This window comes from Methylorubrum salsuginis (assembly GCF_900114375.1).
GTDB classification, from domain to species: domain Bacteria; phylum Pseudomonadota; class Alphaproteobacteria; order Rhizobiales; family Beijerinckiaceae; genus Methylobacterium; species Methylobacterium salsuginis.
The window spans coordinates 79,953-193,992 of sequence record NZ_FOSV01000006.1 but is presented as its reverse complement, the minus strand read 5'-3'; the positions used below and the strand labels follow the sequence as shown (position 1 = coordinate 193,992).

General features: G+C 69.9%; 99 protein-coding genes and 1 tRNA gene (2 of these 100 only partly in view). 39 read left to right on the top strand and 61 right to left on the bottom strand.

Translation table 11 applies throughout. The features are described from left to right. Together BM140_RS10130 and BM140_RS10125 are read left to right on the top strand one after the other, a co-directional pair. On the top strand, nt 1–454 hold the final stretch of the coding sequence (locus BM140_RS10130; protein WP_091944984.1) for a ferredoxin reductase domain-containing protein. Its footprint begins 503 nt before the window's first position; the window shows 454 of its 957 coding nt (coding positions 504–957); its start codon lies off the left edge, out of view; the stop codon is at nt 452–454. Nucleotides 455–611: 157 nt separating this feature from the next. After that, entirely contained in the window at nt 612–860 is a 249-nt protein-coding gene (locus tag BM140_RS10125; RefSeq protein ID WP_091944982.1) for a hypothetical protein, read from the top strand. Between the two features lie 28 nt (nt 861–888). On the opposite strand, the gene BM140_RS10120 is transcribed toward BM140_RS10125, so the two are convergent. The 3 genes from BM140_RS10120 to BM140_RS10110 are packed head-to-tail and all read right to left on the bottom strand — an operon-like array spanning nt 889 to nt 5,805. Further along, nucleotides 889–2,238, bottom strand: coding sequence for an NCS2 family permease (locus BM140_RS10120; protein WP_091944979.1), 1,350 nt, complete (start codon nt 2,236–2,238; stop codon nt 889–891). A 10-nt stretch (nt 2,239–2,248) separates the two neighbouring features. Further along, nucleotides 2,249–4,996, bottom strand: coding sequence for a molybdopterin-dependent oxidoreductase (locus BM140_RS10115; protein WP_091944976.1), 2,748 nt, complete (start codon nt 4,994–4,996; stop codon nt 2,249–2,251). Beyond that, nucleotides 4,993–5,805, bottom strand: a complete 813-nt coding sequence (locus BM140_RS10110; RefSeq protein WP_091944973.1) for an FAD binding domain-containing protein — start codon at nt 5,803–5,805, stop codon at nt 4,993–4,995. Before BM140_RS10110 ends, BM140_RS10115 begins: the two co-directional genes overlap by 4 nt. Nucleotides 5,806–6,505: 700 nt before the next feature. Here BM140_RS10110 and BM140_RS25115 point away from each other — a divergent pair. Next, nucleotides 6,506–11,395 carry a type I secretion C-terminal target domain-containing protein gene (locus BM140_RS25115; RefSeq protein WP_165616431.1) on the top strand — a complete coding sequence of 1,630 codons (4,890 nt, stop codon included), beginning with the start codon at nt 6,506–6,508 and terminating at the stop codon, nt 11,393–11,395. A 423-nt stretch (nt 11,396–11,818) separates the two neighbouring features. Here BM140_RS25115 and BM140_RS10085 read toward each other — a convergent pair. Next, nucleotides 11,819–11,894: transfer RNA gene (locus tag BM140_RS10085), tRNA-Glu, on the bottom strand. Between the two features lie 94 nt (nt 11,895–11,988). Here BM140_RS10085 and BM140_RS10080 point away from each other — a divergent pair. Together BM140_RS10080 and rpoH are read left to right on the top strand one after the other, a co-directional pair. Beyond that, complete coding sequence (locus tag BM140_RS10080) at nt 11,989–12,981, top strand: RluA family pseudouridine synthase (protein ID WP_244535375.1); 993 nt, start codon at nt 11,989–11,991, stop codon at nt 12,979–12,981. A 213-nt stretch (nt 12,982–13,194) separates the two neighbouring features. Next, nucleotides 13,195–14,085, top strand: a complete 891-nt coding sequence (rpoH, locus tag BM140_RS10075) for an RNA polymerase sigma factor RpoH (RefSeq protein ID WP_091944967.1) — start codon at nt 13,195–13,197, stop codon at nt 14,083–14,085. Nucleotides 14,086–14,281: 196 nt separating this feature from the next. Here rpoH and BM140_RS10070 read toward each other — a convergent pair whose 3' ends face one another. The 6 genes from BM140_RS10070 to purB all read right to left on the bottom strand — a co-directional run bounded on the left by BM140_RS10070 (nt 14,282) and on the right by purB (nt 20,341). After that, complete coding sequence (locus BM140_RS10070; protein WP_091944964.1) at nt 14,282–15,790, bottom strand: histidine kinase; 1,509 nt, start codon at nt 15,788–15,790, stop codon at nt 14,282–14,284. 242 nt (nt 15,791–16,032) lie between these two features. Then, nucleotides 16,033–17,325 carry an adenylosuccinate synthase gene (locus BM140_RS10065; protein WP_091944961.1) on the bottom strand — a complete coding sequence of 431 codons (1,293 nt, stop codon included), beginning with the start codon at nt 17,323–17,325 and terminating at the stop codon, nt 16,033–16,035. Continuing rightward, complete coding sequence (locus tag BM140_RS25370; RefSeq protein ID WP_131803780.1) at nt 17,304–17,513, bottom strand: hypothetical protein; 210 nt, start codon at nt 17,511–17,513, stop codon at nt 17,304–17,306. Before BM140_RS25370 ends, BM140_RS10065 begins: the two co-directional genes overlap by 22 nt. Before the next feature lie 102 nt (nt 17,514–17,615). Then, nucleotides 17,616–17,933 (bottom strand): hypothetical protein, encoded by a 318-nt coding sequence (locus tag BM140_RS10060; protein ID WP_091944958.1) that lies wholly within the window; start codon nt 17,931–17,933, stop codon nt 17,616–17,618. A 184-nt stretch (nt 17,934–18,117) separates the two neighbouring features. Continuing rightward, nucleotides 18,118–18,972 (bottom strand): D-amino-acid transaminase, encoded by an 855-nt coding sequence (locus BM140_RS10055; protein ID WP_091944954.1) that lies wholly within the window; start codon nt 18,970–18,972, stop codon nt 18,118–18,120. Nucleotides 18,973–19,033: 61 nt separating this feature from the next. Beyond that, nucleotides 19,034–20,341, bottom strand: coding sequence for an adenylosuccinate lyase (gene purB / locus BM140_RS10050; protein ID WP_091944951.1), 1,308 nt, complete (start codon nt 20,339–20,341; stop codon nt 19,034–19,036). 174 nt (nt 20,342–20,515) lie between these two features. Here purB and moaB point away from each other — a divergent pair, with 174 nt between their 5' ends. The 3 genes from moaB (at nt 20,516) to BM140_RS10035 (ending at nt 21,985) form a co-directional block, all read left to right on the top strand. Beyond that, the gene (moaB, locus tag BM140_RS10045) at nt 20,516–21,073 is read left to right on the top strand and encodes a molybdenum cofactor biosynthesis protein B (protein WP_091945168.1); all 558 of its coding nucleotides are present in this window, start codon (nt 20,516–20,518) and stop codon (nt 21,071–21,073) included. A 136-nt stretch (nt 21,074–21,209) separates the two neighbouring features. Next, entirely contained in the window at nt 21,210–21,419 is a 210-nt protein-coding gene (locus BM140_RS10040) for a hypothetical protein (RefSeq protein ID WP_091944947.1), read from the top strand. 215 nt (nt 21,420–21,634) lie between these two features. Next, nucleotides 21,635–21,985: a TonB family protein gene (locus tag BM140_RS10035; RefSeq protein ID WP_244535374.1), complete on the top strand. Its 351-nt coding sequence runs from the start codon at nt 21,635–21,637 to the stop codon at nt 21,983–21,985. A gap of 12 nt (nt 21,986–21,997) precedes the next feature. On the opposite strand, the gene ppx is transcribed toward BM140_RS10035, so the two are convergent. The 4 genes from ppx to BM140_RS10015 all read right to left on the bottom strand — a co-directional run bounded on the left by ppx (nt 21,998) and on the right by BM140_RS10015 (nt 28,138). Then, nucleotides 21,998–23,491 carry an exopolyphosphatase gene (gene ppx / locus BM140_RS10030; RefSeq protein ID WP_425287054.1) on the bottom strand — a complete coding sequence of 498 codons (1,494 nt, stop codon included), beginning with the start codon at nt 23,489–23,491 and terminating at the stop codon, nt 21,998–22,000. A 193-nt stretch (nt 23,492–23,684) separates the two neighbouring features. Beyond that, nucleotides 23,685–26,051 (bottom strand): RNA degradosome polyphosphate kinase, encoded by a 2,367-nt coding sequence (locus tag BM140_RS10025; protein WP_091944939.1) that lies wholly within the window; start codon nt 26,049–26,051, stop codon nt 23,685–23,687. Between the two features lie 209 nt (nt 26,052–26,260). Then, the gene (locus BM140_RS10020) at nt 26,261–26,989 is read right to left on the bottom strand and encodes a P-loop NTPase family protein (RefSeq protein ID WP_091944936.1); all 729 of its coding nucleotides are present in this window, start codon (nt 26,987–26,989) and stop codon (nt 26,261–26,263) included. A gap of 36 nt (nt 26,990–27,025) precedes the next feature. Further along, nucleotides 27,026–28,138 carry an AI-2E family transporter gene (locus BM140_RS10015; RefSeq protein WP_091944933.1) on the bottom strand — a complete coding sequence of 371 codons (1,113 nt, stop codon included), beginning with the start codon at nt 28,136–28,138 and terminating at the stop codon, nt 27,026–27,028. A 182-nt stretch (nt 28,139–28,320) separates the two neighbouring features. Between BM140_RS10015 and purM the strand changes: the two genes are divergently transcribed. Beyond that, nucleotides 28,321–29,388 carry a phosphoribosylformylglycinamidine cyclo-ligase gene (gene purM, locus BM140_RS10010; RefSeq protein WP_091944930.1) on the top strand — a complete coding sequence of 356 codons (1,068 nt, stop codon included), beginning with the start codon at nt 28,321–28,323 and terminating at the stop codon, nt 29,386–29,388. Nucleotides 29,389–29,614: 226 nt separating this feature from the next. Next, complete coding sequence (gene purN, locus BM140_RS10005; RefSeq protein ID WP_091944927.1) at nt 29,615–30,274, top strand: phosphoribosylglycinamide formyltransferase; 660 nt, start codon at nt 29,615–29,617, stop codon at nt 30,272–30,274. Here the strand turns inward: purN and BM140_RS10000 are convergent. The 11 genes from BM140_RS10000 to BM140_RS09950 form a co-directional block, all read right to left on the bottom strand. Continuing rightward, a complete protein-coding gene (locus BM140_RS10000; protein ID WP_091944924.1) occupies nt 30,271–31,842 on the bottom strand; it encodes a SpoVR family protein in 1,572 nt (523 codons plus the stop codon). The genes purN and BM140_RS10000 overlap by 4 nt on opposite strands. 42 nt (nt 31,843–31,884) lie before the next feature. After that, the gene (locus BM140_RS09995; RefSeq protein WP_091944922.1) at nt 31,885–33,186 is read right to left on the bottom strand and encodes a YeaH/YhbH family protein; all 1,302 of its coding nucleotides are present in this window, start codon (nt 33,184–33,186) and stop codon (nt 31,885–31,887) included. Between the two features lie 89 nt (nt 33,187–33,275). After that, nucleotides 33,276–35,228, bottom strand: coding sequence for a PrkA family serine protein kinase (locus tag BM140_RS09990; protein ID WP_091944919.1), 1,953 nt, complete (start codon nt 35,226–35,228; stop codon nt 33,276–33,278). 250 nt (nt 35,229–35,478) lie between these two features. Next, complete coding sequence (locus tag BM140_RS09985; RefSeq protein ID WP_091944916.1) at nt 35,479–35,961, bottom strand: 4-aminobutyrate aminotransferase; 483 nt, start codon at nt 35,959–35,961, stop codon at nt 35,479–35,481. A gap of 125 nt (nt 35,962–36,086) precedes the next feature. Next, nucleotides 36,087–36,506: a hypothetical protein gene (locus BM140_RS09980; RefSeq protein ID WP_091944913.1), complete on the bottom strand. Its 420-nt coding sequence runs from the start codon at nt 36,504–36,506 to the stop codon at nt 36,087–36,089. A gap of 113 nt (nt 36,507–36,619) precedes the next feature. Further along, nucleotides 36,620–37,093: a MerR family transcriptional regulator gene (locus tag BM140_RS09975; protein WP_091944910.1), complete on the bottom strand. Its 474-nt coding sequence runs from the start codon at nt 37,091–37,093 to the stop codon at nt 36,620–36,622. 81 nt (nt 37,094–37,174) lie between these two features. Beyond that, nucleotides 37,175–37,498 (bottom strand): integration host factor subunit alpha, encoded by a 324-nt coding sequence (locus BM140_RS09970; protein ID WP_091944907.1) that lies wholly within the window; start codon nt 37,496–37,498, stop codon nt 37,175–37,177. Between the two features lie 296 nt (nt 37,499–37,794). Further along, a complete protein-coding gene (locus tag BM140_RS09965; protein WP_091944904.1) occupies nt 37,795–38,769 on the bottom strand; it encodes a beta-ketoacyl-ACP synthase III in 975 nt (324 codons plus the stop codon). Nucleotides 38,770–38,923: 154 nt separating this feature from the next. Further along, nucleotides 38,924–39,958, bottom strand: a complete 1,035-nt coding sequence (gene plsX, locus BM140_RS09960; RefSeq protein WP_091944901.1) for a phosphate acyltransferase PlsX — start codon at nt 39,956–39,958, stop codon at nt 38,924–38,926. 140 nt (nt 39,959–40,098) lie between these two features. Then, nucleotides 40,099–40,614, bottom strand: a complete 516-nt coding sequence (locus tag BM140_RS09955; RefSeq protein ID WP_091944898.1) for a YceD family protein — start codon at nt 40,612–40,614, stop codon at nt 40,099–40,101. Continuing rightward, nucleotides 40,611–41,156, bottom strand: a complete 546-nt coding sequence (locus tag BM140_RS09950; RefSeq protein WP_091944895.1) for a ubiquinol-cytochrome C chaperone family protein — start codon at nt 41,154–41,156, stop codon at nt 40,611–40,613. Before BM140_RS09950 ends, BM140_RS09955 begins: the two co-directional genes overlap by 4 nt. Nucleotides 41,157–41,311: 155 nt before the next feature. On the opposite strand from BM140_RS09950, the gene BM140_RS09945 reads away from it, so the two are divergent. Next, nucleotides 41,312–41,809 (top strand): outer membrane protein assembly factor BamE, encoded by a 498-nt coding sequence (locus BM140_RS09945; protein WP_091944892.1) that lies wholly within the window; start codon nt 41,312–41,314, stop codon nt 41,807–41,809. On the opposite strand, the gene BM140_RS09940 is transcribed toward BM140_RS09945, so the two are convergent. Further along, the gene (locus tag BM140_RS09940; protein ID WP_244535373.1) at nt 41,803–42,438 is read right to left on the bottom strand and encodes an HAD hydrolase-like protein; all 636 of its coding nucleotides are present in this window, start codon (nt 42,436–42,438) and stop codon (nt 41,803–41,805) included. The two genes, BM140_RS09945 and BM140_RS09940, sit on opposite strands and share 7 nt — an antisense overlap. A gap of 132 nt (nt 42,439–42,570) precedes the next feature. Between BM140_RS09940 and BM140_RS09935 the strand changes: the two genes are divergently transcribed. Beyond that, entirely contained in the window at nt 42,571–43,866 is a 1,296-nt protein-coding gene (locus tag BM140_RS09935) for an ammonium transporter (RefSeq protein WP_091944887.1), read from the top strand. Between the two features lie 147 nt (nt 43,867–44,013). Here BM140_RS09935 and BM140_RS09930 read toward each other — a convergent pair whose 3' ends face one another. From BM140_RS09930 to BM140_RS09920, 3 genes are all read right to left on the bottom strand, one after another. After that, nucleotides 44,014–45,102, bottom strand: a complete 1,089-nt coding sequence (locus tag BM140_RS09930; protein WP_091944884.1) for an alkene reductase — start codon at nt 45,100–45,102, stop codon at nt 44,014–44,016. A gap of 170 nt (nt 45,103–45,272) precedes the next feature. Continuing rightward, a complete protein-coding gene (locus BM140_RS09925) occupies nt 45,273–45,791 on the bottom strand; it encodes a GNAT family N-acetyltransferase (RefSeq protein WP_091944882.1) in 519 nt (172 codons plus the stop codon). Then, entirely contained in the window at nt 45,764–47,320 is a 1,557-nt protein-coding gene (locus BM140_RS09920) for a glucan biosynthesis protein G (protein ID WP_091944879.1), read from the bottom strand. Before BM140_RS09920 ends, BM140_RS09925 begins: the two co-directional genes overlap by 28 nt. 825 nt (nt 47,321–48,145) lie before the next feature. Here BM140_RS09920 and BM140_RS09915 point away from each other — a divergent pair. Further along, a complete protein-coding gene (locus BM140_RS09915; RefSeq protein WP_091944876.1) occupies nt 48,146–49,312 on the top strand; it encodes a type III PLP-dependent enzyme in 1,167 nt (388 codons plus the stop codon). Between the two features lie 201 nt (nt 49,313–49,513). Continuing rightward, a complete protein-coding gene (locus BM140_RS09910; protein ID WP_091944874.1) occupies nt 49,514–50,071 on the top strand; it encodes a GNAT family N-acetyltransferase in 558 nt (185 codons plus the stop codon). Between the two features lie 339 nt (nt 50,072–50,410). Here BM140_RS09910 and BM140_RS09905 read toward each other — a convergent pair whose 3' ends face one another. Together BM140_RS09905 and BM140_RS09900 are read right to left on the bottom strand one after the other, a co-directional pair. Then, nucleotides 50,411–50,863, bottom strand: coding sequence for a response regulator (locus tag BM140_RS09905; RefSeq protein ID WP_091944871.1), 453 nt, complete (start codon nt 50,861–50,863; stop codon nt 50,411–50,413). A gap of 32 nt (nt 50,864–50,895) precedes the next feature. Then, complete coding sequence (locus tag BM140_RS09900; protein WP_091944869.1) at nt 50,896–51,363, bottom strand: BLUF domain-containing protein; 468 nt, start codon at nt 51,361–51,363, stop codon at nt 50,896–50,898. Between the two features lie 234 nt (nt 51,364–51,597). On the opposite strand from BM140_RS09900, the gene BM140_RS09895 reads away from it, so the two are divergent. From BM140_RS09895 to BM140_RS09885, 3 genes are all read left to right on the top strand, one after another. After that, the gene (locus tag BM140_RS09895) at nt 51,598–52,980 is read left to right on the top strand and encodes a flagellar hook protein FlgE (RefSeq protein ID WP_091944866.1); all 1,383 of its coding nucleotides are present in this window, start codon (nt 51,598–51,600) and stop codon (nt 52,978–52,980) included. An 85-nt stretch (nt 52,981–53,065) separates the two neighbouring features. Next, complete coding sequence (flgK, locus tag BM140_RS09890) at nt 53,066–54,946, top strand: flagellar hook-associated protein FlgK (RefSeq protein ID WP_091944862.1); 1,881 nt, start codon at nt 53,066–53,068, stop codon at nt 54,944–54,946. 10 nt (nt 54,947–54,956) lie between these two features. Then, nucleotides 54,957–56,765: a flagellin gene (locus tag BM140_RS09885; protein ID WP_091944859.1), complete on the top strand. Its 1,809-nt coding sequence runs from the start codon at nt 54,957–54,959 to the stop codon at nt 56,763–56,765. A 42-nt stretch (nt 56,766–56,807) separates the two neighbouring features. Here the strand turns inward: BM140_RS09885 and BM140_RS09880 are convergent, their stop codons facing one another. Beyond that, nucleotides 56,808–59,018 (bottom strand): xanthine dehydrogenase family protein molybdopterin-binding subunit, encoded by a 2,211-nt coding sequence (locus BM140_RS09880; RefSeq protein ID WP_091944856.1) that lies wholly within the window; start codon nt 59,016–59,018, stop codon nt 56,808–56,810. A gap of 29 nt (nt 59,019–59,047) precedes the next feature. Next, entirely contained in the window at nt 59,048–59,503 is a 456-nt protein-coding gene (locus BM140_RS09875) for a (2Fe-2S)-binding protein (RefSeq protein WP_091944853.1), read from the bottom strand. Nucleotides 59,504–59,730: 227 nt separating this feature from the next. Here BM140_RS09875 and BM140_RS09870 point away from each other — a divergent pair, with 227 nt between their 5' ends. Then, nucleotides 59,731–61,272, top strand: a complete 1,542-nt coding sequence (locus BM140_RS09870) for a sensor histidine kinase (RefSeq protein WP_091944849.1) — start codon at nt 59,731–59,733, stop codon at nt 61,270–61,272. Between the two features lie 190 nt (nt 61,273–61,462). Here BM140_RS09870 and BM140_RS09865 read toward each other — a convergent pair whose 3' ends face one another. From BM140_RS09865 to BM140_RS09845, 5 genes are all read right to left on the bottom strand, one after another. Continuing rightward, nucleotides 61,463–62,767: a DUF4167 domain-containing protein gene (locus BM140_RS09865; RefSeq protein ID WP_091944845.1), complete on the bottom strand. Its 1,305-nt coding sequence runs from the start codon at nt 62,765–62,767 to the stop codon at nt 61,463–61,465. A gap of 428 nt (nt 62,768–63,195) precedes the next feature. After that, nucleotides 63,196–64,098 carry a peptide chain release factor N(5)-glutamine methyltransferase gene (gene prmC, locus BM140_RS09860; RefSeq protein ID WP_091944843.1) on the bottom strand — a complete coding sequence of 301 codons (903 nt, stop codon included), beginning with the start codon at nt 64,096–64,098 and terminating at the stop codon, nt 63,196–63,198. Continuing rightward, nucleotides 64,095–65,180, bottom strand: coding sequence for a peptide chain release factor 1 (prfA, locus tag BM140_RS09855; protein ID WP_091944840.1), 1,086 nt, complete (start codon nt 65,178–65,180; stop codon nt 64,095–64,097). Before prfA ends, prmC begins: the two co-directional genes overlap by 4 nt. 82 nt (nt 65,181–65,262) lie before the next feature. Next, nucleotides 65,263–67,524, bottom strand: coding sequence for a phosphoenolpyruvate--protein phosphotransferase (gene ptsP / locus BM140_RS09850; protein WP_091944837.1), 2,262 nt, complete (start codon nt 67,522–67,524; stop codon nt 65,263–65,265). A gap of 142 nt (nt 67,525–67,666) precedes the next feature. After that, nucleotides 67,667–68,902 carry an aspartate kinase gene (locus BM140_RS09845; protein ID WP_091944834.1) on the bottom strand — a complete coding sequence of 412 codons (1,236 nt, stop codon included), beginning with the start codon at nt 68,900–68,902 and terminating at the stop codon, nt 67,667–67,669. A gap of 187 nt (nt 68,903–69,089) precedes the next feature. Here BM140_RS09845 and ubiG point away from each other — a divergent pair, with 187 nt between their 5' ends. The 3 genes from ubiG (at nt 69,090) to BM140_RS09830 (ending at nt 71,551) form a co-directional block, all read left to right on the top strand. Next, nucleotides 69,090–69,827 carry a bifunctional 2-polyprenyl-6-hydroxyphenol methylase/3-demethylubiquinol 3-O-methyltransferase UbiG gene (gene ubiG, locus BM140_RS09840; RefSeq protein ID WP_091944831.1) on the top strand — a complete coding sequence of 246 codons (738 nt, stop codon included), beginning with the start codon at nt 69,090–69,092 and terminating at the stop codon, nt 69,825–69,827. 58 nt (nt 69,828–69,885) lie between these two features. After that, nucleotides 69,886–70,458, top strand: a complete 573-nt coding sequence (locus tag BM140_RS09835) for a YbhB/YbcL family Raf kinase inhibitor-like protein (protein WP_091944827.1) — start codon at nt 69,886–69,888, stop codon at nt 70,456–70,458. A gap of 118 nt (nt 70,459–70,576) precedes the next feature. Then, entirely contained in the window at nt 70,577–71,551 is a 975-nt protein-coding gene (locus BM140_RS09830; protein ID WP_091944823.1) for an NADPH:quinone oxidoreductase family protein, read from the top strand. Between the two features lie 66 nt (nt 71,552–71,617). Here the strand turns inward: BM140_RS09830 and ruvC are convergent, their stop codons facing one another. Next, entirely contained in the window at nt 71,618–72,184 is a 567-nt protein-coding gene (gene ruvC, locus BM140_RS09825; RefSeq protein WP_091944820.1) for a crossover junction endodeoxyribonuclease RuvC, read from the bottom strand. 372 nt (nt 72,185–72,556) lie between these two features. Next, nucleotides 72,557–73,210, bottom strand: a complete 654-nt coding sequence (locus tag BM140_RS09820) for a YceI family protein (RefSeq protein ID WP_091944817.1) — start codon at nt 73,208–73,210, stop codon at nt 72,557–72,559. A gap of 102 nt (nt 73,211–73,312) precedes the next feature. On the opposite strand from BM140_RS09820, the gene ruvA reads away from it, so the two are divergent. Next, nucleotides 73,313–73,930 carry a Holliday junction branch migration protein RuvA gene (gene ruvA / locus BM140_RS09815; RefSeq protein ID WP_091944814.1) on the top strand — a complete coding sequence of 206 codons (618 nt, stop codon included), beginning with the start codon at nt 73,313–73,315 and terminating at the stop codon, nt 73,928–73,930. Between the two features lie 24 nt (nt 73,931–73,954). On the opposite strand, the gene BM140_RS09810 is transcribed toward ruvA, so the two are convergent. Further along, on the bottom strand, nt 73,955–74,251 hold the full coding sequence (locus BM140_RS09810; RefSeq protein ID WP_091944811.1) for a DUF3572 domain-containing protein: 297 nt from the start codon (nt 74,249–74,251) through the stop codon (nt 73,955–73,957). Between the two features lie 78 nt (nt 74,252–74,329). Between BM140_RS09810 and BM140_RS09805 the strand changes: the two genes are divergently transcribed. Both BM140_RS09805 and BM140_RS09800 read left to right on the top strand, forming a co-directional pair. Then, nucleotides 74,330–74,710, top strand: coding sequence for a response regulator (locus BM140_RS09805; protein ID WP_056248867.1), 381 nt, complete (start codon nt 74,330–74,332; stop codon nt 74,708–74,710). A gap of 66 nt (nt 74,711–74,776) precedes the next feature. Beyond that, complete coding sequence (locus tag BM140_RS09800; protein ID WP_091944807.1) at nt 74,777–76,150, top strand: PleD family two-component system response regulator; 1,374 nt, start codon at nt 74,777–74,779, stop codon at nt 76,148–76,150. 53 nt (nt 76,151–76,203) lie between these two features. Here the strand turns inward: BM140_RS09800 and BM140_RS25820 are convergent, their stop codons facing one another. The 6 genes from BM140_RS25820 to BM140_RS09780 form a co-directional block, all read right to left on the bottom strand. Beyond that, the gene (locus BM140_RS25820; protein ID WP_165616430.1) at nt 76,204–76,359 is read right to left on the bottom strand and encodes a hypothetical protein; all 156 of its coding nucleotides are present in this window, start codon (nt 76,357–76,359) and stop codon (nt 76,204–76,206) included. A 20-nt stretch (nt 76,360–76,379) separates the two neighbouring features. Then, nucleotides 76,380–76,694 carry a hypothetical protein gene (locus tag BM140_RS09795; RefSeq protein ID WP_091944804.1) on the bottom strand — a complete coding sequence of 105 codons (315 nt, stop codon included), beginning with the start codon at nt 76,692–76,694 and terminating at the stop codon, nt 76,380–76,382. Continuing rightward, nucleotides 76,687–77,031: a hypothetical protein gene (locus BM140_RS09790; RefSeq protein ID WP_091945163.1), complete on the bottom strand. Its 345-nt coding sequence runs from the start codon at nt 77,029–77,031 to the stop codon at nt 76,687–76,689. Before BM140_RS09790 ends, BM140_RS09795 begins: the two co-directional genes overlap by 8 nt. Nucleotides 77,032–77,201: 170 nt before the next feature. Then, entirely contained in the window at nt 77,202–78,167 is a 966-nt protein-coding gene (gene cysK / locus BM140_RS09785; RefSeq protein WP_091945161.1) for a cysteine synthase A, read from the bottom strand. 267 nt (nt 78,168–78,434) lie between these two features. Next, a complete protein-coding gene (locus tag BM140_RS25815) occupies nt 78,435–78,611 on the bottom strand; it encodes a hypothetical protein (RefSeq protein WP_165616429.1) in 177 nt (58 codons plus the stop codon). Between the two features lie 123 nt (nt 78,612–78,734). Further along, the gene (locus BM140_RS09780; protein WP_091944801.1) at nt 78,735–79,238 is read right to left on the bottom strand and encodes an META domain-containing protein; all 504 of its coding nucleotides are present in this window, start codon (nt 79,236–79,238) and stop codon (nt 78,735–78,737) included. 314 nt (nt 79,239–79,552) lie between these two features. On the opposite strand from BM140_RS09780, the gene BM140_RS09775 reads away from it, so the two are divergent. Continuing rightward, nucleotides 79,553–79,882, top strand: coding sequence for a helix-turn-helix domain-containing protein (locus BM140_RS09775; protein ID WP_244535372.1), 330 nt, complete (start codon nt 79,553–79,555; stop codon nt 79,880–79,882). Nucleotides 79,883–79,888: 6 nt separating this feature from the next. Here the strand turns inward: BM140_RS09775 and BM140_RS09770 are convergent, their stop codons facing one another. Further along, nucleotides 79,889–81,115, bottom strand: a complete 1,227-nt coding sequence (locus tag BM140_RS09770; protein WP_091944798.1) for an NAD(P)/FAD-dependent oxidoreductase — start codon at nt 81,113–81,115, stop codon at nt 79,889–79,891. Beyond that, nucleotides 81,112–82,116, bottom strand: a complete 1,005-nt coding sequence (locus BM140_RS09765; RefSeq protein ID WP_244535371.1) for a LysR family transcriptional regulator — start codon at nt 82,114–82,116, stop codon at nt 81,112–81,114. Before BM140_RS09765 ends, BM140_RS09770 begins: the two co-directional genes overlap by 4 nt. A gap of 176 nt (nt 82,117–82,292) precedes the next feature. Between BM140_RS09765 and BM140_RS09760 the strand changes: the two genes are divergently transcribed. Beyond that, the gene (locus tag BM140_RS09760) at nt 82,293–83,342 is read left to right on the top strand and encodes a class 1 fructose-bisphosphatase (RefSeq protein ID WP_091944794.1); all 1,050 of its coding nucleotides are present in this window, start codon (nt 82,293–82,295) and stop codon (nt 83,340–83,342) included. A gap of 37 nt (nt 83,343–83,379) precedes the next feature. Next, the gene (locus BM140_RS09755; RefSeq protein WP_091944792.1) at nt 83,380–84,240 is read left to right on the top strand and encodes a phosphoribulokinase; all 861 of its coding nucleotides are present in this window, start codon (nt 83,380–83,382) and stop codon (nt 84,238–84,240) included. 168 nt (nt 84,241–84,408) lie between these two features. Here the strand turns inward: BM140_RS09755 and BM140_RS09750 are convergent, their stop codons facing one another. From BM140_RS09750 to BM140_RS09740, 3 genes are read right to left on the bottom strand one after another with little or no spacing between them, the layout of a single operon-like run. Beyond that, on the bottom strand, nt 84,409–86,244 hold the full coding sequence (locus BM140_RS09750) for a DEAD/DEAH box helicase family protein (protein WP_091944789.1): 1,836 nt from the start codon (nt 86,242–86,244) through the stop codon (nt 84,409–84,411). A gap of 28 nt (nt 86,245–86,272) precedes the next feature. After that, nucleotides 86,273–86,602: a hypothetical protein gene (locus BM140_RS09745; protein WP_244535370.1), complete on the bottom strand. Its 330-nt coding sequence runs from the start codon at nt 86,600–86,602 to the stop codon at nt 86,273–86,275. Continuing rightward, entirely contained in the window at nt 86,599–86,997 is a 399-nt protein-coding gene (locus BM140_RS09740) for a CBS domain-containing protein (protein WP_091944783.1), read from the bottom strand. Before BM140_RS09740 ends, BM140_RS09745 begins: the two co-directional genes overlap by 4 nt. A gap of 266 nt (nt 86,998–87,263) precedes the next feature. On the opposite strand from BM140_RS09740, the gene oxlT (BM140_RS09735) reads away from it, so the two are divergent. After that, a complete protein-coding gene (gene oxlT / locus BM140_RS09735) occupies nt 87,264–88,571 on the top strand; it encodes an oxalate/formate MFS antiporter (protein ID WP_091944780.1) in 1,308 nt (435 codons plus the stop codon). 89 nt (nt 88,572–88,660) lie between these two features. Here the strand turns inward: oxlT (BM140_RS09735) and BM140_RS09730 are convergent, their stop codons facing one another. Beyond that, on the bottom strand, nt 88,661–90,349 hold the full coding sequence (locus BM140_RS09730; protein ID WP_091944778.1) for a methyl-accepting chemotaxis protein: 1,689 nt from the start codon (nt 90,347–90,349) through the stop codon (nt 88,661–88,663). A 524-nt stretch (nt 90,350–90,873) separates the two neighbouring features. Between BM140_RS09730 and oxlT (BM140_RS09725) the strand changes: the two genes are divergently transcribed. From oxlT (BM140_RS09725) to BM140_RS09715, 3 genes are all read left to right on the top strand, one after another. Continuing rightward, a complete protein-coding gene (gene oxlT, locus BM140_RS09725; protein WP_091944776.1) occupies nt 90,874–92,184 on the top strand; it encodes an oxalate/formate MFS antiporter in 1,311 nt (436 codons plus the stop codon). A gap of 243 nt (nt 92,185–92,427) precedes the next feature. Next, nucleotides 92,428–94,185, top strand: a complete 1,758-nt coding sequence (oxc, locus tag BM140_RS09720) for an oxalyl-CoA decarboxylase (protein ID WP_091944773.1) — start codon at nt 92,428–92,430, stop codon at nt 94,183–94,185. Nucleotides 94,186–94,342: 157 nt separating this feature from the next. After that, nucleotides 94,343–95,062, top strand: coding sequence for an alpha/beta hydrolase (locus BM140_RS09715; protein WP_091944770.1), 720 nt, complete (start codon nt 94,343–94,345; stop codon nt 95,060–95,062). A 7-nt stretch (nt 95,063–95,069) separates the two neighbouring features. Here the strand turns inward: BM140_RS09715 and BM140_RS09710 are convergent, their stop codons facing one another. The 4 genes from BM140_RS09710 to BM140_RS09695 all read right to left on the bottom strand — a co-directional run bounded on the left by BM140_RS09710 (nt 95,070) and on the right by BM140_RS09695 (nt 100,638). Continuing rightward, complete coding sequence (locus BM140_RS09710) at nt 95,070–97,184, bottom strand: O-linked N-acetylglucosamine transferase, SPINDLY family protein (RefSeq protein ID WP_091944767.1); 2,115 nt, start codon at nt 97,182–97,184, stop codon at nt 95,070–95,072. A gap of 65 nt (nt 97,185–97,249) precedes the next feature. Beyond that, nucleotides 97,250–98,470, bottom strand: a complete 1,221-nt coding sequence (locus BM140_RS09705; protein WP_244535369.1) for an HPP family protein — start codon at nt 98,468–98,470, stop codon at nt 97,250–97,252. 359 nt (nt 98,471–98,829) lie between these two features. Next, a complete protein-coding gene (frc, locus tag BM140_RS09700) occupies nt 98,830–100,080 on the bottom strand; it encodes a formyl-CoA transferase (protein ID WP_091944764.1) in 1,251 nt (416 codons plus the stop codon). 96 nt (nt 100,081–100,176) lie between these two features. Beyond that, nucleotides 100,177–100,638, bottom strand: a complete 462-nt coding sequence (locus BM140_RS09695) for a PAS domain-containing protein (protein WP_091944761.1) — start codon at nt 100,636–100,638, stop codon at nt 100,177–100,179. Nucleotides 100,639–100,808: 170 nt separating this feature from the next. Between BM140_RS09695 and BM140_RS09690 the strand changes: the two genes are divergently transcribed. From BM140_RS09690 to BM140_RS09665, 6 genes are all read left to right on the top strand, one after another. Then, entirely contained in the window at nt 100,809–101,252 is a 444-nt protein-coding gene (locus tag BM140_RS09690) for an OsmC family protein (RefSeq protein ID WP_091944758.1), read from the top strand. Between the two features lie 37 nt (nt 101,253–101,289). After that, complete coding sequence (locus tag BM140_RS09685) at nt 101,290–101,646, top strand: YybH family protein (RefSeq protein WP_091944753.1); 357 nt, start codon at nt 101,290–101,292, stop codon at nt 101,644–101,646. Nucleotides 101,647–101,687: 41 nt separating this feature from the next. Continuing rightward, nucleotides 101,688–102,080 carry a hypothetical protein gene (locus BM140_RS09680; RefSeq protein ID WP_091944750.1) on the top strand — a complete coding sequence of 131 codons (393 nt, stop codon included), beginning with the start codon at nt 101,688–101,690 and terminating at the stop codon, nt 102,078–102,080. A gap of 87 nt (nt 102,081–102,167) precedes the next feature. Continuing rightward, the gene (locus BM140_RS09675; RefSeq protein WP_091944747.1) at nt 102,168–103,850 is read left to right on the top strand and encodes an efflux RND transporter periplasmic adaptor subunit; all 1,683 of its coding nucleotides are present in this window, start codon (nt 102,168–102,170) and stop codon (nt 103,848–103,850) included. 12 nt (nt 103,851–103,862) lie between these two features. Further along, on the top strand, nt 103,863–107,066 hold the full coding sequence (locus tag BM140_RS09670) for an efflux RND transporter permease subunit (protein ID WP_091944743.1): 3,204 nt from the start codon (nt 103,863–103,865) through the stop codon (nt 107,064–107,066). A 34-nt stretch (nt 107,067–107,100) separates the two neighbouring features. Further along, nucleotides 107,101–107,457 (top strand): hypothetical protein, encoded by a 357-nt coding sequence (locus BM140_RS09665; protein ID WP_091944740.1) that lies wholly within the window; start codon nt 107,101–107,103, stop codon nt 107,455–107,457. Between the two features lie 94 nt (nt 107,458–107,551). On the opposite strand, the gene BM140_RS09660 is transcribed toward BM140_RS09665, so the two are convergent. Continuing rightward, a complete protein-coding gene (locus BM140_RS09660) occupies nt 107,552–108,070 on the bottom strand; it encodes a hypothetical protein (protein WP_091944738.1) in 519 nt (172 codons plus the stop codon). Between the two features lie 268 nt (nt 108,071–108,338). Here BM140_RS09660 and BM140_RS09655 point away from each other — a divergent pair, with 268 nt between their 5' ends. Continuing rightward, nucleotides 108,339–109,436: a PA0069 family radical SAM protein gene (locus BM140_RS09655; RefSeq protein WP_091944735.1), complete on the top strand. Its 1,098-nt coding sequence runs from the start codon at nt 108,339–108,341 to the stop codon at nt 109,434–109,436. A 148-nt stretch (nt 109,437–109,584) separates the two neighbouring features. Here the strand turns inward: BM140_RS09655 and BM140_RS09650 are convergent, their stop codons facing one another. Genes BM140_RS09650 through BM140_RS09640 form a run of 3 tightly spaced genes read right to left on the bottom strand, consistent with a single transcriptional unit; the run spans nt 109,585 to nt 112,221 of the window. Further along, on the bottom strand, nt 109,585–110,205 hold the full coding sequence (locus tag BM140_RS09650; protein WP_091944732.1) for a ribonuclease HII: 621 nt from the start codon (nt 110,203–110,205) through the stop codon (nt 109,585–109,587). Nucleotides 110,206–110,264: 59 nt separating this feature from the next. After that, the gene (locus BM140_RS09645) at nt 110,265–111,404 is read right to left on the bottom strand and encodes a glycosyltransferase family 4 protein (protein ID WP_091944730.1); all 1,140 of its coding nucleotides are present in this window, start codon (nt 111,402–111,404) and stop codon (nt 110,265–110,267) included. A gap of 1 nt (nt 111,405) precedes the next feature. Next, on the bottom strand, nt 111,406–112,221 hold the full coding sequence (locus tag BM140_RS09640) for a UDP-2,3-diacylglucosamine diphosphatase (protein ID WP_091944727.1): 816 nt from the start codon (nt 112,219–112,221) through the stop codon (nt 111,406–111,408). Between the two features lie 641 nt (nt 112,222–112,862). On the opposite strand from BM140_RS09640, the gene BM140_RS09635 reads away from it, so the two are divergent. Further along, nucleotides 112,863–114,040, top strand: partial view of an aminotransferase class V-fold PLP-dependent enzyme gene (locus BM140_RS09635; RefSeq protein WP_091944724.1) — the 5' portion only. Its footprint extends 31 nt past the window's final position; 1,178 of the gene's 1,209 nt are visible here — the first part of the coding sequence; the start codon lies at nt 112,863–112,865; its stop codon lies off the right edge, out of view.

The following is a 114,040-nucleotide window of genomic DNA, read 5'->3' as shown; positions in this document are numbered from 1 at the left end:
GTTCGGCGTCGTCCCGACCCCCGGCCTCACCGTGAAGGCCAAGGGCCCGCTGGGGAACGGGACCTACCGACCCGGCGGCGGGCGCCTCGTGCTGGTGGCCGCCGAGACGGGCTTCGCCGGCATCTGGGCGATCGCGCGGGCCGCCCGCTACATCGAGCCCGCCCGCGAGATCTGCGTGATCGCCGGCGCCCGCGATCCCCTCGACCTCTACATGCGCCCGGCGCTCGAATGGCTGCGGGCGACCGGTGTCAATCGCATCACGCTGGCCGCCGACCGCCACCGCCAGCGCCCGCCCGACGTGCGTCCCGGCCCGCTCACCGCCCACGTGCCGACGCTCCGCACCACCGACGCCGTCCATGCCTCCGGCTGCGCCTCGACCATCGGTGCGGTGGAGGTTCTGGCCGCCGCCGCCGGCGCCCGGTTCTACCCGATCCCGCTGCCGCCCGGGGCGTGACCTCGGCGGCCGATGCGCCGGCCGCGTGCGAAGCGGCACGTCGGGCGACCGGCCCGGAGGGCGCAGGCGGTTGCCGCCGCGCGGATCGTGCTCACCTTGGAGGAAACGGGAATCGCCGGCTTGCCGGCGGTCTCACCCATCCATCGAGGATCGCGCCATGATCGCCCGCGTCGCTCTCGCCACCCTTGCGGCCGGCCTGTCCGCCGCCGCCCTCTCCACCTCCGCGCTCGCGCAAAGCTACAATGCGCCCGCCGGCATTCCGTCCGTCACCGCGCCGGGCGGCCTGTCCGGCATCGCCGCGCCCGGCAACCTCGCGCGCTACGGCCAGCGCCGCGGCACCCCCGCCTTCATCACCGACGAGCGCGACCTCACCACCGGATCGATCCACCGTACGCGTTCCCACTGAACCGTTCGCAAGGGGGCGGTTCGGCGCCTCAATGCGCCCCGCCGCTCTCGACGAACTTGAACAGGAACAGTGCGGCGATCACCCAGACCACCGGCTTCACCTCGCGGGCACGCCCCGTGAGTCCCTTCAACACCGCGTAGGTGATGAAGCCGAAGGCGACGCCGTTGGCGATGGAATAGGTGAACGGCATCAGGAGCGCCGTCACGCAGGCCGGGATCACCTCGGTGAGGTCGTCCCAGTCGAGATCGACCAACTCGTGCAGCATCAGGCAGGCGACGTAGAACAGGGCCGGCGCGGTGGCGTAGGCCGGTACCGAGCCCGCGAGCGGCGCGAAGAACAGGCAGGCCAGGAACAGCACGGCCACGGTCGCCGCGGTGAGCCCCGTGCGCCCGCCCTCCTCGACGCCCGACGCGCTCTCCAGATACGCCGTGGTGCTCGACGTGCCGAGGAGCGCGCCGGCGAAGATCGAGGAGGAATCGGCCATCAGAGCCCGGTCGAGGCGTTCCATCCGACCCTCGGTCAGCAGCCCGGCGCGGTTGGCCACCCCCATCAGCGTGCCGGTGGCGTCGAACAGCTCGACCAGGAAGAACACCAGCACGACGTTGAGGATGCCCCCCGTGAGCGCGCCGGAGAGGTCGAGGGCGAACAGCGTCGGCGCGATCGAGGGCGGCAGCGAGACGACGCCCTGGAACGTGTTGTCGGCGAAGACGAAGCTTAAGGCGGTGATCGTCAGGATGGTGGCGAGCAGCGCGCCCTTGATCCGCCGCGCCGAGAGCGCGGCGACCATCAGGAAGCCGATCACGGCCAGTACCGTCGAGGGCTTGTGCAGGTCGCCGATCGTCACGAAGGTCGCCGGGCTCGCCGCGATGACGCCCGCATTCTTGAGCGCGATGATCGCCAGGAACAGGCCGATGCCGACCGTGATGGCGATGCGCAGGGAGCGTGGGATGCCGTCCACGATGATCGAGCGCAGGCCCGTCAGCGTGACGGCCAGGAACAGGCAGCCGGAGATGAACACGGCGCCCAGCGCCGCCTGCCACGTATAGCCCATCTGCAGCACGACGACGTAGGCGAAGTAGGCGTTGAGCCCCATGCCGGGCGCCAGCGCGATCGGGTAGTTGGCGTAGAGCGCCATCACCAGGGAGCCGAGCGCCGCCACGAGGCAGGTGGCGACGAAGACCGCGCCCTTTGGCATCCCGGCGTCGGACAGGATGTTGGGGTTGATGAAGACGATGTAGGCCATCGTCAGGAAGGTGGTCAGGCCCGCGAGCAGCTCGGTGCGCACGGTGGTGCCGTGCTCCGAGAGCCGGAACCGGCGCTCCAGCAGGCCGGGCGCCGCCGGCGTCGGCCCCGCGATGTCGTCCCGCTTCACGTCCATCCCGGTCTCCTCAGGCGCCCGCTTCCCGGGCGGCGATCACGGCGCGGAAGATGCGGTCGGGGGCGAACGGCGTCGCCGTGAGCCGGGCGCCCGTGGCGTCCCGGATGGCGTTGCCCAAAGCCGCGGCGACGGGGTTGTACGGCGATTCGCTCATCGGCTTGGCCCCGAGCGGCCCGACATCGTCGTGGGTGTCGGCGAAGATCACCTCGGTCGTCGGCACGTCGGCGCAGGCCGGAATGTGGTAGTCGCGGAAGCTCGCCGTGAGCACGCTTCCATCCGGATTCAGGCGCAGATCCTCGTAGAGCGCGGCGCCCAGTGCCTGGGCGACGCCGCCCTCGACCTGCCCGCGGCACTGCATCGGGTTGATGACGGTGCCGGCATCGGCTGCCTGGATGCTCTTCAGGATGCGGACCTCGCCGGTCCGCGGATGCACCGCCACGCGAAACGCCTGGACGTTGAAGGCGACCGAGCGCGGCGTGCCGTCGGCCCGGCCCTCCGCCGTCATCGCCCCGCCTTCCGCCAGCTCGCCGAGCGGCACGAGGCGGACGGGCGTCGCCACGCCGTCGCGGGTCAGGTGGCAGGCGGCGGGATCCATGCCGGTTTTCTCCGCCGCGGCCGCCCGGAGCTTTTCAGCGAGCGCCGTACTGGCCAGGAGGTTGGCTTGTCCGGCCACCACGATGCCGGTGCTGCCATAGGCGCCGGTGTCGTGGGCTACCGCATCGGTGTCCGCCTGGATCAGGCGGATGCGGTCCGGCGTGGTGGCGAGGGCCTGCGCCGCGATCTGCCCGTGGACCGTGCTGGTGCCGTTGCCGAACTCGGCGGTGCCGACCGCGAGGGCGTAGGTTCCGTCCGGCTCCAGACGGATGGCGGCGTCGGCGAAATGGCCGTTCGGCGGCACCGTGTCGATCATCGCCATCGCCATGCCTTCGCCCACCCGCCAATCGGGGCCGGGCGGCGGCGCGCCCGGATCGGCGGCGAGCGCGGCTTGCGTCCGGTCGAGGCACTGGTCGAGTCCGTAGGAGCCGAAGCGCACGTCGTGCGGTTCCAGGCTGGTCGAGACCAGCGGATCGCCGGGGCGCACCGCGTTGCGGCGGCGCATCTCGAACGGATCGATGCCGAGACTCCGCGCCAGTTCGTCCATCGCCGATTCCATCGCAAAAACGGTCTGACTCAGGCCGTAGCCGCGAAAGGCGCCCGCCGGCAGGGTGTGGGTGTAGGCGGCGTAGCCCTCCACCCGCTTGTTGGGGCAGGCATAGGCCGCGATGCTCTCGTTGCAGCCGTGATGCAGCACGCCGCCGGCATGGTTGCCGTAGGCCCCGGTGTTCGAGAGCACGTGGAGGGAGATCGCGGTGAGCCGGCCATCGGCGGCGGCCCCGAGCTTCACCCGCACCCGCATCGGATGGCGCGTCGTGGCGGCGCTGAAATTCTCGGCGCGCGTCGTTTCGTATTGGACGGGACGCCCGGTCTTGAGGACGGCCAGCGCCACCAGATCCTCGACCAGCATCTCCTGCTTGCCGCCGAACCCGCCGCCGACCCGGCCGCAGACGACGCGGACCTGATCCCGCGGCAGGTCGAACAGGGCGCAGAGGGCGTCGCGGGTCAGGAACGGCACCTGAGTCGAGGCGCGGAGCGTCAGCCGCCCGGCCTCGTCGCGCCAGCCGATGGCGGCGTGGGTTTCGAGATGGGCGTGCTGCACCCGCTGCGAGACGTATTCGGCCTCGTAGACCCGGTGCGCCGCGGCAAAGCCCGCCGCGAGGTCGCCGACCTCGCCATGCGCTTCCGCGGCGAGGTTCGGGTGTGAATGGAGCGGCGGCGCGTCGGCGCCGGGCGTGCGGTCGGCCGGATCGTGGACCAGCGGGGCGTCCGGCCGCAGGGCCGCCTCCGGGTCGAACACCGCCGGGCGCAGGCGGTATTCCACGCGCAGCGCCCGCAGCCCGGCCTGCGCTGCCGCCTCGCTCTCGGCGACCACCGCGGCGACGCGCTGGCCGACGAAGCGGATCACGGAATCGAGCACCCGCGTGTCGGCGGCGTCGTCCCGCGGGTCCTCGTGGCGCCCGGTGGAGAAGCGCGCTGGCGGCGCGTCCTCGTGGGTCAGCACGGCGACGACGCCCGGCACGGCCAGGGCCGCCGCGCGGTCGATGCTCAGGATTTCGGCATGGGCGTGGGGGGCGCGCAGCACCTTCAGATGCAACAGGCCCGGCATCCCCTGATCGAGGGTATAGGCGGTGCGCCCCGAGACGATGCCGAGGCTCGCGGGCGCCGGCAGGCTGCACCCGACGGCCTCCGCTCTGTCCGCCGTCCCGGCATGAGGGATTCCGGCCACCGCGTCGCGGATCGCCCGGTAGCCGGTGCAGCGGCAGAGATTGCCCTTGAGCGCGGTGGCGAGGTCTTGCCGCTGGCCCTGGTCGAGGGCGGCGGCCGTCATGATCATGCCCGGCGTGCAGAAGCCGCACTGGAAGCCCTGTGCCGCCACGAAGGCCGCCTGCATCGGGTGCAGCGCCTCCGGCGGCGGCGCGCCCGGTTCGCAGGGGCCGGCGAGCCCCTCGATCGTGGTGACGGCACAGCCTTCCGCCCGGTGCGCGGGCAGCAGGCAGGAATGGATCGGCTCCCCGTCGAGATGGACCGTGCAGGCGCCGCAATCGCCCGCGTCGCAGCCCTTCTTGACCCCGAACCAGCCGAGATCGCGCAGGGTGGTCCGCAGGCATTGCCCCGGCCGGGGGGCGATCTCCTGCATCTGCCCGTTGACCGTCAGCCTCACCGTGCGAGCTCCTGCCTGATCTCCTCGGCGAGAAGGCCGGTGACGTGGGCGCGCCAATCGGGCGCGCCGTGGACGTCGTCGTACCAGCCGTCCTCGGGGATGGCGGCGTGAAGCGCCGCCCGTAATCCCGTCGCCTCCGGCACGCCGGGGAAGCGCAACCGGTAGGGCCGCGGCGTCGAGGCGGTGACCGTGAGGGTGACGCCATGCGCATCGCGGGTGCCGATCACGAGCGCACCGGAGCGGCCGTTCGGCGACAGCGCGATCCGCCGGAACGCCGTGCGCCGCCTCAGCGCCGCAGCCGGCATCGCGATCCGCCGCAGGATCTCGCCGGGCCGCAGGGCCGTCATCTGCGGCCCGCGCACGAAGTCGAGCACCGACAGGTGCCGCTCGGCTCCGTCCGGCGCCCGGATCACGCAGGTGCCGTCGAGGGCGGCGGTGAGCGCGATCATCGGCCCGGCGGGCAGCGCCATGCAGAGGTTGCCGCCCACCGTCGCCCGGTTCCAGATCTTGAACGAGCCGAGCAGCGCCCGGCAGCAGAGGCCGACGAGCGGCGCGGCGATCCAGGCCGCCGGCCATTCGTGCCGGTCGAGTTCGGCGATGGTGCAGGTCGCCGACAGGCTCAAACCCTCCGCATCCGCCTCGATCGCGGGCCAGCCGAGGCCGGCGAGGTCGATCAGCCGGGTCAGCCCCGGCTGCGGCTGCGAAAACAGCCACGTCCCGCCCGCGAGCCACGCATCCCCCTCGCGCCACTCGGGCAGTTCCTCCGGCCCGCGCGGCGCCAGGACGGCGGTGATGGTGTCGAGGTCCATGGGTGGGCCCGTCAATGCCTTTCGACGCGAGGCGGCGATCCATCCGATCGGACCGAGGTTTAGCAAAATTGCGTCCAGGCGGTCTCATGGACCGCGGGATCGGGCCGCGACGGCGTTCCCGGCCGGTTCGACACGCAATTTGACGGTGCAGGGCCCGCCGTGGAGGGGCGCCGGCCAGTGGAAGGCGGACAGGAGCACCCTTCATCGGCTTATCACGGCATCGTGATCGAAGGTGCCGCCGTTGATCGGAACTTTTTCTCCGGAGCCTCGAAAGGAGGAGGATCGGGAGGTTTCGGATAGGTCGACGCGGCGAGGGCAGAAAGCTTGGCCGGCGTTTCAGCGAATCTCGCTGTTGCTTCTTCTTAACTGTTATCCGGAGATCGGGCGAAGTGTATATTTCAAGTGTACGCCAAATTACGCTACGTACTTTGACGATTTGACGCGCCATCTATGCCCTGATACCGGAATCAGCCAAATCGCCATGGGTCGATATGCGGTATCCGGCGGTTGTCATTGGGGATAATCGATGTCGAAAGTCAGCTACGCGGGTATCGGTACGGGCATTAACTTTACCATCCGCGATTATGGTGATTATGGCATCGGCTTTGCTTATAACAATGCGCCGTCGGATAGTCCGGATTACGTGTATGGTTACTTGAAATCGACTGTTGATAGCATCGTTGGTAGCCAAGCCGATGACGTGTTCGATTTGACCAACGAATCCCAGGGCATGACCATCGACGGCGGTGGGGGCGATGACCTGATCAAGGGTGGTGTCTTGGTCGATACGCTCATCGGCGGCGCGGGCGACGACGACATCCGCAGCGGCAATACCGGCCGTGAGAGCGGTGGCTCCGATATCATGACCGGCGGGACCGGCGGTGACATCTTCCGGGTCGGTCTGGTCCCGGCCAATACGGGTTATTCCAGCATCGATTCGGACCTGACCGTCACCATCACGGACTTCAATCCGGCGGATGGAGACCGCCTCGATGTTGGCAGTTTCAATGTCACCAGCCTGTCGGACCTGATGCAGCTGGCCTCCATCGTCGACGGCAATTTGGAGATCGGCCTCGCGGCCAATGGCTATACCCGGAAGATCGTCCTCGTCGGCGTGACGCAACTGCCCGACGCCCTGGGGACGGGGGCCTTCGTCTACGCGACCGACAGCGACTATAGCTACGGGAGCGGGACGGACTCCGCCGACGACCTCCTCGGGCGCAACGGTGCGGACACGCTGTATGGATACGGTGGCGACGACCGTCTCTTCGGCGGCGGTGGCAACGACCGGTTGGAAGGTGCGGCGGGCAAGGACGCCGTGTTCGGTGGCGGCGGTACCGACACCGTGTTCGGTGGCGACGACGACGACGCGCTGTTCGGGCAGACCGGCAACGACATCATCTCCGGCGGCGACGGGGCCGACCGAATCGAGGGCGGCGACGGAGCCGACACGCTCTTCGGAGAAACCGATGGGCAGAGCTGGGCGGTGTGGAACGACACCATCCTGGGCGGGGCCGGCAACGACTTCATCGCGGGCGGCGGCGGCAACGACACGATCACCGGCGGCACAGGCGCCGACACCTTCCGGATCGACTACCTCGGCGTTTCCTACTATTCGAGCAGCAGCCTGTCCGACGACACGGTCGATACGGTCACGGATTTCAGCCTCGCCGAGGGTGACAAGATCGATGTCACCCAGACCAATATCAGCGAGGCCGAGACCGTCCGCGCCCTGCTCGCGGGCCAATCCGACGGTCTGAGCCTCCAGCTCTACCTCAACGGCTACAAGACCGAGCTGAAGCTGGTCGGCGCCGCGAGCAACCCGGCCGCGATCGGCGACAGCAACCTCGTACTCAGCAACGAGACCAACAACGAGTACTTCTACGGCTCCGAGAAGCGCGACGACATGATCGGCGGGCGCGGCGCCGACACGCTCTCGGGCGCCGGCGACATCGACCGGCTGTTCGGCGAGAGCGGCAACGACACGATCGATGGCGGCGCGGGCGACGACCTGATCTACGGTGGCTCCGGCAGCGACACCATCAAGGGCGGCATCGGCGACGACGTGATCGACGCGGGCGAGGGCATCGACGCGGTCGAGGGCGGCGAAGGCGTGGATGCCATCGTCGGCGGCGCGGGCGACGATGTGCTGGTCGGCGACGACACCGACACCAACTGGCAGCAGGCCTTCAACGACACGCTCAGCGGCGGCGCCGGCAAGGACGTGCTGGCCGGCGGTGGCGGCAACGACACCCTCACTGGCGGTGCGGATGCCGACGCCTTCCGCCTCTCCTTCGGGCGCTTCTGGTCGTATAACGGCCGCTCGCTCGCGGGCGACACCACTGACACCGTCACGGATTTTGACCTCACCCAGGGCGACAAGATCGATCTGTCGGAGCTGCGCGTCTCCGACCTCGAGACCGCCAAGCTCCTCGTCGGGTTGGCGGCCGGCGGCAACAGCTCGGAAGTCTCGGCCTGGCAGAACGGCTACAAGACGACCCTGGCGCTGACGGCCAAGCTCGACGTGGCTTCGCTGACGGCGGCCAACTTCGTCCTTTCGGCCAACACCGATGTCGACAACGCCTACGGCACCGAGGAGCGCGACGACCTGTTCGGCGGTCTCGGCGACGACTACCTCTCCGGCTATGGCGGCGACGACCGGCTGTTCGGTGAGGCCGGCAACGACACGATCGACGCCGGCGCGGGCGTGGACATCGCCTACGGAGGCGCCGGTTCTGATACGATCCGGCTCGGCGACGGCGCCGACAAGGCGAGCGGCGGGGCCGGCCTCGACACGATCGAGGGCGGCGCGCAGGCCGATTACATCGATGGCGGTGCCGACAGCGACGTGCTCTACGGCGACGGCCAGACCACCGACTGGAGCGTGCGCAACAACGATGTCCTCGTTGGCGGCGGCGGCAACGACACGCTGGTGGGCGGCGGCGGCAACGACACCCTGACCGGTGGCGAGGGGTCGGATTCCTTCCGGGTGTCTTACAGCACCAGTAACTGGGCCGGGCTCTCGACCGACACCGTCGATGTCGTCACCGACTGGAGCACGGCCGACAAGATCGACGTCACCGAGATGGGCATCACCGAATTCGCGACGGTGCAGGCCCTATTCGCCACCTCGACCAGTGGCGCCGTGCTGCTCAGCCAAATGAACGGCTTCCGCAACATCATGTTGCTGAAGGACTACTTGGCTACCGACAAGATCACCGCGGCGAATGTCGTCCTGTCTGAGCGGACGGATTACACAAGCTTCTCTGGTGGCAACAAAGCCGACGACTATTTCGGCGGCGGCGGTGACGACTACCTCGTGGGCGGCGGCGGCAACGACCGCCTGTTCGGCGAGGCCGGCAACGACCAGCTCTTCGGCGGCACCGGCAACGATCTCCTCTCGGGCTCGGGCGGCACCGACACCATCCTGGGCGACGAGGGTGCCGACACCATCACCGGCGGCGCGGGCGACGACACCCTGACCGGCGGCGACCAGGCCGACGTGATCGACGGCGGCACCGGCAACGACGCGATCGTCGGCGACAGTGTCGTGGGCAGCGGCGTCACCACCGCCTGGGCCAAGAGCTTCGATGACACCCTGCGCGGCGGCGACGGCGATGACGTGATCGCGGGTGGCGCCGGCGACGACACCCTCACGGGCGGGGCCGGCGACGACACATTCGTGATGGCCTACAACCGTAACGAGGACATGATCGAGAACTCGGTCGACACGATCACGGACTGGCAGGCCGGCGACAAGGTCGATCTCTCGGAACTCGGTATCTCCGAGATCGCGACGATCCAGCGGCTCCTGACCGTCGAGACCGGCTCTAAGGTGCTGCTGTTGAAGGATAACGGCTTCACCAACAAGCTTGTGCTGGGCTCGGACGCCGCGGTCGGCAAACTGACGACGGGCAATTTCGTCCTGTCCACCTCCACCACCGACGACGGCCTGACCGGCACGCGCAACGCCGACGACCTGTTCGGCGGGCGCGGCAACGACTCGCTGTCAGGCGAGGGGGGCGACGACCGGCTGTTCGGCGAGATCGGCAACGACACGATCAACGGCGGCGCGGGCAACGACCTGATCCTGGGCGGGGCCGGCACCGACACCATCGAGGGCGGCGACGGCACCGACACGATCGACGGCGGGGTGGGCAACGACGTCATCTCGGGTGGTGCCGGCTCCGACACGATGACCGGCGGCGCGGGGGCCGACGACTTCAAGATCGGCTCCTGGACCGGCTTCATCGACGAGTTGAACGAGTATGGGAAGGGCGTCTCGAAGGGTGGCGCCACGATCACCGATTTCAGCGTAGCGGAGAAGGACCAGATCGATCTGCGCGAACTCGGAATCGAAAACTACGACTCGCTGAAGTACTTCTGGAAGGATCTCGGCGACGACGGCGCGATCGACATCACCGCCTATGGCTACACCCAGCGCATCACGATCAAGGGCATCGATGCCCTCGACGAGATCGGGCGGGCCGGGTTCATCTTCGATACCAGCAAGGTCCAGGATCGCTATGTCGGCGCGATCGTAGCCGACGTCATCGCGCTGGGCGGTGGCGACGACTCGGCCAACGGCAACGGCGGCGACGACACGCTGCTCGGGGAGAACGGCAACGACACGCTCGGGGGTGACGCGGGCAACGACACCGTGGACGGCGGCACCGGTAACGACACCGTCAGCGGCGGTGACGGTAACGACACGCTGAAGGGTGGCGACGGCGTCGATAGCGTCTCGGGCGGCACCGGCATCGACAAGATCGACGCGGGCACCGGCAACGACATCGTCGACGCGGGCACCGGCAACGACATCGTCGATGCGGGCACCGGCAACGACATCGTCGGCGGCGGCGCGGGTGACGACAAGGTCATGGGCGGCGCCGGAAACGACACCGTCACGGGCGGCGCCGGCGCAGACGTGATGATCGGCGGCGACGGAACCGACCGGGCGAGCTACGACACCGGCGTGGTGATCGATCTGAGCAACCTCAACCTCAACACCGGCGAAGCGAAGGGCGACACCTACACCTCGATCGAGATCATCGACGGTTCGACCGCCGTGGACACCCTCAAGGGTGACGGCACCGCCAATACCTTCGAGGGCAATGGGGGCAACGACACCCTCGACGGCAAGGCCGGTAACGATACGCTGATGGGTGAGGACGGCAACGACAAGGTCCTGGGTGGGGCCGGCAACGACAAGGTCGATGGCGGCATCGGAAACGACGCCCTCACCGGCGGCACCGGCGTCGATCAGCTCAAGGGCGGCGACGGTGTCGACACCTTCGTCTTCACCAACGTGGCCGACAGCGGAACGAAGGCCGCGACGGCCGACATCATCCTCGACTTCACGACGGCCGACTTCATTGATCTGCGGGGCATCGACGCCAACGCGAAGACCCAGGCGAACGAGGCGTTCACCCTCGTCACCGGCTTCTCCGGCAAGGCGGGTGAGGCGAGCTTCGTTAAGAGCGGAAAAGGCGGCGAGCTGCGCCTCGACATCGACGGCGACGAGACGGCCGACATGGTCATCGTGCTGACGGGCGTGACCACGCTCGATAAAGGTGACCTCATGCTCTGATACCAATCGGCGATGATCTTGACTCATCGCCGATTGCCCCCAGGGCGGCGGGCGTCCGCCGGACGCACGGAACAGGACCATCGGTCCTGTTCCGTGCCGCTTGGTATGAGCCCACCCGCCCGCGACCCGGCCCAGGCCGGGCCGCGGGCCTTCAGGGATGGGGCTCCACGCTCAGGATGGCAGGGCCCGGCCCGCTGCCGATGGCCGCTTCAGCATCGGCCGTGTTCCACCGGGTGATACGCAGCACATTCGAGACGCCTCCGCCGTTCGACGGCGGGGGCGTTTCGCGTCTGGGCTCGATCATGTCAGGTGCGGGCTTCTCGCCGCGCAAGGATGTGCGGACGGCGGCCTGAGAGCGCCGACGATGACGGCGCAGCATTCTGCGGACAAAGAAAAAGCCCCGTCAGGGGCTTAATCGACCGGTGGCGCTCCCAAGGGGAATCGAACCCCTGTTTTCGCCGTGAGAGGGCGACGTCCTAGACCGCTAGACGATGGGAGCTTCCGGGCCGGCGAGAGGTGCTATAGCGACGCCTCCGCGCCTGGGCAAGCCGTTTCCGGCACCCCGGCGAGAAAAGTTCGGTGCGAGACATCCTGTGACTGACGATCAGACCATCCGCAGCCTCGTCGTGGAGCCGGGGGCCGCGCCCGAGCGACTCGACCGCGTGCTCGCCCGCGGCTTCGAGGATCTCTCCCGCGCCCGGCTCCAGGCCCTCGCCCGCGACGGCTTCGTGCGCTGCGACGACGTGGAGGTGCGCGACCCATCGCGAAAAGTCGTGGGCGGGAGCCGGATCGAGGTGGTGGTGCCGGCGCCCGCGCCCGCGGAGCCGCAGGGCGAGGCGCTGCCCCTCACGGTCGTCCATGAGGACGACGATCTCATCGTCATCGACAAGCCGGCGGGCCTCGTCGTCCACCCGGCGGCGGGACACGAGGACGGCACGCTGGTCAACCGGCTGATCGCCCATTGCGGGGTGAGCCTGTCGGGCATCGGCGGGGTGCGCCGGCCCGGCATCGTCCACCGCCTCGACAAGGACACGAGCGGGCTCCTCGTCGTCGCCAAGAACGATCTGGCGCATCAGGGTCTCTCGGCCCAGTTCGCCGATCACGGCCGCAGCGGCGCGCTGGAGCGGGCCTATCTCGCCCTGGTCTGGGGGGTGCCCGAGCCGCGGACCGGAACCATCACCGCCTCGCTCGCCCGCTCGCGGCACAACCGCGAAAAGATTGCCGTCGTCCGCGAGGGCGAGGGGCGGCACGCGGTCACCCATTACCGGGTCGAGGGGCTGCCCGGCGGCGACGGGCTCACGGCGCTGGTGCGCTGCCGCCTGGAGACCGGGCGCACCCACCAGATCCGGGTGCATTTGAGCCATCGCGGCCATCCGCTGCTCGGCGATCCGACCTACGGCGCCGCCTTCAAGACCAAGGCGGCCCGCCTCGGGGATGCGCCGCGGGCGGCGCTGACGGCCCTCGGGCGCCAGGCGCTGCACGCGGCCGAACTCGGCTTCCTGCATCCGCGCTCGGGCGAGCGGATGCGCTTCGAGAGCGCCTTGCCGGCGGATTTTTCGGAGCTTCTGGTGGCCTTGGAGGGGTGATCCCAACAAGGTGCGTTTCGGCACCGCGACGGGTGCGCCCGCGTGACACGTTAAACCCGGACTCCGCTTCGCGCGTTGGACCCCGCGTGAACAGCGTTGGTCGCTACCGGGCACGGCGGAACCCGTCTAAGATGGGAAGCGGCGTGGCCGGCTCAAGAGGAGCGGCCGTGCTTGGAGCCCGCCCGATTCGGGGGGCTGTTGAAGGAGGTGCACATGGCTGGCGCACTGCCCGTGCTCGCCAACGAGGGAGGCCTTTCGCGCTACCTCGACGAGATCCGCAAGTTCCCGATGCTGGAGCCTGCGGAGGAATTCACCCTGGCCAAGAGCTGGCGCGACGGCGGCGACCGTGACGCGGCGCACCGCCTCGTCACCTCGCACCTGCGGCTGGTCGCCAAGATCGCCATGGGCTACCGCGGCTACGGGCTGCCGATCAGCGAGGTCGTGTCCGAGGGCAATGTCGGCCTGATGCAGGCGGTCAAGCGCTTCGATCCGGACAAGGGCTTTCGCCTCGCCACCTACGCGATGTGGTGGATCAAGGCGGCGATCCAGGAATACATCCTGCGCTCGTGGTCGCTCGTGAAGATGGGCACCACCGCCAACCAGAAGAAGCTGTTCTTCAATCTGCGCAAGGCCAAGGGCCGCATCTCGGCGCTAGACGAGGGCGACCTGCGCCCCGAGCAGGTGAAGTCGATCGCCACCTCGCTCGGCGTGCCGGAGCAGGACGTGGTCGACATGAACCGTCGCCTGTCCGGCGACACCTCGCTCAACGCGCCTTTGCGCGAGGAGGGCGAGGGCGAGTGGCAGGACTGGCTGGTGGACAACAGCCCGAGCCAGGAGACGGTGCTGGCCCGCGAGGAGGAGGGACGCAACCGCCTCTCGGCGCTTCGCGACGCGCTCGGCGTCCTGAACCCGCGCGAGCGGCGCATCTTCGAGGCGCGGCGGCTCGCCGACGATCCGATCACGCTGGAGGATCTGTCCGGCGAGTTCGGCGTCTCCCGCGAGCGCGTGCGCCAGATCGAGGTGCGCGCCTTCGAGAAGGTGCAGGAGGCGGTCAAGCGCAACCTCGCCACCCGCGAACTGCCGCGAGCCGAAGCCCGCGCCTAGCGCAATGCGCTAGGTCCCTGTGCCGCATCGGCTTTGTCCGGAAGCCGGTTCCCACCTTTCGGGCCGATGCTCAAAGTCCCGGGTTTCGAAAGGACGAGTCCTTTCGCGGGTCCAGGGCAGAGCCCTGGTTTGAAGGGAAACCGGGGCTCTGCCCCGGTGCCCCGCCAAAGGGACGATCCCTTTGGAGTCTCGGGATTCAATCCTTCCAGGCGTCGAAGGCGGCCTGCATGGCGCGGGCACCGGAATTGCCCTTCTCGAAGGTCAGGATCGCCCGCGTGCCCGACGCGTAGGAGATCGGCAGGTCGAACCAGTTGCGGTGCAGCAGCAGCTCGGTGTTGCGATCCACGTCGCTCTTCAGCGACGACAGGCCGATCAGGAACAGGTTTTCCCGCACCCGCACCGGCAGGCCCGAGACGGGGGCGCCGCGGGCGGCTTCCTCCTCCTTGGGCTGGAGCAGCCCGACATTCTGCACCGCGCGCTTGGCGCCCGAGCCGTAATTGGTGAAGGCCAGCTCGATCGTGTGCGAGGCCGGCAGCGTCGCGTCTCGGTTGCGGCGGATCGTCATCGCCAGCGTCAGCCCGGCCTCCGGATACTCGATCGTCGCGCGCAGCACCGTCTGCAGCGGCTCACCCTGCTCGCCGCTCACGGTGTCGAGCCGCCAGACCGCATGGCCGACCGAGGAGGCGGGCTGGGCGCGCGGATCGGACGGGTTCTCCTCGTAGAGAACGGCGCGCTGCGAGACCGCCACCTCGGGCTGGGCCGGGCTCGCGCCGGGTGCGGCGGGCTTCGGTTTCGGCTCGGCCTCGCCGCCGACCCGGTCGGCGAACTTGGCGTCCGGCGTCTCGGCCGGGGTATCACCTTGCGTGTCGGCGATGGTGCGCTGGAGGTCGGCGGGCCGGTCGCGCAGGAAGAACGCCGCGACCGCGATCAGGGCGATCACGCTCGCCAGCACCCCGCCGACGAACAGGTTGCGCAGCAGGCGCGAGCGCCCGGCGGGCCGGGCCACCACGTCGATGCGCGGACGCTGGCGCCCGTTCGCGCCCTCCGTCGCGCCCACGTCCTCGTTCTCGGCCGAAGGTGCGGTCGGGATGAAGCCGGCGGCCGCCTCGGGACGCGCTTCGGCGCGCTCCTCCGGCTTCGGCCGGCGGGGCGGTGGCACGAAGGGCTGCGCGTCCACCGGCGGGCCGGGTTCGGGCAGGAGGTCGGCGGGCAGGTCGGCCGGCGGCAGCGGCTCGGGCGCCGGTTTTTTCGCGCCGGGCTTGGGCTCCGCGGCGGGCTTCGGCTTCGCTTCTGCGGGCGCCACGGGTTTGGGTTCCGCGGGCTCGGCCTCAGTCCTCTTGGGCGGCGCGGCCTCCGGAGGCGGGGGAGGGGGGCTCTCCGGTGCCGGCTTGGGTTCGGGTTTCGGTTCGACGGTCGCCGTCGGCGTCTCGGTCCTGGCCGGGGGCTTGGGCTCGACGGGCGGCGCCGCCGGCGTTTCCGCTGGGGCTGCGGGTCCAGGGCCGTAGCCGGCCTCCAGCCGCTCGATCGCCGCGTCCAGCGCCTTGCGCTCCAGCTCGATGTCGGCGTCCGGCACCGGCGGGTCGAGGGTGCGCAACTGCCCGATCAGCGCGCTGCGGGCGCGGTCGTAGACGGCCTTGCGCAGGGCCGGCGTCCGGTCGGGCAGGGCATCGAGCGCCCGCGCCAGCAACGGATAATAGTCGGCCATCGTGCCCCGATCCGCCTGTCCTGTCCGCCTGCCTCGAGCCGTATCCGATCCATCAGATCGGATACGGCTCTAAAGCATCGTCCCGGATATCGGATCCGGGACGATGCTCTCCGTTATCGTGCCGCATCGGCTTTTTTCCGAAGGCCGGTCCCCACCTTTCGGGCCGATGCTCTAGGTTCTTGTTCTGGCGCGCATTCTTTCGACGAACCGGCCTCCCCTTCGTCGGCACGCGCTCTGTTCGCTCAATCTTCGAAGGGGTTGTGCATCAGGATCGTGTCGTCGCGCTCCGGCGAGGTCGAGAGCAGGGCGACCGGGGCCCCGATCAGTTCCTCGATCCGGCGCACGTACTTGATCGCCTGGGCCGGCAGGTCGGCCCAGGAGCGCGCGCCCGCGGTGGTGCCGGACCAGCCCGGAATCGTCTCGTAGACCGGAACCGCGCGCTGCTGCTGCCCCTGGCTCGCGGGCAGGTGGTCGAGGCGCTTGCCGTCGATCTCGTAGGCGGTGCAGACCTTGATCTCGTCGAAGCCGTCGAGCACGTCGAGCTTGGTCAGCGCGATGCCGTCTATCCCCGAGGTCTGCACCGTCTGGCGCACGAGGCAGGCGTCGAACCAGCCGCAGCGGCGCTTGCGCCCGGTCACGGTGCCGAATTCGTGGCCGCGCTCGCCGATGCGCTGGCCGATCTCGTCGTGGAGTTCGGTCGGGAACGGACCCTCGCCGACGCGGGTGGTGTAGGCCTTGGCGATGCCGAGCACGTAGCCGATCGCCCGCGGGCCGAGCCCCGAGCCGGTCGCGGCCTGACCCGCCACGGTGTTGGACGAGGTGACGAACGGGTAGGTGCCGTGATCGACGTCGAGCAGCGCGCCCTGCGCGCCCTCGAACAGGATGCGGCTGCCCTTGCGGCGGGCCTCGTCGAGCAGATGCCACACCGTGTCCTGGAACGGCAGCACCCGGTCGGCGATGCCCGTCAACTCGTCGAGGATGGTCTGTTCGGCGATCTCGTCGAGGCCGAAGCCGCGGCGCAGCGCGTTGTGGTGGGCGAGCAGCCGCTCGATCTTCGGCGGCAGGGTCTCGGGCTCGGCCAGGTCCATCAGGCGGATCGCGCGGCGTCCGACCTTGTCCTCGTAGGCCGGGCCGATGCCGCGCTTGGTCGTGCCGATCTTGGTGCCGGGAGCCCCGTCCTCGCGCAGGGCGTCGAGCTCGCGGTGGAGCGAGAGGATCAGGGTGGCGTTGTCGGCGACGCGGAGATTGTCGCGGGAGATGCTGACGCCCTGGCCGGCGAGCCGGTCGATCTCGGAGGCGAGCGCGTAAGGGTCGAGCACCACGCCGTTGCCGATGACGCCGAGCGTGCCCTCGCGGACGACGCCGGAGGGCAGCAGCGACAGCTTGTAGACGGCGTTGCCGACCACCAGCGTGTGGCCCGCATTGTGGCCGCCCTGGAAGCGCACCACGATGTCGGCCTGCTCGGAGAGCCAGTCGACGATCTTGCCCTTGCCCTCGTCGCCCCACTGGGCGCCTACGACGACGACGTTCGCCATGCGATCAGACCTGTCTCGCGTTCGCCGACGTCCGCCCCGGTTTGCGCCGGGACAATGCGCCGGCCACCTCGGTTTCGTGCATCGGCTTCTTTTCGAAAGCCGGCAACCACCGTCCGGGCCGTTCCGAGCGCGGGCGCCAAGCGGTTGCGCACGCGCAAAAACCCCGGCGTGAGCCGGGGATCGAGCATGCGAGGCCTCTTCGGCGATCTGAGCAGGCCCGTCAAGGCAAGCGGCCGGCCCTGATTGGGGACCGGCCATGTGCGACGGGGCGGGGCGCCCTTACGGCGCCCTCACTTGGCGTCGCCCGGCGGCTTGATGACCGGGGTCGAGTTCGGGGTCGGATCGGGGGCGATGGTCTTGATCTCAGGGTCGATGCCCGAGGGCGGCTTGATCACGCCGTCCGACTTCTCGAGCTTGTCGCTCAAGGTCGTACCGGTGCTGTCGCCCTCGGGACGCACCTTCTCCGGCACCCGGTCGTTGGGGCCGGGCAGCTTCGGGTCGCTGTCCTGGCCGCGCTGGGGCACGGACGGGTCCTGCGCGAAGGCCACCGTGCCGGCGGAGGCCGTCAGCAGGGCGGCGGCCACGAACATCGTCTTTCCGAAAGTCATCGTATCCTCGGTCGGTCCTTCACGAACCAACGAGGGCCCCCCGCGACGCGTTCCTCTCACTTTCCAGTTGCGCTTCCCCCGACCGGGGGTCGGGAGAAGCGCGTCCGGCGGACGACCGCCGCCGCGCCGTCGCGCGGGCAGACCGCACTGCGCCGAGCGCATCGCGGTCCGGTCTTGTCCTCTTTCAGTGCCGACCCTCGGCGAAGGCGAAGTAGAGCTCGCGCAGGCGCCGCGCCACCGGGCCGGGCTTGCCGTCGCCCAGCGTGCGGCCGTCGATCTCGACCACCGGCATCACGAAGGCCGAGGCGGAGGTGTAGAACGCCTCCGCGGCTTCCGGCAGTTCGTCGGCCGCGATGATCCGCTCCTCGAACGTGATCCCGGTCTCCTCGGCCAGTGCCAGCACGGCGGCCCGGGTGATGCCCGGCAGCAGCGCGTGCGAGAGCGGGCGCGTCACCAGCGCGCCCGCCTTCGTCACGATGAAGACGGAGGAGGACGAGCCCTCCGTCACCACCCCGTCCTCGATCATGAAGGCCTCGGCCGCCCCGGCCTCCGCCGCCTGCTGCTTGGCGAGAACTTGAGCCAGCAACGCCACCGATTTGATGTCGCGCCGCTTCCAGCGCAGGTCCGGCACGGTGATCGCCTTGGCCCCGGTCTCGGCCAGCGGGTTGGCGACGATGCTTTTGGCTTGGCCGAACATCATCACGGTCGGCGCGACCTCGTCCTTGGGGAAGGAGAAGTCGCGTTCGGCCACGCCCCGCGTCACCTGGATGTAGACGAGGCCCTCTTTCAGCCCGTTGCGCTCGGCCAGCTCCGTCTCCAGCCGCTCCCATTCCTCAGCGGTGTGCGGGTTGCGGATGCCGATCTCCGACAGCGAGCGGTCGAGCCGGGCCAAGTGGGCGGCGTTGTCCACGAGGCGGCCGTGCAGCACCGCCGCGACCTCGTAGATCCCGTCGGCGAACAGGAAGCCGCGGTCCATCACCGGCACGCGGGCCTCGTCGAGGGGGAGGAAGTCACCGTTGAGGTAGGCGATGCGGGTCATCGGAGGTCTCGGGTGGTCCGTCTTCGCGTGGAGAAGCAGGTTCCGTGCTGGACGGCTCCGCTCAGGCCGCCCCGAACACCCGCGAGAAGATCGTATCGACGTGCTTGAAGTGGTACCCGAGGTCGAAGCATTCCTCGATCTGCTCAGGCTTCAAGACGGCGGTCACTTCCGCGTCGGCCTTGAGAAGTGACAAAAAATCGCCCTCGCCGCGCCAGACCGGCATCGCGTTGCGCTGGACCAGCCGGTAGGAATCCTCCCGCGAGACGCCGCCCTGGGTCAGCGCCAGCAGCACCCGCTGCGAGTGGACGAGGCCGCCGAGCTTGTCCAAGTTCTTCTGCATGTTGGCCGGGTAGATCAGCAGCTTGTCGATCACGCCCGTCATCCGCGCGAGCGCGAAATCGAGGGTGACGGTGGCGTCGGGGCCGATCATCCGCTCGACCGAGGAGTGCGAGATGTCCCGCTCGTGCCAGAGCGCGACGTTCTCCAGGGCCGGGGTCACGTAGCCGCGTACCATGCGGGCGAGGCCGGTGATGTTCTCGGTCAGCACCGGGTTGCGCTTGTGCGGCATGGCCGAGGAGCCCTTCTGCCCCTCGGAGAAGAATTCTTCCGCTTCCAGCACCTCGGTCCGCTGGAGATGGCGCACCTCGATGGCGAGCCGCTCCATCGACGAGGCGATCACGCCGAGGACGGCGAAGAACATGGCGTGGCGGTCGCGCGGGATCACCTGGGTCGAGACCGGCTCAGGCTGAAGGCCCATCTGCTCGGCGACGTATTCCTCCACCCGCGGGTCGATGTTGGCGAAGGTGCCGACGGCGCCGGAGATCGCGCAGGTCGCGACCTCTTTCCGCGCCGCGATCAGCCGCTCCTTCGCGCGCGAAAACTCCGCGTAGGCCTGGGCGAGCTTGAGGCCGAAGGTGACCGGCTCGGCGTGGATGCCGTGCGAGCGGCCGATGGTCGGGGTCAGCTTATGCTCGAAGGCGCGCCGCTTGAGCGCGGCGAGGAGCGCGTCGAGATCCTTGATCAGGATGTCGGCGGCCTTGGTCAGTTGCACGTTGAGGCAGGTGTCGAGCACGTCCGACGAGGTCATGCCCTGGTGGACGAAGCGCGCCTCCGGCCCGACGATCTCGGACAGATGCGTCAGGAACGCGATGACGTCGTGCTTCGTCACCGCCTCGATTTCATCGATCCGCGCGACGTCGAACACCGCGTCGCGGCCCTTCTCCCACACCTTGTCGGCCGCCTCCTTCGGGACGACGCCGATATTCGCGAGCGCGGTCGTGGCGTGCGCCTCGATCTCGAACCAGATCCGGAACCGGCTCTCCGGCGACCAGATCGCGGCCATCTCGGGACGGGAGTAGCGGGGGATCATTTTGGGGGTTGCCTCGTCAGGACGCGCGATTTGCCACGGCGCCTAGCATGGGGCGGGCGGGAGCGTAAACGCGCGCGCCGGCGCCCCTGACGTGCCTACCGGACATTCACGGGACAAGTCGCCCCCGCCACGCCATATGCGACAGCATCCGCCGTGAACGCCCGCGAGACGCCGATGTCCGACCCAAAACCCGCCCGCGCCTTCATCCCCCTCTCGATCGCCGTGCTGACGGTGTCCGACACGCGCACGCTCGCCGACGACAAGTCCGGCGACACGCTGGCGGCGCGGCTGACGGAAGCCGGGCATCGGCTGGCCGATCGGGACATCGTGCCGGACGAGGTGGGCGCCATCCGGGAGCGGGTCGGCGCCTGGGTGCGCGATCCGGGGATCGACGTGATCCTCACCACCGGCGGCACCGGCTTCACGGGGCGCGACGTGACGCCGGAGGCGCTGGAGCCGCTGTTCGAGAAGCGGATGGACGGGTTCTCCGCCATCTTCCACCGGATCTCTTACGAAAAGATCGGCACCTCGACGCTGCAATCGCGGGCGACCGCGGGGGTCGCGGGGGCGACCTACATCTTCGTGCTGCCGGGCTCGCCCGGGGCCTGCCGCGACGCCTGGGACGGCATCCTGGCGAGCCAGCTCGATTACCGGCACCGGCCCTGCAACTTCGTCGAGATCATGCCGCGGCTCGACGAGCATCTGCGCCGGGGCGCGTCGGCCGCAAGCTGAACGGTCGCCAGGCGGCGCTGCGGCAAATTGTTGTTGCGGTGCAATGACAAAGCCGGAGGCGCCCCGCGGAACCTCGGCCGGAACGAGCTGTTGGTGTCACGGTCAAGAACCACAACGACAAATCGGGAGACGCCCTATGAGATACGCCATCGGTCTCGCTGCCGCGCTCGTCGTCGGCTCCGCCGCCCTGACCACGCCGGTCCTCGCCCAGAGCGGCGGCGGCGCGCAGATGACCGGCTCCAACGCCACCGGCGTGCAGCCCGAGAGCAAGATGAGCGGCAAGATGTCGGGCGGCACCCCGATGAAGTCGAAGAAGATGAAGTCCGGCAAGAAGAGCCGCATGTGACCGGACAAGCGACCGGCACGCAGATGTGACCGGTCGCGGTCCCGCGTCCGGGGCGCCCCAGGGCGCCCTTTTTCGTTGCGGCCCTACTTTCGTTGTGGCCTGGGGCGGCCGCAAGCGCGACTGTTCCAAGCGTGACTGTTTCAAGCTCGATTGCTCGCTGTCCGGCCGCCTCATCCGAGGGGCCGTCGTTCCCTCGGCCCGTCGGAGTTTCTCGCGTGGCGTCCCGTTTCCTGCCGGCCCTCTTCGTCCTGGCGATGTCCGCGTGGCCGGCCACCGCCGCGCCGCGGGTGGATACCAAGGCGCGGGCCTGGGTCGCCGACGTGGTCAACCGCATCGGCGCGGCCGACCGTGCGGCGGCGCCGGGGCGCGGCGGGCCGGTGACCCTGCGGGTGCGGATCGCGGCCAACGGCACGCTCGACGGCGTCGAGATCGAGGAGGGCGCCCCGGCGCTCGGTGAGCGGGCGCGCCGGGCCGCGGAGGCCGCCGGGCCGTTCGCCCCGCCCCCGCGCGATCTGCTGACGCTGGAGGGCTATACCGAGCTCAGTTTCCCGCTGACGCTGCGCTGAGAACCTAGAAAATCAGCCGACGTCGATCCGGCCGTCCAGCCCGATCACGCGGGCCAAACCGCGCACGCGGTTGAGCAGGCGTTCGCCGTTCAGGGCCTCCCAGTCCCGCGGCAGGCGCAAGACCACCTTGCCGTCCTCCACCGTCACCGGCATCCGGGCGAGCGGGCCGGCCATGCCGGCGGAGACCGGGAAGGCGACCCGCAACAGCGCGCCGATCAGCCGGGCCCGGTCGAACAGGCGGGGGCCGGCCAAGCCCCGCAGCATCGGGCTCGCCTTTTCCGGGGCCACGCCCTCGTGGCGGAAATAGCCCGATAGGGCGAGATAGGCCCGGCCCGGATGGTCGATGCCGGTGAAGGCCGCGTTGGCGATGACGTTGAGGCTCTGCTCGCCGCGGTAATCCGGATGGGCCCGCCAGCCGATATCCGAAAGCAGGCAGGCGGCGTGGCGCAGGCGCCGCTCGCCTGCGGTCTCGGGCCCGTCGAGGGTCTCGATGAAGCGGTCGGTCCAGGCGCGCAGCTCCTCGCCGTGGCCGGGGGAGCGGGCGCGCTGCTCGTTCAGTTCCTGGGCCGAGACGATCAGCGGATCCAGCGCCCGCGTCTCGCGGTCGAGCTGCTCGAACAGCAGGCCCTCGCGCACGCCGCTCGCCGAGATCGCGATCTCGCGGGGGCGCCCGGACCGGATGATCTCTTCGAGCACCACCGCGCCGTAGGCGAGCAGCGGGCGGCGCGCCTCGGAGATGGTCTCGACCTCCTGCAGCGTCGCCGCATCGGTCGTCTCGACCATTTCGAGGAAGCTCAGCTCGTCCGAGGGCTCGACGGTGTAGCCGTGCATGACGTGGAGCGGGTAGCCGCGGGCCGCCTGATGCAGCCGGGCCAGGGCCCGCCACGTGCCGCCGACGGCGTAGAAGGTGCGCCCGCGCAGGGTGTCGAGCTGCGGCTCGGCCTTCTTGAGATGCTCGCGGGCGATCTTGCGCGCCTTGCGCGGCGAGTTCTCCGAGAGATCCTGAAGCGCCAGCCCGCCGAGCGGCATGGTCACGCCCTGGCCGACGGTGACGCCGTGGACATCGACGAGTTCGAGCGAACCGCCGCCGAGATCGCCCACCACCCCGTCCGGCGCGTAGAAGCCCGAAACGACGCCGAGCGCCGACAATTCCGCCTCGCGCCGGCCCGACAGGAGCTGGATCTCCTGGCCGAGCGCGGCTTGCGCCGCCTCCAGGAAGGCCGGGCCGTTGGCGGCGTCGCGCGCCGCCGCCGTCGCCAGCACGAAGATGCGGTCGATCCGCATCGTGTCGCACAGGACGCGGAAGCGCTTGAGCGCGGTGAGCGCCCGCTGCACCGAATCCTCGTTGAGGCGGCCCGTCGAGAAGACCGAGCGGCCGAGCCCGCACAGGACCTTCTCGTTGTAGAGCGGCGTCGGCGCCCGCTGCAGCCCGTCATAGGCGACGAGCCGCACCGAGTTCGAGCCGATATCGATGATCGCGATCGGGGCGGTCGTGCGGTTGGTCATGGGGCCCGGCCGTTCGGCGTCGTGGGCGAGCGTGAGGTGCGAACGGTACGGACCCATGCGATCCCCTTGCCAGGGCGCCGCGGGGCGGGCCCGTCATTGGAGACGCGCCGGAGCGGTGACGCCGGCGCGGAGCCTGATGATGAGCGCATCGGCTCTTTTCCGAAAGCCCGGACCCGCCGTGTCAGGCCGAGGCTCAGGACCGATGCGCTCGGCGGCTGAGCGCCCGCGGGCTCGACTTCTTCGACGACTTGCCGCGCCCGGACAGGCTCGGATTCGTCATGAAATACTTGTGCGCGTTGAACGGCTCTTCCCCCTCCGTGGGGCCGATCCGCTCGCAGGCACCCGACGCCAGTACACGCCAGCTCTGGCGGTTGTCGAGAAGGTTGGCCAGCATGATCTGGTCCAGCACCTGCTGATGCACCGTCGGGTTGGTGATCGGCAAGAGCGCCTCGACGCGCCGGTCGAGGTTGCGGCTCATCAGGTCGGCGGACGAGATGTAGACGGTCGCCTTCGGATGCGGCAGCCCGGCGCCGTTGCCGAAGGCGTAGACGCGCCCGTGTTCGAGGAAGCGCCCGACGATCGACTTCACCCGGATCGTCTCCGACAGGCCGGGGATGCCGGGGCGCAGGCAGCAGATGCCGCGCACCACGCAATCGATCTGCACACCCTCCTGGCTGGCATCGTACAGCGCGTCGATGATCTGGCTGTCGACCAGCGAGTTGCACTTGATCCAGATCGCCGCCGGCCGCCCGGCCTTCGCGTGGGCGATCTCCTCCTCGATGTGCTGGAGGAGGCGCGGCTTGAGGGTGAGCGGCGAGACCGCCATGCGCTCCAGCTCGGCCGGCTCGGCATAGCCGGTGACGTAGTTGAAGATGCGCGACACGTCCCGGCCGATCGCCGGGTCGGCGGTGAAGAACGAGAGATCCGTGTAAACGCGGGCGGTGATCGGGTGATAGTTGCCGGTGCCGATATGGCAGTAGGTGACGAGGCGCTCGCCCTCGCGGCGCACCACCATCGACAGCTTGGCGTGGGTCTTCAGCTCGACGAAGCCGAACACCACCTGCGCGCCCGCCTTCTCGAGGTTGCGCGCCCAGCGGATATTGGCCTCCTCGTCGAAGCGGGCCTTCAGCTCCACCAGCGCGGTGACCGATTTGCCGGCCTCGGCGGCTTCCGCCAGCGCGGCGACGATCGGCGAGTTCGAGGAGGTGCGGTAGAGCGTCTGCTTGATCGCCACCACGTTCGGGTCGCGGGCGGCCTGCTGGAGGAACTGCACCACCGAATCGAACGACTCGTAGGGGTGGTGGACGCAGAAATCCTTCTGGCGGATCGCGGCGAACACGTCCCCGCCCGATTCGCGCACGCGCTCGGGGAAGCGCGGGTTGTAGGGCTTGAACTTGAGGTCCGGCCGGTCGATCCCGACGATCTGCGACAGCTCGTTGAGCGCCAGCGTCCCCTCGACGAGGAAGATCGCGTCGGGGGCGATCTCCAGCTCGTCGGCCACGAAGGCGCGCAGCTCCTCGGTCATGCCGGCCTCGACTTCGAGGCGGATCACCACGCCGCGGCGGCGGCGCTTGATCGCCGATTCGAAGTGCAGGACGAGGTCCTCCGCCTCTTCCTCGATCTCGAGATCGGAATCGCGCACGACCCGGAAGGCGCCCTGGGCCTTGAGCGTGTAGCCGGGGAAGAGCCGGGCGGCGAACTTCACGATCACCTGCTCGATGGCGATGAAGCGGGCCGTCGTGTCGCCCTCCCGGTCGGGCAGGCGCACGAAGCGGTCGAGCACCGCCGGCATGCGGATCAGCGCGCGCAGCGTCCGCCCGTCGCGGGGGCGCACCAGCATGAAGGCGATGGTCGAGCCGAGATTCGGGATGAACGGGAACGGATGGGCCGGGTCGATGGCCAGCGGCGTCAGCACCGGGAAGACGTGGGCGAGGAAGTACTCCTCCAGCCACGCCGTGTGCTCGGGCGACAGTTCCGCCGGCTCGGCGAGGTGGATGCCGTTGCCGTTCAGTTCCTCGCGCAGCTGGCGCCAGCGCTCCTGCTGGTCGAGGGCCAGCCGCGACACCTCGGCGCCGATGCGCAGGAGCTGCTCGGCGGGGCTCAGCCCGTCCTGCGAGGGCGTGGTGATGCCGGCGCGGACCTGATCGTGCAGGCCCGCGACCCGCACCATGAAGAACTCGTCGAGGTTGTTGGCCGAGATCGAGAGGAAGCGAAGCTGCTCCAGCAGCGGATGGTTGGGGTTCGAGGCCTCCTCCAACACCCGGCGGTTGAACTGGAGCCAGGACAGCTCCCGGTTCACGAAGCGCTCGGGCGAATGGCGGAGCGCGCGGCCCGCCTCGATCACCGGCTCGCGGGCGGCCTCGGTGGCGGCGGGGTCGGCCCCGGTATCCGGCTCGCTCGGCTTCTCGGCGGCCTTCTCGGCGGCGAGGATGCGGGCGGCACGCGCCGTGCGGGCGCGCGCCGTCTCGCTGCGCACCCCCCGCTCCGTGGCGAGTTTGGTCTCTTCGACCTCCATCGCCTCGGAATCCTGCACCAGAGCGTCCGACTCGGCTTCCGACAACGCGCGGGCTCCTCTCCGTTCCGATCGCGGCCGGCTCCCTAGCATGGGCGGGGCGCGCGTGTTTGACAGTTTGATGACGCCTTGTGCATCGTGCCCGGCGCCCCGTGCATTCCTCAAGCACTATTGCGCGTCGCGCGCCGCTCTGTGGGCGAAAACCGTCATGGCGGCACCGCCCGGAGCGCTTCGATGCACGGGCCGCGCGACCGGCCTCACGGTTCGTCGTCCTCCGGCTCCGGCTCGTCCGTGCCGTCTTCGCCGCCGAGGCGGTCGAGCACGGCGAGCGCGAGCGGCTTGGAGATGCGTCGGCGCCGGCCCAGGGCATCGCGGTCGAGTTCGGCCACGATTTCACGCGCGCGGGCGAGCGAGCGGTCGATGCGCAGCGCCAAGGCTTCGACCACGGAGAGATCGACCACGAGCTGGCGGTCCACGAACAGCTTCACGATCACCGCCTTGAGCAGGGCATCGTCCGGCGGGCCGATCTCCGCACCCGGGGCGAGGCGCAGGCGCGAGCGGAGATCGGCCACCTTCAGGCCGAAGCCGTCGACGGGGCCGGAAGCGGTGAGCAGCACGGAGAAGCGCCGCTCGCGGGCGAGGTTGAGCAGGTGGAACAGGGCCGCCTCGTCGCGCCCGGCCTCGCGGTCCACGTCCTCGACCACGAGGGCGCCGTTGGAGATCAGGTGGGCGACGTCGCCATGGCCGACCTCCGCCGCGGAGACGGTCCAGGCTTGCGCCCGGCTCGCCCAGATCGAGGCGAGGTGGCTCTTGCCGCTGCCCGGCGGCCCGCGCAGCAGGAACACCGTGTCGGGCCAATCCGGCCACGCCTCGATCAGGCCGTAGGCCTCCTCGTTCGAGGGGCTGACCAGAAAGTCCTCGGCGCCGTAGCGCGGGTCCAGCGGCAGGTCGAAGGCCAGCTGTTTCGGGGGGGCGGTGTCGCGCATGCGGGCAGGATACACCGCGCCGTGTTTCGGGTCTCGTCAGTCGCGGGTGGGCAGCCGGGCGGCCTCGGTCTCGCCGACCAAAAGCGGCCCGTCGCCCCGGTAGAGCCGGCTTTCCAGATAGCGCTCGATGCCGAAGCGCACGACGACGCCGATGGAGGCCGCGACCGGCACGGCGAGCAGCAGGCCGACGAAGCCGAACAGCGAGCCGAAGGCCAGCAGGGCGAACATCAGCCAGACCGGATGCAGGCCGACCGAATCGCCCACGAGCTTGGGCGAGATCACGTTGCCTTCGAGGAACTGGCCGACCACGAACACGCCCACGGTGAGCCCGATATGCAGCCAGTCGCCGGTGGGCCACCACTGGGCCAGGGCGACGCCGACGGAGAGCAGGAAGCCGGTGAGCGTGCCGACATAGGGGATGAAGGTCAGAAACCCCGAGATCATCCCGATCAGGACGCCGAAATTCAGCCCGACCATGAACAGGCCGACCGCGTAGAACGAGCCGAGGATGAGGCAGACGAGGCTCTGGCCGCGCACGAAGCCGGTCACCGCGCCGTCGATCTCGCCGGCCAAGCGCCGCACGGTCGGGCGGTGGCGCGGCGGCACCCAGCGGTCGAGGGCCGCGATCATCCGGTCCCAGTCGTGCAGCAGGTAGAAGGCGACGACCGGCGTCACGACCAGCAGCGAGGCGATGGAGACGAGCGCCTGGCTCCCGGTCCAGAGCGACTTGAGGAAGGCGAGGAACCACGTGCCGCCCTGGCCGACCAGCGTGCCGACGGAGGATTGCAACTCGCCCACCACCTCCTTGCCGCCGAGGCGCTCCAAGAGCGGCCCGGCCCGCTCGACGAGGATCGCCTGCAGCCGCGAGACCGTGCCCGGCAGCGTGTTGACGAGCGCGGCGATCTGGCCGGCGGCCAGCGGCACCACGATGATGAGCAGCACCACGAAGCCGACGACGAAGCCCGCCAGGATGATGAGGGTTGCGGCGAGCCGCCCGAGGCCGAGCCGCTCCAGCCGGTCGGCGAGCGGATCGAGCAGGTAGGCAAGCGCCAGCCCCGCCACGAAGGGCAGCATCACCTCGCGCAGCTCGTAGAGCAGGAAGATCAGGACCGCGAGGATCGAGAGCCCGATGATGGCCCGTGCGCGCATCGAGGCTCCTTGCCGTCTCGTCGCCGTCGTCGCCCGCAAGAGTGGGAAGCGTGGCCCGGCGGGTCAAGGCGCGACGCAGGATGCTGTGCCTGAGCGCGGTGCCTTGCGCGCGCGGGTGTGGCCAAGCGCTTCGCGATGTGGCAGCGCATATCCATGAATCGTGGACGGGCGGCGGGACGGCGATGACGGCGCAGGACGGGAACGGGCTCACCTACGCGCAGGCCGGCGTCGATATCGACGCGGGCAACGCGCTCGTGGAGACCATCAAGCCGCTGGTGCGCGCCACGCGCCGGCCGGGGGCGGATGCGGAGATCGGCGGCTTCGGCGGCCTGTTCGACCTCAAGGCTGCGGGCTTCAAGGACCCGATCCTGGTCGCCGCCAATGACGGCGTCGGCACCAAGGTGAAGATCGCCATCGAGACCGGGCGCCACGCCACCATCGGCATCGACCTCGTGGCGATGTGCGTCAACGACATCATCGTCCAAGGCGCCGAGCCGCTGTTCTTCCTCGACTACTACGCCACCGGCAAGCTGGTGTCGGGTGTCGGCGCCGACATCGTGCGCGGCATCGCCGAGGGCTGCCGGCAGGCGGGCTGCGCGCTGATCGGCGGCGAGACCGCCGAGATGCCGGGCCTCTACGACGGCTCCGACTACGATCTCGCCGGCTTCTCGGTGGGCGCGGCCGAACGCGGCACGCTGCTGCCGCGGCCGGGCATCGAGCCGGGCGACGCGGTGCTCGGCCTGCCGTCCTCGGGCGTCCATTCCAACGGCTTCTCGCTGGTGCGCCGCATCGTGGCCAAGACCGGCCTCGCTTGGGACGCCGACGCGCCGTTCGCGCCCGGCCGGACGCTCGGCGAGGCGCTCTTGGAGCCGACCCGCATCTACGTGAAGCCGCTGCTCGCCGCCCTCAAGCGCGCGGGCGGCATCCGGGCGCTGGCCCACATCACCGGCGGCGGCTTTCCCGACAACCTGCCGCGGGTGCTGCCCGACGGCGTCGGCATCGAGATCGACCTGTCCGCCATTTCCGTGCCGCCGGTCTTCGGCTGGCTCGCCCGCGAGGGCGGCGTCGCCGAGCCCGAGATGCTGCGCACGTTCAACTGCGGCATCGGCATGGTGGTGGTCGCCGCCGCCGACGCGGCGGACGCGGTGGCCGACGCACTCGCCGAGGCCGGCGAGGCGCCGGTGCGGCTCGGGCGGATCACCGAGCGGGGCGCGGAGCCGGTGACGTTCACGGGCAAGCTGGCGCTGTAAGGTTCAGGCGCGTCACCGCCGCCGCATCTCCCTCCCCCTCCGCGGGGGAGGGTGGCCCCCGAAGGGGGCGGGAGAGGGGAGCGACGTTTCCGGAGATAACTGGACGAAGGCGGCCGAGCGGAGCCGTCGCGCTGCCCCTCTCCCGCCCGCTCCGCGGGCACCCTCCCCCGCAGAGGGGGGAGGGTTTCTGCCCCGCACGGTCCGAGTCACTTCCGTCGGAACGCCCATGTCCGTCCAAAAAACCAAAAAACGCGTCGCGATTCTCATCTCCGGCCGCGGCTCCAACATGGTCTCGCTGATCGAGGCGGCCCGCGCCACCGATTATCCGGCCGAGATCGGGCTCGTGCTCTCGAACCGTCCCGACGCCGCCGGGCTGACCCGCGCACGGGAGGCCGGCATCCCGGCCCACGCCATCGACCACAAAGCCTATCCCGACCGTGCCGCCTTCGACGCCGCGCTTCAGCAAGAGCTGGACGCCGCCGGGATCGAGCTGATCGTGCTGGCCGGCTTCATGCGCATCCTCACCGACGCCTTCGTCGAGGGGTGGGCGGGCCGGATGATCAACATCCACCCCTCGCTGCTGCCGCTGTTCAAGGGCACGCACACCCATGAGCGCGCTTTAGAGGCCGGCGTGCGGCTGCACGGCTGCACGGTCCACTACGTCGTGCCGGAACTCGATGCCGGGCCCATTGTCGCCCAGGCGGCGGTACCGGTGTTGCCGGGCGACGACGCCGACGCGCTGGCCGCCCGCGTGATCGTGCAGGAGCACCGGCTGTACCCGGCGGCGCTCGCCCTGATCGCCGGAGGAGGGGCCGTGCTGGAGGGCGGCCGCGTGCGCCTCGGCAAGGCGGAGCGCGACGCGGGTGCCGCGCTGCTCTCGCTCTAGAAAAAGATCGGCCGGGCGCTCGCCGTGTGCTCCACCAGCACGGCGCCGCTCGCCGGGTCGATCTCCTTCAGCACCGCGTCGTAGCCCCACAGATCGGCCAGATGCTGAAGCACGCGCCGCGCGTCGTCCTTCTGGAGGGTGATGCGGTTCAAGGCCTTGTGGTGGAGGATGAGCCGGCGGTCGCCCTCCAGATCGACGTCCACCACCTCGATATCGGGATCGAGCCACGCCACGTCGTATTGGCGCGCGAAGGAGCGGCGCATCTTGCGGTAGCCGCGCTCGTCGTGGATCGCCTCGACGCGCATCTCCGGCTCGTCGGGATCGTCCACCACGTGGAACAGGCGCATGTCGCGCATGAGCTTGGGGCTCAGGAATTGCGCGATGAAACTCTCGTCGCGGTAATTCTCCCAGCAATCGCGCAGCACCCCCATGGCGTCGCCGGTGCCGGCGATGTCGGGGAACCAGTCGCGGTCTTCCTGCGTCGGCTGCTCCACGATGCGGGCGATGTCCTGCATCATGGCAAAGCCCAGCGCATAGGGGTTGTGGCCACCGAAGGACCGGTCGTCGAAATTCGGCTGGCGGATGACGTTGGTGTGCGAGGTCAGGAATTCGAGATAGGCCGCCTCGCTGAGCTGCCCCTTCTGCGAGAGGGCGTTCATGATCCGGTAATGGCAATAGGTGGCGCAGCCCTCGTTCATCACCTTGGTCTGGCGCTGCGGGTAGAAGTACTGCGCGACGAGCCGGACGATCCGCAGGATCTCGCGCTGCCAGGGGCGCAGGCGCGGGGCCACCTTCTCAAGGAAGTAGAGGATGTTCTCCTGCGGCAGTTCGAGCAGCGCCTTGCGCCGCTCCAGGGCCGGGTCGCCCTTGGCCGCGCCCGCCTTGGCCGGAAGGGTGCGCCAGAGGTCGTTGTAGATCTGCTCGCCGTGCTGCTCGCGCTCGCGCTCGCGTCGCTGCTCGCTGGCGAGATCGGGGCGCTTCTTGCGGGGATAGCGATGGACGCCCTGGCTCATCAGGGCGTGGGCGGCGTCCAGCACCTGCTCGACGGCCTGGTGTCCGTAGCGCTCCTCGCAGCGGGCGATGTAGCCCTTGGCGAAGTCGAGATAGTCGAGAATCCCTTCCGCGTCGGTCCACTGCTTGAACAGATAGTTGTTCTTGAAGAAGTGGTTATGGCCGAAGGCGGCATGCGCGATGACGAGCGTCTGCATCGTCGCCGTGTTCTCCTCCATGACGTAGGAGATGCACGGATCGGAGTTGATGACGATCTCGTAGGCGAGCCCCATCAGGCCGCGGCGGTAGCTCGCCTCCTGCTGGGCGAAGTGCTTGCCGAAGGACCAGTGCTTGTAGAACAGCGGCATGCCGATCGAGGCATAGGCGTCGAGCATCTGCTCGGCGGTGATGATCTCGATCTGGTTCGGATACCACGACAGGCCGAGTTCCGGCCCGGCCACCGCCTCGCAGGCGTCGTGGATGCGCCGGATCGTGTGGAAGTCCCAGTCGTTGCCGGAGAACAGCAGCTCGCCGGCCGGCGGGGCTGCGGATGTCTTGCGGCTCAGGCTCGCGACCATGTCGGCCCTTCTCCACGCGTTTCCCCGTATTGGGGAGGAGAGTTAAGCTTCCGCCTTGGTGTCCTTGCGGCCGAACAGCTCGCGGAAGACCGGGTAGATGTCGCGACGGTGGTTCACCTTGCGCATGGCGAGTGGCTCGCCCGCCTTGGCCAGCGCCTCGTAGGTCCGCCACAGGGTGGTGCGGTGCTCCACGAACCCGGCGCGGGGACCGTTCTCGTCGCCGACTTCCAGATAGGCGAAGTGCTGGCAGGCCGGCAGGATGTGGGCGCGCAACAGCTCCGTCGAGGTCGGCCCGTCGGAGGAGACGTTGTCGCCGTCCGAGGCCTGGGCCGCGTAGATGTTCCAGTCGTCGGGCGAGTAGCGCTCGGCCACGATCCGCTTCATCTCGACGAGTGCCGAGGAGACCAGCGTGCCGCCGGTCTCGCGGGAGCCGAAGAAGGTCTCCTCGTCCACCTCCGTCGCCCGGTCGGTGTGGCGGATGAACACGATCTCGACGTGCTTGTAGCGGCGCGTCAGGAAGATGTGCAGCAGGATGTAGAACCGCTTGGCGAGGTCCTTCATGTGCTCGGTCATCGAGCCCGAGACGTCCATCAGGCAGAACATCACGGCCTGGGCGATGGGCTTCGGGTAGGGCTCGAACCGGCGGAAGCGCAGGTCGATCGGATCGACATAGGGGATGCGCTTCGAGCGCTCGCGTAGCGCTTCGAGCTTCTGAAGCAGGTCGGGCAGGCCCGGATCGCCGGTTTCGCGGGCTCGGGCGATCTCGGCCTCGAGCGCCGTCATCTCCTCGAGCTTGGGCCGCTTGAGGGCGATGCGGCGGGACATCGAATTGCGCAAGGTGCGCGACAGAGCGAGGTTCGCAGGCGAGCCGGACACCGTATAGCCGGCCCGGCGCAGGCCCTCGGTCTCGACGATGGCGAGCCGCCTTTTGGCGAGGTCGGGCAGTTCGAGGTCTTCGAGGAACAGGTCGAGGAACTCTTCCCGCGTCAGCACGAAGTGGAAGGCGTCCTCGCTGTTCTCCGAGCCGTCGCCGCCCTCGCCCGCGCCGCCGCCTCCCCCGCCGCCGCCCGGCGGGCGCTCGATCCGGTCGCCCTCCACGTAGGTCTTGTTGCCTGGCAGGATGTAGTCCTGATGCCCCGTGCCGGGCTGGCGCGAGAAGCGCGGCTCGCGCACCCCGTCGCCCGGCACGGTGATGCGCCCGTCCTTGCCGAGATCCTTGATGTCCTTCTCGCGGGCGGATTCGCGCACCGCCCGCTGAGCGACGTCCTTGACCCGGCGCAGGAAGCGCTGGCGGTTGGGGAGGCTCTTTCCGCCTGGATTGAGCCGACGGTCGACGATGTGCATCCGGTGTCGCTCAGCGCCTGGTTTCGCGTCCCTGGATCAGGAACATAAGGTGCAGAATTGCGGCGGATGCCCGGGATGGGGCGCCCGCCTCACCCCGCCTGCTTCACCCGCATGTACCATTCCACGAGGCGCCGAACCTGACGCTCGGTATAGCCGCGGTCGGTCATCCGATCGACGAACTCGCCGTGCTTCTTCTCGGTCTCGCTGTCCTTCTTGGAGCCGAAGGAGATGACGGGCAGCAACTCCTCGACCTGGGAGAACATTCGCCGCTCGATCACCTCGCGCAGCTTTTCGTAACTGGTCCACGAAGGATTCCGGCCGCCGTGCTGCGCCCGCGAGCGCAGCGCGAACTTCACCACCTCGTTGCGGAAATCCTTGGGGTTGGCGATGCCCGCCGGCTTCTCGATCTTGGTCAGCTCCTGGTTCAGCAATTCGCGGTTGAGGAGCTGGCCGGTCTCGGCATCCTTGAAGTCCTGATCCTCGATCCAGGCGTCGGCATAGTCGATGTAGCGGTCGAACAGGTTCTGGCCGTAATCGTGGTAGGATTCGAGATAGGCCTTCTGGATCTCGTGGCCGATGAACTCGGCGTAGCGCGGAGCGAGTTCGGTCTTGATGAACTCCATGTAGCGCTTCTCGGTTTCCGGCGGCAGCTGCTCGCGCCGGATCGCCTGCTCCAGCACGTACATCAGGTGGACCGGATCGGCCGAGACTTCCGTCGTGTCGTGGTTGAAGGTCGCGGCCAGCACCTTGAAGGCGAAGCGGGTCGAGATCCCGTCCATGCCCTCGTCGACGCCGCCGGTGTCCTTGTATTCCTGCATCGAGCGGGCGCGGGGATCGACCTCGCGCAACGACTCGCCGTCGTAGACCCGCATCTTCGAGAACAGGTTGGAGTTGGCATGTTCCCGCAGGCGGGACAGCACCGAGAAGCGGGCCAGCATTTCCAGCGTGCCCGGCGCGCAGGCCGCGGTGGAGAGTTCCGAGCCGGAGATCAGCTTCTCGTAGATGCGCTGCTCCTCCGTGACCCGGAGGCAGTAGGGCACCTTGATGACGTAGATGCGGTCGATGAAGGCTTCGTTGTTCTTGTTGGTCTTGAACGACTGCCATTCGGCCTCGTTCGAGTGGGCCAGGATCACGCCGGTGAAGGGGATCGCGCCGATATTCTCAGTGCCGACATAGTTGCCCTCCTGCGTCGCCGTGAGCAGCGGGTGGAGCATCTTGATCGGCGCCTTGAACATCTCGACGAATTCGAGGACGCCCTGGTTCGCCCGGTTGAGGCCGCCGGAATAGCTGTAGGCGTCGGGATCGGCCTGGGACAGCGTTTCGAGCCGGCGGATGTCCACCTTGCCGACCAGCGACGAGATGTCCTGATTGTTCTCGTCGCCCGGCTCGGTCTTGGCGATGGCGATCTGGCGCAGGCGCGAGGGCCGCACCTTGATCACCTTGAAGCGGGAGATGTCGCCGTCGAACTCGTCGAGGCGCTTGAGCGCCCAGGGGCTCATCAGCCCGGTCAGCCGGCGGCGCGGAATGCCGAAGCGTTCCTCGATCTCCCGGCCCATGGTCTCGGGGTCGAACAGGCCGAGCGGGCTCTCGAAGACGGGCGAGACCTCGTCGCCGGCCTTGAGCACGTAGACCGGATGCACCTCCATCAGGGCCTTCAGCCGCTCGGCCAGGGACGACTTGCCGCCGCCGACGGGCCCGAGGAGGTAGAGGATCTGCTTGCGCTCCTCCAGGCCCTGCGCGGCGTGGCGGAAGAACGAGACGATCCGCTCGATCGTCTCCTCCATGCCGTAGAACTCGGCGAAGGCCGGGTAGACCCGGATCGTCCGGTTCATGAACACGCGGCCGAGGCGCGCATCCTTGGCGGTGTCCACCATCTCCGGCTTGCCGATCGCATCGAGGATCCGCTCGGCGGCCGAGGCGTACATCAGCGGATTGTCGCGGCAGGCCTCGAGATACTCGGAGAGCGTCATCTCCGTGTCGCGGCGCGCTTCGTAACCGCGAGCGAAGCTCTGGAACAGGTCGTTCGTCGAGTGCAGCGGCATTCGAACACCCCCTTCAGGCTGAGGACAGCTTCATCCTGTCTCGGCTCGGATGCAACTGGCATTGGGGGTTTTGTCGCAGCGCGAATATGCGGGGGGATCCGCGTCGCAAACGGGTCACACTTGAGCGGGGCCTGCGGGTTAGCGTTATGTTAACCCTCATCCGATAGGCGCAGGCACGCCTGAACCCATCCGTTTCGGACCGGCGGAGGCCGCCGGCCTGTTGCGCTGCAGCACGAAGGGGCGCCGGACCTTACAGGTCGGTGGTGTCCTTCTTCTCCTTGGCCTTGTCGTCGGGCTTGTCGTTGCCCTTGGCCGCCTCGACCGTGATGCGGATGTCGCGCTTCTCGATCTCGCCGTCGGAATTCTTGATCTCGACCACCACCGTGTCGGAGCCGGTATAGCCGGCATTGCCCTGGTAGAAGATCGCCTGCGCCTCGGCGTCCTTGTTCGGGCAGCGATACTTGGCGGGGGTCTTCAGCTTGCCGCCCTTGGTGATGAGCGAGCCGAATTTCGGCGGCGTCGTCACCCGGATCTCCGGCATCGGCCCGGTCGAGCAATCCTTCTTGAGGTTCGGCACGATCACGAGGCGGGCCGACTTCCCGGCCGGCACGGTCTCGCTGCGGGTCACGGTGGTCTGCGCCGCCGCGCTGCCGGCGACGCCCAAGGCGGCGGCGAGGACCAAGGCCCGGGTCGCGGCCGGACCGGGGCGGCGGGCGGAGATCGTGGACGTCATCGGCGTTTCCTCGTCGTCACGCGGGCCCGCGCCGAGGCCCGGGGAATCCGGCTCGGGCGGCGGGGGCAGGGCGGATGTGGGAGCCCGGACCGCTCCCGTCGAGACCGCTCGCGAAAAGGTTGGCGTCAGTGCTGGATCGCGGCCGCGACGGCGCCGGCCACGCGGGCGATCTGCGCCTCCGAGAGTTCGCCGGCCAGGGTGTGGGCCAGCACCGCCTCGATCCGCGCCCGCTCGCCGAGATCGGCGCCGGGCGTCGAGGGGATGTCGGCTTCCGTCAGGTCGCAGGCCTTGCGAATCGTCTCGGCGGCCTTGAGCAGGGCGGCGCGGTCGGCCGGACCCATCTCCCAGAGCGGGGCGCGCAGGCGGCTGATGACGCGGCGGGCGTCGCGGTATTCGCGGTCGACCGTGGTCGAGGCCTCGATCTGGCTGACGAGGAACATCAGTTCCAGAACCTCGTTCGCAGCCTCCGGACAAGCGCGCACGATCCGCATCATGCGGGCGATGAGTTCCTGGGTCGGAGACATCCGGGCGCGGGGGGGAGCCATGGCGCCTCAACGTGCGCCGGCCGGGAAAGTTCGCGGGCGGCGGCAGGTTCGAACACGAAACCGTCAGATACGACAATCACTTGCGCGCAAGCGAGTTGCCGAAACCCGGTGCCTCAGGTCAGGGCCTCGTGCGGCTCCGGATCGGCGTGGTCGAGTTCCGCCAGCAGCGCCCGGCAGGAGCGCAGTTCCGACAGCACCGCTTCCAGCGTGGCGCGCTCGGACGTGAGGCCCTCGGCCGCTTCCTCGTCGCGGTCCTGCGGCAGCGGCGGGCCGGCCTCCGCCTCGCCCCGGCCGATCGCCTGGACGAAGCGCACGCCGTGTTCCTTGAGGATGCGCTGCGCGCCGCGGATGGTGTAGCCCTGCCCGTGCAGGATGCGGCGGATGCCCTTCAGTAGATCGACGTCTTCTGGCCGGTAATAGCGCCGCCCGCCCGCGCGCTTCGTCGGCCGGATCTGGCTGAACCGGCTCTCCCAGAACCGCAGGACGTGCTGGGGCACGCCGAGATCCTCGGAGACTTCCGTGATGGTGCGGAAGGCGCCGGGGCTCTTCTCGGAAGGGTGTTCGACGGATGCGAGCGGCAGCCCCATGTCGTGACCTCGGTCGGATGCGGCTCGGAATCACGCGGGCGCCCCTCCCTCGGGGATCGTCGGCGCCCGTGCAGGGATGTCTTAGTCGTCGTCCTCGTCGTGGCCGTTGACGGTGCCGCCGTTGATGCGCGCCTTGAGTACGTTCGAGGGCTTGAACACCATGACCTGACGCGGCTCGATCTCGACTTCGACGCCGGTCTTCGGGTTGCGGCCGATCCGCTTGCCCTTGGAGCGCACCACGAAGGAGCCGAACGAGGAGAGCTTCACGGTCTCGCCCTGCGACAAGCACTGGCAGATCTCGGCCAGCACCGTCTCGACCAGGGCGGCCGATTCGGCCCGCGATAGGCCGACCTGCTGGTAGACGGCCTCGCTCAGATCGGCGCGTGTGACCGTCCGTCCCGACATGCACTCCCCTCCCGGTCGCGTTTCAGCCCGACGCGTATCTCTATGATCGGACACGCTAATCGGCGCGCGGTTCAGGGTCAACCGAACCTTGGTCTTGACATGGTTCGATCGCTTCCGGCGATCGAAGCGTCTTCTTTCCGGCCTCAGGCGCCGGCAGCCGCGTCCGCGGCTTTGGCTTACGCTTCGCTCGACGCCTCGACAGGTGTCGAGGCCGCTGCGCGGGGCGCTCTTCGCGCCCGGCCATACGGATTTCTTCCCGGTTGGCCTTCGGCGCCCGCCGCCGAAGCGCCCCGATTCTACCAGCGGATCAGCGCGGCGCCCCAGGTGAAGCCGCCGCCGATCGCCTCGATCATCACGAGGTCGCCCTCCTTGATCCGGCCGTCGCTTCGCGCGGCGGCCAGCGCCAGGGGAATCGAGGCGGCGGAGGTGTTGCCGTGGCGGTCCACCGTCAGCACCACCTTCTCGCGGGCGATGCCGAGCTTGTCGGCCGACGCCTCGATGATCCGGCGGTTGGCCTGGTGCGGCACGAACCATGTCAGGTCGTCGGCCGTGGTGCCGGAAGTGCGAAACGCCTCCTCGATCACGTCGGTGACGGAGCCGACCGCGAAGCGAAACACCTCGCGCCCCTCCATCCGGAGCTTGCCGGTGGTGCCGGTCGAGCCCGGCCCGCCATCGACGTAGAGTTTCGAGCGGTGGCGGCCGTCGGAGCGCAGGCAACTCGTCAGCACGCCGCGGTCCGAGGCGTCGTTCTCGCGCGCCTCCAACACGATCGCGCCCGCGCCGTCGCCGAACAGCACGCAGGTGGTGCGGTCCTCCCAATCGACGATCCGCGAAAACGTCTCGGCGCCGATCACCAGCGCGCGCTTGGCGCCTCCCGTCGAGAGGAAGCGGTCGGCGGTGGCGACGGCGTAGACGAAGCCGGCGCAGACCGCCTGGAGGTCGAAGGCGAAGCCGCCCTCAATCCCGAGCGCCGCCTGGATCTGGGTCGCGGTGGACGGGAAGGTGTGGTCCGGCGTCGAGGTGGCGCAGATCACGAGATCGATGTCGGCGGGCGAGAGCCCGGCCTCGTCGAGCGCCGCCTGGGCCGCTTTCGTGCCCAGCACCGAGGTGGTCTCGTCCGGGCCCGCGATGTGGCGCTGGCGGATGCCGGTGCGCTGGACGATCCATTCGTCCGAGGTCTCGATCCCCCGCTCGGCGAGCGCCGCGTTGGTGACTATCGTTTCGGGCAGGTACGCACCGCACCCGACCACGACGGAGCGCAGAAGCGCCATCGGATCCGTCCCTTCCTCATTATCGACGGCTCGTGCGAACCGTGTATCTGGTGCCCATCGACATCGTCGATGGCCCGCGCGACTGCGCGGCGGCGGTCGTCCGCCGGGCGCATGGCACAGGGCCATCGGTCCTGTGCCATGCAACCTGATATGATCACGCCGGCGCGACGGCGGGGGTCTGCTCCAGCATCTCCCGGATCGTCCGCATCAGGTCGTGCTGGGCCATGTCGTGGGCGAGATCGACCGCCGAGGCGAAGCCCTGCGCGTTCTCCGAGCCGTGGCTCTTGATGACGATGCCCTCGAGCCCGAGGAACACGCCGCCATTGGCCCGGCTCGGGTTCATCTTCTCGCGCAATGCCGCGAAGGCTTGCCGGGCGAACAGGTAGCCGATCTTGGCGGACAACGTCCGGCCCATCGCGGCCTTGAGGTAGCTGCCGATCTGCTTGGCGGTGCCTTCCGCCGTCTTGAGGGCGATGTTGCCGGTAAACCCTTCGGTGACGACCACGTCGGTGGTGCCGCGCCCGAGATCGTTGCCCTCGACGAAGCCGTAATAGGTGAAGTTCGACAACTCCGTCTCGCGTAGGAGCCGGGCGGCTTCCTTCACCGCCTCGTTGCCCTTCATCTCCTCGGTGCCGACATTGAGCAGCCCCACCGTCGGGCGCTCCAGATCGAGCACGATGCGGGCCATGGCCGAGCCCATCACGGCCATCTCGACGAGGTGCTCGGCATCCGTCCCGATGGTGGCGCCGACATCGAGCACCACGCTCTCGCCGCGCACGGTGGGCCACAGGCAGGCGATGGCCGGGCGCTCGATGCCCGCCATGGTCTTGAGGCAGATCTTCGACATCGCCATGAGCGCGCCGGTGTTGCCGGCCGAGACCGCGGCCTGGGCCTCGCCGTCGCGCACCGCCTGGATCGCCCGCCACATCGAGGACTTGCCCCGGCCCTGGCGCACCGCCTGGCTCGGCTTGTCGTCCATGGCGACCGAGACGGTGGTGTGGCGGATCTCGACCGCCCCCTTCAGCCGCGGTTCGGCCTCGACGAGGGGGCGCACGACCGCCTCGTCGCCGAACATCAGGAAGGTCATCTCGGGGTGGCGCTCACGGGCGATGGCCGCACCGGGCACGACGGTCGAGGGGCCGTGATCGCCGCCCATGGCGTCGAGCGAGATGCAAACGCGGTTCGACATGATTCCCTTGGGACCGGAGGCCGCGGGGCGTCCTGCAGGCGGGCGGTGAGGGCCTGATCAGGCCCGGTTCGGCGGCGCGCAAAATAGCGACGACGCCCCGCCGGGCAAACAAAAACTCGCTCCGTCGGGGATTTGGTCCCTCAGTCGGTGCCGCCGAGCTTCTCTTTCAGCGCCTTGAGGTCGGCGAACGGCAGCGGCTCCTCGCCCGCGGTCACCGGCTCGAAGGCGACGCCGGGCTTGCGCGGATAGGGGTCGAGCCCGAGGGCCAGGAACTCGGCGGTGAGCGCGCCGAAATCGATCCGCCCGTTCACGATCGGGTCGGGCAGCTCGACATCCTCGGCATCGGTGTCGCTCAGGATGTCGGCGTTGGTGAACTCGACATCGACCGGCTCTTCCACCTTCGACGCGAACGCCTCCAGCGTGACGGTGCAGATCTGCGTGACGGTGGCCGCGACGGTTCCGCCGACATGCAGCCGGGTGAGCGAGCCGCTGAGCCGGAAGCGCCCGACGAGGTCGCGGATGCCCGGAATCTTGAAGTCGCGGGCGAGCGCCGCGCATTCCTCCGGGCTCGCCTCGACGGTGATCTCGGCGCGGTCCTTGTTCAGGCGCTCGACGTTGACCGGGCGGGAGAGCGGTCCGGTTTGAGCGGTGCTCATGGCGAGATCTCCTGCGGCATGGCGGCAAACCGCGGCCCCTGGTTCAGCAGGGCGTCGAGGTCCTGGGTTCCGAGGCTGTCGGCGCTGGCCCTGACATAGGCCGCGAGCCCTTCCGCCGGGGTCGCATCCTCTTGCGCCAGCACGTTGCGGGCGAGGGCGGCGGCGAGGCCCCGCCCATCGCCCGCGTCGAGGGCGGTGCCGTAGGCGCCCGCGCGGGCATAGAACGAGGCACCGAGCTTCTTGATGCGCTTCGACACGCCCATATCGCCGACGCCCAGTTCACGCAGGCTCTCGTCCAGCTGCACGAACACCGAATCGATCAGTTCCTGCGCGACCTCGTCGGCGGGCGGCGGTAGCTGCCCGAGGCGGCGCAGCACGAGGATGACGTGCAGGCTGAGCGCCTCGAACCGCCCCTCCACCGTGTCGGGCACGCCCAGCACCTCGTAGAGATCGGGCCGGCGCGCCGCCTCGCCGATGCGCTGGTGCAGCGTCCCGATCGTCCGGCGCCGCTCCCGGGCGCGGCGAAGAAACCCTGGAATCATCTGCTCCACCGGATCGGCCGGGCCTGTGGCCGAGCTTGCCTTGTCAAAGCCATATCCCCGCGGTACGGCAACCCTCGACCAGGGTGCAAGTCCGAAGACGCACGAGCGAAATCGTGCCGCGGACCTTTTCCCGCATGATGGAAACAGGGGGGCCGATGTCGCGCCGTCTCGTCTCGTCGCTCGTCCGCGCGACTGTCCTCGGTACGATCGCGCTCGGGATCTCGGGCTGCATCGGCGAGGAAATCCGCCACGGCTACCAGATCGATCAGGCCGCGCTCGCTACGGTGAAGCCGGGCCAGAGCGCCGAGCAGGTGCTGCAGATCCTCGGCACGCCGTCCACCGTCTCCACCGTCGGCAACAAGTCCTGGTACTACATCAGCCAGACGACGAGCCGCACGGTGCTGTTCCTCGGTGAGCAGGTGCAGGACCAGAAGGTGACGGCGGTCTACTTCACCCCCGGCATGAAGGTGGAGCGCGTGGCGCTCTACGGCCTGCAGGACGGGCGCGTGTTCGATTTCATCGAGCGCAAGACCCCGTCGAGCGGTGCCGACCGGGCCTTCCTCAGCCAGCTCTTCCGCGGTCTGACCCGCTACGAGCCGTTCGGCAGCGGCGCCGGCGCCTCGATCGTCCCCGGCGCCCGCGCCGGTCAGTAAGCGACCGCTTCCACGATCGCGCCCGGCTCGCCGAACAGGTGAGCCGGCGCTTGCGCGGCGAGGGCTGCGGGGTCGGTATAGCCCCAGGCGACCGCCCCGAAGGCGCAGCCCACCTTGGCCGCCGCCTCGGCGTCGCGAATCTCGTCGCCTACCGCCAGCATCGCGTCCGGCGCCACGCTCGCTTCGCGCGCCACCGCCCGCAGATGCCGTGCCTTGCCGAACAGCGCGGCGCCGCAGGCGTAGTGGTGGACGAAGCGACCCGTTTCCCCGAGCGCCCGCCGCACCGTCGCCTCGCCGTTGGAACTGACCACCGCGAGCCCGATCCCGGCCGCGTCGAGGGTCGACACCATCTCCGCCACGCCGGGAAACAGCCGGATGCTGCCCGCGTCCCAGGCCGCCAACGCGCGCACGTGCCGGGCGATCAGCGGCACCTTCCAGGCCGGGATGCCGAGATCGGCGATGATCGCGCGGGCGCTCAAGGTTCGCAGCCGCTCGACCTCGTGGCTTTCCACGCGGCGGAAGCGGTAGCGGTCGGCCACCCCGTTCAGCACCGAACAGAACCACGGAAACGTGTCGGCGAGCGTCCCGTCGAAGTCGAAGGCGACGAGGCGGTAGGGGGAGCGCCTCACGCGGGACGCCTCCGAGGGTGGCGCGAACACAACATCTTGTCCGCCATGAGCGCCGCTGCCGCGTGAGCAGGCTTGCCTAACCATGAGGCAGTCTGCTTCAGAGCGCGGCTGTTTCCTCGCAAGGTCCGTCCCATGGTGTCGCTCCCCGCACGAGGCCTCACGGGCCTGGCTGCTCTTGTTCTCTCCGCATCCCCAGCGCTCGCCGCCACCGCACCGGAGGCCGGTAGCACGGCCTGGGTGCTGACGGCCTCCGCGCTGGTGCTGTTCATGACGCTGCCGGGGCTGGCCCTGTTCTACGGCGGCCTCGTCCACGCACGGAACGTGCTCTCCGTGCTGATGCAGTGCTTCACCATCTGCTGCATCGCGTCCGTCCTGTGGGCGATCTGCGGCTACAGCCTCGTCTTCGACGGCGACGGCGCCTTCCTCGGCACGCTGAACAAGGCGTTCCTCACCGGCCTTGATCCGGTCCGCTCCGGGACGGTCTTGCCCGAGACCGTGTTCGCGCTGTTCCAGATGACCTTTGCGATCATCACCCCCGCCCTCATCATCGGGGCGATCCCCGAGCGCGTCGCCTTCCCCTTCGTCGCCCTGTTCTCGGCCCTGTGGCTGCTCCTCGTCTACGTGCCGACGGCGCACTGGATCTGGGGCGGCGGCTGGCTCGCCGGGCTCGGGGCGCTGGATTTCGCCGGCGGCATCGTCGTCCACACCACCGCGGGCGTCTCGGCGCTGGTGCTGGCGATCCTGATCGGGCGCCGCCGCGGCTTCCCGACGACGCTGACCCCGCCCCACAGCCCCGGCATGACCATGATGGGGGCCGGCATGCTCTGGGTCGGCTGGTTCGGCTTCAACGGCGGCAGCGCGCTCACCGCCGACGCGGCGGCCGGCAACGCGATCCTCGTCACCCACCTCTCGGCCGCGGCCGGCGCCATGGCCTGGACGGCGGCCGAGTGGATCAAGATCCGCAAGCCCACCTCCATCGGCATCGTCACCGGCTGCATCGCCGGGCTGGCCACGATCACCCCGGCGGCGGGTTACGTCTCGCCCGCCGGGGGCCTGCTGATCGGCACCGCGGGCGGCCTCGTCTGCTTCTTCGTGACCTTGTACGTGAAGCACCGTCTCGTCATCGACGACTCGCTCGACGTCTTCGCCGTCCACGGCGTCGGGGGCATCCTGGGCTCGCTCCTGCTCGCGGTGTTCCTGCTGCCCGGCCTCGGCGGCATCGGGTTCGCGGAGGGCAAGAGCGTGGTGAGTCAGTTCGCGGTGCAGGCCCTCGCCATCGGCGTGACGGCACTCTGGTCGGCGCTGCTGACCATCGGCCTCGTCAAGTTTCTCGCACTTGTCACACCGCTGCGCGTCGATGCCGAGGCCGAGCACGACGGCCTCGATCTGACCAGCCACGGCGAACGCGCCTACGAGTTCACGCCGTAACGGGGCTCCGCACCGGCAGAACGGGGCATTCTCCTCCCCATAAGGGGGAGGGGACCCGCGCTCTGATCGAAAACGATGGGGCGCACCCCTGAAACGAAAACGGCCCCGCTCGCGCGGGGCCGCATTGCTTTGACCGATGGACGGCGCTTACGCCGCCTGCTTTTCCGCCGTCGGGTAATCGACGTAGCCCTCGGGCCCCTGGCTGTACCAGGTCTTCATGTCGTCCTTGGCGAAGGGCAGCCCTTGAGCGATGCGCTCCGGCAGATCTGGGTTGGCGATGTAGGGGCGGCCGAAGGCGATGGCGTCGGCTTCGCCCGATTCCACCGCCGCCTGGGCGCGGGCGCCGTCATAGTCGCAGTTGAGGATCACGGGGCCGCCGAAGCGCTCCTTGATGACCGGGGCTACCGGCGGCACGGTCGCCTTGCCGAAGGTGCCGTTGGGGCCCGGCTCGCGCATCTCGATGAAGGCGAGGCCGACGCGGGCCATCATCTCGGCGGCGAGGCCGAAGGTCTCGTGCGGGTTCGAATCGTCCACGCCCTGGATCGGGCCGTTGGGCGAGAAGCGGATGCCGGTGCGCTCCGGGCCGACGGCGCCCGCCACCGTTTGCGCCACCTTGGTCACCAGCCGCACCCGGTTCTCGACCGAGCCGCCGTAGCGGTCGGAGCGCTTGTTCGAGCCGTCACGGATGAACTCGTCGAGGAGGTAGCCGTTGGCCGCGTGGATCTGCACGCCGTCGAAGCCGGCCGCGATGGCGTTGCGCGCGGCGCGCTCGTAATCGGCGAGCAGGCGCGGAATCTCGTCCTCACGCAGCGCCCGGGCCTTCCCGTAGGGCTTCTTGCCCTCGTAGGTGTGGGCCTCGTCCGGCGCCGTCGCCTCGGAGGGGGCGACCGGCGGCTCGCCGCCGAGGAAGTCCGGATGGACGAGGTAGCCCATGTGCCAGAGTTGGCTGACGATGCGCCCGCCCTTGTCGTGGACCGCCTTCACCACCGGCTTCCAGGCCTCGACCTGCTCGTCGGACCAGATGCCCGGCGCGTAGGGCCAGCCGAGGCCCTCCTGGCTGATGCCGGTGGCCTCCGAGATGATGAGGCCGGCGCTCGCGCGCTGGGCGTAGTACTCGGCCATGAGCGGCGTCGGCACGTGGGTGCGGGTGCCGCGAGCGCGGGTCAGCGGCGCCATGAGGATGCGATTCGGCAGCGCGATGGCGCCCAAGGTGATCGGATCGAACAGGTTCGGCATTCGGCTCTCGTAAGATGGGGCGCACCCGACAAGCGGCCGGGAAACGCGGGTAGGTACCCGCAACGTGGCCCCGTCGGCCGGTCCTGCCAGTGCGCTGGCGCACCCGGCCGCGTGCGGTGCAGCGCGGACCGGGATGAAAGCCGTCCTCCGCGATGCGGTTCCCGTGAGCCTCAGGCCGGGGTCAGCGCCTTCTGGTAGCACCAGGCCTCCATCCCGTCCTCGTAATAGTCCGGCTTGATGCCGGTGCGGACGTAGCCATGCCGTTCGTAGAGGCGGATGCCGGCGCCGTTGTCGGCCCGCACCTCCAGCCGCAGCCGGGTGCGGCCGTGACGGATAGTGTCGGCTTCGGCGGCGTCGAGCAGGAGGCTGCCGAGGCCGTGCCCGGCCCGGGCGGGCGCCACCGCGATCGAGGAGAGCCGGGCGAGGAGGCTGGTGCGCCGCCGTTCCAGGGTCGCGGCGCCGACGAGGATGTCCTCGCCGCCGTCCCGCGCGAGCGCCACGAGCAGGCTCATGGTGGCCGAGCGGATCGCGTGGCGGATCGCCCGGCGCTCGGCCCGGTCGGTGGCGAAGGCGGCGTGCTCCAGGGCCACGAGCGCGTCGAGATCCGCCGGCACGGCCGGGCGGATCGTCACCGCGAGCCCGGAGGCCTGCATCCTGCGGCTCACGTCGCGCTCCAGGGGAAGGTCCATGTCTCGGTCAGCGCGTCCCCGTCCTCGTCGCGCAGATAGGCGCGCAGTTCCGTCGTGCCCGGCGCGTCGAGGCGCACGTCGAGCGCCGCGCGAAACCCGCCGACATGCGGGTTCGGCACGATCGAGGTGGCGACGATCCGGCCGGCGCTCGCGCTTGCCACCACGCTCGGCGGGGCCGCCCCGGCGGGGCGCTCGGCCAGCGTTCCGCCGCCGAAATCGATCAGGAAGCGCCGGGCGAGCCGGCCTTCCGGATCACCCTCCTTGCGCGCCGCGCCGCTGGCGGCCGAGGCCGCCAGGAAGGTGTTGGCGACATGCCCGTTCGGATGGAGGTTCTTCCCGCCGACCGCGCGGATGCGATAGGCGAGGCGCGCCGGTTGCCCGGCCGGGTAGGGCGCCTTCGGGCGCCAGTAGGCGACGATGTTGTCGGCGGTCTCGTTGTCGGTAGCGAGTTCGACCAGCACGACGCTGCCCTCGCCCCAGTCGCCCTCCGGCTCGACGAAGTAACCGGGACGGCGCTCGTATCCGGCTTCGAGATCTTGATAGCTGGCAAAAGACCGGTCGCGCTGCATCAGCCCGAAGCCCTTGGGCGAGGCGACCGAGAAGGTCGAGATGCGCCGCGCCTGCGGGTTGTCGAGGGGCCGCCACAGCCACTCGCCGGAGCCCGCCGCGATCTGGAGACCGTCCGAATCGTGGAGTTCGGGCCGGTAATCGTCGCTGTGACCGCGATCGGTCTCGCCGATGAAGTACATCGAGGTGAGCGGGGCGAGGCCCGCGTCGTTCAACGTGCGCCTCGGGAAGAGCGTTGCGGTCACCGACACGCTCGTTTCAGGCCCCGGCCGTACGGTGAAGCGGTAGGCGCCGGTCTGCGACGGCCCGTCGAGCAGGGCGTGGATCGTACAGGTGCCGGGCTCGCCCTCCGCCTCGATCCAGAAGGCGCGGAAGAAGGGGAACTCCTCCGGCCCGCCCGCGGCTTCGGTGTTCACTGCGAGCGCGCGCGCCGAGAGGCCGTAGAGCTGGTCCTGGCCGAGAAAACGAAAATAGCTTGCGCCGACGAAGACGATCAGTTCGTCGATCACGTCCGGCCGGTTCAGTGCGGTGTGCAGGCGAATGCCGGCATAGCCGAGATCCTTCGGCAGGGCCGCGTCGAGCTTGGTCCGGCCGAGGTCGAACAGGGCCGGATCGTAGGCGATCGGGCGTGCCATCCCGTCTTTGACGAGGCTCACCGCCACGGGGCGGGGATAGAGAAAGCCGAGATGGAAGAGTTGCAGCCGGAAGCGCCCGTCGGCGCCGACCCGGAAGGCATGGTCCGGCCGGAAGCGGATGTCGCGCCATGCATCGTAATCGAGCTTGGCCAGCACCTCGGGCAGCGGTGGCACCGTGGCATCGAACGGCGCGGCGGCGAGGGTTCGGGCTTCCGCTTCCACCGTCTCGAAGCCGAAGGGCGTGGCCTGCCCCCGTGCCAGGGTGGGGAGGGCGGCCAGGCCGGCGGCGAGGCCTGAGACGACGGCGCGGCGGGACGGCTCGGTCATGACTCCCTGCGGCTGGTAATGCCGGCCCGGTCGTGATGTCGGGTCAAGCTTCGGCCCGGTTCAATGGACCGTCCGGACGGCGTTGGAAAGAGAGGTCGCCGAACGGAGCGCGGCCGTGAGGCAGATCGTGCGGGGGCGTAGAAGCGGCGGGGCGCGGGGCTCGGCCTCGGCCGGGTGTCGAGCGGAGCGGGAAGCGAGAGCCGGGACCGCGGCGGCCGACGCCTGAGGCCAGGCCGAAAGCCCGACTGATGCGGATTGGCCACGATCCCGTGAGCGCCGGGAAAACGCCGGCTAAGGATGTGGGAAACCGCTTGTTTCCAGGGGACACGGTGCGTATATCCGCCTCGCCCAATTTCGCACGTGCCTGTGGCCGCGTGCCGGTTGGTGGGCATCCGGTCAACTGCCGGACAGCCGCCAGGGGTCTTAAAGGATCGATGGTCGCAAGGGGTGGATCCCTACGGCCGGCATCCGGGTGGCGACACCAGACCCTAACAACAACCGGCAGCCGGAGGCGAAACCGGCGAACCCCGCTCTCCACGGGGGACGCAGCTTAAAGCAACGACGAACGGGCTTTTTTGGTCTCGTCGGCCCTCCAAAGGCCGACACCGAAGAGGCTTGTTTCTCCTTGCCCGGCGTGCGGTTGGGGTTCCCCCATCCAATCCACGGCAGCTTCCGGGTGCTCTGCACTCGCGGACCTTTCGCGCGTCTCCAAAGCGTGCGGAAGTCGCGACGCATCGCCCCCTGACGCCGACGATCCTGCGGGATCGTCTCGATTCGATTCTCGCGCCCGAGATGGCGCCCTCGAACCTGTGGTGGGGACGACCAATGACCGATCGCATCCGCGATTACCTGCGCGCGCGCCGCGACCTCGGCCGGGACGAGGGTCCGGTGATGGTGCTCGACCTTGAAGTCGTGCGCGAGAATTTTTCGCAATTCGCCCGTGCGCTGCCGGACACCCGCGTGTTCTATGCCGTGAAGGCGAATCCGGCGCCGGAGGTGCTGCGCCTGCTCGCCGAGATGGGCTCCTGCTTCGACACGGCCTCCGTCGCCGAGATCGAGATGGCGCTCGCGGCCGGCGCCACCGCCGACCGCGTGTCGTTCGGCAACACCATCAAGAAGGAGCGCGACGTGGTGCGCGCGCTCAAGCTCGGCATCCGCCTGTTCGCGGTCGATTGCCAGGTCGAGGTCGAGAAGATCGTCCGCGCCATTGAGGCCGCGGGCGTCGAGGCCGCCGACGTGCAGGTGTTCTGCCGCATCCTCTGCGACGGTGCCGGCGCCGACTGGCCGCTCTCGCGCAAGTTCGGCTGCGAGCCCGAGATGGCGGTGAACGTGCTGGAGCACGCCCACCGCAACGGCCTCAACGCTTACGGCGTCTCGTTCCATGTCGGCTCGCAGCAGGCCAACACCGAAGCCTGGGACGGGGCGCTCGCCTCCGCCTCCATGATCTTCCAAGAGTGCGCGCTGCGCGGCATCGGCCTGTCGATGGTCAACCTTGGCGGCGGCTTTCCGACCAAGTACCTCAAGGCGGTGCCGGGCGTGGAATCCTACGGCGACGCGATCTTCCGCGCGCTCACCAAGCATTTCGGCAACCGCATCCCCGAGACCATCATCGAGCCGGGCCGCGGCATGGTCGGCAATGCCGGTCTGATCGAGGCGGAGGTCGTGCTGGTCTCCAAGAAGTCCGAGGCCGAGGACGAGGTGCGCTGGGTCTATCTCGACATCGGCAAGTTCGGTGGGCTCGCCGAGACCATGGACGAGTCGATCCGCTACGCGATCCGCACCGATCACGACGAGGACCGCATGAGCCCTTGCGTCGTCGCCGGGCCGACCTGCGATTCGGTCGATGTGCTCTACGAGAAGAACCACTACCCGCTGCCGGTCTCCCTCTCGATCGGCGACAAGGTGTGGATCGAGGGCGCGGGCGCCTACACGACGACCTACGCGGCGGTGGCCTTCAACGGTTTCCCTCCGCTCGAGCAGATCGTGATCTGAACGCGGTCGGCGTTCACCGGGAAACGCTCCGTTCACCACGGAAAATGTTTCACGGGAAACACTCAGACTTCGTTCACCCTTTTTCGGACAGACCAGCCGCGCGCCCCACGGGGCGCGCCATCGACGTGTCCCGGACGGCCTGCGATGCAGGTGCGAGGGCTGTTTCTTCCCGCCGGACGGCGATGTGGGGAGGGTACGGCCGTGATCCAGATCCGCGATGAGATCGCCTCGGACGTTGCCGCGCGCGAGCGTCTGCTCGATGCCTGCTTCGGCCCGTCCCGTTTCCTGAAGACGTCGCAGCGTCTGCGCGAAGGCCGCCTGCCCGCGCAGGGGCTCGCCCTCACGGCCGTCCAGGACGACCAACTCGTCGGTACGGTCCGCCTGTGGGAGGTCGCGACCGGTTGCGGCCGTCCCGCCCTGCTGCTCGGGCCGCTCGCGGTCGACCCCGCCGTGCAGGGCGCCGGTCTCGGGGGCGCGCTGATGCGCGAGGCACTGACGCGCGCGGCCGATTTCGGTCATGCGGCCGTCCTGCTCGTGGGCGATGCGCCCTACTATGCCCGCTTCGGCTTCGCCGAGGCGCGGACGGCGGGGCTCGCCATGCCCGGCCCGTTCGAGCGCGCCCGCTTCCTCGGTCTCGACCTGACCCCCCGCGCCCTCGACGGCGCGGCCGGTACCCTTCAGGCCACCGGCCGTCTTGCATCCGTGCCGGAGATCGCCGCCGCGACCGCCGCGGTCGCGTCACGACGACAGGCCGCGTGAGCTGAGATCGGGCGAGCCGTCCCCGCCGAAGGAATGATCCCAATCGGCGCTGATCCTGACGCATCGCCGATGGCCCCCGCGAAGGCGGGGGGACTGCCGTCGCGTCCCCACGAGCGCCCAAGGCCCGCCCCGAGGGCGATCCGCTGGCGATCCGTCAGCGGGCGCAGCGCTTCCGCACAACGCGGCGGCCGGAAAAGCTGTCTTTACCCACCGGGACGGCCCGCTTCCGTCCGGGCAGCGCGATCCGCAGGGCGATGAGCCTCCGCGGCCGTGATGGCGCGCTGCGGGGATAGCCGCATTCGGCGCGCTGTTGCCCGATTGCGAAAGCGAGACCGGCTCTCAGAACTTGCCGAGCAGCGGAAATTCCTGGCTGAGCGTCGATTCCGCCGGCAGCGGCGCCTCGCGACGGCGGGGCTTGCGGTTGAGCACCTGCTTCAGCTTGGTCTTGAGCAGGTTGATGTCGAACGGCTTGAGGATGAACGCGTCGGCGCCCGCGACATGGGCGAGGTTGATGTCCTCGAAGTCGAACGAGGCCTCGGTGAGAATGAAGGGCGTGTTCATCAGGGCGTCGTCGGCCCGGATCTCGCGCAGCAACTGCAGCCCGTCCATCGGCTCCATGGCGAGGTCGGAAATGACCAGGGCGTAGCGGCGCTCGCGCAGGCGGATCAGGGCTTCGGCGCCGTCGGCGACGCCATCGACCTCCGGGAAGCCGAGCCGGGTCATCAGCTCGATGACGAGACGCAGCAGCTTGGGCTGGTCGTCGACGATCAGGATGGGGAGGGTGTCGCTCATGGGTTCCCGCAGCCCTTGTGAGGCCTTCTACCTTAAACGAACAGGTGATCGATGCCCTGCTTGGCCATAGACTCGGCCTGAAGGGTCGCCGCGAGGGCGTGGATCGCGGCGCCTTTCGGCGTGCCCCGCTGAAGCATCGGCAACAGCCCGGCCTTGAGGAAATGCGCCTCGTTGGTCGGGCCGCGCGTAACGGTCGTGAACGACGTGACGAATTCACGCTTCACGATCTCGCGCCATTCCACGATCTGCACGTCGCGGTGGCGGTTGTCGTTGGCGATGCGCTGGAAGGTCTCGTGGACCGATTGCCGCTCGCCCTCGACCACCTGCAGCGCGAACGGCCCGTCGAGGATCAGGAAGCTCGTGATGACGGCGAACTCGTTCTTCTTCTGAGCCTGCCGGGTGATCTCTCCGATCTGCTTGGCCCGCATGGCCGGATCGACCGAGAGGTTCAGGCGCGAGAAGTAGATCAGGTGGACGAGGCTCGTCCTCTTGCTTTTCATCGGTCTCGTCCGGGCGAAGGCCAGGACCGAACGCTAACAACATCCGGAATAACGGGGCGTAAACGGCGCGAGGCGGCAGTTTCTGCCGGGGCGGAGCGGCGGTTGCGACCGAATCTGCCGGGTTCCGTCGAGGCGAAGGCAATGAAATCAAGCGTTTAAGTCTGGCACGGGGGTTGCGCTCCCTCCTCCGAGGAGCCGGCCGCCGTAAGCGGTCCTTTGGGAGAAGCCAGGGCCATGGACGTTTTTTCCGCGTTGCAGACGGCGGTCTCGGGCCTGAGGGCCCAGGCCTTCTCCCTCGACAACATCTCCGGCAACATCGCGAACTCGCAGACCACCGGCTACAAGCGGATCGACACCACCTTCGTCGACATGATCGCCGAACGCGACACCAAGCATCAGGTCGCCGGCACGGTCGCGGCCTATTCCGAGCTGACCAACACGATCCAGGGCAACCTGCGCGACACCGGCGTGTCCACCAACATGGCGCTCAACGGCAACGGCTTCTTCGTCGTCCAGAAGCGGACCGTCGATGCCGGGGGAGGGACGGCTTTCTCGTCGTCGAACCTCTATACCCGCCGCGGCGACTTCTCTCCCGACAAGGACGGCTACCTCGTCAACGGCGCGGGCTCCTATCTCACCGGCGCGAGCCTGGATCCGGCCACCGGCCAGACGGTCTCGAACGGTCCGATCCGGATCGCCAACTCGCTCCTGCCGGCCAAGGCCACGACCACGGTCTCGTATGCGGCCAACCTCCCCAGCACGCCGGCCACGACGGGCGCCAAGGCCAATAAAGGCCTGCTGCCGGCGCTGACCGGGGGCGGCGCGGACCCGCGGGTCCTGACCGGCACCGGCACCGGCACGGTGGCGGTCAGCGATGGCCAGACCTTCATCGACAACAGCATCGCCGGGCCCGCGCTCACCGTCTACGACGCCTCGGGCGCGCCCGTCAGCCTCAAGACCCGCTGGGCCAAGGTGGCGAACGCCGACAGCACGGCCACCCCCGCCACCCAGGACACGTGGAACCTGTTCTATGCCGACAAGTCCACGGTCTCGGACAGCGCGACGAGCTGGACCAATGTCGGCCAGGCCTTCCAGTTCGATAAGGGGCAACTCACGGCGCCGACCACGACCAGCGTGACGATCGCCACCCCGACGATCGACGGCGTGCCGCTCGGTCCGATCACCCTCGACCTCAGCGGCGGCCTGACCCAGTACGCCTCGTCGAGCGGGACGGTGGCGCCCGGCACGCTCAAGCAGGACGGCTACGCCTCCGGCTCGCTCAACGCGGTCGATGTCGGCGAGAACGGCGTCATCAGCGGCACCTATTCTAACGGCCGGACCCTCGAACTCGCCCGGATCGCGGTGGCGCAGTTCATCAATCCCGACGGGCTGAAGCCCGATTCGCTGGGCAACTACCAGCAGACCACCGCCTCCGGCGAGCCGCTCGCCGGTCTGCGCGACACCACGGTGGTGGGCGCCAATGTCGAGCAATCGAACACCGACGTGGCCTCCGAATTCTCCAAGATGATCGTCACCCAGCAGGCCTACTCGGCCAACACCCGGGTGATGTCGACGGCGCAGAGCATGATCTCGGATTTGATCAACGTCATTCGCTGATTCTGAACGCTTTCCCCCATCCATGGATCTCGGGCCTGCCCGCGATTCGGGGTGAGGGGATTCTCGGACAAGAAGGAACTGGGCCTTGGCCTTCGATGCGCTCACGACGGCAACGGCCGGTCTGCGGGTCACGCAGTCGCAGATCGGCGTCGTCTCGCAGAACATCGCCAATGTCGGCACCGTCGGCTACGTCCGCCGCACGCTCACGCCGGTCACCACCGGGCCGGGCAATGCGGGCGTGGCCTCCGGCACCATCGCCCGGGCGATCGACGCGGCGGCGCTCAAGCAGTTGCGCTCCGAAACCTCGGGGGCCGCCTATACCTCGACCCTCGCCGGCATCCGCGGGCAGCTCGATGCGCTCTACGGGCGGCCGGGCGACGGTTCCGCGCTCGACGGCATGTTCAACGGCTTCACCCAATCGCTCCAGTCGCTGGCCGCCAACCCGACCTCGACGGCCGCCCGCACCACCGTGGTCTCGGCGGCCTCGGGCCTGGCCACGACCATCGCCACCGCGGCCAACGGGGTGCAGTCGCTGCGCTCGGGCCTGGAGGCGCAGCTCGCCTCCGACACGAACGATGCCAACACCCTGCTCGGACAGCTCGCCAAGCTCAACGCCCGGCTGGGCGCCACGCCGAAGACCGACGCGAGCCGCCCCGATCTGGAGGACCAGCGCGATCAGGCGCTCAACAGCCTCGCCGGACTGATGGACATCAACACCGTGACGCTCACCGACGGCAGCGTCAGCGTCCTGACGGGCTCGGGCGCCACCCTGGTCGATCACGGCAACGCCGCGACCCTGAGCTTCTCGAGCCGCGGCACGCTCTCGGCGCAGGCGCTCTATTCCGACGATCCGAGCCAGAGCGGTGTCGGCACGATCATGGCGACGCTGCCGGGAGGCGGCAAGATCGACCTGATCGCCTCCGGGGCGATCCGCTCCGGCTCGATCGCGGCGGCGGTGGAATTGCGCGACACGGTGCTGCCCCAGGCCCAGCGCCAGCTCGACGACCTCGCCGCTGGCCTCGCCCGCTCGATGTCGGACCGTCCCGCCACCGGCACGGCGCCCGCCGACGGTACCAAGAACGCCCTGGACATCGACCTGACCGGCCTGACCTCGGGCAATGCCGTCACCCTGACGGTTCAGGACGGCGGCGTGCAGCGCAACCTCATCCTGATACCGTTCTCCGGCACGCCGCCGGCTTCGGTGCCGGCCGGGTTGACCGACGATTCCGAGGCGACGGTGATCCCGTTCCAGTTGCCCGGCAGCGGCAACGGCGCGCCCGCGACCCTGCAGGAGGCCCTGTCCCAGGCTCTGGGCGGCGGCTACGCGGTCTCGGCGGCGCCGGGCGGAGCGGCGGGCGCGGTGCGCATCGCCGGGACCGGCAGCGCCAGCCTGCTCGCGGCCTCGGCCAGCGTCACCCAGGTCGATTCGGCCACCGACATCAAGAGCGGCAAGACCCAGATCCCGCTCTTCGTCGACGGCAAGGCCGCCACCCTGTTCACCGGATCGTTCGAGGGCGGCTCCCAACTCACGGGCTTCGCGCAACGCATCAGCATCAACCCGTCGGTGGCGGGCAACGCCGCGAGCCTCGTCGGCATCACCGGCTCCGGAACCAGCACCGGCGACGCGACCCGGCCGCAGGCTCTCTACGAGGCCCTGACCGGGACGCCCCGCACCTTCTCCTCGGCGAGCGGCATCGGCGGCATCGATGCGCCCACCACGTCCAGCGTGGCGGAATTCGTCCAGGGCGTGATCTCGGTGCAGGGGTCGGCGGCGGCCGCCGCCCAGGATCTCGACCAGGGCCAGGGCATCGCGCTGTCGACCGCGCAGGGCCGCTTCGCCTCGACCTCCGGCGTCAGCATCGACGAGGAGATGTCGAACCTCATCGCCCTGCAGCAGGCCTTCACGGCCAATGCCCGCGTGCTGACCGCAGCCCGCGACATGCTCGACACCCTGATGCGGATCTGACGGGGCCTCCATGACCAGCATCTCCGCCTTCGCCGCCGGGACCTACCGCTTCGACCGGCAGGCCTCGAACCTCGTCGGGATGAAGTCCGAACTCGACGACCTGTCGCGCCAGCTCGCCACCGGGCGCACCGCCGAGACCTATGGCGGCCTGGGCGCCGGGCGCTCCACCAGCCTCAGCGCCCGCGCCGGCATCAGCGCCCAGGACGGCTACCTCGCGGCCATCACCACCGCCGACACGCGGGTGAAGCTGACGACGGCCAGCCTGACCCAGATCAAGACGCTGTCGGACAGCGCCCGCTCCAACCTCAACGGCCTCCTGACCTCGCAGAACAAGGCGTTGCCCTCGACCAGCGTGCAGCTTGCCGACAACAATCTCTCGGCGGCCATCGACGCGCTGAACCAGCAGGTGGGCGACGTCTACGTCTTCTCCGGCCGGGCGACCGACACCCGCCCCGTCGCCTCGCGCGAGCTGATCCTGAACGGCGACTCCACCCAGGGGCTGGCCGGCGTCAAGGATCTGATCGCCGAGCAGAAGAAGGCCGATCTCGGCCCCGACGGCAACGGTCGCCTGAGCCAGTCGCGCATCGGTGCCGACATCACCCTCACCGAAGACGCGAATGCGGAGGCGCGGGCGAATTTCGGCTTCTCGATCGTCGGCGCCACGGTGCCCGCGGGCGGGACCATCACGACCGCGCTCACCGCGGCCACGCCCGCCACCGCCAGCCCGGTCTTCGCCGAGAACCCCACCGACGGCACGCGGGTGCGGGTGGCGGTGAACCTGCCCGACGGCAGCCAGGCGACCTACGACCTCACCGCGCGCACGAGCGTGGCGACCGGCTCGACCGATTCCTTCGCCATCGGCGCGAGCCCGGAGGAGACCGCCGCCAACCTTCGGACCCTGCTCAAGGGCCTGCCCGGAGAAGGCGCGCTGGCCAGCGCCCAGAGCGCCTCGCCGCCCGGCCTGTCCGTACAGTTCGAGGGCGGCAGCCCGGCCTCCCTCGCCCTGTCGGTGGCCGGTACGCCGAAGGCCGGCGACGCCTTGACCGTCACGCTGGCGATGCACGACGGCACCACCAAGACGATCAAGCTGACGGCCCGCGGCAGTGCGGATCCGGCCTCGGCCACGACCTTCGCCATCGGGGCGACCCCGGAGGACACCGCCGCCAACCTGAACCAGACGCTCGGCAACGCCCTGAAGACCGCCGCCGACACCGATCTCGCCGCGAGTTCGACGACGCGGGCCGCGACGAACTTCTTCGAGGGCTCGCCGACCGCAGGCCTCGCGCCGCGACGCGTCTCCGCGGACGGCAACGGCTACGACCCGGTCGCCGGCGCCGGGACGGTGATCTGGTACCAGGGCGACGACAGCGCCGACCCGCGTGCCACCGCCACCGTGCAGGTGGGTGCGAGCCGCACGGTCCAGATCGGCGCCCAGGCCAACGAGGCGGCGATCCGCAAGACCCTGGCCGGGCTCGCGGCGGTAGCGGCGGAAAACTTCACCGATGCGACCGGCGCGGTCGATACCGCCCGCTTCAACGCCACCGCCGAGCGGGTGTCCTCCGACCTCACGCCGGACGCCGACCGGAGCGGCCTCGAAGGCCTCGTCACGGATTTCGGTCTGGCCTCGAGCAGCATGGCCAACGCCAAATCGGTCGCCAACGCCACGAAGGCGACCCTGGAGAACTCGCTCGACGGGATCGACACGGTCTCGACTCAGGAGGTCGCCGCCAAGCTCGTCAGCCTGCAGACCCAGCTCCAGGCGAGCTACAAGGTCACCTCGATGCTCTCCGAGATGAGCTTGGTGAACTACCTGAGGTGACGCCTCTCCTTCCCTTTCGGGAAGGAGAGGAATGCCCTCGCCTCACGCCCCCCTGAGGCTCGCCAGATCCAGCGGCAGCGAGCGCAGCCGCTGCCCCGTCGCGGCGAAGATCGCGTTGGAGATCGCCGGCGCCAGCACCGGCACGCCGGGCTCGCCGATGCCGGTCGGGGCCGTGTCGGAGGGGACGATGTGCACCTCGACCTGCGGCATCTCGGAGATGCGGGTCGGCTGGTAGCTGTCGAAATTCGTCTCCTGCACCACGCCGTCCTTCAGGGTGATGCGGTTGCGCAGCACCGAGGACAGCGCGAAGCCGACCGCGCCCTCGACCTGGGCCCGCACCACGTCCGGATTCACCGCGACGCCGACATCGACCGCCGCCACGATGCGGTTCACCTTTACGCCGGACTCGCCCGCCGTCACGTCCGCCGCCATGGCAACGTAGGAGCCGAAGGATTGGTGGACGGCGACGCCCAGGCCCCGGCCCTTCTCGGCGGGCTTCCCGCTCCAGCCGGCCTTCTCGGCGGCGAGCCGCAGCACCCCCGACAGGCGCGGCGCCCGCGTCAGCAGCGACAGCCGGTAGGCGACCGGATCGGCACCCGCGGCTTGCGCCAGCTCGTCGATCATCACCTCCATCACGTGGGCGGTGTGGGTATGGCCGACCGAGCGCCACCACAGCACCGGCACGCCCTCGCGGGCATTGTGGACCTCGAAGCGGTAGGCCGGCAGCCCGTAGGGCGTGTCGGAAGCGCCCTCGACCGTGGTGCCGTCGATGCCGTTCTTCACGAGCATCGCCTCGAACGGCGAGCCGATCATGATCGACTTGCCGACCATGGTGTGGCGCCAGCCCGCGACCTGCCCCTTGGCATCGAGCCCCGCCTTGACGGTGTGGTAGACCTGCGGCCGGTAATAGCCGCCGGCCATGTCGTCCTCGCGGGTCCAGACCAGATGGACCGGGGCCTTCCCGCTCCAGGCCTTCACGATGGCGGCGGCCTCGGCGAAGTAATCGGCGCCCGGCGTTGCGCGGCGGCCGAACGAGCCGCCGGCCCATTGCGTGTGCAGACGGACCTTGTCGGTCGTCACGCCGAGCGTGGCCGCGAGCACCGCCTGCTCGATCGTCTGGATCTGGCAGCCGGCATAGACATCGTAGGAGCCGTCCGCCGCCCGCTCGATCGTGGCGTTGAGCGGCTCCATCGCGGCATGGGCGAGGTAGGGGAAGGCGAACTCCGCCTCCACCACTTTCGCCGCGCCCTTGATCGCGGCATCGGCGTCCCCCGCCTGCGAGGCGACGAGGCCCGGCGTCCGGGCGGTCTTGCGGTACTCGGCAAGAATCGCGTCCGAGGAGCGGGTCTCGGCGGCGGACTCGTCCCACTCGATTTTGAGCGCCTCGCGGGCCTTCATCGCGGTCCAGGTATCGCGGGCGATGACGGCCACGCCGGTCGGGATTGTCACGACCGCGACGACGCCGGGCATGCCCTGGGCGGCTTCCGCATCGACCCGCTTCACGCTCGCTCCGAAGCGCGGCGGGTGGGCGACGAGCGCCGTCACCTGACCGGGGCGGCGGATGTCGAGGGAATAGATCGCGGTGCCGTCGGTCTTGGCCACGGAATCGATGCGCGGCACGCCCTTGCCGATCAGCGTCCATTCGGCGGGCGATTTCAGCCGCGGCTCCTGCGGCACTTGCTTGGCGGCCGCAGCCTCGGCGAACTCGCCGAACCGGCCCTGCTTGCCCGACTGATGCGCGAGCACGCCCTTCGACACGGTGATCTCGGAGGCCGGCACGCCCCACCTCTCGGCGGCGGCCGCGACCAGCATGGCGCGGGCGGCGGCGCCGGCCTTGCGCAGCTGGAACCACGAATTGGCGATGGCCGTGGAGCCGCCCGTGCCCTGCACGGGGCCCATCAGCAGGTTGGCGTAGAGCTTGGCGTCGGCGGGCGCGAAGGCGACGCGGATCTGGCTCCAGTCGGCGTCGAGTTCGTCGGCCAGGATGGTGGCGAGCCCGGTCGTGTTGCCCTGGCCCATGTCGAGATGCTTGATCATCACCGTGACGGTGTCGTCAGCACTGAGCCGCACGAAGGCGTTGGGCTGGGCCGGACCCTTGGACAGGTCGGGCCCGCCGCCCTCCGCCGCCCGCGCCCCGCGCAGATCGAGCCGGAAGGCGAGCAGCACGGCGCCCACGGCCGCGCCGCCGAGGAGGGCGCGCCGGGACGGCGAAGGCGCGTTGATTCGGGCGTCGGTCAAATCGAGCTTGAGCATGCCGGCTCCTTCGGATCGGAGTGCAAAAATTACGCGAGGGAGCGGGCGGCTTCGTGGATCGCGGCGCGGATGCGCTGGTAGGTGCCGCAGCGGCAGACATTGCCGTCCATGGCGCTGTCGATGTCGGCGTCGGTCGGCTTCGGGTTCTCGGTGAGCAGGCCGATCGCCGACATGATCTGGCCCGACTGGCAGTAGCCGCACTGCACCACGTCGAGCTTGCGCCACGCGCCCTGCACCGCCTCGGCGACCTTGCCTTCGATGCCCTCGATGGTGGTGATCTTGGCGCTCCCCACATCGCCGATGCGGGTCTGGCAGGCGCGCACCGGCTGGCCGTCCATATGGACCGTGCAGGCGCCGCATTGCGCGATGCCGCAGCCATACTTGGTGCCGGTGAGGTCGAGCCGGTCGCGGATCGCCCAGAGCAGCGGCATGTCGGGATCGGCATCGACCTCGAGGGCCGCGCCGTTCAGGTGGATGGTCAGCATGCCGCCGCTCCGGAATCTGGAATCGTTCCGATTCTGGACGCGCCCGCGGTCCGCCGATGTGCGCCAGCGCACTTGAATACAAGATAGGGGGCTCGGGGCCCGAATCGGAACAATTCGCAGCACCGCCGAAGCCGCTTCTTAACGGTTCGCGGGCACCCTTGGGCTCCCGTATCCGGCCGGTTCGCGGTCGAGACGCCGACACCTCTCAGCGACCCGAACCCCCAGGCATGGCCGACCTCACAGCGGAGATGGTGCAGCGCGGCCGCGGGCCCTCCTCGCAAGAGGTGGCCAAGCGGCGCGGCATCGCGCGCGACATGCGCTCGGCCCGGGAGCGGCTGACCTCGACGAGCGGTCTGGAGCGCGCCTTCGACCACGAATTGCTGCGCCTCTACGCGCGGTACCGAGCCGGCGCGGCCCTGCCGCTTCTGGCGCTCGCCGTGGCGCTCGCCGCCGCCTCGCTGGTCTGGCTGCGCCCGCTCGTCGCCATCCTCTGGTGCGCGGCCGCCTGCGGCACGGTGCTGCTGACCGTTTGGCTGGCCCGCCGCTTCCTGCGCCAGCCGCCCGAAAGCCTGTCGCTCGCACGCTGGCGGCGCGCCTTCATCGCCGCCGAATTCGGGCAGAGCCTCGCCTGGGCGATGATGATGCTGGTGGGCGCGCCCGATGCCCGCACCTTCGCGCTGTTCGGCCTCGTCATCGTCGCGGCGGTGACGACGATGCTGGCCGCGACCGTGCCGATCGCCGCCATCTCCGGCCTGATGCCGCTGATGCTCGCGGCGCTCTCTCTGCTCGTGTTCTCCCGCGACACCGACACGATGCTGCTCGTCGTCATGACGGTGGGCAGCCAGTTGTTCTTCGCCGGCCTCGCCCGCCGCCTCTACGATTCGGCGGTGAAGACGCTCCAGTCGCGGACCGAGAAGGACGCGATCTTCGCCGAACTCGAACAGGCCAAGGCCAATTCCGACGAAGCGCGCAGGCGCGCCGAGGAGGCCAACCTCGCCAAGTCCCGCTTCCTCGCCACCATGAGCCACGAGCTGCGCACGCCGCTCAACGCGATCCTCGGCTTCTCGGAGGTGATGAAGAACGAGGTGTTCGGCGCCCACACCGCGCCGGCCTACAAGGAATACGCCAACGACATCCACGACAGCGGCATGCACCTGCTGACGCTGATCAACGAGATCCTCGACCTCTCGCGCATCGAGGCCGGTCGCTACGACCTGACCGAGGAGGCGATGCAGCTCGCCCACACGGTCGAGGAGTGCCGCCACATGATGGCGCTCCGCGCCCGCTCCAAGGGCCAGACCTTCTCCAGCTTCGTCGACGAGACGCTGCCGCGGCTCTGGGCAGACGAGCGCGCCGTGCGCCAGATCGTGCTCAACCTGCTCTCGAACGCGGTGAAGTTCACCCCGCCCGGCGGCGAGATCGTGCTCAAGGTCGGCTGGACGGCGTCGGGCGGACAATATGTGAGCGTCAAGGATTCCGGGCCCGGCATCCCCGAGGACGAACTCGGCACCGTGTTGTCCTCGTTCGGCCGCGGCTCGCTCGCGATCAAGACCGCCGAACAGGGCTCCGGGCTCGGTCTGCCGATCGTGAAGGGCCTCGTCGATCTCCACGGCGGCCACTTTCAGCTCAAGTCGAAGCCCCGCGAGGGCACCGAGGTGATCGTCACCTTCCCGGCAAGCCGCGGCATGGATGCCCTGCCCGCCGTGGATCTGGCCGCCCGCGAGCCGACCCCGGCGCCGCCGCCCACGCGGCGGGCGCGGGCGGCCTGAGGTCGCTTCTCCTCGAAGTTGAGGCGCGCAGAGGTCGAGCCGTATCCTCTGCGCCTGGCCTGCGAGGAAACCTCGGCACGGACCGCGCTCTCCGGGCGGGATGCGGTGGCGCCGGCCGCCGTCTCGAAACGGAAAGGGCCCGGAGCGTTTCCGCTCCGGGCCCTTTCCGTTTGTGATGCGAACTGGCGCCTTACTCGGCGGCGTTCGGCGTATCCGTTGGCTCCGGGGCCGGCTCGCCCTCGGCGCCCTTGTAGCGGGTGCGGCGACGGCGGGGCTTGGCTGCCGGGGCCTCGTCGACGGGCGAGGCGGGGGCGGCTTCGGCGGCGGCCGGCGTCTCGCGCTGCGGGGCGGGGCGGGGCGCCTCGGCCTCGTCGGCGACCGGCCGCGGGTTGCGGGTGGCCGTCATCAGGAAGGCCGGCAGCGCGCCCGGATCGGCGACCTCGGCGACGGGACGGGGCTCGGCGCGGCGACGGCTGCGGGTCGGCGCGTCGGGACGCACCGGACCCTCGGCCCGCGGCTCCTGACGCACCGGCTCCTGACGGACGGGTTCCGGGCGCGCCGCCTCCTGGCGGGGGGCCTCCGCGCGGGGCGCGTCCTGATGGGCCGGCTCCTGGCGGACGGCCTCCTGGCGGGGCGCGTCGTGCTCGCCGCGTCCGCCTTCGAGGCGGTTGTTGTCGAACCGATCTTGGCGGTCTTGGCGATCTTGGCGGTCGTGCTGGCGGTCCTGCCGATCCTGGCGGTACTCGCGGCGGCCCTGGCCCTGCTCGGGGCGCCCTTCCTGCGGGCGGCCACCGCCGTCCTGCTGGCCGTAATCGGCCCGATAATCCTGCCGCCCGCGGTCGCCGCGCTCACCCCGATCCTGGCGATCCTGACGGAACTCGCCCCGATCCTGGCCGCGGTCCTGGCGGTCACCGCGGAAATCCTGCCGCGGCGCGTCGCCCCGGTTGTAGTCCTGGCGATCCTGGCGGTTGCCGTCGAAGCGCTGCTGGCCCCGGTCGTTGCGATCGTTGCGGTCGCGGCCCTGAAAGCGCTGCTGGCCCCGGTCGTTGCGGTCGTTGCCGCGATCGTTGTTGCGATCCTGGCGACGGTTGTCGAAGTCGTGGCGCTCGAACGGCTGGGGCGCCTGGGTCGGGTCGCCGTACTCGTCGGTGCCGTAGCCGAAGCCGGGGCGGCTGCCCTCGGCGGCCTGTGCACCCTCGTCGTCGCCGTCCTCGTCCTCGTCGAAGCCGTTGCGGGCATAGCCCTGGGCGGCCTGCGGACGGCCTTGCTCCTGTGCGGCACCGGTGATGATGCGGAAATAGTGTTCGCCGTGCTGGAAATAGTTCTCGGCGGCGATCGGGTCGCCGCTCGCCAGCGCGTCGCGGGCGAGCTGGGCGTACTTGTCGGCGATGTGCTGGGCGTTGCCGCGGATTTTGACGTCGGGCCCGTTCGACTCGTAGGAGCGGGTCAGCGGGTTCGGACCCTTGGGCCGGTTGTTGTTGTTGCGGCCCCGCATCCGTCGGTTCTGGTTTGGTCTCATCGGCCTCGATTGACCCTCGTTACCTGTCGCTCAGCGTGACTGACAAAGTTGCGGCCTGTCATGGACGGCGCGTCCGGCGCCATCGGCGCGCCCGCGCTGCCTGCCGCTCGTCCGGTGGCTGCGCTCTCAACCGCGCGCCGCGAGACATCCCTCGACTGTCAGGTTCGATCCCACCGAGCCTGACCGCGCTTGTCGGGCCACGTCCGCTCGATGGTGGGAAGACCGTCCGAACCGGAGGAAGCGGTCAAAACCGATCCTACCGCAGCCCATCTTAACGGGCCGTTCGCGGTCTGCACCCGTAAGCTAGTGACTGCGGAGCGCGACAACAAGCATTTTTTCCGATTTCTCGCGGGATTATCCCACTGTCTCGGGAGCTTGCCAGTGCCGCGTGCCCAGTCTTGCCGTCATTCCCTGATCGACAAGGATGGCCGAAGCGTGACGACCCGCGGGTGTCCCGCGAGATCGTGGGCCAGCGTGATGTCGGAGAAACCCGCTTTCCTGCCCAGCGCCGTGACGGTCTCGGCCTGATCGTAACCGATCTCCACGGCGAGCGCCCCGCCCGGCGCCAGCAGGCGGGGCCGTCGCGCGATCTCCGAAAAGATCGCCCGGTAGGCGTCGAGTCCGTCCGGCCCGCCGTCGAGGGCGGCCATCGGATCGTGTCCGCGCACCTCCGCGTCGAGGGTCGGGATCACGCCCGTGCCGATGTAGGGGGGGTTCGAGACGATCAGGTCGAACGGGCCGGAGAGCGCATCGAGCCAGCAGCCGCGCAGGAACGCCGCGCGGGTGCCGATGCCGTTCGCGGTCGCGTTCTCTCGGGCGGTCGCCAGCGCGTCCCGAGAAGAATCGAGGCCGATCCCGAACGCGTGCGAGCGCTCGTGCAGCAGGGCGACGAGGATGCAGCCCGAGCCGGTGCCGAGATCGACCAGGCGCAGGGGCCGCGCCGGTTCGGGAAACAGCCGCAGGCTTGCCTCCACCAGCGTCTCGGTGTCGGGCCGCGGCACCAGCGTCTCGGGAGAGAGCCGGAACGGCAGACCCCAGAACTCCCAGGCCCCGATGATGCGCGCCACCGGCTCGCCGGCGAGTCTTTTCGCGGCGGCCTCTTCGAGCGCGCGGGCGCCGGCTTCGCCGAGGGGGGCTTGGCCTTGCAGGATCAGTTCGGACGCGGACAGCCCGAGGGCGTGCTCGGCGAGGAAGCGGGCGTCGCCCCGCGGGTTGGCGAGGCCGGCGGCGCTGAAGGCTTGGGTGAGCCGGCGCAGGGCTTCCGCGCGGGTGAGGGGGGAGGGGAGGGGTGGGGGCCCCTTGCTCACGCCATCCCCTCGGCGGCCAGCAGCTCCGCCTGGTGCTCGGTCACCAGTGCGTCGATCACTTCGTCCAGCGCCGGGCCGGCCATGACCTCTTCCAACTTGTAGAGGGTCAGGTTGATGCGGTGATCCGTGACGCGGCCTTGCGGAAAATTGTAGGTGCGGATGCGCTCCGAGCGATCACCAGAGCCGACCTGCGCCTTGCGGTCGGCAGCCCGCGCCGAATCCTTGGCCGTGCGCTCGGCATCGAACAGCTTGGCCCGCAGCAGCGCCATGGCGCGGGCCCGGTTCTTGTGCTGCGAGCGCTCCTCCTGGACGAACACCACCACGCCGGTGGGCAAGTGGGTGATGCGGATCGCCGATTCCGTCTTGTTGACGTGCTGGCCGCCCGCGCCCTGCGCCCGCATGGTGTCGATCTTCAGGTCGGCGTCGTTGATCGCGATGTCGACCTCTTCGGCCTCGGGCAGCACCGCGACGGTGGCCGCCGAGGTGTGGATGCGCCCCTGCGTCTCGGTGTCGGGCACGCGCTGGACCCGGTGGGCCCCGCTCTCGAACTTGAGGCGGGAGAACACCGAGCGGCCCTTCACTTCGGCCACGACCTCGCGGAAGCCGCCGACGGTGCCCTCGCTCTCCGAGATCACCTCGACGCGCCAGCCCTTCGACTCGGCGTATTTGGCGTACATGCGAAACAGGTCGCCCGCGAACAAGGCCGCCTCGTCGCCGCCGGTGCCGGCGCGGATCTCCAAGATGGCGCTCTTCTCGTCCGCCGCGTCCTTGGGCAGCAGGATGAGCTGGAGGGCGCGGTGGGCCCGCTCCAGCGCCTCCTCGGCTTCCGGCTTCTCGTCGGCGGCGAGCGCGCGCATCTCGGGATCGCCGCCGGGCTCGTCGATCAGCGCGCGGATGCCGTCGAGATTGGCCTGCGCCGCCCGGTAATCGCGGATCGCCGCCACCACGCCGTCGAGTTCGGACAGCTCGCGGGAGAGCTGAACGATGGTCTCGGGCGAGCCCGCGCCGTCGGCGAGCTGCGCCGTGACGAACTCGTGCCGAGCCAGGATGGCGTCGAGGCGTTCGGAAGGGATCGGCGTCATTGCCCTGAGGATGCTCGCGTTTTCTTGTTGCGGTTTGCGCCGGTGCCAGCCGCTGGTGTGACCGAGGTCGTGGCAAAGCGTGTCAGATAGGCACGCCGTGCGCCTTGGCGAAGGCGGCCAGTGCAGGCCGAAGCGAGGCCCCGTCGGTCACCTTGGTCAGCTCCGCGTCGATCAGCGCGGCGACTTCGCCCGCGTCGGCCGAGAGCACCATCGCCTTGATCGGGCCGATGGCGGCGGGCGACATCGAGAAGTCGCGGAATCCGAGGCCGATCAGGGCCAGCGCTTCGAGCGGGCGCCCGCCGATCTCGCCGCAGACCGTCACCGGGCAGTTCTGGGCGGCGGCGCGCTGGGCGATGAGGCGGAAGGCCCGCATGGCGGCGCCGCAGAGCGGGTCGAAGCGGTTGGCCACGCGCCGGTTCTCGCGATCGACCGCGAACAGGAACTGCATCAGGTCGTTGGAGCCGACCGAGAGGAAATCGGCCTCGCGGGCGATCTCGTCGATCTGGAACAGGAGCGAGGGCACCTCGACCATGGCGCCGAGCCGGCAATCGCTCGGCAGGGTGTAGCCGTGGCGGCGCAGGTGCGCCTTCTCGCGCTCGACGATGTCGCGGGCGCGGGTGAATTCCTCCACCGTCGCCACCATCGGGAACATGATCTTGATCGGCCGGCCCGCGGCGGCCTTGAGAAGGGCGCGCAACTGCACCCGCAGGAGGGCGGGCCGGTCGAGGCCGATGCGGATCGCCCGCCAGCCCAAAGCCGGGTTCTCCTCCTCCAGGGCCGGCATGTAGGGGAGGATCTTGTCGCCGCCGATGTCTAGCGTCCGGATCGTCACCGGCAGATCGCCGGTGGCCGAAAACACCGCCTCGTAGAGCGCCTGCTGCTCGGCCGCCGAGGGCATCCGCTCGGCCACCATGAACTGCAACTCGGTGCGGAACAGCCCGACGCCCTCCGCGCCGGTCTCGTGCAGGTGGGTGAGATCGACCAAGAGTCCGGCGTTGAGATGGAGGCCGATCCGCACCCCGTCGCGGGTGGCGGCGGGCACGTCGCGCAGCGCCCGGTACTGCTCCTGACGGCGGGCGCGCAGGCGCACCATCTCGGCATAGGACGCCTCGATCTCCGGGGTCGGCCGGATCTGCACGTCGCCCGAGAGGCCGTCGACGATGATGGCGTCGCCGGAATCGCACAAGCCCGTGGCGTTGGCGATCTCGCCGACCGCCGGGATGCCCAGCGCCCGGGCCACGATGGCGATGTGGCTCGTCGGCCCGCCTTCCTCCAGCACGACGCCGCGCAGGCGCGCCCGGTCGTAGTCGAGGAGCGCCGCCGGGCCCATGGAGCGGGCCACCAGGATCGCGTTCTCGGGCAGGCCGCCCGCGCCCTGGCCCTCCTGGCCGACGAGGCGGCGCAGCAGGCGGTTGGCGAGGTCGTCGAGGTCGTGCAGGCGGTCGCGGAGGTAAGGGTCGCTCTGGCGCAGCATCCGGGCGCGGTTGTCCGACTGCACCCGCTCGACGGCAGCTTCCGCCGTCAGGCCCGACTGGACCGCCTCGCGCATCCGGCGCAGCCAGCCCTTGTCGTGGGCGAACATCCGCACGGTTTCGAGCACCTCGCGGGACTCGCCCGAACCGATGCCGTCGCCGCGCTCCACCAACTCGTCGATGGCCGAGCGCACGTCTTCGATGGCCGATTCCAGCCGCTCGACCTCGCGCTCGACATTCTCGGCGATCAGCGTCTTCACGACGATGCGCGGCTCGTGCAGCACCACGTGGCCGAGCCCGATGCCGTCGGCCAGCGCCACGCCGCGAGGACTGACCGGGCGGCGCGCCGCGGAGCCGGCCCCGGGGGCGAGCGCCTGCAACTCGCCCGAGGCGATCATCTCCGAGAGCACCATGGCGGTGGTCTGGAGTGCCTCGATCTCCTCCTCGGAATAGACCCGGTAGGTCTTGTTCTGCACCACCAGCACGCCGAGCGTGTTGCCCGCGCGGAGCAGCGGCACACCGAGGAAGGCGTGGTAGATCTCTTCCCCCGTCTCCGGCCGGTAGGAGAACGAGGGGTGCGATTGCGCGTCCGACAGCGCCAGCGGCTCGGCCGTCTTGGCGATCAGGCCGACGAGGCCCTCGTCGGCGCGCAGGCGGGTGATGTGGACCGCGTCGCGGTTGAGGCCCTCGGTGGCGAACAGTTCGAGGGTGTTGTCGTCGCGTACGACGTAGACCGAGCACACCTCGGCGATCACGTTGGCCGCGATCAGGACGACGATCCGGTCGAGGCGTGCCTGCGGGCTGACCGGCTCCGCCATGGCTTCGCGGAGCCGGCGCAGCAGCAGGCGCGGGCCTCCGGGCGCAGCGGGCATCGGGTCGTCAATCCGGGTCGGCTAGGACACCGAAGGGGCGCCTAGACTAGAAGTTTCGCGTCGGCCGGTCCCGTTCCCTCCGTCCCGCGTCTCGGGCCGGGATCGGCGCAACCCTCACGTGCGGGCGCGCCGACGGGTACGGTCAGGCCTTGTCGAGGCCGTATAGCGAGTGGAGCGTGCGAACGGCAAGCTCCGTGTAGGCCGCGTCGATGAGCACCGAGAACTTGATCTCGGAGGTGGTGATCGCCCGGATGTTGATGCCCTTCTCGGCCAGCGCCCGGAAGGCCTTGGCGGCGACGCCCGCATGCGAGCGCATGCCGACGCCGATGGCCGAGACCTTGACCACGTCGGTGGCGCCCTCGATCTGGCCGAACCGGATCGTGTCGCGCTGGGCGTCGAGGATCGCGCGGGCGCGCTCGTAATCGGCCGCCGGGACCGTGAAGGTCATGTCGGTGGTCGATTGGTCGCCCGACACGGTCTGGATGATCATGTCGACGTTGATGTTGGCGTCGGCCAGCGGCCCGAAGATCGCCGCGGCGATGCCGGGGCTGTCCTTCACGGCGCGAAGGGTGATCTGGGCCTCGTCCTTGGCAAAGGCGATGCCGGTGATGGTCTGCTGTTCCACGATCTGATCCTCGTCGCAGATGAGGGTGCCCGGCCGCGCGGCATCGGGGGGATCGAAGGAGGAGCGCACCGTGGTCGGCACGCGGTGGATCATGGCGAGCTCGACCGAGCGCACTTGGAGCACCTTGGCCCCGAGCGACGCCATCTCCAGCATCTCCTCGAAGGTCACGCGCTCCATGCGCTGGGCCTTCGGCACCACCCGCGGATCGGTGGTGTAGACCCCGTCCACGTCCGTGTAGATGTCGCAGCGCTCCGCGCCGATGGCGGCGGCGATGGCCACCGCCGAGGTGTCCGAGCCGCCGCGCCCCAGCGTCGCGATCCGGCCGGTCTCGGCATGCACGCCCTGGAAGCCGGCGATCACCGCGACCTCGCCGCGCGCGAATCCGGCGTCGAGGTTCTTGGGGTCGATCGCCTCGATCCGGGCCGAGCCGTGGGCGTCGGAGGTGTGGAGCGGGATCTGCCAGCCTTGCCAGGAGCGGGCCTTGATGCCCATCTTGTTGAGCGCGACCGCCAGCAGGCCCGAGGTGACCTGCTCGCCGGAGGCGACCACGGTGTCGTACTCGGCCTCGGCGTAGAGCGCGTCGGCATCCTTCACCCAGGCGACCAGCTCGTTGGTCTTGCCCGACATCGCCGAGACCACCACGGCGACGTCGTAGCCGGCCGCGACCTCGCGGGCGACGTGGGCCGCCACGTTGCGGATGCGCTCGACATTGGCGACGGAGGTGCCGCCGAATTTCATCACCAAACGGGGCATGTCGCGTCCGGTCTACTTCTCGTCGCCCATCGGTGCCGGCGAGGGGCCGGCTCGAACCGGCTCGCGCCGCATCGTCTTCGAACGACGAGGGCGCGGCTGTACCGGGGATGCGCCCGGCGGGTACAAGGGGCCTCCGGCCGTGTCAATCGGACGGCGGTTGGGTTGAAGTGATACGAAAGTGAGCCGGATGACGAGCGCCTCGATCGATCGGGACGAAGTGGCGCGCTTCGACGCGCTGGCCGCGCGCTGGTGGGACGCGCGCGGGCCGATGGCGGTGCTGCACAAGTTCAACCCCGTGCGGGTCGGCTATATCCGCGACGAGGTCTGCCGCACGTTCGGGCGCGACCCCGCCGCGCCGTTCCCGCTGGAGGGCCTGAGCGTCGTCGATATCGGCTGCGGCGGCGGCGTGCTGTCCGAGCCGCTGGCCCGGCTCGGCGCGAAAGTGACCGGGCTCGATCCGGCGAGCGCCAACATCGCGGCGGCGCGCGCCCATGCGCAAGCCGAAGGGCTCGACATCGATTATCGCGACGAGACCATCGAGGCCGTGGTGGCGGGCGGCGCCCGGTTCGACGTGGTGCTCGCCATGGAAGTGGTCGAGCACGTCTCCGACCGGGCGGGCTTTTTGCGCGCCGCCTGCACCGCCGTGAAACCCGGCGGGCTGATGTTCGCCGCCACCATCAACCGGACCATGCGCTCCTTCGCGCTGGCCATCGTCGGCGCCGAATACGTGCTGCGCTGGCTGCCGCGCGGCACGCACGACTGGGAGAAGTTCGTGACGCCGGCGGAATTGACCGCCGACATCGAGGCCGGGGGGCTGACCGTCACCGACACGACCGGCGTGGTCTACAATCCGCTCGGCGATTCCTGGCGGGCGAGCCGGGATACGGGGGTGAACTACATGCTGGCGGCGCGCCGCCCGGCCTGAACGAAGCGGCCCGCCCGCCGTTGACGTGTCCTCAAGGCTCAAGACGGGACGCGTCATCATGTTGGAGAAGCTGCCGCACGCCGTCGGTGAAGCCCTGTCGGCGGTCAGGGCCGGTATCGAGAAGGCTGCGTTCCACACGGTCGCGGCGCAGGCGCCGGCCCTGGTGCGGATCACGAGCCCAGCCTTCGCGGACGGCGCGCCGATCCCGGCCCGGTTCACGGCCGACGGCGCGGGCGTCTCGCCGCCGCTCGCCGTCGCGGGCGTGCCGGCGGAGGCCGCCGCCCTGGTGCTGTTCGTGGAGGACCCCGACGCGCCGTCCCTGCACCCCTTCGTCCACCTGATCGCCTGGAACCTGCCGCCGCGGGACCAAGCGTTTTCCGAGGGCGCGTTCGCGAGCCCGGCGGGCGAGGGCACCCGGCACGATCTCGGCCGCAACTCCTTTCTCAAGGACGGCTGGCTCCCCCCGGACCCGCCCACCGGCCACGGCCCGCACCGCTACCTGTTCCAGGCCTTCGCGCTGGCCCACGCGGCGGATCTCTCCGCTTCGCCGGGTCGCAGCGCGTTGTTGGAGGCCCTCGACGGCAACGTGATCGCCAAGGGGCTTTTGACGGGCACCTACGAGCGGGCGTGAGCGCTTGCGCGACGGCCGTGGCGATGGGCATGAGGGGAACGAGTCGGGCGCGTCCCCTCCCTCTTGTGGGGAGGAGAGACCCGCGTTCGGCCCGACGAACGGACGGAAGTCGAAGACGATGAAAGCCCTGCTATGCACCCGGCTCGGCGGGCCGGAGGATCTCTCGCTGGAGGATGTGGCCGATCCGGTGCCGGAGCCCGGCGAGGCGCTGGTGCGGGTGAGCGTCGCCGCGCTCAACTTCTTCGACACGCTCATCATCGCCGGCAAGTATCAGGTGAAGCCCGAACTGCCGTTCTCGCCCGGCGGCGAGGCCTGCGGGATCGTCGAGGCCCTGGGTGAGGGCGTCGAGGGTTTCGCGGTCGGCGACCGGGTCATGGTTCATGTCAGTTACGGCACCGCCCGCGAGCGCATCGCCGTGCCGGTGGCGCGGCTCGCCCGCGTGCCGGACGGCGTCTCGGACGAGGTCGCGGCGGGGCTGTCGATCACCTACGGCACCACGCTTCATGCGCTGGTCGATCGCGCTCGAATCCAGCCCGGCGAGACGCTGGTGGTGCTGGGCGCCTCGGGCGGGGTCGGGCTCGCGGCGGTGGAGCTCGGCAAGCTCCTCGGCGCTCGCGTGATCGCCTGCGCCTCCTCGCCGGACAAGCTGGCGGTGGCCCGCGCCCACGGGGCCGACGAACTCATCGACTACAAGGCGGACAACCTGCGCGAGACCCTGCGTCGGCTGGCGCCCGAGGGTATCGACGTGGTGTACGACGCCGTCGGCGGCGATCTCGCCGAGCCGGCGATGCGGGCGCTCGCCTGGAAGGGCCGCTTCCTCGTGATCGGCTTCGCGGCGGGCGAGATTCCGAAGTTCCCCCTCAACGTCATCATGCTCAAGGGCATCGACGTGCAGGGCGTCCACTGGGGCGCCTTCGTCGAGCGCGAGCCGGCCCTGCATCAGAAGAACCAGGCGCAGCTGCTCGCCTGGGCCGCGGAGGGCAAGCTCACCGTGAAGGTGCACGGGATCTACCCGCTCGCCGCCTACGAGGAGGCGCTCGGCATCCTCAAGCGCCGCGAAGCCTCCGGCAAGGTGATCCTGAAAGTCGGCTGAGGCCGGTCAAGGGTGTCCGGAGGGCGAGCCCTCCGGCGGGTCGTCAGGGCAGAGCCCTGACCTCGTTCAGCCCTGTCGGGCGAGGGCCGCGGCGATCCGCGCCGCGCCCGGCCCGCTGCCCGCCGGGATGGCGTTGCGGCGATCGATGGCGGCGCGGCCGCGATGGCTCGCATGGGTGATCGCGATGGCGAGCGCGTCCGCGGCGTCGGCGATCTTGAACTCGGCCTTGGGGAGCAGGAACCGCACCATCGCCTGGATCTGGACCTTCTCGGCATGGCCGGAGCCGGTCACGGTCTTCTTGACGAGGTTGGCGGCGTATTCCGCCACCGGCAGCCCGGCGAGCGCCGGGACCAGCAGGGCGACGGCGCGGGCGTGGCCGAGCTTGAGCGTCGCCTGCCCGTCCTTGTTGACGAAGGTCTCTTCCACCGCGACCTCGTCAGGGGCGTGGGCGGCGATCACCCGCGTCAGCCCTTCGTGCAGCTCGCGCAGGCGCAGCGCCAGCGGCAGGTCGCCATCCGAGGTCACGACCCCGCAGGCGAGGTAGGAGAGCTTGCTTCCCCGCGCGACGATGAGGCCCCAGCCGGTGCGGCGGAGGCCCGGATCGATGCCGAGGATGCGCACGTCGTCGGTCATCGGCTCGCCTTTCGGGCCCGCGCCGCGGCGGCGCGCGACCTTTGTGCGCACATATCGTGAACGAAGGGTTCCGGCAACGAAGTTGCCGGCTTCTTGGCTGGCCTCGAGCGCCGGCGGCCGCGTCCGCGGAAGTGAAGTCCCCTTGGGCTTCCCGCTCCGCTAGAGCATCGTCCTGGATATCAGATCCAGGACGATGCTCTACGGTATTGGGCCGCATCGGCTTTTTTCCGAAAGCCGGTTCCCACCTTTCGGGCCGATGCTCTAGCCGCCTCGGCAGAGCCGAGGCCGCCAAGGGAACGGCTCCTTGAGGCGCTCTTCGCGCCCGGATATCCGGTGCTGCCGCACGATTCGCCGGACGGCCTGTCCGATCCCTCACTCCACCGCCTTGAATTCCCCCTCCAGCCGGAGCGCCACCTCGTCGCCGAGCACCGGCAGGAAGGCGTTCACGCCGAACTCCGAGCGCTTGATCACGGCCCAGCCGTCGAAACCGACGGTGTAGAGCTTGTCGACCGGGTGGGGGCCGGCTTGGTTGAAGGTGGCGTCGAACGAGACCGGCTTGGCCACGCCGCGCAGCGTCAGGGTGCCGTTGACGCGGGCCGTGGTCGGGCTCGTGGGCTCGATCGAGGTGCTGACGAAGGTGGCCTCGGGAAAGGCCTCGACGCTCAGGAAGTCCGGCGCCTTGAGGTGGGCGTCGAGCTTGTCGTTGAGCGCGTTGACGCTGACCGTGCCGATCCGGACCGAGAGGCGGCTCTGGCTCGGGGCCTTCGGATCGAGGGTCAGCTCGCCGGTGACGTCGGTGAACTGGCCGTAATAGGTCGAGTAGCCGAGATGGCTCAGCGACCACGTGATCTTGCCATGGGCCGTGTCGAGCCGGTAGCGCCCGGCCTTCACCAGGTTCGGGTCCTTGGTGAGCGCGGCAGGCGCCTCCGGTTTGGCGTCCTGCGCCCTCGCGGGCCGAGAGGCCGGCAAGACGGCGGGCGCGACGGCGCTCGCGAGGAGCAGGGCGGCGAGGAGCGTGCGCTTCATGCGGTCACCTTGTCGGTTGGGCCGCCCTGACGGATATGGCGTTCGGGCGGGCGCGGCAACGAGGGCCGGGCGCCGATCCTGACAAATGATCGGTGATTCCGGATGATCGGCAAGCTCAAGGGTCTGGTGGATTCCTACGGCGAGGATTTCGTCATCCTCGACGTGAACGGCGTGGGCTACGTGGTGCATTGCTCCGCGCGCACGCTCCAGCGCCTGCCGCCGCCGGGCGAGGCGACCGATCTCGCCATCGAGACCCATGTGCGCGAGGACATGATCCGCCTCTACGGCTTCCGTTCGGACGCGGAGCGGGAATGGTTCCGCCTGCTCCAGACCGTGCAGGGGGTCGGCACCCGCGTCGCGCTCGGCGTGCTCTCGGTGCTGGAGCCTGCGGCCCTCGCCTCGGCCATCGCCACCGGCGACAAGGGGGCGGTCGCCCGCGCGCCGGGCGTCGGCCCGCGGCTCGCGGCCCGGCTCGTGGCGGAGCTGAAGGACAAGGCACCGGCCTTCGCGCCCATCGATCCGGCGCTGGTGGCGCTGACCGGCGCGGTCGAGGACCGCACCGCGCCCCAGCCGGTGGCGGATGCGATCTCGGCGCTGGTCAATCTCGGTTATCCCCAAGTCCAGGCCTCCGCCGCCATCGCCGCCGCGCTGAAATCCGGGGGGGAGGGGGTCGAGGCGAAGGTTCTAATCCGGCTCGGCCTCAAGGAACTGGCGAAGTAGCGATCGTTGCGAAAATAAAGGCGTTCAGAAACCGTCGTCGAACGGCGGCGGCTGCAGCCTCTGCCAGACGGCGGCGATCTTTTCCGGCTTCAGGTCGAGCGCCTGCGCGCAGGCGACGAGCCGCGGCTCGTCGCCCATCACATGGTCGAGGACGGCGGTGAGGAAGCCCGGATCGCGGGCGCTCTCGCGCAAGGTCGCCGGATCGAGCCCGCTCTCGACGACGAAGCGGGTGAGCCGCTCCTCGTCGCCCGCGAGCCAGCCCAGGACTTCGACCGCGAGACGCTCGTCGCCGGCGCCGGTATGATCAAGTTTGCGTTTCATCAACGAGTGGCAGTTTAAAAGAGGGTTCGAGGGCTGTGCCAGGTGATGGAGCGCGGTCGGACCGCCTCGGAGCAGGTCATGAAGAAAACCGTTCTCATCGTCGAGGACAACGAGCTCAACATGAAGCTCTTCAACGACCTGCTGGAGGCGCACGGCTACGCGACGCTGAAGACCGCCAACGGGATCGAGGCGATCGAGCTGGCCCGCGCCCACCATCCCGACCTGATCCTCATGGACATCCAGCTGCCCGAGGTGTCGGGGCTGGAGGTGACGAAGTGGCTCAAGGACGACGACGACCTGCGTGACATCCCCGTGATCGCCATCACCGCCTTCGCGATGAAGGGCGACGAGGAGCGCATACGCGAAGGCGGCTGCGAGGCCTATCTCTCGAAGCCGATCTCGGTCGCGAAGTTTTTGGCAACGGTCCGTCGTTACATTGGCGAGGACGGCGCTGCCTGATTCTCCCGAGAGGCTCTCTCTCCCGAGGATGTACCGGCGGCCGGTCAGCCGCGAAGCGGAGGAACGATGTCGGCCCGCGTCCTGATCGTTGACGACCTCTATCCGAACGTGCGGCTGCTCGAAACGAAGCTGTCGCTCGAATATTTCGACGTCGTCGTTGCGATGAACGGCCCCGATGCGCTGGCGATCTGCGAGCGCGGCGCCTGCGACATCGTGCTGCTCGACGTGATGATGCCGGGCATGGACGGCTTCGAGGTCTGCCGCCGCCTGAAGACGAACCCCGACACCGCCCACCTGCCGGTGGTGATCGTCACGGCGCTGGACCAGCCCGCCGACCGCCTGCGCGGGCTGGATGCCGGGGCCGACGACTTCCTGACCAAGCCCATCGACGACACCGCCCTGATGACGCGGGTGCGCAGCCTCGTGCGGCTGAAGGCGGTGACCGACGAACTGCGCCAGCGGGCGCTCGCGACCCGCGCCATCGGCGGCGTCGATCCCCTGGCGCTCGCCGTCGCGGATACCGGCGAGAACGCCAGGATCCTCCTCGTCGAGGACCGGGCGAGCGCCATCGACCGGATCGGCACGGCGCTCGCGCAGCATCACCACGTGACCGTCGAGAGCGACCCGCACCGGGCCCTGGTGCTCGCTCCCGAGGGCGGGTTCGAGGTGGCGCTGGTCAGCCTCGATCTCGAAGGCTTCGACGGCCTGCGCCTGTGCAGCCAGCTCCGCTCGCTCGAGCGCACCCGCAATCTCTCGCTGATCATGCTGGGCGAGATGGGCGAAAAAACCCGCATCACCCGCGGTCTCGAATTCGGCGTGAACGACTACCTGCTGCGCCCGATCGACCGGAACGAGCTGATGGCGCGGGTGCGCACGCAGGTGCGCCGCCGCCGCTTCACCGAGACCCTGCGCGGCGCGCTCCAGGCCTCGATGGAACTCGCCATCACCGACGACCTCACCGGTCTGCACAACCGGCGCTACCTCGACCGCCAGATCGGCCCGGTCTTCGGTGACGCGATGCTGCACCAGAAGGGGCTGGCCTGCCTGCTGCTCGACATCGACCGCTTCAAGACGATCAACGACACCTGGGGCCACGAGGCGGGCGACGAGGTGCTGCGGGCCTTCGCCGAGCGCATCCGCGCGCAGGTGCGGCCGATGGACATCCTGGCCCGCTACGGCGGCGAGGAGATCGTGATGGTGGTGCCCGGCGTCGATCTGCCGGAGGCCCAGGCCATCGCCGAGCGCATCCGCGAGCGCATCGAGGCCGCCCCCTTCGCGGTGCAGCGCGGCATCCGCGACATCCCGGTCACCGTCTCGATCGGCGTGGCCGTGCGCCGCCCGACCGACACCAGCCCGGCCGACATTCTGGGCCGGGCCGATGCCGCGCTGTACCGGGCGAAGTCCGCCGGGCGGAACCGGGTGGAGGCTGCGGCGGCTTAAAGGATAGGGCGCCCATCCCTCGCCCGCGAAGGGGGGAGGGTTCTAGGCGGCGATCAGCCCGCGCCCGGATCGGTCTCGTCGCCCTGGCCCGGCACGCCGGGCTTGCCGTCGGTCTTCTCGTTCGGGTCCTTGACGGCGTCGGGCGCCGAATTGGCCGGCTTGCCCCCGTCCTTGTCCGTGTCGGACGAATCCCTGTCGCGCTCGCTCATCGGCTCACCCCCCGTCGATCTCAAGACCGTTTGGCCCGGTCGGTCTCACCCGCCACCGGCTCGCCCGCGCGCGGTCCGGCCGCCGCCTTGCGGTCGGAATGGCCGCCGGAGGAGCCGCCGATGGCCGGCGGCGTACGGCCCTCCTCCGAGCCGCCCCACTCACCCGTCCGCTCGTCGTCGCTGCGCCCGCCCGAGCCCTGCCCGGTGATCGCCGCCTGCTGCGGCGTCTGATGGCCGCCGCCCGCGGGGCTGGGGCCGCGAGAGCCGACCGCATCCTCGGGCTTGCGGGTGCCGACGTTGGTCAGATCCTCGCCGGGACGGTTTTCGTTACCCATGACGCGGCGGCTCCTCGCTGCCGACGGCGGCGGTGGCGCGCTCGATCGCCTCCGCGGCCTTCGCGTCGGGCTTGGGACTGCTCGACGGGTCGGAGATGCGGCGCAGGTTCTCCGGCGGGGTCTCGGCCTCGGTCTGGTCGGTGGCGTCCTGGCGCGGCGTGCCGGAGGCGAGGCGCGCGGCCTCTGCGGTGCCGTCGGGATTGCCCTTCAGCTCGGCCTGGGTCCGCGACGGGATGCCGACATCCAGCGGCGAAGCGGTGCCGAAGTCCTGGCCGTTGCGGTCCGCGTAGGCGTCGAACTCCTTCAACGACGGCCGCGTGCGGTCGGTGTCGGTCATGAACATTCTCCTCGGATCTGCCGGGACAACCGTCCGGGCAGCCGAGGAGTTGCCGCAACTCGATGAGAGTTGCCGCGCGGGCCCTGCGACAGGCCCGCGCCGTTGCATCGGAAAAAGACGAGAGCATCGTCTTTTTCCGAAAGCCGGAAACCACCTTTCGGGACGAGGCTCTAGCCGATGCCTTCGAACAGCACCGACGAGATGTAGCGCTCGGCAAACGAGCAGGCGATGGTGACGATGCACTTGCCCTGGAATTCCGGCCGCGAGGCCAGTTCCAGCGCCGCCGCGACGTTGCCGCCGGTGGAGATGCCGCCGGGGATGCCCTCGAACCGGGCGAGGTCGCGGGCGGTGTCGATCGCCTGCTGGTTCGTCACCTGAAGCACGCCGTCGAGGACGTCGGTGTGGAGGTTCTCGGGGATGAAGCCCGCGCCGATGCCCTGGATCTTGTGCGGGCCCGGCTGGCCGCCGGAGATGACCGGCGAATCCACCGGCTCGACCGCGAACACCTTGAGGCCGGGAAGCCGCGGCTTCAGCACCTCGCCGACGCCCGTCACCGTGCCGCCGGTGCCGACGCCCGCCACGAAGGCGTCCAGCTTGCCCTCGGTGTCGTTCCAGATCTCCTCCGCCGTCGTCTTGCGGTGGATCTCGGGGTTGGCCGGGTTGGCGAATTGCTGCGGCATCACCGCGCCGTCGATCTCGGCCAGAAGCTCCTCGGCGCGGGCGATGGCGCCCTTCATGCCCTTGGCGCCCGGCGTCAGCTCCAGCTGCGCGCCGAGGAAGGCGAGCATCTTACGCCGCTCCAGCGACATCGTCTCGGGCATGACGAGGATCAGGCGGTAGCCGCGGGCGGCGGCCACGAAGGCCAGCGCGATGCCGGTGTTGCCCGAGGTCGGCTCGACCAGGGTGCCGCCGGGCTTGAGCCGGCCCGAGGCCTCCAGCGCGTCGATCATGTTGACGCCGATGCGGTCCTTCACGGACGAGATCGGGTTGAAGAACTCGAGCTTGAGCAGGATCTCGGCATCGACGCCGCGCTCCTTGGTGAGCCGGTTGAGGCGCACCAGGGGGGTGTTGCCGATGGTCTCGGTGATCGAGCCGTATACGCGGCCGTGTCCGGCTTTGCGCGCGGTGTCTGTCATGGCGGTCACTCCCTGGCGGCGAAATCGAGGGGCCGGCGGCGCGTCGTCCAGGCGCCGATCCGCCCCGGTTCCGGCGCAGGGCTGTAGCCGATTTCCCAAGGAGCGTCGAGGTTTACCGGGGTTTTGCGGGAGAACTCCACATAGCCAGTGAGGTGGAGAATTCTCTTCTCCATCCGGCTTTGGCGGCGACAACAATATTATCCTGCGGGTCACCTTCCCATCGACGACGATCTCTCGCCGCCGATGGCGCCGCGGTGTCGCGAGGGGTCAGGCCGGCCCGAGGGCGGCGGCGAGCACGAGGAGGGCGATGGCGGCGCTGGTCGCCCAGGCGGCGAGCAGCGCGGCGCCCTCGTGGTGGGCGCGCATGAAGGTGTAGCGCGGCAGCGCGATGGCGTGCGGCACCACCCTCGGCACCACGCGCTGGTGAACCCGGCCGATCCGCATCCCGTCCTCCGCTCCAGGACCGGCCGCGCGGGGGCGCCACCGGTTGCGGGTTCAGGAAACGGCCGGGACGCCTGACGAGGAATGAATCCGCGGAAGCGACCGCGGATCGTCGTCAATGCCGGGTTAAAGCGCCCGGTCGAACTTCAGCTCGCCGTTCTGGGTACGGATTACGAGCTGCGAGCCGACGAGGTCCCAGGCGCCGGAGGTGCGCAGCGCGATCAGGAAGGCCTGCTCGGCGGCGGCCAGCGCCTTGTCGCAGCTCTTCTTGGTGAGCGCGAGCGGGCCGACCGCGAGATGCTGCTCGCGCAGGGGGAAGGCGGTCGCCGTGAAGGTGTTGCAGCCGCCGTAGCCGCGGGCACGGTACTGGGTGTCGATGATGAAGCTCGGACGGTCGGCGCCGGTATAGGGCTTGCCGTTGAGGCTCACCGCGGTCCAGCTGGCGCCGAGCGGGAACATCTTCTCCTGCTGCTTGGCACCGGGGACGTATTGCGGCTTCTTCTCCGGTGCGCGTCCGCCCTGGCCGAAGCCGGTGATCGCGTTGGTTCCCTGCTGGGCCTGGGCGGGCCCGGCGGCCAGCGCGGCGACGGCGACCGCGCCAGCCAGCGCGGCGGTCAGCTTCCTGATCATGTCCTCAAAACCCCCTCTCGCTCGGCGGCCTCGCCCGTCCCGCGCGGATTCCTGTGCACGCGTCATCTCAAGCCATGGCCGGATCGCTGCACGGGACGACTCGCGCATCCGGCGGCGGCGGAAGGGGGAATCGTCAGAGATTCAAGCACAATTATGGTCGCGGCCGGTTCCGTCGCTGCCGTTCACAGGCTTGAGCGGGCGGCGGGCACGGGCATTCTCGCGGTCGAGCGAAACGATTGGCCCGGCCGTTCGGTTGGTTCGAGGCCGGGCCGCCAGGGGGCGGGCCAGGGATCGCAAGGGAACGGGAGGACGGCTTGAGCGGATCGGACGAAGCGGGTGGAAAGAGCTACGGCGGCGGCGACCTCAACACGATCGGGCCCGGCCAGTCCCGGGCGGCGCGCGGCCTGCTGGGCTGGAGCGCGGCGGACCTCGCCCGCGCGTCCGGCCTCGACGAGGGCTTCGTGACCGGCTTCGAGGCCGGACGCGGCGATCCGGCCTCCGGGCAGATCGAAGCCCTGCGCAGCGCGCTGATGCGGGAGGGCGTGGTCTTCACCGAAGGCGACGGGGTGCGCCTCTCCGAGCGGCAGAAGGGGGGCGACGAGGGCACGCGCCTGGGCGACCTCACCACCGAGAACGACCGCTGATGCGGCTCAGGCGGTGGCGAGCGCCTTCAGGTCGAAGCGCTCATCCGCCGCCTGCTCCGGGGTGAGCGAGCGGTCGGCGGCGATGATCCGGCGGGCCGCCATGTGGTCGGCCGGGCGATCGACCGATTCGACCGCGGCAAGGCGCCCGTCGCGGAAGCGGAACACGGAAAAGCCCGCGCCGGCCCGGCGCAGCACGCTCGCGTCGTCCGGGCTTCCGAGCCCGGCGATCTGCAGCTTGCGCGGGCCCTGGTCGCTCCAGAACCACGGCACCGCATCGTAGGCGGCGGGCCGCCCCGTGAGGCGCGCGGCGAGGCAGCGGCCCTGATCGACCGCGTTCTGCACCGATTCGATCCGCACCCGGTCGCCACCCGGCAGGCCGGCGGCGAAGCGGGTCGGGAAGCGGGCGCAATCGCCGATGGCCGAGATCGCCGGATCGGAGGTCGCGAGAAAGGCATCGACCGCGATGCCGTCTTGCACGGTCAGCCCGGCTTCCGCGGCGAGCTCTTGGTTCGGCACCACGCCGATGCCGACGAGGACGAGGTCGGCGGGCAGGCTTTTTCCATCGGCCAGGGCGACGGACCTGACGCGGCCCTCGGCGCCTTCGATGCCGCTCACCCCGGTCTCGAACAGGATCGTGACCCCCGCCGCCTCGTGGAAGGCGCGGAACGCGTCCGAGGTCTCCGGCGAGACCGCCCGCGCCATGACCCGGGGGGCCGCCTCGATCACCGTGACCGACAGGCCGCGGGCGGCGCAGACGGCGGCGAATTCGAGCCCGATGAAGCCCGCCCCGATCACGACGATGGTCTTCGCCCGCTCCAGCGCGCCTTTCAGCGCGTCGGCCTCGTCCAGCGAGCGCAGGCCGTAAACGCCTGCGCGATCCGCGCCGGGCACCGGCAGCGCCCGGTTGCGGGTGCCGGTGGCGAGGATCAGGTGGTCGTAGGCCAGCGCCTCGCCCTCTTCCAGCCGCACCCGCCGCTGCGCCCGGTCGATGCCGGTCGCGCGGGCGCGGCGGTGGACGATGCCGTGCTCGGCAAAGAACGATTCGGGCCGCAGCAGCAGGCCGCGGGCATCGGTCTTGCCGGCGAGATAGGCCTTGGACAGGGGCGGGCGCTGATAGGGCGGCTGCGCCTCCTCGCCGACCAGGGTGAGGGAGCCGGTGAATCCCGCCTCCCGCAGCGAGGCGGCGGCCTGGAAGCCGGCCTGACCCGCGCCGACGATGAGGATGCCGCTCACTCGCCCGCCTCCGCGGCGAGGTCGGCGCCGTCGCGCGCCTCGGCGAGGCGCGGCGCCATATCGGCGGCCATGCCGGCCAGCGCCTCTTCGGGCAGGCGCGGCAGGAAGCGGCGGCCCTCCCGCGAGAGGTAGTCCCAGAAGGCGTCGGCCGCGGGGCCCAGAACCTTGTCGGACCGGCGCACCACGTACCAGTCGCGGCGGATCGGCAGGCCCTGCACGTCGAGGAGCGCGAGGCGCCCGTTCTCGACCTCCGACGAGACCGTGTGGCCGGACAGGAGCGCGATGCCGAGGCCCGCCATCACCGCCTGCTTGAGCGTCTCGTTCGAGCCGGCATCGATCCCGAGCTTGGCCCGGCGGATCATCACGCCGTTCATGAACTCCTCGAACACCGAGCGGGTGCCCGAGCCCTCCTCGCGCACGAGGAAGGATTCCTCCGCCAGATCCTCGCGGCTCAGGCCCCGCCGACCGGCGAGGGGATGGTCGGGAGCGGCGATCACCACCAGCGGATGGGGGCCGAAGGTCTCGGCCTCGATGGCGAAGTCCCGCGGCGGGCGGCCCATGATCGCGAAATCGATGTCGTAGTTGCGCAGGGCGTCGATCGTGCCCTGGCGGTTGCCGACGGTGAGCGCGATCTCGACCTTCGGATGGCTCTCCATGAAGCCCGCGATCACGGCCGGCGCGAAATATTTGGCGGTGGAGACCACGCCGAGCGCCACGCGGCCGCCCCCGCCCCCTTTCAAGGTGCGAAGCCTGTCGGTACAGGTCTCCAGCACGGTGTTGATGCTGTTGATCGCCCACAGCATCTCGCGGCCGGCATCCGTCGGCTTGAGACCGGTGGGCGTGCGGTCGAACAGCAGGAGCCCCGCCTCCTCCTCGAGCTGGCGGATGCGGGCGTAGAGCGCCGCAGAGGTGACGTTGAGCTCCTGCGCCGCCCGCGTCATGGTGCCGAGCCGCGCCACCGCGGCGACCGCCTGGAGCTGCTTGAGCGAGAGATTGCGCATGATTCGCTTTTAGTTTTTTTGCGCGGCACCACAAGTTTTTTCAAAAACCTTCCCCGACTGTGTTGCGACCGCTGGCGCAGGCGCCACAGCACGGGGTATCATCCCGGCAGCAAAAGCCGCCGGAGCCGGCGGGGGCCGCCCGGTGTGGCGGTGACGGGAGCGAGCGCGACAATCCGATGACGAAGCCGACCGGGACCTCCCTCGACGCGCATCTCGACGCCGAGGTCGCGCGCGATCCCACCCTCGCCGACACCGCCGCGACGATCCGCGCGCTCGCCGCCGCCGCCATCGACGTGAGCGAGACCTGCGGGCGCGGGGCGCTCGCCGGCGATATGGGCGCGCAGGGCGAGCACAACAGCGACGGCGACGTGCAGAAGGCCCTCGACGTCATCGCCCACAAGCGCTTCATGCAGGCGCTCGAACAAGCCCCCGTCGCCGAGGTCGCCTCGGAGGAGGCCGAGGACGTGGTGGTGCTCGATCCCGGCGCGCCGCTGGCCGTCGCCATCGATCCGCTCGACGGCTCGTCGAACATCGCGGTCGGCATGGTGGTCGGCACCATCTTCGGCATCCGCCCGAAGGTCGTGGCGGAGAACGACCCCAACGCCTCGTTCAAGACGCCGGGCACCACCCAGACGGCGGCCGGCTTCGTCGTCTACGGTCCGGCCACTACCTTCGTGCTGACGCTCGGCAACGGCACCCGCATCTTCACCCTGGAGCGGTCGGAGGGCGTGTTCCGCCTGACCCACGATGCCCTTCAGGTGGTCCCGTCCGCCAACGAATACGCCATCAACGCCTCGAACGCCCGCCACTGGGACGGCCCGATCAAGGCCTTCATCGAGGATTGCCAGCGCGGCACGGAAGGCCCGCGCGACCGCGACTTCAACATGCGCTGGACCGCGGCGCTGGTGGCCGACGCGCAGCGTGTGCTGATCCGCGGCGGGGTGTTCCTGTATCCGGGCGACAGCCGGAAGGGCTACGGCCAGGGCCGCCTGCGCCTGCTCTACGAGACCGCGCCGATGGCCTTCCTGATGGAGCAGGCGGGTGCGGCCGCCACCGATGGGCGCACCCGCGTGCTCGATCTCGTCGCCGCCAAGATCCACGAGCGCTCGCCGCTGGTGTTCGGCTCGGCCGAGGAAGTCGCCACCGTTGCCACCTACTACGACGGACGCCAGCCCGCGGCCGGGCGTTCGCCCCTGTTCGGCCAGCGCGGCCTGATCCGCAGCTGATCCAACCCGGCGCGTCTTTCCTCAATCTCGAAGCATCATGTCGGCGCGTCACCCCATCATCTCGGTCACCGGCTCCTCGGGCGCTGGCACCACCTCGGTCCGCAACACCTTCGAGCAGATTTTTCGACGCGAGGATGTGAGCGCGGTCTACATCGAGGGGGACGGCTTCCACGCCTACGACCGCGACACGATGCGGGCGAAGATGGCGCGCGAGCCGACGCTGAGCCATTTCGCGCCGCGCGCCAATCTCCTGCCCGAGCTGGAGGAGGTCTTTCGCAGCTACGGCGAGAACGGCACCGGCCGTACCCGCCACTACGCCCACGACGCCCACGACGCCGCCCGCTACGGCATCCCCGAGGGCACCTTCTCGGAATGGGAGCCGTTCCAGCCGGGTTCGGACCTCCTGTTCTACGAGGGTCTGCACGGCTGCGTGGTCGACAACGCGGTCGACATCGCCCGCTATCCCGATCTCAAGATCGGGGTGGTGCCGGTGATCAACCTCGAATGGATCCAGAAGCTCCACCGCGACCGCTCGACCCGCGGCTACTCGACCGACGCCGTCACCGACGTGATCCTGCGGCGGATGCCGGATTACGTGCAGACGATCTGCCCGCAATTCTCGTGGACGGACATCAACTTCCAGCGGGTGCCGATGGTCGACACCTCGAACCCGTTCATCGCCCGCTGGATCCCGACCGCCGACGAATCGATGGTGGTGATCCGCTTCAAGGATCCGAAGGGGATCGACTTCTCCTACCTCGTGTCGATGATCCACGACAGCTTCATGAGCCGGGCCAATTCCATCGTCATCCCCGGCGGCAAGCTCGACCTCGCCATGCAGCTGATCCTGACGCCGATCATCATGCAGCTGGTGGAGCGGCGCCGGCGGCTGGCCTGAGGCTCTAAAGCATCGTCCCGGATATCGGATCCGGGACGATGCTCTCCGTTCTTGTGCCGCATCGTCTTTTTTCCGAAGGCCGATCCCCACCTTTCGGGCCGATGCTCCAGATCCTTGAATCGCATCGTCTTTTTCCGAAAGCCGGAAACCACCTTTCGGGACGATGCTCTATCCGGGCGGAGGTGAACCGCTCGCCGAAACCCCCGCCTGCTTCCCCCATGCCCCCAAGGTCGGTACGCTGCCCGGCACCAGCCGCTCGTCGAGGCCGGGCAGATCGGCTTTCTCCGGCCCCGCGGATAGACCCGCGGCCGCCAGAGCCCGCGCCATCGCCGGATCGGCGCGCATCGCGGAAAACCCGTCCCGGTCGAGGGCGGTGAGGCGGCCCCGCTCGAACCGCGCGAAAACCCGGCCGCTGTCGCGCTCGGCGAAGCGCACGGTGTCGAGCCGGCGCAGGATCGCCCGCAGGAAGGCGGGGTCGCGCTCCGTCTCCGATCCGGCGCCGCGATAGACCTGATCCGGGGCTCGCGCGCCGATGTCGATCCGGCGGTAGCGCTCGATCGCCATCAGGGCGCGGGCGTCGAGGATCGTCATGATGCCGTTCTGGCCGAAAGCGATGGTCAGCGGCCGCGCGCCCTTCGGCACGCCGTTGTCGAGAAACTCGAAGAAGACCGCCCGGTCGCGGCGCAGCGCCCAGGTGAAGAACAGCCGCGGCATGCCGGTGAAGGCCTCGACGTTGTGGGCGAGCAGGTCTTCGACCGCCTTGTAGCGGCCGAATTCCTCGCCGCGCTTCCACGCCCGCTCCACCGTCTCCTCCGGGGGCGTCACCATGAACTGGAGATAGACCCGCTGGCCGAAGCGCGTGAGCAGCTGGCCGGTGCCGTCGCCGTTGGGCTCGGTCGAGAAGCTGTCGAAGCGGAAGCGGTCGATCAGCAGGTGCGACAGGCGCCCCGCCGCCGCCTTGGCGGTGATGTGGCGGTCGAGCTTGGCATCGACGATCTCGACCTCGTGGCCGGCGAGCGGCCCGGCGTAGCGGCGCTGCTCGCCGAGGGCATCGTAATCGAGCAGGAACTTGCGCCAGACGTCCGGCGTGACCACGGCGAAGTCGGACCAGCCGGCGCCGATCCGCCCGGCGAGGTCGCGCTGGTAGGGGCGGATCGTGCTCTTGCCGGACGCCGAAGCGCCCTTGACCGTCATCACCACCGGCTCGGCCTGGGGCGCCAACTGCCGGTAGCCGTGGGCGCACACGACCGCGTCCATCCACGGCGCGATCAGCGCGCCGATGCGGCGGCTGCCCTCGCGGTTGGCCACCAGGATCAGGGCGAGCCGCGCCAGCAGCGCCCGGTCGCGGATCAGCGTGCCCTGGCGGGCGATGACGGCCGAGACGACGGTGCGGAGCGCGCCGCGCACCGCACCGTCCAGGCCGTCCGCCTCGCATGCCGCCTCGCCGGACGAGCCGCAGCGGGCGTCGAGCCGGGCGAGTGCCCGCGCCTGCCAGTCGCCCGGATGGGGCGGGATGCCGGCTCTGGGCGGCAGCAGGCCGAGCCAGCGCCGGGGCGCGGGCGGCGCCGCGGGCTCGTCGAGGAGGATCGAGAGTTCCTGCGCCAGCAGTGCCTCGGCCTCGCGACGCAAAGCCTCGAAGGCGGCCTCGATCTGGGCCGTCCGTGGGGCGACGCCCTCGGTGAGGATCGCGGTCACCATGGCGCGGAAGTTGACGCCGAGATCGGCATAGACCTCGCCGACCGGCACCGAGAGGTCGGCCATCACCCGGATCAGCACCTCGTGCACCGCGAGCCGCCGGGGCCTGAACGGGGCGAGACGCGTCGCGGGCAGGCCGCTGAAATCCGAGAGTTCGAGGATCTCGTGCAGCGGCAGCGCCACGTTCTCGGGCCGGAAAACGGTCGCAAGCGGCATCAGGGCGCGCGGCAGGCCGGGTTCGAGGCCGGGATTCCAGGCGTCGAAAGCCGGCCCGTTCGCCGGCTCAGTCACGGACGCCGGGGAGGCCATCGATCATCCTCCCCGAGTCGCGAAAGAATCAGGCGGCGGAGGCGTTGTCGATCGCCTCGAAGCGCATCTGGTAGCGGTCGCCCCAGAGCGTGTCGGCACGCTGCGTCCATTCGGCGTCGAAGAACAGCTTCGCGCAGAACGTGCTCTTGAAGATGCACACCGCGATGATCCGCTCGTCGAGCACGCGGATGTGGCGGCTCTCCAGGCCCGCGGCGATGCCGTTGCGCGGCAGCATGTCGACGCTCGACATCCCGAACTCATTCTCGCCGGGGAAGACGATCGGGCATTCGACGACGACGAGGTGCTTCATCTCGGGAGCCTGTTGCGGCGAGGAGGGTGTGGTCGAAGGATTGTTCATGAGACGACTCCGGCGGCACGCTCGGTCGCGCAGTCCCAGATGCTCAGGATCGCGCTGACGCGACAGGACTCCATCAGCGCGATGTGATCGACCTGCCGGTCGCAGAAGGCGCGCAGGCGCTCCTGGGCGGAGGCTCCGACGTCGACGGCGGGGAAGTCGTGATCGGTGATGAGCCAGACGCAGCGACCATACACGTCCGGCCCCTCCGCGGCGACGGCCCGGAAGATGTCGCGCTGGGTCAGGAGGCCGAGGACGGGGGCATCCGCCCCGAATCCCTCGACCACCACGAGGGCGCCGATGCCCGGCTCGGCGAGCGCCTGCATCGCCTCCGCCACCGGGCGGTCGCGGTGGATGGTGCGGATGCGGGCAGTCTCCTGCTGCATCGATGCCGGCACGGCTTCCTCCGATCCGGGCGCTCTGGCGGCAGCCCTGAGCTGAGACTGGTATACAGAATACCTGTTGTCAATTCGGGATTTTGAATTATGGTGCCGGTCAGCGGAACCGCACGATCAAGCAAGAGGCTTAATCCTGCCGGTGCCGCAGAATGAACCTGCCGGCCCCCTGATTCACTCCACGCGCGTCCCGCTTCAGGGACCCGTGCCGTGCGGGCCGTTGGCCGAAGCAGCCCGGACAACCGGGCGCACCCCTTGGAGAGACGTCCATGTCCACACTCGCCGCGACACCCGTATCCCCACCGGTAAACCCACCCGTGAACCGCTGGCTCCAGCTCGTCCTGGGCATCGTCTGCATGTGCATGATCGCCAACATGCAGTACGGCTGGACGTTCTTCGTCAACCCGATCCAGGAGCGCCACGGCTGGGACCGCGCCGCGATCCAGGTCGCCTTCACGATCTTCGTCGTCACCGAGACCTGGCTGGTGCCGATCGAGGGCTGGTTCGTCGATAAGTACGGCCCGCGGATCGTCACCCTGGTCGGGGGTCTGCTCTGCGGCGTCGCCTGGGTGATCAACGCCTACGCCGACTCGCTGTTCATGCTCTATGTCGGCGCCGCCATCGGCGGCACGGGCGCGGGGGCGGTCTACGGCACCTGCGTCGGTAACTCGCTCAAGTGGTTCCCGGACCGCCGCGGTCTGGCCGCAGGCCTCACCGCCATGGGCTTCGGCGCGGGTTCGGCCCTGACGGTCGTGCCGATCCAGGCCGTGATCCACCATTACAGCTACGAGCACGCCTTCTTCTGGTTCGGCCTCGGCCAGGGCCTCGTCGTGATGGCGGTGGCGCTCCTCCTGTCCGCCCCGAAGAAGGGCGACGTGCCCACCATCGCCCGCGTCAGCCAGAGCAAGCGCGACTACGCGCCCTCCGAGATGGTCCGCACCCCGATCTTCTGGGTGATGTACGCGATGTTCGTGATGATGGCCGCGGGCGGCCTGATGGCGACGGCGCAGCTCGGCCCCATCGCCAAGGACTTCCACATCGCCGACACCCCGGTGAGCCTGCTCGGCATCACCCTGCCGGCGCTGACGTTCGCCGCCACTATCGACCGGGTGCTCAACGGCGTCACGCGTCCGCTGTTCGGCTGGATCTCCGACCATATCGGCCGCGAGAACACGATGTTCCTCTCCTTCGGCATCGAGGGCGTCGGCATCTACATGCTGAGCCAGTTCGGCCAGGACCCGTTCATGTTCGTGATCCTGACCGGCCTCGTGTTCTTCGCCTGGGGTGAGATCTACTCGCTGTTCCCGGCGACCTGCGGCGACACTTTCGGCTCGAAATACGCCGCCACCAACGCGGGCCTGCTCTACACCGCCAAGGGCACCGCGGCCCTGATCGTGCCCTATACCAGCATCCTCACCACGATGACCGGCTCCTGGCACGCGGTGTTCCTGGCGGCCGCCGCCCTCAACATCATCGCGGCGTTCATGGCGATCTTCGTGCTCAAGCCGATGCGCCAGGGCTACACCAAGGCCCCCGCTGCGGGCGAGGCCGAGGTGAAGACCGCGACCGCCCACTGACGCGAAACGGCCGGAGCCCGTTCGGGCCCCGGCCGTTGGAAGGATTTCGAAGCGCGCCGGGCGACAGCCGTCCGGCGCGCTTCCTCGTTTCAGGCGGCCCGCACGGTGGCGAGGAAGCGGTGCACCTCCTCCGTCAGATGCTCGGACTGGCGCGACAGCTCGGAGGCGGAGGTCAGCACCTGGCTCGCGGCGGCCCCGGTCGTCTCGGAGGCGCTCGCCACGCCCGCGATGGTGCCGGTGACGGCGCTGGTCCCGACCGAGGCCTGGGCGACGTTGCGCACGATCTCCTGCGTCGCCGCGCCCTGCTCCTCGACCGCCGCCGCGATGGAGGTGGCCATCGCGTCGATCTCGCGGATGCGGGCGGTGATCGAGCCGATCGCCCCGACGGTCTGGTCGGTGACGCCCTGCACCTCGCCGATCTGGCGGGCGATCTCGTCGGTGGCCCGCGCGGTCTGGTTGGCGAGCTCCTTCACCTCGCTGGCCACGACCGCGAAGCCGCGGCCGGCTTCCCCCGCGCGGGCCGCCTCGATGGTGGCGTTGAGCGCGAGCAGGTTGGTCTGCGAGGCGATGTTGGAGATCATGCCGACCATGTCGCCGATCCGCGCCGAGGTCTGGTTGAGGGCCTGGACGAATTGCGAGGTCTTGTCGGCCTCGGTCACCGCCATCCGGGCGAGGCTGGCCGAGCCCGAGGCCTGGCGGCCGATCTCGAGGATCGAGGCGCCGAGTTCCTCGGCCGCGGCCGCGACCGTGCCGACATTCACCGCCGCCTCCTCGGCCGCCGCCGCGACGCTGGTCGATTGCGCGGCGGTCTGGCTCGCGGTCGAGGACATGGACTGGGCCGTCATCTGAAGCTCGGTGGCCGAGGACGAGACCGAGCCGACGATGCCGCCGACGGCCGACTCGAAGGTGTCGGCGAGTTCGATCATGGCCTTCTGCCGGGCCGCCGCCGCGGCGGTGTCGGCAATCTGCCGGCGCTCGGCCTCCTCGGCGGCCTTCTGCGCGACCATGGCCTTGATGCTCTCGACCGCGCGGCCCAGCGCCCCGATCTCGTCCGCGCGCCGCCGCTCGACGATCTCGGCTTCGGTGTCGCCCGCCGCCATCCGCTCCAGCACGGCCACCAGCCGGGTGAGCGGACGCTGGATGTTGACCATCAGCAGGATCGCCGCGGTCAGAAGGCTCACCAGCATCGCGGCGCCCGCCAGGAGCCCGATGCGGGTCGCCGACGCGATCCGCTCGGAGGCCGCCTGCATCGCCTCCTCGGTGAAGCGGTTGGCGTTAGCGACGGATTCGCCGATCGTCTTCTCGGACCGCGCGGTCAGGGCCGCGATCGCCTGGCGTCCGGCCTCCGCCGCCGCCGCATCGGCCGTCCGCCCGTAGAGTTCGGCGCGGCCCTTCTGTGCGAAATCCTTCACCGCGGCGGCGAGGTCGCGCAGGTTCTGCCCGCTCTCCTTGAGCACATCGGGCTTGAGGGCGAGGGCGATCGGCCGCTCCAGGCCCTTCGAGGCCTTCGCCGCCTCGTCGAGGGCGCGCGCCACCACCGCATCGGCGTCCGCGGCTTTCCGCGCCGCCTCGACGCCGTCATAGGCGAGCTGGATGCGGCTCACCGCGAGCTGCGCCTGCGAGATGCCGCGCAGGATCGTCGCCTCGCGCGCCACCGCTTCGTTTGCCGCGGCGATCTCGGTGTTGCTGCTCCATTGGTTGTAGATCGCGCCGGCCGCGAACAGGGCGGTGACGGCGGAGGACAGGGCGAGTTTGCGCCCGATGCTCAGCGTAATCATGTGCAGACCCGAGACCGAATATTCTGAAAGTGGCGGATGTCCCTTTCGCTACGTTCGGCTTTTTAACAAATGGTATCCGCTTCCTTGCGCCGAACGGCGCTTATTTTGACAAAGGCGCGGAACCAACTGGGCTTGCAATCAACGGGCGAGCGCCCCGCCGACACGCCCAATTGCAGGAAATGTTATCAACCGATAGTTGTGATCGTGCCAGTCGATGGAGCGGACGCGTTTCAGGGACGTGTGTCGCCGCGGACACGGCCGATCGTGGGCTGCGCTCTCACCGCGTCCCGCAACGGGGCCGGCGGCCCCGTCGTGAATCGGATGGCCGCCCAGTTCGGACCGGCGCGGATCGTCCCGCCCCACGCCGCCGGGGCTCCGTGAGACCGGCGGAGCCTCTTCCGCGCGGCCGGTCGGCACGATAGCACGTGCCACGCGCTTTTTTATTCCTGGTATATTGTATGCAATGCGCCATTGTGCATGATGCCGCCCCGAGGGGCACCGGACACCAGAAAAGGAATACCGGGATGGAACGCCAGACGGCACCCGAGGCAGCGCAGGACGCCTCTTCCGCCAAGTGGTGGCAGCTCGCCTTCGGCGTGCTCTGCATGGCGATGATCGCCAACCTGCAATACGGCTGGACGCTGTTCGTCGATCCGATCGACCAGACCCACCATTGGGGTCGCGCCGCCATCCAGCTGGCCTTCACGATCTTCGTGGCCACCGAAACCTGGCTGGTGCCGGTCGAGACGTGGTTCGTCGATCGCTACGGCCCGAAGGTCGTGGTCTTCTTCGGCGGCGGGATGATCGCCCTGTCCTGGGTGCTCAACGCCCACGCCGACTCGCTCTTCCTGCTCTACACCGCGGCCGTCATCGGCGGCATCGGCGCGGGCTCGGTCTACGGCACCTGCGTCGGCAACGCGCTGAAGTGGTTCCCGGACCGCCGGGGACTGGCCGCCGGCGCCACCGCCGCGGGCTTCGGCGCGGGCGCCGCCATCACCGTCGTGCCGATCGCCAAGATGATCGCCTCGCACGGCTACGAGCAGGCCTTCCTCACCTTCGGCATCGGCCAGGGCCTCGTCGTGATCGCCCTGTCGTTCCTGCTGCGCAAGCCCAAGGTCGCCGTACCGGTGAAGCGCAAGAGCCTGCGCCTGCCCCAGACCAAGGTCGATCGCACCCCGAAACAGGCGGTACGCACCCCGGTCTTTTGGGTGATGTATGCGATGTTCGTGATGGTGGCCTCCGGCGGCCTGATGACGGCGGCGCAGATCGGCCCGATCGCCCACGACTTCAAGGTGGCCGACGTTCCGGTCAGCCTGTTCGGCCTGCAGATGGCCGCGCTGACGATGGCGATCTCCCTCGACCGCATCCTCGATGGCTTCGGCCGGCCGTTCTTCGGCTGGGTGTCGGACAATATCGGCCGCGAGAACACGATGTTCATCGCCTTCACGGTCGCGGCGACCGCCTGCCTCGTGATGTACGGCTATGGCCGTAACCCCTATGTCTTCGTCTTCGCGACCGCCGCCTATTTCGCGGTGTTCGGCGAGATCTACTCGCTGTTCCCGGCGACCTGCGGCGACACGTTCGGCTCGAAATATGCGGCGAGCAATGCCGGCCTGCTCTACACGGCGAAGGGCACCGCCGCCTTCCTCGTGCCGATGGCGAGCCTGCTCTCGGCCGCTTACGGCTGGCCGGCGGTGTTCGCGCTGATCATCGCGCTCAACATCACGGCGGCCGCGCTCGCGGTGTTCGTGCTCAAGCCGCTGCGCCGCCGCTACCTCGCCTCCGAGGCCGAGACGACCGAGACCGCTGACGCGAGCGCCGTGCGCCTCGCCTGATCCCGGCACGCCGCCTCACATCTCCGGACACTTGAAACGCGCGGCCCCCAAAGCCGCGCGTTTCGTTTGACCGGCTATTTGGTATTTGGTATACCAAGCCTGTCGCGACAAGACTCGCATGCCGGAACGCACGGCGCGGCGCCCACGGGCACCGTCGATTCAGAGAATGCGGAGCGCCTCCCGGAGGGCCCGCACAGCGCAAAAATCAGCGACGAAGAATTCAAGCAAAAGGGAGAACGCCGCATGACCGTCCAGGCCCAAAACATCGACGCGATCACCGCGGGCGCCATGCCCCACGAGGAAGCGGAGCTGACCGACGGCTTCCACCTCGTCATCGACGCGCTCAAGCTCAACGGCATCGAGACGATCTACAACGTCCCCGGCATCCCGATCACCGATCTCGGCCGGCTGGCCCAGGCCGAGGGCCTGCGCGTCATCTCCTTCCGCCACGAGCAGAACGCCGGCAACGCCGCCGCCATCGCAGGCTTCCTCACCAAGAAGCCGGGCGTCTGCCTCACGGTCTCGGCCCCGGGCTTCCTCAACGGCCTGACCGCGCTCGCCAACGCCACCACCAACTGCTTCCCGATGATCCTGATCTCGGGCTCGTCCGAGCGCGAGATCGTCGATCTCCAGCAGGGCGACTACGAGGAGATGGATCAGCTCGCCATCGCCAAGCCGCTGTGCAAGGCCGCCTTCCGCGTGCTGCACGCCGAGGATATCGGGATCGGTGTCGCCCGCGCGATCCGCGCCGCCGTCTCCGGCCGTCCCGGCGGCGTCTATCTCGATCTGCCGGCCAAGCTGTTCTCGCAGGTGATCGACGGGGCGCTGGGCGCCCGCTCGCTCGTCAAGGTGATCGACCCGGCTCCGGCCCAGCTCCCGGCCCCGTCGGCGGTCGCCCGCGCCCTCGACCTGCTCAAGACCGCCGAGCGTCCGCTGATCGTGCTCGGCAAGGGCGCCGCCTACGCCCAGGCCGACGACGCGGTCCGCGCGCTGGTGGAAGAGTCCGGCATCCCCTACGTGCCGATGAGCATGGCCAAGGGCCTGCTGCCCGACACCCACCCGCTCTCGGCCGGTGCCGCCCGCTCGACCGCGCTGAAGGATTCCGACGTCGTCCTGCTGGTGGGCGCCCGCCTCAACTGGCTGCTCTCCCACGGCAAGGGCAAGACCTGGGGTGAGCCCGGCTCCAAGCGCTTCATCCAGATCGACATCGAGCCGCGCGAGATGGACTCGAACGTCGAGATCGCCGCCCCGCTCGTCGGCGACATCGGCTCCTGCGTCGAGGCGCTGCTCGCCGGCATCCGCAAGGACTGGAAGGGCGCCCCTCAAGCTTGGCTCGAGACCATCCGCTCCAAGCGCGAGGCCAACATCGCCAAGATGGCCCCGAAGCTGATGAAGAACTCCTCGCCGATGTGCTTCCACTCGGCGCTGGGCGCGCTCCGCACGGTCATCAAGGAGCGGCCGGACGCGATCCTCGTCAACGAGGGCGCCAACACGCTCGACCTCGCCCGCGGCATCATCGACATGTACCAGCCGCGCAAGCGCCTGGACGTCGGCACCTGGGGCGTGATGGGCATCGGCATGGGCTTCGCCGTCGCGGCCGCCGTCGAGACCGGCAAGCCGGTTCTGGCGGTCGAGGGCGACTCGGCCTTCGGCTTCTCCGGCATGGAGGTGGAGACCATCTGCCGCTACGACCTGCCGGTCTGCATCGTCATCTTCAACAACAACGGCATCTACCGCGGCACCGACACCGATCCGACCGGCCGCGATCCGGGCACCACGGTGTTCGTGAAGGACTCGCGCTACGACAAGATGATGGAGGCCTTCGGCGGCGTCGGCGTCAACGTCACCACGCCGGACGAGCTGAAGCGGGCGGTCGATGCCGCCATGGATTCGGGCAAGCCGACCCTCATCAACGCGGTGATCGATCCGCAGGCCGGCAGCGAGAGCGGCAACATCGGCAGCCTCAACCCGCAGAGCACGCTGAAGAAGAAGAGCGCCTGAGGTTTTTGGGCTTCCGCTTCTGAGTGAACCGGACCGCGGTGCCGAGAGGCGCCGCGGTCTTCTTCGTTTCACGGCTCGGTCGCGCGATCGCCGATGCATTCTCCTCCCCGCAAGCGGGAGGGGACACGCGCGGCCGGCCTCATCGCGAAAAGCACCCATGGCTTCCTCCGCGACCGATCCGACCCTCCCCCTCGACCCGCGGCTCGCCGGGCGGCTGTCGTTCCTGCCGCGGCTGCCGACGAAACCGGCCCTGCCGCCGGGGCGCCACGCCCTCGGGCTGTTCGAGAGCCGCGACGCGATGCTCTGCGTGCCCGATCACGTCGATCCGCGCCTGCCGACGCCGCTCGTGGTGCTGTTCCACGGCGGTGGGGGCAGTGCCGAAAAGATCCTGCCGATGCTGGAGGGGCACGCCAAGGCCCGCGGCTTCCTGCTGCTGGCGCCGCAATCGCTGCACCCGACCTGGGACCTCGTCATCGCGGGCAACGGGCCGGACCGCGAGCGGCTCGACCGGGCGCTGGCCGAGGTCGCCGACCGCTTCCTGATCGACCCGAGCCATCTCGCCTTCGCGGGGCATTCGGACGGGGGCAGCTATGCTCTCTCGCTCGGGCTCACCAACGGCGACCGAGTCAGCCACCTGATCGTGTCGTCGGCGGGTTTCCTATCCGTCCACGTCCAGGCGGGCGCCCCGAAAATCTTCCTGTCGCACGGGACGCGGGACGAGCAGATCGGCATCGACCGCAGCGCCCGCCACCATGCCCGGCTGCTGCAGGGCGCGGGCTACGACCTGACCTATGTCGAGTATGACGGCCCGCACGCCTACGATCCGTCGGTGGTGGCGCAGGCGGTCGACTTTTTCTTGAGCGACTTCTTCGCCTGATCCGGCCTCAGCGCACGCTCTCGCACCAGCGCGCCCACATCGCGGCCAGGGCCTCGCCGACCTCGCGGGCGTGGCGTGCCTCGTCCCGATGCGGGCTCGCCCGCAGCCGCTCGCGCAAGCTGCCGCGCCAGTCCGCGAGGGCGGCCGGATCGGCGGCGAGGCGCACGGCGCGGGCGACGTAGCCGTCGATGTCGTCGGCGACCCACTCCGAGAGCCCGGCCCCGTCGAGCACGGCGGCGCCCATCCGGCCGAGCGTCCGCTTCCCCCGCAGCGCCACCAGCGGCACGCCCATATGCAGCGTGTCGTAGCTCGTGGTGCCGCCGTTGAACGGGAACGGATCGAGGGCGATGTCGGTCCGGGCATAGGCCGCGAACCGGTCGCTCAGGCTGTAGGGCGTCAGGTCGAGCCGGGCGGGGGCGATGCCGGCGGCCCGGAAGCGTTCCTCGAAATCCGCCCGCGTCTGCGGATCGTCGACATCCGGGACCACGGCCAGCAGGCGCGCGCCCGGCACCTCCTTGAGGATGCGCGCCCAGGCCGCGAGCGTGGCCGCGCTCAGCTTCTCCGGCCGATTCAGGCAACCGAAGGTGACGTGGCCGGTCGCGCGGCAGGGGGGCGGCGCGGGCTCCGGCGCGGTCGGATCGGGGGCGTAGCAATAGGCGGTGCCGGGCAGGCGCCAGAGTCGCTCCGGGTGGAACGGATCGGCGGGTGCGTCCTCCGGGTCGTAGCCCGAATCGGTCAGCCGGTAATCGATCGCCGACAGGCCCGTGGTGACGGGCAGGCCGATCCAGGTCGCCTGGACCGGGGCGGGCCGGCGCGCGAACACCCCAAGCCGGTGCCCGGCGCTGTGGCCGGAGAGATCGAGCAGCACGTCGATGCCGTCCGCCTCGATCAGGCGGGCTGCATGCGCGTCGTCGAGCCCGCCGATGTCGCGCCAGCCCGCGGTCCAGGCCTTCAGGCGCTCGGTCGTCGCGTCCGCCGCGCCGTTGGCATAGGCGAAGACCGCGAGCCGGGTCTGGTCGTGATGGCGCAGGAACGGCGCGACGAAACGGGCAACCGGATGGTCGCACAGGTCGCCCGAGACGAGGCCGATCCTGAGCGGCCGATCGGGGGTGGGGTCGTTGGGATGAGGCGTCGTCCGCCGCAGCGGGTCGGCGTGGCGGCGGCCATACGCCACGGCGTGCCGCCCGGCATCCGACGGGGCCGCGTAGAGGGCGGTGTGGACGAGGTTGCTGTGGGCGACGGCGTCGGCCGGATCGGCGGCGAGCGCCTCTTCCAGCAGGGCGAGGGCTTCGGCCGGGCGCCCGAGCCGCAGCAGCAGGACGCTGCGGTTGTTGCACGCATGGGGCAGTCCGGTCAGCCGCGAAGCCGCCGCATTGGCCCGGAGCGCCGCCCCGTAATGGCCGCGGGCGACGTTGAGGTCGGCGAGCGCGGAATGGGCCGGGCCGTGCCCCGGATCGAGGGCGACGACGCGCTCGAACAGGGCCAGCGCCTCGGCCTTGCGCCCGGCCCGGAGATGGGCGTCGGCGAGATCGGCGACGTAGCCGGGATTGTCGCCGTCGAGCCGCGCGGCGAGGTCGAACAGGATCAGGGCCCGCTCGTGAAGCTGCCGCTGGCGCGCGATCACGCCGGCCCCGTGGACCGCGACGGCGTTCGCGTCGTCCAGGGCGATCACGAGGTCGAAGCGCTGCTCGGCCGCATCGAGGCGGCCCCGTCCCATCAGGATGCCGGCCTCGGCCAGAAGACCCGCCGCGATCGGCGCGGTCAGGCTGCGGAGCGTGGCGGCCTCGAAGCCCCAGGACTGGAACCGCTGCAGCAGCGTGCGCGCCTCGGCGAGCCGGTCGGCCGTGATGAGGGTGGTGATCAGCCCGGCCCAGTGGGCCGCCTGATCGGGGGCGGCGCGCAGGGCCTCGACGAGGTGGGGGATCGCTTGGGCCGGCCCGCCGCGCTGGCCCACCGCCACGCCGAGGCCGAAGCGGGCCGCGGCGTTGTCGGGCCCGGCTGCGAGGGCTTGGGAAAAGTCGCGCTCGGCCTGTCTGAAACGACCGGCCTCGAGATGGGCGTGCCCTGAGCCGAGCAGCTTCTCCACCGGCGCCGCTGCCCCGGACCGACCCTTGCGCGCCATGTTGCCCCCACCCGAGACCGGAGCGACTCTCGGGGCATCACGGTTAACCGATGGTTACGCCCGGGTCAGGCGAGCCCGGCGGCGAGATCCGGCGACACCTCGTCGTCGGCGCGGGGGCGTGGGGCGCCCGCGCGCGTGGGCTCCGCGGAGGTCCTGGTGGCGGCTTGGTTCACCAAGGTCTCGATCAGGTCGGACTGGGCGACGACGCCGCACAGGCGGTCTTCCGGGCCGACCACCGGCAGGTGGTGGTGGCCGCCGCGGGCCATCCGCACCGCGACTTCGGCGAGCGTCATCTCCGGACGCAGGCAGACCACCTCGGTCGTCATCACGTCGGCGGCGCAGCCATGCGGGGCGCGGCCGCGGCCGAGCGTCAATTGCCAGCGCCGGGCGAGGCCGAGGCGGGGGCCGCGGCGGTCCCACTCGGCCTTGTCCATCAGGTCGGTCTGGGTCAGCACGCCGAGCACCCGCGCGTTCTCGTCGGTGACGGGCAGCATCTTGATGTGGTGGCGCCGCAGCAGCGCCAGGGCCTCGCTCAGCGGCGCCTCGGGGGCGATGGCGACGACGTCGCGGGTCAGGATCGAGGCGCAGGTCTCCGGGCCGGAGCGGCGCACCAGGGCGCTGAGCTGGGCCCGCCGCAGCAGCGCCTCCAGATCGCCCCGGCCGATATCGAGCACCTGATCGAAATCCTTCAACGCGGCGTCGATGTCGCCCGAGGTCAGGCCCATGCCGGAGGAGGGGGCCGGTGCCGCGGGCGCCGCCGCCGGCGCGTGCGGATAGGAGCGGCCGGTGAGGTTGTTGAAGGCGAGGGCCACGCCGAGGATCAGCAGGGTGTTGATGCCCACCGGCCACAGCACGAAGCCGTAGCCGAGATCGTGGATCGCTGGCCCGCCGAGGACGGCGGTGAGCGCCACCGCGCCGCTCGGCGGATGCAGGCAGCGGAACGCCATCATCAGGCCGATGGCGAGCCCGCCCGCGATCCCGGCGGCGATGAGCGGATCGGGGAGAAGCGACCCGATCGTCACGCCGACGAGCGCCGCGATCAGGTTTCCGCCGACGATCGACCAGGGCTGCGCCAGCGGGCTCGACGGCACCGCGAAGAGCAGCACCGCGGAGGCGCCCATCGGGGCGATCAGCGCCGGCAGCGCGGCGCCGTTGCCGATGGCCGCGCGGGCGACGAGACCGGTGACGAGGAGCCCGGCGAGCGCTCCGCAGGCGGCGCGCACGCGCTCGCGGAGGCTGACGGGGGCCTGCTGCGGCAGGAGGCGGCGCAGCAGAGGATGGGTCAAGGATGCAGTCACCGGCGGGCACCGTTGGCGAAGGCGCGGACGGGGATGGGCGTCGGGTCAGCGATGTCGCGAAACGAGCCCGGAAACAAGAAAGGCCGGACCGTAGGGCGGCCCGGCCAAGTCACACGGAGGAGAAAAACAGCCCGGACTCCGAAAAGAGTCCGGTCAGGCACTCCCGGGGCGGCTCGCCCGACCCGGGAGGATTCTTTCGAAAGATCTAGGGATGAGACCTGAGAAAGGTCTTAGACCAAGCGGCACGGAACAGGACCGATGGTTCTGTTCCGTGCATCCGGCGGACGCCCGCCGCCCCGCCGTCGCGGGGGCAATCGGCGATGATTCAGGATCATCGCCGATTGGTCTTAGACCGCGCGGGCCTCGTGCATCGCGGCGATCTGCTCCGGCGAGTAGCCGAGACCGGCCAGCACTTCGTCGGTGTGCTCACCGAGGAGCGGCGAGGCCTTGATGTCGACCTTCATGTCCGAGAACTTGATCGGCGAGCCGACGGTCAGGTACGAGCCGAGCTTCGGATGCGGGACCTCGACGATGGTGCCGCTGGCGCGCAGCGACGGATCGGCGGCGATCTCCTTCATCGACAGCACCGGCGAGCACGGGATGTCGAACTTGCGCAGGATGTCGACGGCCTCGAACTTGGTCTTGTCGGCCAGCCAATCCTCGATGAAGGCGAAGATCTCGAAGATCTTGTCCTGGCGGGCGCGGGCGGTGTTGTAGGCCGGATCGTCGATCCACTCGGGCTTGCCGAGCGCCTTGCAGATCGGGGCCCAGGCATGGCCCTGGATCGTGAAGTAGATGTAGGCGTTCGGGTCCGACTGCCAGCCCTTGCACTTCAGCACCCAGCCCGGCTGGCCGCCGCCGCCCGCGTTGCCGCCGCGCGGCACCACGTCCGAGAACTCGCCGTGCGGGTACTGGGGATACTCCTCGAGGTAGCCGATGGCGTCGAGGCGCTGCTGGTCGCGCAGCTTCACGCGGCAGAGGTTGATCACCGAATCCTGCATCGACACGGCGACCTTCTGGCCCTTGCCGGTCTTGTTCTTGGCGTGCAGCGCCGTGAGGATGCCGATGGCGAGATGCATGCCGGTGTTGGAGTCACCGAGCGCGGCGGCCGACACGGTGGGGGGGCCGTCCCAGAAGCCGGTGGTCGAGGCGGCGCCGCCCGCGCATTGCGCGACGTTCTCGTAGACCTTCAGGTCCTCGTAGTGGTGGCCGTCGGAGAAGCCCTTCACCGAGGCGAGGATCATGCCGGGGTTGAGCGACTGGATGTGGGCCCAGGTGAAGCCCATGCGGTCCAGCGCGCCGGGGCCGAAATTCTCGACCATCACGTCGGATTCGCGGATCAGCTTCTCGAGCACTTCCTTGCCCTGGGGCGTCTTGGTGTCGAGCGTCAGGGAGCGCTTGTTGGAGTTCAGCATCGTGAAGTAGAGCGCGTCCGCGTCTTCCACGTGGCGCAGCTGGTTACGGGTCACGTCGCCGGCGCCGGGGCGCTCGACCTTGATCACGTCCGCGCCGAACCACGCGAGCAGCTGGGTGCAGGCGGGGCCCGCCTGGACGTGGGTGAAATCGATGATCCGGATGCCCTCGAGCGGCTGGGACATGCTGGTGTTCTCCCTATGTCGACTTCGTTGAAGATGAAGTGAAGTCTTGAAACGAAAGGTCGTGTTCTTGTTCTGACGTGTCGCCCGCCTGAGATCTCAGGCGAGCACGAGGGTGCCGAGCGCGTCCTCCAGCTCCGCCATCCGGCGGCGCAGGCGGCGTTCCTCTTCGAAGCGCTCGGTCTCGTCGCGGATGACCGCGGCGATTCCGCTGACCTCCCCGTCGGCCCCGTGCAGGAGCGAGACGGTGAAGGCGATGGACAGGCTGTGCCCGTCCTTGTGCAGGGCCGGCACCTTGAGCAGCGTGGTCCCGTAGCGGGTCTGCCCGGTGCGCATCGTCTTGGCGTAGCCGTCCCAGTGGCGCCGCCGATGGCGCTCCGGGGTGATGAGATCGAGGGTCTCACCCATCGCCTCGGCTTCGCTGAAACCGAAGATCCGCTCGGCGGCCGGATTCCACGTGACGATCCGGCCGTCCGGGTCGGAGATCACCACCGCATCGCCCAGGGCTTCGATCAGCCCCGAGACGTCGACGGCCTGTGACGGGGATGTCGCCGCGGCCATGGCCTCGCGCTCCTTGCCTGTCAGGGTCTGCCCGGAGGAGGCGGGCCCCTCCGTTGGCGTCTCGTTGGCATCTGGTATACCAAATACGGAAAGCGGGTCAAGTTCGGCCTGGCGTCCGGCAACAAGGGCGCCGCCGCCGGGTTGAGACCGCGAGGGAACGAGGAGCGGCGATGTCGGCACGACCCAGCATCAGCATCCGGCAGGTCGAGCGGTTCGCCTTCCGGGTCGAGTTCGGCCCCGCCTTCGAGAGCCTGCTGACCGACGAGCCGGTGCCGATCGGCGACGGGGTCGGGCCGTCCCCGGAGCAGGTGCTGATTGCGGCGGTGAGCAACTGCCTGTGCGCCAGCCTCGTCTTCGCGCTCGGCAAATTCCATCAGGAGGGCGGCGGCGTGAGCGCGCAGGCGAGCGGGCGGCTTGCCCGCAACGCGGAGGGACGCCTGCGCCTGGAGGGGATCGACGTCGCCATCGCGCTCGGCGCCGAGGCGGCGTCGATGGACCGGATCGACCGGGTGCTGGAGCAGTTCGAGCGGTTCTGCACCGTCTCCGAGAGCGTGAAGGCCGGCATCCCGGTCTCGGTCTCGGTTCAGGACGGGCAGGGCACGCGCCTGAAATAACCGCCGGTCTGAGCGGTTTCGGAGGGAGGAAAAAGCGATGAGCGAGACGGCCAGGGAACCGGGCGACCTCGCCCGGCTGTTCCACGCGCGGGCCAATGCCGGCGATGTCGAGGGGCTGGTGGCGCTCTACGAGCCGCAGGCCGTGCTGGCGGCGGGCGAGGTGGTGGCCACCGGCCACGACGCGATCCGCCGCTTCTACACGGACCTTCTGGCCCGCAAGTCCGACTTCCCCGAACCCGAAACCCTGCCGGCGATCACGAACGGCGATCTCGGCCTCACCTTCGCCCGGCTGCCGAACGGATCGTTCTCGGTCGAGGCGGCCCGCCGCCAGCCCGACGGGCGCTGGCTCTGGGCGATCGACCAGCTCAAGATCAAGCCGGCCAAGAAGGACTGAGCGTTCCCGCTGCGCCCCGGTCGTGCTAGGGAAGGGGCGTGATGCGTGCTCACCGCCCCTTCCGGCATGTGCTCGCCGTGATCCTGCAGGTCGCGGCCCTGCTCGCGCTGACGATCGCCGCCCCGGCGCATGCCCGTGCGCACGGGCTCGCGGAGCACGTCCAAGGGTCTGTCCATCACACGCATGCCCATCACGCGCACGCCCATGCTGCCCCCGTCACCGAGGCCGCCGACGCCTCCGTGCCGGCGGGCGACCCTCATTCCGGCCAGTGCTGTGGGCTGCATTGCCCGTTCCACATTCCCTTCGTCGGCGTCGCCGACGTGACCGTGGCGCTCCGCTGGAACGCTGAAGCCGCCTTCCGCCGTCCCCGCGACGCGTCCTTCGCCAGCGTCGTCTCCGAAGCGCTCCCCGAACCCCCCCGATCCTTCGCCTGAGGCCGGCGCGCCCCTGGCGCGCGCCCGACGCGGCGGCCTGAACCCAAGCCGCTGCGCGCGTCCCTGCTCGCGAAGGATCGATTCCCCATGCCCCTTTCACGCGTTCCGGCCCTGCGCGCGGCCGTGCTGGCGCTCGCCCTCTGGGCCGCACCGGCCGCGGCCCACGAGGGCCACGATCACGGCTCCGAACCGCCCGCCGCCGCCGTCAGCGCCCCCCGCGGCGCGTCGAGCAGCGAGACGCTCGAACTCGTGGCGGTCGCCCGCAACGGGCGCCTCAGCCTCTATCTCGACCGGGCCGGCACCAACGAGCCGGTCACCGACGCCGCGATCACCGCCGAGACGCCCGAGGGCACGGCGCAGGCGGAGGCGATACCGGACGGCAGCTACGGCCTGCCCGCCCATTGGAGCACCCATGCCGGCGAATACGAGGTGCTGTTCACGGTGACGAAAGACGGCACCACCGACCTCTTCCCGGTCTCCCTCACGATCTCCGAACCGCCCCCGCCCCCCGCTTCCGACGATGCCTGGACCAAAAGCCTCGCCGTCGCCCACGATTTCCGCCGCCACATCGAGGAGGCCGACCCGCTGCCCTTCGCGGTCGGCGGCGCGGGGTTTCTGCTGGGCGTCGTCGTCACCCTGCTGATGCGCGGGCGCCGCCGGGCGCCGATCGCGGCCCTCTTCGTGCTCGTGTTGGCGCTTGCCTTCGCGCCGAAGGCCTTCGCCCATGAGGGCCACGAGGACGGCACGCCGCTCGCCGCCCCCAGCGGCCAGGACCTGGCCCGCCGTCTGCCGGACGGGGCGATCTTCGTGCCCAAGCCCACGCAGCGGGTGCTGGCCTTGCGCACCGTGGTCACCGCCTCCGACAGGCTGAGCCGCACCGTCGAGCTGCCGGGGCGGATCATCCCCGATCCGAATGCCAGCGGCGTGGTCCAGTCCTCCGTCGGCGGCCGGCTGGCGCCACCGGAATCTGGCCGCTTCCCGCGGCTCGGCACGCGGGTGAAGAAGGGCGAGGTGCTCGCCACCGTCACGCCCCCGGTCCAGGCGGTGGACGTGTCCGACATGCGCCAGCGCCAGGGCGAGCTCGACCAGCAGATCGCCATCATCGAGCGCCGGGTCGAGCGCTACCGCAAGCTCGCGCCGGGCGGCGCGGTCTCCCAGGTTCAGCTCGACGACGCGCTCGCCGAGCTCAAAGGTCTGACCGACCGCCGCGCCGCCCTCGACGCCATCCGCCAGCACCCGGAGGCCCTGACCGCGCCGGTCGACGGCGTCATCGCCGAGGCGAGCGCGGTGGCCGGCCAGATGGCGAGCCCCGGCGTGCAGGTGTTTCAGATCGTCGAGCCGAGCCGGCTCTGGGTCGAGGCGCTGAGCTTCGAGGCGCTCGCCACCGGCCAGGACGCCACCGCGCGGCTCGCCGACGGCCGGACCTTGCGCCTCACCTTCATGGGCGCGGGGCTCGCCGATCGCAGCCAGGCGGTGCCGATGCATTTTTCCATTGAGGGCGCTCCGCCGGAACTGCGCACCGGCCAGTTCGTCACCGTGCTGGCGGCTCTGGACGCGCAACAGACCGGGCTGGCGCTGCCGCGCACCAGCGTGGTCCGTGGCGGCAACGGTCAAAGCCTCGTCTACGAGCACACCGCGCCGGAGCGGTTCGAGCCCCGCGAGGTCCGGGTCGAGCCCCTCGATGCCGGCCGCGTGCTGGTGGTGTCGGGGGTCGGCCAGGGCAAGCGCATCGTCACCCAGGGCGCCGAACTCCTCAATCAGGTCCGCTGAGGAGCGCCGCCCATGTTCACGCTCCTCGTCTCGCAGTCGCTCCGCAACCGCGTCCTCGTACTCGCGCTCGCGGCCGTCCTCGTCGTCTACGGCGCCTTCACGGTCACCCGGCTGCCCGTCGATGTCTTCCCCGACCTCAACCGCCCGACCGTGACGATCATGACCGAGGCCGAGGGCCTCGCGCCCCAGGAGGTCGAGCAGATCGTCACCTATCCCCTCGAGACGCAGATGAACGGCCTGCCCGGCGTGTCGCGGGTCCGCTCGGTCTCGGGCGTCGGCCTCTCCGTTGTCTATGTCGAGTTCGATTGGGGCACCGACATCTACCGCAACCGCCAGCAGGTCGCCGAGCGTCTCGCCATGGTGCGCCCGCAACTGCCCCAGGACGTCACGCCGATGATGGGGCCGATCTCCTCGATCATGGGGCAGATCGTGATGGCGGCGGTGAGCGGCGGCTCGGTCTCGCCGATGCAGCTGCGGGAACTCGCCGACTTCACCATCCGGCCCCGTCTGCTCTCGATTCCCGGCGTCGCCCAGGTGATCCCCATGGGCGGCGAGGTGCGCCAGTTCCGCGTCGCGCCCCAGCCGACGGCGCTCCGGGCGCTCGGCGTCACCTACGCCCAGCTCGAGGCGGCGCTCGCGCAGTTCGGCACCAACACCGGCGGCGGCTTCACCGACCAGTATGCCCGCGAATACCTGATCCGGAACCTCGGCCGGACCATGAACCTCGACGACCTGCGCAACATGGTCGTCGCGACCGTGGCCGGCCGGCCGATCTCCCTGCGGCAGGTGGCGGAGGTGTCCTTCGCGCCGAAAGTGAAGCGGGGGGACGCCGGCTATATGGGCGCGCCCGCGGTCCTGATCTCGGTGGAGAAGCAGCCCGGCGTCGATACGGTGCGCCTCACCCGCGAGGTCGAGGCGGCGCTGTCCGACATCACCGCGAGCCTCAACGCCTGCGACGGCGGCAAGGCCTCACCGGTCGCCACCGGGACCGAGGCGGCGGGCGAAGCCTGCGCCTTCAAGGGCGTGCGCGCCGACCGGCTGATCTTTCGCCAAGCCAACTTCATCGAGACCTCGATCGGCAATGTCGAGACGGTGTTGATGGAGGCCGTCGTCGTCGTCGCCGTGGTTCTGTTCGCCTTCCTCCTGAACGTGCGCACCACCGCGATCTCGCTGGCCGCGATTCCCGTCTCGATCCTGGCCACCGCCATCGTGTTTCATCTCGCCGGGCTGTCGATCAACACGATGACGCTCGGGGGGCTCGCCATCGCCATCGGCGAACTCGTCGACGACGCCGTGGTGGACGTGGAGAACATCTTTCGCCGGCTCGGCGAGAACCGGCGGGCGGGCTCTCCGAAGAGCGTCTTCACGGTGGTGGTCGAGGCCTCGAACGAGGTGCGCTCGGGCATCGTCTACGCCACCATGGTGATCGTGCTGGTGTTCGTGCCGCTGTTTGCCCTGTCGGGCATCGAGGGGCGGCTGTTCGCGCCCTTGGGCCAAGCCTACATCGTCTCGATCCTGGCGAGCCTGCTCGTTTCGATCACGCTCACGCCGGTGCTGGCCTACTACCTCCTGCCCGGCCTCAAGCGCCTGGAGGAGCATGAGAGCGGCCTGATCCGCGCCCTCAAGCGCCTCAACGCCGCCGTGCTGCGGGGGCTCATCGGCCACGCCCGCCCGGTGATGGTTCTCGCCGCCCTCGCGGTGGCTCTGGCCGGAATCGCCGCAACCTTCCTGCCGCGGGCCTTCCTGCCGCCGTTCAACGAGGGCTCGTTCACCGTCACCATGGCGTTCAACCCCGGCATCTCGCTGGCCGAGAGCGACCGGATCGGCGGCGTCGCCGAGCGCCTGCTCCTCGAAATGGCGGACGTGAAGTCGATCGGCCGCCGCACCGGCCGGGCCGAACTCGACGAGCACGCGGAAGGCGTCCACTCCTCGGACCTCGAAATCGACCTGAAGCCGGGGGCGCGCCCGAAGCCCGCACTGATTGCCGACATCCGCGACCGGCTCGCGGTGCTGCCGGTCTCGGTCAATGTCGGCCAGCCGATCTCGCACCGGCTGGAACACATGCTCTCGGGCGTGCGCGCCGAGATCGCTTTGAAAATCTTCGGCGACGACCTCGATACCCTGCGCAGCCTCGCCGAGGATTTGCGGCGGCGCCTGGAAAAAATTCCCGGACTTGCCGACCTTCAGGTCGAGAAGCAGGTGCTGATCCCGCAGCTCGAAATCCGCGTGGACTATGCCCGCGCCGCCCTCTACGGCGTCCAGCCCGCCGCGCTCATCGAACAGTTGAGCCGGCTCTCGAACGGGCAGACCGTCTCGCGCGTGGTCGACGGCACCCGCCGCTTCGACGTGGTGATGCGCCTGCCCGATACGATGCGGACCACCCAGCGCCTCGGCGACCTCCTGGTCGAGACCCCCTCCGGCTGGGTGCCGGCGCGCCAGATCGCCGACATCCGCGAGACCGACGGGCCCAACCAGATCCTTCGCGAGAATGCGCGCCGCCGCATCGTCGTCCAGGCCAACACGGTCGGCGGCGCCGACATGGGGGTGATCGTTAGCGCAATCCAAAAAGAAATCGCCGCGACCGCGCTCCCCAACGGCTACGGGACCCGCCTGGAAGGCGCGTTCCAGGCACAGGAGGAGGCGAGCCGGACCATCGGCCTGCTCTCGCTGCTGTCGCTCGGGCTCGTCTTCGCCCTGCTCTACAGCCGCTACCGCTCGGTGGCGTTCACGCTGATCATCTTGGGGAGCATCCCGCTGGCCCTGATCGGCTCGGTGGCCGCACTCTGGATCGCAGGACAGCCGCTCTCGGTCGCCTCGATGATCGGCTTCATCACGCTCACCGGCATCGCGACGCGCAACGGCATCCTCAAGGTCAGCCACATCCTCAATCTGGCGATCCACGAGGGACTGCCCTTCGGGCCGGATCTCGTGATCCGCGGCAGCCTGGAGCGGCTCGCCCCCGTGCTGATGACGGCACTCGCGGCCGGCGTAGCCCTGGTGCCGCTGCTCGTCGGCGCCGACGCGCCGGGCAAGGAGATTCTGCATCCCGTGGCGGTGACGATCTTCGGCGGCCTGATCAGCGCGACGCTGCTCGACACGGTGCTGACGCCCCTCCTGTTCCTCAGCTTCGGCCGCGCCCCGCTGGAGCGGCTGCGCGAACAGGCGCGGCGCCCGGTCTCCGACCATCCCGAGGGCGCCCCGGCCGGGGCGTTCTGAACGCTTTCACCGCCTTGAAGGAAAGGACATCCACATGCGTTTCCCCGTCACCGCGCTCACCCTCGCTCTCACGCTCTCAAGCCCGGCCTTCGCCGCCGGCCCGAATGGCGGTCAGGTCGTCATGGCCGAGGATCATCCGGTCGAACTCGTCGTCACCGACACGGACCTGACCTTCTTCGTCAGCGAGGAGGCCGGTCAGCCGATCGCCACGGCGGGCCTGACCGGCAAGGCCTATATCCAGGCCGGCGGCAAGACCGAGACCGTGGCGCTGAAGGGCGCCGCCCCGAACCGGTTCGTCGGCGCGCTCAAGGCGCCGCTGCCGCCCGGCGCCAAGATCGTGCTCTCGGCGCGTGTGCATGGGCATGGACTGCAAGCCCGGTTCGAGCGGTAGAGCATCGGCCCGAAAGGTGGGAACCGGCTTTCGGAAAAAAGCCGATGCGGCACAAGAATGGAGAAGATCGTCCTGGATCCGATATTCAGAACGCTCAGGCCCGCTCCAGCCGGGCGGGCAGCAGCCGCACCTTGAGGCGGGGGGCGAAGGGCAGGCCCGCCAGGAGCCGGTCGCGGCGCACCACGTCGCCGGCCCGCGGGCGGCTCGCCCCCACGACGCCCTCGCCCCGGGCGGCCAGCCGAGCCGGCAGGCCGGCATGGGGACGCCGCATCCGGCCGAGCGCCATGTCGGGCCGGGCGGTGCCGACGAAGCGGTCGAGGCTGCGGATCCAGCCCTCGGACGGGATATCCCCCGGCTCCAGGCAGAGCAGCCATTCCCGCCGGGCGACCTTGGCGCCCGCGATCCACGGATGGGTGCCGGGTGGGCGCACCACGAGGGTTGCCCCGCTGCCCTCGGCGATGGTCTCCAACGCCTCGTTCGCCGCCGCGGTCACGATCACGGCATCGCCCACGAGCCCCGCCGCCACGCCCGCGACGAGGGCGCTCAGCGTGTCGGCGAGGCTCTCGATCGCCGTGTCGGCGGGGCGAGCCACGTGGATCAGGCCGGAAATCATCGGCGGGCCAGGAATCCTGCTTCGAGCGAGAGAAGGTTGCGCGCGGTCTGGAGCATCGTCCCGAAAGGGGGAACCGGCTTTCTGAAAAAGCCGATGCGGCAGAGTGATGTAGAGGATCGTCCCGGATCCGACATCCAGGACGACCCTCTAAGCCAAGCCGGGCCGGGACGCGACAGGCGCGCATTTCTGGGAATGCACGAATCTTGTGCAGCCGCCCTGCGATTGTTCATGATATGTTCTTCGCCCTTATGGCGAAGGATCGGAAGCGATGGGGGAAGCGGCGGGCCGGCTCGCGGGCAACCGCGTGGCGGCGGAAGGCCGCCGCGGGCGCGGGGCGACGGCCAACCCGGACGGGCGCTTCGAGGCGACGCGGCGCGAAGCCTTCGACGACGGCTGGCATCTGGACGAGGTCGCGCGCCGCCGCACCGAGGTGACGGTGGAGCGCGCCCGCACCCTCATCACCCGCAACTCATCGCCCGACATCTCGTTCGACCGCTCGATCAACCCCTATCGCGGCTGCGAGCACGGCTGCATCTACTGCTTCGCCCGGCCCAACCACGCCTATGCCGGGCTCTCGCCGGGGCTCGATTTCGAGACCAAGCTGTTCGCCAAGGCCGAGGCCGGGGCTTTGCTGGAACGGGAATTGTCGGCGCCGGGCTACCGGCCGCGCACCATCGCGCTCGGCACCGCCACCGACCCCTATCAGCCGATCGAGCGCGAGCATCGCCTCACCCGCGCGGTGCTGGAGGTGCTGGCCCGCTTCCGCCATCCGGTCGGCCTCGTCACCAAGTCGAACCTGATCCTGCGCGACCGCGATCTTTTGGCGGAGATGGCGGCGCAGAAACTCGTGAAGGTCGCGATCTCGGTGACCACGCTCGATCCGGTGCTGGCCCGGCGGATGGAGCCGCGGGCGCCGCATCCGCTCAAGCGCATCGAAGCCATCGAGGGGCTGGCCTCTGTGGGCGTGCCGGTGATGGCGATCGTCGCGCCGATCATCCCCTCGCTCAACGACCACGAGATCGAGGCGATCCTGGAACGCGTGCGGGCGGCGGGCGCCCGCGAGGCGAACTACGTGCTGCTGCGCCTGCCGCACGAACTCGACGACCTCGTCGGCGACTGGTTCGCGGAGCATTATCCGGGGCGGCGCGCGCACGTCTTCTCGCTGCTGCGCGGCGCGCGCGGCGGCAAGGCCTACGACGCCGCCTTCGGCACCCGGATGATCGGCCAGGGCCCCTATGCCGATCTGATCCGCCGCCGCTTCACGCTCGCCAAGCGCCGGCTGGGATTTGACGAGGAACCCCTGCGGCAGACGACGGAGCTTTTTTGCCCGCCGCCGCGGGTGGGGGAGCAACTGGCGTTGTTTTGAGTCCACGGCCTCTCCACCGGAGCCGGATCGAGCGTTCTCCTCCCCCTTGTGGGGAGGAGGTGGGGGTGGTGCCGGATGAGGCTCAGCGATCCATCCTGAACCACCCCCACCCCGAACCCCTCCCCACAAGGGGGAGGGGACCCGCGCTCTACTCGGCTGTGACGGCGGCGCCATCCCCGAACCGCCCAGTAAAGCTCACCCGGTGATGCGGGCTGCGCCCCGACTTCGACAGGCCGGCGAGGTGGGCCGCGGTGCCGTAGCCGGCGTTGCGCTCCCAGGCGTAGGCGGGGTGGCGCAGGGCCAGCTTGCGCATCAACTCATCGCGAAAAGTCTTGGCGACGATGGAGGCGGCGGCGATCTGCGGCACGAGGCGGTCGCCGCCGATCACGGCCCGGCAGGGCTGGTCGAGGCCGGGGATCGCATCGCGCCCATCGACCAGCACCGGGCCGTCCGCGCCCAAGCGCTGCACCGCCCGGCGCATGGCGTCGAGGGTGGCGGCGCGCACGTTGATCCGGTCGATCAGTTCGCGCGAGCCCCCGGCCAGGGCCACGCGGGCCTGCGCCCGGATGAGCGGCGTCAGCGCCTCACGGGCGGCGCGGTCGAGGCGCTTGCTGTCGTCGAGGCGGGCGAGGAGGTCGGGCGGAAACGCGAGCGGATCGAACCAGACGGCCGCCACCATCACGGGCCCGCACAGGGCGCCCCGCCCGACCTCGTCGCAGCCGATCACGGCCGGGTAGGTCGCGGCGAGCGCGGGATCGAAGGGACGCATGGGCGGGGACGGGCCGGGGCAGGGGAGGGCGCCGCTTGTCGCATCCCCGCCGGCCCCGGTCATCCTCGGGCTTCGAAAAAAGCGGGCCGCTCAGGCGAAGCGCTTCGCCTCGTCCCCGGGGGGCCGGCGGTGTCCGCCGACGCCTCCGCCGCGCCGGCCCGGAAACGGCGGCGCGGGATCGCCCGCATCGGGCCCAGCGCGTGGGCGAGCGCGATGTTCTCGTAGAACTGGCGTGCGCTCTCGGCCCAGGTGTAGCGCAGAGCCTCCTGTCGGCAGCGCGCCCGCGGAACGGCGAGCGCCGCGAGGGCGGCCGCGCGCAGATCGTGATCGAGGGCGCCCGCGCCGGTCCCGCCGATCACGTCGAGGGGGCCGGTGACCGGGTAGGCCGCCACCGGCACGCCGCAGGCCAAGGCTTCGAGCAGCACGATGCCGAAGGTGTCGGTGAGGCTCGGGAACACGAAGGCGTCGGCCGCGGCGTACGTTTTCGCGAGTGCCTCGCCGGTCAGCGCCCCGAGGAAGCGGGCGTCGGGCGCCATCGCCTGGAGGCGGGCCCGGTCCGGCCCGTCGCCGACGATCACCTTCGAGCCCGGCAGATCGAGGCTCAGGAACGCCGAAAGGTTCTTCTCCACCGCGAGCCGCCCGACCGAGAGGAAGATCGGCCGCGGCAGATCCGGAAAGGCCCCTTCGTCGCGCGGGCGAAACAGCTCGGTGTCGACGCCGCGGGTCCAGCGCATCAGCCCGGTAAAGCCGCGCTGCGCCAATTCCCGCTCGAGCGAGGGCGTGCTCACCATGGTGCCGCTGCCCGCCGCATGGAAGCGCCGCAGCCACGCATAGCTCCAGGCCTCCGGCACGGGGGCGCGGGCGGCGAGATATTCGGGGAAGCGGGTGTGGTAGCTCGTGGTGAAGGGCTGGCCCCGCCGCAGGCAGGCGGCGCGCACGGCGTGGCCGATGGGGCCTTCGGTGGCGATGTGGACATGGGTCGGGGCGAGCCGGTCCCAGCGGGTGAGGACGCGGCCCGCGGTCACCAGCGAGAGCCGGATCTCTGAATAGCCCGGCATCGGCACGGAGGCGAAGTCGGCGGGCGTCAGCAGCACCGTCTCGACGCCGAGCGCGGTCCCGGCCTCGGTCATGCGCTCGATCGAGCGCACCACGCCGTTGACCTGCGGATGCCACGCATCCGTCGCGATGAGGAGGCGCATCTCAGGCGACGGCGCGGCGGACGGGGGCGGGCTCGTAGGCCTCCGCCGCGCTGCGCTGGCGCAGCAGGGTCGGGTAGTGCAGCACCTCCATCCGGCCGTCGTAATGCTCGACGATGCCGGTGCAGGATTCCACCCAGTCGCCGGTGTTGAGGTAGGTCAGGCCCTCGATCTGGCGGTGGGCGGCGTGGTGGATATGGCCGCAGATCACGCCGTCGGCGCCCTGGCGCTTGGCTTCGGCCGCCAGAAAGGTCTCGAACTGGCCGATGAAGTTGACCGCGTTCTTTACCTTCAGCTTGGCCCAGGCCGAGAGCGACCAATAGGGCATGCCGAGCCGTCGGCGGACGCGGTTGACCACGGTGTTGACCGCGAGCGCCGAGGTGTAGGCCCAGTCGCCCAGATGCGCGAGCCATTTGGAATGGCGCACCACCATGTCGAACTGGTCGCCGTGGATGACGAGATAACGCTTGCCGTCCGCCGCCTCGTGGATGCGGCTCTCGGCGATCTCCACGCCGCCGAAGGTCATGCCGATATAGTCGCGCAGGAACTCGTCGTGGTTGCCCGGCACGTAGACGACGTGGGCGCCCTTGCGCACCTTGCGCAGCATCTTCTGCACCACGTCGTTGTGGGCCTGCGGCCAGTACCAGCCCGAGCGCAGCTGCCAGCCGTCGACGATGTCGCCGACGAGGTAGATCGTGTCGGCATCGACGTCGCGCAGGAAGTCGAGCAGCAGGGCCGCCTGGCAGCCCTTCGTGCCGAGATGCAGATCGGACAGGAACAGCGTCCGAACGCGGATGGTCGTCTCCGGATCCTGTGACACCAGCGCCTCCGGCCTCGCAATCGGCCAGAGCCAAAACCCAATCCGATCTCAGTTTGATGACGGCGCCGTGCCGCGCCCGGCGGGCGCGTGCCGCCCGAAACCCAGGGCGAGAGGGCCGGGACGGCACCGCAGCGAGCCCCGCCCAGCGGCCCGCGTGCGGTGCACCTGCAGGCCGTGCATACGAAAATCTTTTTGTTTTTCAGTTCAGTTTTTTCGGTTTTGCATCTTCGCCCCGGGAGCGCATAACGGCCGCCAAGGTGATCCGCCGTGCGCGGGCCGTCAGGCTCGTGCGGGACACGCCCGGCAGAGGCGTAAGGATCACCGCGACGGGATGGGGACGCCGACGACAATCAGCGGGAGCGCGCTTGAATGCGCCGCGAGGCTGACGCATCGAGGGTTCGGTTCTTTCGGAGGCGACCGGCGTGTCTGCACGCGCCGCGACGCGGGCGGGATCACAGCCGCTTCGCCGCTCCGGGCCGGTCGACGATCCGACATCGCAGAGTGACGGTTTCCTGCGGCGGACGCATCCCGCGCGCCGCGGAGCCGACGACGTTTCGCGGCGGGCGTACGCTCGCCATCCGAATTTAAGCGGGCCCACGGTCACGAGGCCGGCCTGCGGGTTTCAAGCGGAGGAGACATTCATGGCGGCAACGAGACGTCCGGGACGCAACCACCTGTTCGTTCCCGGCCCGACCAACATCCCGGACCGCGTGATGCGCGCCATGATGGTGCAGTCCGAGGATCACCGTTCGGTCGATTTCCCGTCGCTGACGAAGCCGCTGTTCGAGGACACCAAGAAGGTGTTCGGCTCGACCGAGGGTACGATCTTCCTGTTCCCGGCCTCCGGCACCGGCATCTGGGAATCGGCGCTGACCAACACGCTGGCCCGCGGCGACAAGGTTCTGACCGCCCGCTACGGTCAGTTCAGCCACCTCTGGATCGACATGGCCCAGCGCCTCGGCCTGGACGTGATCGTCCAGGAGGAGGAGTGGGGCACCGGCGCCAAGCCCGAGAAGATCGAGGAGGCGCTGCGCGCCGACAAGGATCACCAGATCAAGGCCGTGATGGTCGTCCATAACGAGACCGCCACCGGCGTGACCTCGAACATCGGCGCCGTGCGCAAGGCGATCGACGCCGCCGGCCACCCGGCCCTGCTGTTCGTCGACGGCGTGTCCTCGATCGGCTCGCTGCCGTTCTACGCCGACGAGTGGAAGGTCGATTGCGCCATCGCCGGCTCCCAGAAGGGCCTGATGCTGCCCGCCGGCCTCGGCGTGATCTGCGTCAGCCAGAAGGCGCTCAAGGCCGCTGAGGGCCAGTCCGGCCGCAACGACCGTCTCGCCCGCGTCTACTTCGACTGGGAAGACCACAAGAAGCAGAACCCCGGCGGCTACTTCCCCTACACCCCGCCGCTGCCGCTGCTCTACGGCCTGCGCGAGGCCCTGGCCTGCCTGTTCGAGGAAGGCCTGGAGAACGTCTACCACCGCCACGCCGTGCTCGGCGAGGCGACCCGCCAGGCGGTCGCGGCCTGGGGCCTGAAGACCTGCGCCAAGTCCTCGGAGTGGAACTCCGACACCGTCACCGCCATCCTGGCGCCCGAGGGTGTGGACGCGGCCAAGATCATCAAGCACGCCTATGTCCGCTACAACCTCGCGCTGGGCGCCGGCCTGTCCCAGGTCGCCGGCAAGGTGTTCCGCATCGGCCACGTCGGTGACCTCAACGAGCTGTCCCTGCTCGGCGCCATCGCCGGTGCCGAGATGTCGCTCATCGACAACGGCGTGAAGGTGACCCCCGGCTCCGGCGTCGCGGCGGCCTCCAGCTA

Bases quoted from the DNA above. Each gene is read 5' to 3' on its own strand.
- BM140_RS09885 (WP_091944859.1), top strand. From the start codon at position 54,957: ATGACCAGCATCTCCGCCTTCGCCGCCGGGACCTACCGCTTCGACCGG.
- BM140_RS09865 (WP_091944845.1), bottom strand. From the start codon at position 62,767: ATGCGGGGCCGCAACAACAACAACCGGCCCAAGGGTCCGAACCCGCTG.
- BM140_RS09945 (WP_091944892.1), top strand. From the start codon at position 41,312: ATGTCGCGCCGTCTCGTCTCGTCGCTCGTCCGCGCGACTGTCCTCGGT.
- BM140_RS09950 (WP_091944895.1), bottom strand. From the start codon at position 41,156: ATGATTCCAGGGTTTCTTCGCCGCGCCCGGGAGCGGCGCCGGACGATC.
- BM140_RS09985 (WP_091944916.1), bottom strand. From the start codon at position 35,961: ATGACGTCCACGATCTCCGCCCGCCGCCCCGGTCCGGCCGCGACCCGG.
- purN (WP_091944927.1), top strand. From the start codon at position 29,615: ATGTCCGTCCAAAAAACCAAAAAACGCGTCGCGATTCTCATCTCCGGC.
- BM140_RS09710 (WP_091944767.1), bottom strand. From the start codon at position 97,184: ATGGCGCGCAAGGGTCGGTCCGGGGCAGCGGCGCCGGTGGAGAAGCTG.
- purB (WP_091944951.1), bottom strand. From the start codon at position 20,341: ATGATCCCCCGCTACTCCCGTCCCGAGATGGCCGCGATCTGGTCGCCG.
- BM140_RS09810 (WP_091944811.1), bottom strand. From the start codon at position 74,251: ATGAAACGCAAACTTGATCATACCGGCGCCGGCGACGAGCGTCTCGCG.
- BM140_RS10120 (WP_091944979.1), bottom strand. From the start codon at position 2,238: ATGGACGTGAAGCGGGACGACATCGCGGGGCCGACGCCGGCGGCGCCC.
- cysK (WP_091945161.1), bottom strand. From the start codon at position 78,167: ATGACAGACACCGCGCGCAAAGCCGGACACGGCCGCGTATACGGCTCG.
- BM140_RS09780 (WP_091944801.1), bottom strand. From the start codon at position 79,238: ATGATCAGGAAGCTGACCGCCGCGCTGGCTGGCGCGGTCGCCGTCGCC.
- prfA (WP_091944840.1), bottom strand. From the start codon at position 65,180: ATGACGCCGATCCCTTCCGAACGCCTCGACGCCATCCTGGCTCGGCAC.
- BM140_RS10060 (WP_091944958.1), bottom strand. From the start codon at position 17,933: ATGACTTTCGGAAAGACGATGTTCGTGGCCGCCGCCCTGCTGACGGCC.
- frc (WP_091944764.1), bottom strand. From the start codon at position 100,080: ATGTCCCAGCCGCTCGAGGGCATCCGGATCATCGATTTCACCCACGTC.
- BM140_RS09675 (WP_091944747.1), top strand. From the start codon at position 102,168: ATGCCCCTTTCACGCGTTCCGGCCCTGCGCGCGGCCGTGCTGGCGCTC.
- BM140_RS09880 (WP_091944856.1), bottom strand. From the start codon at position 59,018: ATGCTCAAGCTCGATTTGACCGACGCCCGAATCAACGCGCCTTCGCCG.
- oxlT (WP_091944780.1), top strand. From the start codon at position 87,264: ATGTCCACACTCGCCGCGACACCCGTATCCCCACCGGTAAACCCACCC.
- BM140_RS09650 (WP_091944732.1), bottom strand. From the start codon at position 110,205: ATGCGTCCCTTCGATCCCGCGCTCGCCGCGACCTACCCGGCCGTGATC.
- BM140_RS09830 (WP_091944823.1), top strand. From the start codon at position 70,577: ATGAAAGCCCTGCTATGCACCCGGCTCGGCGGGCCGGAGGATCTCTCG.
- BM140_RS09875 (WP_091944853.1), bottom strand. From the start codon at position 59,503: ATGCTGACCATCCACCTGAACGGCGCGGCCCTCGAGGTCGATGCCGAT.
- BM140_RS25820 (WP_165616430.1), bottom strand. From the start codon at position 76,359: ATGAGCGAGCGCGACAGGGATTCGTCCGACACGGACAAGGACGGGGGC.
- BM140_RS09800 (WP_091944807.1), top strand. From the start codon at position 74,777: ATGTCGGCCCGCGTCCTGATCGTTGACGACCTCTATCCGAACGTGCGG.
- BM140_RS10000 (WP_091944924.1), bottom strand. From the start codon at position 31,842: ATGGTCGCGAGCCTGAGCCGCAAGACATCCGCAGCCCCGCCGGCCGGC.
- ruvA (WP_091944814.1), top strand. From the start codon at position 73,313: ATGATCGGCAAGCTCAAGGGTCTGGTGGATTCCTACGGCGAGGATTTC.
- BM140_RS09835 (WP_091944827.1), top strand. From the start codon at position 69,886: ATGTTGGAGAAGCTGCCGCACGCCGTCGGTGAAGCCCTGTCGGCGGTC.
- BM140_RS09685 (WP_091944753.1), top strand. From the start codon at position 101,290: ATGAGCGAGACGGCCAGGGAACCGGGCGACCTCGCCCGGCTGTTCCAC.
- ptsP (WP_091944837.1), bottom strand. From the start codon at position 67,524: ATGCCCGCTGCGCCCGGAGGCCCGCGCCTGCTGCTGCGCCGGCTCCGC.
- BM140_RS09665 (WP_091944740.1), top strand. From the start codon at position 107,101: ATGCGTTTCCCCGTCACCGCGCTCACCCTCGCTCTCACGCTCTCAAGC.
- BM140_RS09900 (WP_091944869.1), bottom strand. From the start codon at position 51,363: ATGAAAAGCAAGAGGACGAGCCTCGTCCACCTGATCTACTTCTCGCGC.
- BM140_RS09715 (WP_091944770.1), top strand. From the start codon at position 94,343: ATGGCTTCCTCCGCGACCGATCCGACCCTCCCCCTCGACCCGCGGCTC.
- BM140_RS09820 (WP_091944817.1), bottom strand. From the start codon at position 73,210: ATGAAGCGCACGCTCCTCGCCGCCCTGCTCCTCGCGAGCGCCGTCGCG.
- BM140_RS10055 (WP_091944954.1), bottom strand. From the start codon at position 18,972: ATGACCCGCATCGCCTACCTCAACGGTGACTTCCTCCCCCTCGACGAG.
- BM140_RS09680 (WP_091944750.1), top strand. From the start codon at position 101,688: ATGCGTGCTCACCGCCCCTTCCGGCATGTGCTCGCCGTGATCCTGCAG.
- BM140_RS09970 (WP_091944907.1), bottom strand. From the start codon at position 37,498: ATGTCGGGACGGACGGTCACACGCGCCGATCTGAGCGAGGCCGTCTAC.
- BM140_RS10015 (WP_091944933.1), bottom strand. From the start codon at position 28,138: ATGCGCGCACGGGCCATCATCGGGCTCTCGATCCTCGCGGTCCTGATC.
- BM140_RS09895 (WP_091944866.1), top strand. From the start codon at position 51,598: ATGGACGTTTTTTCCGCGTTGCAGACGGCGGTCTCGGGCCTGAGGGCC.
- BM140_RS10040 (WP_091944947.1), top strand. From the start codon at position 21,210: ATGAGATACGCCATCGGTCTCGCTGCCGCGCTCGTCGTCGGCTCCGCC.
- plsX (WP_091944901.1), bottom strand. From the start codon at position 39,958: ATGTCGAACCGCGTTTGCATCTCGCTCGACGCCATGGGCGGCGATCAC.
- purM (WP_091944930.1), top strand. From the start codon at position 28,321: ATGACGGCGCAGGACGGGAACGGGCTCACCTACGCGCAGGCCGGCGTC.
- BM140_RS09730 (WP_091944778.1), bottom strand. From the start codon at position 90,349: ATGATTACGCTGAGCATCGGGCGCAAACTCGCCCTGTCCTCCGCCGTC.
- BM140_RS09790 (WP_091945163.1), bottom strand. From the start codon at position 77,031: ATGACCGACACCGACCGCACGCGGCCGTCGTTGAAGGAGTTCGACGCC.
- BM140_RS09805 (WP_056248867.1), top strand. From the start codon at position 74,330: ATGAAGAAAACCGTTCTCATCGTCGAGGACAACGAGCTCAACATGAAG.
- BM140_RS10070 (WP_091944964.1), bottom strand. From the start codon at position 15,790: ATGGCCGACTATTATCCGTTGCTGGCGCGGGCGCTCGATGCCCTGCCC.
- BM140_RS09690 (WP_091944758.1), top strand. From the start codon at position 100,809: ATGTCGGCACGACCCAGCATCAGCATCCGGCAGGTCGAGCGGTTCGCC.
- oxlT (WP_091944776.1), top strand. From the start codon at position 90,874: ATGGAACGCCAGACGGCACCCGAGGCAGCGCAGGACGCCTCTTCCGCC.
- BM140_RS09750 (WP_091944789.1), bottom strand. From the start codon at position 86,244: ATGGCCTCCCCGGCGTCCGTGACTGAGCCGGCGAACGGGCCGGCTTTC.
- BM140_RS09965 (WP_091944904.1), bottom strand. From the start codon at position 38,769: ATGGCGCTTCTGCGCTCCGTCGTGGTCGGGTGCGGTGCGTACCTGCCC.
- BM140_RS10110 (WP_091944973.1), bottom strand. From the start codon at position 5,805: ATGGACCTCGACACCATCACCGCCGTCCTGGCGCCGCGCGGGCCGGAG.
- BM140_RS09655 (WP_091944735.1), top strand. From the start codon at position 108,339: ATGGGGGAAGCGGCGGGCCGGCTCGCGGGCAACCGCGTGGCGGCGGAA.
- rpoH (WP_091944967.1), top strand. From the start codon at position 13,195: ATGGCTGGCGCACTGCCCGTGCTCGCCAACGAGGGAGGCCTTTCGCGC.
- BM140_RS09745 (WP_244535370.1), bottom strand. From the start codon at position 86,602: ATGAACAATCCTTCGACCACACCCTCCTCGCCGCAACAGGCTCCCGAG.
- BM140_RS09760 (WP_091944794.1), top strand. From the start codon at position 82,293: ATGACGAAGCCGACCGGGACCTCCCTCGACGCGCATCTCGACGCCGAG.
- BM140_RS09645 (WP_091944730.1), bottom strand. From the start codon at position 111,404: ATGCGCCTCCTCATCGCGACGGATGCGTGGCATCCGCAGGTCAACGGC.
- BM140_RS09920 (WP_091944879.1), bottom strand. From the start codon at position 47,320: ATGACCGAGCCGTCCCGCCGCGCCGTCGTCTCAGGCCTCGCCGCCGGC.
- BM140_RS09660 (WP_091944738.1), bottom strand. From the start codon at position 108,070: ATGATTTCCGGCCTGATCCACGTGGCTCGCCCCGCCGACACGGCGATC.
- ruvC (WP_091944820.1), bottom strand. From the start codon at position 72,184: ATGACCGACGACGTGCGCATCCTCGGCATCGATCCGGGCCTCCGCCGC.
- ppx (WP_425287054.1), bottom strand. From the start codon at position 23,491: ATGACCAACCGCACGACCGCCCCGATCGCGATCATCGATATCGGCTCG.
- BM140_RS09995 (WP_091944922.1), bottom strand. From the start codon at position 33,186: ATGCACATCGTCGACCGTCGGCTCAATCCAGGCGGAAAGAGCCTCCCC.
- BM140_RS09755 (WP_091944792.1), top strand. From the start codon at position 83,380: ATGTCGGCGCGTCACCCCATCATCTCGGTCACCGGCTCCTCGGGCGCT.
- BM140_RS09930 (WP_091944884.1), bottom strand. From the start codon at position 45,102: ATGCCGAACCTGTTCGATCCGATCACCTTGGGCGCCATCGCGCTGCCG.
- BM140_RS09915 (WP_091944876.1), top strand. From the start codon at position 48,146: ATGACCGATCGCATCCGCGATTACCTGCGCGCGCGCCGCGACCTCGGC.
- BM140_RS09980 (WP_091944913.1), bottom strand. From the start codon at position 36,506: ATGGCTCCCCCCCGCGCCCGGATGTCTCCGACCCAGGAACTCATCGCC.
- BM140_RS09905 (WP_091944871.1), bottom strand. From the start codon at position 50,863: ATGAGCGACACCCTCCCCATCCTGATCGTCGACGACCAGCCCAAGCTG.
- BM140_RS09975 (WP_091944910.1), bottom strand. From the start codon at position 37,093: ATGGGGCTGCCGCTCGCATCCGTCGAACACCCTTCCGAGAAGAGCCCC.
- oxc (WP_091944773.1), top strand. From the start codon at position 92,428: ATGACCGTCCAGGCCCAAAACATCGACGCGATCACCGCGGGCGCCATG.
- BM140_RS09935 (WP_091944887.1), top strand. From the start codon at position 42,571: ATGGTGTCGCTCCCCGCACGAGGCCTCACGGGCCTGGCTGCTCTTGTT.
- BM140_RS09695 (WP_091944761.1), bottom strand. From the start codon at position 100,638: ATGGCCGCGGCGACATCCCCGTCACAGGCCGTCGACGTCTCGGGGCTG.
- BM140_RS09925 (WP_091944882.1), bottom strand. From the start codon at position 45,791: ATGGACCTTCCCCTGGAGCGCGACGTGAGCCGCAGGATGCAGGCCTCC.
- BM140_RS10125 (WP_091944982.1), top strand. From the start codon at position 612: ATGATCGCCCGCGTCGCTCTCGCCACCCTTGCGGCCGGCCTGTCCGCC.
- BM140_RS25815 (WP_165616429.1), bottom strand. From the start codon at position 78,611: ATGCGGATCGGCCGGGTTCACCAGCGCGTGGTGCCGAGGGTGGTGCCG.
- BM140_RS25370 (WP_131803780.1), bottom strand. From the start codon at position 17,513: ATGCTCGATCCCCGGCTCACGCCGGGGTTTTTGCGCGTGCGCAACCGC.
- moaB (WP_091945168.1), top strand. From the start codon at position 20,516: ATGTCCGACCCAAAACCCGCCCGCGCCTTCATCCCCCTCTCGATCGCC.
- BM140_RS09765 (WP_244535371.1), bottom strand. From the start codon at position 82,116: ATGCGCAATCTCTCGCTCAAGCAGCTCCAGGCGGTCGCCGCGGTGGCG.
- BM140_RS09990 (WP_091944919.1), bottom strand. From the start codon at position 35,228: ATGCCGCTGCACTCGACGAACGACCTGTTCCAGAGCTTCGCTCGCGGT.
- BM140_RS09670 (WP_091944743.1), top strand. From the start codon at position 103,863: ATGTTCACGCTCCTCGTCTCGCAGTCGCTCCGCAACCGCGTCCTCGTA.
- ubiG (WP_091944831.1), top strand. From the start codon at position 69,090: ATGACGAGCGCCTCGATCGATCGGGACGAAGTGGCGCGCTTCGACGCG.
- BM140_RS10065 (WP_091944961.1), bottom strand. From the start codon at position 17,325: ATGGCGAACGTCGTCGTCGTAGGCGCCCAGTGGGGCGACGAGGGCAAG.
- BM140_RS09795 (WP_091944804.1), bottom strand. From the start codon at position 76,694: ATGGGTAACGAAAACCGTCCCGGCGAGGATCTGACCAACGTCGGCACC.
- BM140_RS09845 (WP_091944834.1), bottom strand. From the start codon at position 68,902: ATGCCCCGTTTGGTGATGAAATTCGGCGGCACCTCCGTCGCCAATGTC.
- BM140_RS09870 (WP_091944849.1), top strand. From the start codon at position 59,731: ATGGCCGACCTCACAGCGGAGATGGTGCAGCGCGGCCGCGGGCCCTCC.
- BM140_RS09955 (WP_091944898.1), bottom strand. From the start codon at position 40,614: ATGAGCACCGCTCAAACCGGACCGCTCTCCCGCCCGGTCAACGTCGAG.
- BM140_RS10020 (WP_091944936.1), bottom strand. From the start codon at position 26,989: ATGCGCGACACCGCCCCCCCGAAACAGCTGGCCTTCGACCTGCCGCTG.